The 114,237-nt window shown below is 73.4% G+C and carries 100 protein-coding genes and 1 pseudogene (2 of these 101 cut by a window edge); 52 read left to right on the forward strand and 49 right to left on the reverse strand.

All coding sequences use genetic code 11. From position 1 onward, the window contains the following. On the forward strand, positions 1-471 hold the 3' portion of the coding sequence (locus IF129_RS12110; protein WP_191209599.1) for a VOC family protein. Its footprint begins 327 nt before the window's first position; 471 of the gene's 798 nt are visible here — the last part of the coding sequence; the start codon falls outside the window, past its left edge; the stop codon is at positions 469-471. A gap of 30 nt (positions 472-501) precedes the next feature. Here IF129_RS12110 and IF129_RS12115 read toward each other — a convergent pair whose 3' ends face one another. From IF129_RS12115 to IF129_RS12145, 8 genes are all read right to left on the reverse strand, one after another. Further along, the gene (locus IF129_RS12115) at positions 502-1,770 is read right to left on the reverse strand and encodes a thymidine phosphorylase (RefSeq protein WP_191209600.1); all 1,269 of its coding nucleotides are present in this window, start codon (positions 1,768-1,770) and stop codon (positions 502-504) included. A gap of 31 nt (positions 1,771-1,801) precedes the next feature. Beyond that, positions 1,802-2,209: a cytidine deaminase gene (locus IF129_RS26320; RefSeq protein WP_318153695.1), complete on the reverse strand. Its 408-nt coding sequence runs from the start codon at positions 2,207-2,209 to the stop codon at positions 1,802-1,804. Next, the gene (locus IF129_RS26325; protein ID WP_224754849.1) at positions 2,206-3,468 is read right to left on the reverse strand and encodes an ABC transporter permease; all 1,263 of its coding nucleotides are present in this window, start codon (positions 3,466-3,468) and stop codon (positions 2,206-2,208) included. Before IF129_RS26325 ends, IF129_RS26320 begins: the two co-directional genes overlap by 4 nt. After that, a complete protein-coding gene (locus IF129_RS12125) occupies positions 3,465-4,643 on the reverse strand; it encodes an ABC transporter permease (protein WP_191209601.1) in 1,179 nt (392 codons plus the stop codon). The genes IF129_RS26325 and IF129_RS12125 overlap by 4 nt, the downstream gene beginning before the upstream one ends. Further along, positions 4,636-6,264 (reverse strand): ABC transporter ATP-binding protein, encoded by a 1,629-nt coding sequence (locus IF129_RS12130; RefSeq protein ID WP_191209856.1) that lies wholly within the window; start codon positions 6,262-6,264, stop codon positions 4,636-4,638. The genes IF129_RS12125 and IF129_RS12130 overlap by 8 nt, the downstream gene beginning before the upstream one ends. Before the next feature lie 341 nt (positions 6,265-6,605). Further along, entirely contained in the window at positions 6,606-7,652 is a 1,047-nt protein-coding gene (locus IF129_RS12135) for a BMP family lipoprotein (protein WP_191209602.1), read from the reverse strand. A gap of 243 nt (positions 7,653-7,895) precedes the next feature. Then, positions 7,896-9,143 (reverse strand): amidohydrolase, encoded by a 1,248-nt coding sequence (locus IF129_RS12140; RefSeq protein ID WP_381481462.1) that lies wholly within the window; start codon positions 9,141-9,143, stop codon positions 7,896-7,898. Positions 9,144-9,371: 228 nt separating this feature from the next. Beyond that, positions 9,372-9,590 carry a hypothetical protein gene (locus IF129_RS12145; RefSeq protein ID WP_381481513.1) on the reverse strand — a complete coding sequence of 73 codons (219 nt, stop codon included), beginning with the start codon at positions 9,588-9,590 and terminating at the stop codon, positions 9,372-9,374. A 166-nt stretch (positions 9,591-9,756) separates the two neighbouring features. Here IF129_RS12145 and IF129_RS12150 point away from each other — a divergent pair, with 166 nt between their 5' ends. Next, positions 9,757-10,833 (forward strand): alpha/beta hydrolase family protein, encoded by a 1,077-nt coding sequence (locus IF129_RS12150; protein ID WP_191209603.1) that lies wholly within the window; start codon positions 9,757-9,759, stop codon positions 10,831-10,833. A gap of 43 nt (positions 10,834-10,876) precedes the next feature. Here IF129_RS12150 and IF129_RS12155 read toward each other — a convergent pair whose 3' ends face one another. From IF129_RS12155 to IF129_RS12195, 9 genes are all read right to left on the reverse strand, one after another. Beyond that, a complete protein-coding gene (locus tag IF129_RS12155) occupies positions 10,877-11,980 on the reverse strand; it encodes a hypothetical protein (protein ID WP_191209604.1) in 1,104 nt (367 codons plus the stop codon). Position 11,981: 1 nt separating this feature from the next. Further along, complete coding sequence (locus IF129_RS12160) at positions 11,982-12,944, reverse strand: N-acetylneuraminate synthase family protein (RefSeq protein ID WP_191209605.1); 963 nt, start codon at positions 12,942-12,944, stop codon at positions 11,982-11,984. A gap of 154 nt (positions 12,945-13,098) precedes the next feature. Further along, positions 13,099-14,304, reverse strand: a complete 1,206-nt coding sequence (locus tag IF129_RS12165; protein ID WP_191209859.1) for a cytidylyltransferase domain-containing protein — start codon at positions 14,302-14,304, stop codon at positions 13,099-13,101. A gap of 128 nt (positions 14,305-14,432) precedes the next feature. Next, positions 14,433-15,779: a DUF6716 putative glycosyltransferase gene (locus IF129_RS12170; protein WP_191209606.1), complete on the reverse strand. Its 1,347-nt coding sequence runs from the start codon at positions 15,777-15,779 to the stop codon at positions 14,433-14,435. A 398-nt stretch (positions 15,780-16,177) separates the two neighbouring features. After that, positions 16,178-16,777 (reverse strand): SecDF P1 head subdomain-containing protein, encoded by a 600-nt coding sequence (locus IF129_RS12175; RefSeq protein WP_191209607.1) that lies wholly within the window; start codon positions 16,775-16,777, stop codon positions 16,178-16,180. Positions 16,778-17,020: 243 nt separating this feature from the next. Beyond that, complete coding sequence (locus tag IF129_RS12180) at positions 17,021-18,301, reverse strand: hypothetical protein (RefSeq protein ID WP_191209608.1); 1,281 nt, start codon at positions 18,299-18,301, stop codon at positions 17,021-17,023. After that, entirely contained in the window at positions 18,301-18,948 is a 648-nt protein-coding gene (locus IF129_RS12185; RefSeq protein ID WP_191209609.1) for an RNA polymerase sigma factor, read from the reverse strand. Before IF129_RS12185 ends, IF129_RS12180 begins: the two co-directional genes overlap by 1 nt. A 399-nt stretch (positions 18,949-19,347) precedes the next feature. Next, complete coding sequence (locus IF129_RS12190) at positions 19,348-19,869, reverse strand: DinB family protein (RefSeq protein WP_191209610.1); 522 nt, start codon at positions 19,867-19,869, stop codon at positions 19,348-19,350. Further along, positions 19,866-20,651, reverse strand: coding sequence for a hypothetical protein (locus IF129_RS12195; RefSeq protein ID WP_191209611.1), 786 nt, complete (start codon positions 20,649-20,651; stop codon positions 19,866-19,868). Before IF129_RS12195 ends, IF129_RS12190 begins: the two co-directional genes overlap by 4 nt. 138 nt (positions 20,652-20,789) lie before the next feature. On the opposite strand from IF129_RS12195, the gene IF129_RS12200 reads away from it, so the two are divergent. After that, positions 20,790-21,191 (forward strand): YchJ family protein, encoded by a 402-nt coding sequence (locus IF129_RS12200; protein WP_191209612.1) that lies wholly within the window; start codon positions 20,790-20,792, stop codon positions 21,189-21,191. Between the two features lie 10 nt (positions 21,192-21,201). Here the strand turns inward: IF129_RS12200 and IF129_RS12205 are convergent, their stop codons facing one another. Then, positions 21,202-22,827, reverse strand: coding sequence for a beta-N-acetylhexosaminidase (locus IF129_RS12205; RefSeq protein ID WP_191209613.1), 1,626 nt, complete (start codon positions 22,825-22,827; stop codon positions 21,202-21,204). Positions 22,828-23,118: 291 nt separating this feature from the next. Between IF129_RS12205 and IF129_RS12210 the strand changes: the two genes are divergently transcribed. The 7 genes from IF129_RS12210 (at position 23,119) to IF129_RS12240 (ending at position 28,254) form a co-directional block, all read left to right on the forward strand. Further along, on the forward strand, positions 23,119-23,658 hold the full coding sequence (locus IF129_RS12210; protein WP_191209614.1) for a 2-oxo-4-hydroxy-4-carboxy-5-ureidoimidazoline decarboxylase: 540 nt from the start codon (positions 23,119-23,121) through the stop codon (positions 23,656-23,658). A 153-nt stretch (positions 23,659-23,811) separates the two neighbouring features. Then, complete coding sequence (gene sdhC / locus IF129_RS12215; protein ID WP_191209615.1) at positions 23,812-24,192, forward strand: succinate dehydrogenase, cytochrome b556 subunit; 381 nt, start codon at positions 23,812-23,814, stop codon at positions 24,190-24,192. Between the two features lie 11 nt (positions 24,193-24,203). Further along, a complete protein-coding gene (locus IF129_RS12220; protein ID WP_381481455.1) occupies positions 24,204-24,656 on the forward strand; it encodes a succinate dehydrogenase hydrophobic membrane anchor subunit in 453 nt (150 codons plus the stop codon). Positions 24,657-24,675: 19 nt separating this feature from the next. After that, the gene (sdhA, locus tag IF129_RS12225) at positions 24,676-26,430 is read left to right on the forward strand and encodes a succinate dehydrogenase flavoprotein subunit (protein ID WP_191209617.1); all 1,755 of its coding nucleotides are present in this window, start codon (positions 24,676-24,678) and stop codon (positions 26,428-26,430) included. Beyond that, a complete protein-coding gene (locus IF129_RS12230; RefSeq protein ID WP_191209618.1) occupies positions 26,430-27,188 on the forward strand; it encodes a succinate dehydrogenase iron-sulfur subunit in 759 nt (252 codons plus the stop codon). Before sdhA ends, IF129_RS12230 begins: the two co-directional genes overlap by 1 nt. A 153-nt stretch (positions 27,189-27,341) precedes the next feature. Then, positions 27,342-27,980: a hypothetical protein gene (locus IF129_RS12235; protein WP_191209619.1), complete on the forward strand. Its 639-nt coding sequence runs from the start codon at positions 27,342-27,344 to the stop codon at positions 27,978-27,980. A gap of 22 nt (positions 27,981-28,002) precedes the next feature. Next, positions 28,003-28,254, forward strand: a complete 252-nt coding sequence (locus IF129_RS12240; protein ID WP_191209620.1) for a DUF4190 domain-containing protein — start codon at positions 28,003-28,005, stop codon at positions 28,252-28,254. Between the two features lie 39 nt (positions 28,255-28,293). Here the strand turns inward: IF129_RS12240 and IF129_RS12245 are convergent, their stop codons facing one another. The 3 genes from IF129_RS12245 to IF129_RS12255 form a co-directional block, all read right to left on the reverse strand. Then, a complete protein-coding gene (locus IF129_RS12245; protein ID WP_191209884.1) occupies positions 28,294-28,419 on the reverse strand; it encodes a DUF6126 family protein in 126 nt (41 codons plus the stop codon). Beyond that, on the reverse strand, positions 28,416-29,093 hold the full coding sequence (locus tag IF129_RS12250) for a helix-turn-helix domain-containing protein (RefSeq protein WP_191209621.1): 678 nt from the start codon (positions 29,091-29,093) through the stop codon (positions 28,416-28,418). The genes IF129_RS12245 and IF129_RS12250 overlap by 4 nt, the downstream gene beginning before the upstream one ends. Positions 29,094-29,203: 110 nt before the next feature. Continuing rightward, positions 29,204-29,839 carry a recombinase family protein gene (locus IF129_RS12255; protein WP_191209622.1) on the reverse strand — a complete coding sequence of 212 codons (636 nt, stop codon included), beginning with the start codon at positions 29,837-29,839 and terminating at the stop codon, positions 29,204-29,206. Between the two features lie 178 nt (positions 29,840-30,017). On the opposite strand from IF129_RS12255, the pseudogene IF129_RS12260 reads away from it, so the two are divergent. Beyond that, positions 30,018-31,394, forward strand: a pseudogene (locus IF129_RS12260) (IS1380 family transposase). Between the two features lie 231 nt (positions 31,395-31,625). Here IF129_RS12260 and IF129_RS12265 read toward each other — a convergent pair. Continuing rightward, positions 31,626-34,394, reverse strand: coding sequence for an NACHT domain-containing protein (locus tag IF129_RS12265; RefSeq protein WP_191209623.1), 2,769 nt, complete (start codon positions 34,392-34,394; stop codon positions 31,626-31,628). Between the two features lie 183 nt (positions 34,395-34,577). Between IF129_RS12265 and IF129_RS12270 the strand changes: the two genes are divergently transcribed. Next, positions 34,578-34,754: a hypothetical protein gene (locus IF129_RS12270; RefSeq protein WP_191209624.1), complete on the forward strand. Its 177-nt coding sequence runs from the start codon at positions 34,578-34,580 to the stop codon at positions 34,752-34,754. A 31-nt stretch (positions 34,755-34,785) separates the two neighbouring features. Here IF129_RS12270 and IF129_RS12275 read toward each other — a convergent pair whose 3' ends face one another. Beyond that, a complete protein-coding gene (locus IF129_RS12275) occupies positions 34,786-37,311 on the reverse strand; it encodes a Tn3 family transposase (RefSeq protein ID WP_191209625.1) in 2,526 nt (841 codons plus the stop codon). A gap of 280 nt (positions 37,312-37,591) precedes the next feature. On the opposite strand from IF129_RS12275, the gene IF129_RS12280 reads away from it, so the two are divergent. The 6 genes from IF129_RS12280 to IF129_RS12305 all read left to right on the forward strand — a co-directional run bounded on the left by IF129_RS12280 (position 37,592) and on the right by IF129_RS12305 (position 44,360). Beyond that, entirely contained in the window at positions 37,592-38,641 is a 1,050-nt protein-coding gene (locus IF129_RS12280; protein WP_191209626.1) for a trypsin-like serine peptidase, read from the forward strand. Between the two features lie 142 nt (positions 38,642-38,783). After that, positions 38,784-40,361 (forward strand): alpha/beta hydrolase, encoded by a 1,578-nt coding sequence (locus tag IF129_RS12285; RefSeq protein ID WP_191209627.1) that lies wholly within the window; start codon positions 38,784-38,786, stop codon positions 40,359-40,361. Between the two features lie 90 nt (positions 40,362-40,451). Then, positions 40,452-41,222 carry a TetR/AcrR family transcriptional regulator gene (locus IF129_RS12290; RefSeq protein WP_191209628.1) on the forward strand — a complete coding sequence of 257 codons (771 nt, stop codon included), beginning with the start codon at positions 40,452-40,454 and terminating at the stop codon, positions 41,220-41,222. Positions 41,223-41,226: 4 nt separating this feature from the next. Next, complete coding sequence (locus tag IF129_RS12295) at positions 41,227-41,556, forward strand: SCO4848 family membrane protein (RefSeq protein ID WP_224754850.1); 330 nt, start codon at positions 41,227-41,229, stop codon at positions 41,554-41,556. A 25-nt stretch (positions 41,557-41,581) separates the two neighbouring features. Further along, positions 41,582-42,913 (forward strand): metallophosphoesterase, encoded by a 1,332-nt coding sequence (locus tag IF129_RS12300; RefSeq protein ID WP_191209629.1) that lies wholly within the window; start codon positions 41,582-41,584, stop codon positions 42,911-42,913. 169 nt (positions 42,914-43,082) lie between these two features. After that, positions 43,083-44,360: a D-alanyl-D-alanine carboxypeptidase family protein gene (locus IF129_RS12305; RefSeq protein ID WP_318153697.1), complete on the forward strand. Its 1,278-nt coding sequence runs from the start codon at positions 43,083-43,085 to the stop codon at positions 44,358-44,360. Between the two features lie 61 nt (positions 44,361-44,421). On the opposite strand, the gene IF129_RS12310 is transcribed toward IF129_RS12305, so the two are convergent. Then, a complete protein-coding gene (locus tag IF129_RS12310) occupies positions 44,422-45,054 on the reverse strand; it encodes a hypothetical protein (RefSeq protein ID WP_191209631.1) in 633 nt (210 codons plus the stop codon). A 270-nt stretch (positions 45,055-45,324) separates the two neighbouring features. Here IF129_RS12310 and IF129_RS12315 point away from each other — a divergent pair, with 270 nt between their 5' ends. The 4 genes from IF129_RS12315 to IF129_RS12330 all read left to right on the forward strand — a co-directional run bounded on the left by IF129_RS12315 (position 45,325) and on the right by IF129_RS12330 (position 49,154). Then, complete coding sequence (locus IF129_RS12315) at positions 45,325-46,179, forward strand: bifunctional methylenetetrahydrofolate dehydrogenase/methenyltetrahydrofolate cyclohydrolase (protein ID WP_191209632.1); 855 nt, start codon at positions 45,325-45,327, stop codon at positions 46,177-46,179. Between the two features lie 3 nt (positions 46,180-46,182). Further along, positions 46,183-46,593, forward strand: a complete 411-nt coding sequence (locus tag IF129_RS12320; RefSeq protein ID WP_191209633.1) for a DUF3017 domain-containing protein — start codon at positions 46,183-46,185, stop codon at positions 46,591-46,593. A 201-nt stretch (positions 46,594-46,794) separates the two neighbouring features. Then, on the forward strand, positions 46,795-47,871 hold the full coding sequence (locus tag IF129_RS12325; protein ID WP_191209634.1) for a DUF2690 domain-containing protein: 1,077 nt from the start codon (positions 46,795-46,797) through the stop codon (positions 47,869-47,871). Positions 47,872-48,164: 293 nt separating this feature from the next. Further along, on the forward strand, positions 48,165-49,154 hold the full coding sequence (locus tag IF129_RS12330; protein ID WP_191209635.1) for a malate dehydrogenase: 990 nt from the start codon (positions 48,165-48,167) through the stop codon (positions 49,152-49,154). A gap of 80 nt (positions 49,155-49,234) precedes the next feature. Here the strand turns inward: IF129_RS12330 and IF129_RS12335 are convergent, their stop codons facing one another. After that, positions 49,235-49,978: a hypothetical protein gene (locus IF129_RS12335; RefSeq protein ID WP_191209636.1), complete on the reverse strand. Its 744-nt coding sequence runs from the start codon at positions 49,976-49,978 to the stop codon at positions 49,235-49,237. Between the two features lie 188 nt (positions 49,979-50,166). Here IF129_RS12335 and IF129_RS12340 point away from each other — a divergent pair, with 188 nt between their 5' ends. From IF129_RS12340 to IF129_RS12365, 6 genes are all read left to right on the forward strand, one after another. Next, a complete protein-coding gene (locus IF129_RS12340) occupies positions 50,167-51,684 on the forward strand; it encodes an aldehyde dehydrogenase family protein (protein ID WP_191209637.1) in 1,518 nt (505 codons plus the stop codon). A 117-nt stretch (positions 51,685-51,801) separates the two neighbouring features. After that, positions 51,802-53,454, forward strand: coding sequence for a GMC family oxidoreductase (locus tag IF129_RS12345; RefSeq protein WP_191209638.1), 1,653 nt, complete (start codon positions 51,802-51,804; stop codon positions 53,452-53,454). Further along, the gene (locus IF129_RS12350; RefSeq protein WP_191209639.1) at positions 53,454-54,554 is read left to right on the forward strand and encodes a quaternary amine ABC transporter ATP-binding protein; all 1,101 of its coding nucleotides are present in this window, start codon (positions 53,454-53,456) and stop codon (positions 54,552-54,554) included. The genes IF129_RS12345 and IF129_RS12350 overlap by 1 nt, the downstream gene beginning before the upstream one ends. Then, positions 54,551-56,671 carry an ABC transporter permease gene (locus tag IF129_RS12355; protein WP_191209640.1) on the forward strand — a complete coding sequence of 707 codons (2,121 nt, stop codon included), beginning with the start codon at positions 54,551-54,553 and terminating at the stop codon, positions 56,669-56,671. Before IF129_RS12350 ends, IF129_RS12355 begins: the two co-directional genes overlap by 4 nt. A 123-nt stretch (positions 56,672-56,794) precedes the next feature. Further along, a complete protein-coding gene (locus IF129_RS12360) occupies positions 56,795-57,766 on the forward strand; it encodes a glycine betaine ABC transporter substrate-binding protein (protein ID WP_191209641.1) in 972 nt (323 codons plus the stop codon). 124 nt (positions 57,767-57,890) lie between these two features. Then, on the forward strand, positions 57,891-58,628 hold the full coding sequence (locus tag IF129_RS12365) for a DUF4333 domain-containing protein (protein WP_191209642.1): 738 nt from the start codon (positions 57,891-57,893) through the stop codon (positions 58,626-58,628). A gap of 63 nt (positions 58,629-58,691) precedes the next feature. Here the strand turns inward: IF129_RS12365 and rocD are convergent, their stop codons facing one another. After that, positions 58,692-59,897: an ornithine--oxo-acid transaminase gene (gene rocD / locus IF129_RS12370; RefSeq protein WP_191209643.1), complete on the reverse strand. Its 1,206-nt coding sequence runs from the start codon at positions 59,895-59,897 to the stop codon at positions 58,692-58,694. A 275-nt stretch (positions 59,898-60,172) separates the two neighbouring features. Here rocD and trpS point away from each other — a divergent pair, with 275 nt between their 5' ends. The 4 genes from trpS to IF129_RS12390 all read left to right on the forward strand — a co-directional run bounded on the left by trpS (position 60,173) and on the right by IF129_RS12390 (position 64,321). Continuing rightward, complete coding sequence (trpS, locus tag IF129_RS12375) at positions 60,173-61,186, forward strand: tryptophan--tRNA ligase (protein WP_191209644.1); 1,014 nt, start codon at positions 60,173-60,175, stop codon at positions 61,184-61,186. Positions 61,187-61,316: 130 nt separating this feature from the next. After that, positions 61,317-61,907 (forward strand): 2'-5' RNA ligase family protein, encoded by a 591-nt coding sequence (locus IF129_RS12380; protein ID WP_191209645.1) that lies wholly within the window; start codon positions 61,317-61,319, stop codon positions 61,905-61,907. A 129-nt stretch (positions 61,908-62,036) separates the two neighbouring features. Then, the gene (locus tag IF129_RS12385; RefSeq protein WP_191209646.1) at positions 62,037-62,993 is read left to right on the forward strand and encodes a YihY/virulence factor BrkB family protein; all 957 of its coding nucleotides are present in this window, start codon (positions 62,037-62,039) and stop codon (positions 62,991-62,993) included. A 101-nt stretch (positions 62,994-63,094) separates the two neighbouring features. Further along, positions 63,095-64,321, forward strand: coding sequence for a phospholipase D-like domain-containing protein (locus IF129_RS12390; protein ID WP_191209647.1), 1,227 nt, complete (start codon positions 63,095-63,097; stop codon positions 64,319-64,321). Positions 64,322-64,394: 73 nt separating this feature from the next. Here the strand turns inward: IF129_RS12390 and purH are convergent, their stop codons facing one another. Together purH and purN are read right to left on the reverse strand one after the other, a co-directional pair. Then, entirely contained in the window at positions 64,395-65,981 is a 1,587-nt protein-coding gene (gene purH / locus IF129_RS12395; RefSeq protein WP_191209648.1) for a bifunctional phosphoribosylaminoimidazolecarboxamide formyltransferase/IMP cyclohydrolase, read from the reverse strand. Further along, positions 65,978-66,619: a phosphoribosylglycinamide formyltransferase gene (purN, locus tag IF129_RS12400; RefSeq protein ID WP_318153698.1), complete on the reverse strand. Its 642-nt coding sequence runs from the start codon at positions 66,617-66,619 to the stop codon at positions 65,978-65,980. The genes purH and purN overlap by 4 nt, the downstream gene beginning before the upstream one ends. A gap of 246 nt (positions 66,620-66,865) precedes the next feature. On the opposite strand from purN, the gene IF129_RS12405 reads away from it, so the two are divergent. Next, on the forward strand, positions 66,866-67,702 hold the full coding sequence (locus tag IF129_RS12405; RefSeq protein WP_191209649.1) for a hypothetical protein: 837 nt from the start codon (positions 66,866-66,868) through the stop codon (positions 67,700-67,702). A 15-nt stretch (positions 67,703-67,717) separates the two neighbouring features. Here IF129_RS12405 and IF129_RS12410 read toward each other — a convergent pair whose 3' ends face one another. Beyond that, the gene (locus IF129_RS12410) at positions 67,718-69,229 is read right to left on the reverse strand and encodes a cell division protein PerM (RefSeq protein ID WP_191209650.1); all 1,512 of its coding nucleotides are present in this window, start codon (positions 69,227-69,229) and stop codon (positions 67,718-67,720) included. Between the two features lie 107 nt (positions 69,230-69,336). Here IF129_RS12410 and IF129_RS12415 point away from each other — a divergent pair, with 107 nt between their 5' ends. Then, entirely contained in the window at positions 69,337-70,524 is a 1,188-nt protein-coding gene (locus tag IF129_RS12415; protein ID WP_191209651.1) for a SigE family RNA polymerase sigma factor, read from the forward strand. 88 nt (positions 70,525-70,612) lie between these two features. Here the strand turns inward: IF129_RS12415 and sucD are convergent, their stop codons facing one another. The 5 genes from sucD to IF129_RS12440 form a co-directional block, all read right to left on the reverse strand. Further along, positions 70,613-71,497 carry a succinate--CoA ligase subunit alpha gene (sucD, locus tag IF129_RS12420; protein ID WP_191209652.1) on the reverse strand — a complete coding sequence of 295 codons (885 nt, stop codon included), beginning with the start codon at positions 71,495-71,497 and terminating at the stop codon, positions 70,613-70,615. Between the two features lie 41 nt (positions 71,498-71,538). Then, the gene (gene sucC / locus IF129_RS12425; RefSeq protein WP_191209653.1) at positions 71,539-72,711 is read right to left on the reverse strand and encodes an ADP-forming succinate--CoA ligase subunit beta; all 1,173 of its coding nucleotides are present in this window, start codon (positions 72,709-72,711) and stop codon (positions 71,539-71,541) included. A gap of 217 nt (positions 72,712-72,928) precedes the next feature. Then, complete coding sequence (locus tag IF129_RS12430) at positions 72,929-74,119, reverse strand: VWA domain-containing protein (RefSeq protein WP_191209654.1); 1,191 nt, start codon at positions 74,117-74,119, stop codon at positions 72,929-72,931. Next, the gene (locus tag IF129_RS12435) at positions 74,116-76,530 is read right to left on the reverse strand and encodes a DUF5682 family protein (RefSeq protein ID WP_191209655.1); all 2,415 of its coding nucleotides are present in this window, start codon (positions 76,528-76,530) and stop codon (positions 74,116-74,118) included. Before IF129_RS12435 ends, IF129_RS12430 begins: the two co-directional genes overlap by 4 nt. Further along, positions 76,527-77,600, reverse strand: a complete 1,074-nt coding sequence (locus tag IF129_RS12440; protein WP_191209861.1) for an ATP-binding protein — start codon at positions 77,598-77,600, stop codon at positions 76,527-76,529. The genes IF129_RS12435 and IF129_RS12440 overlap by 4 nt, the downstream gene beginning before the upstream one ends. Before the next feature lie 237 nt (positions 77,601-77,837). Here IF129_RS12440 and IF129_RS12445 point away from each other — a divergent pair, with 237 nt between their 5' ends. Together IF129_RS12445 and IF129_RS12450 are read left to right on the forward strand one after the other, a co-directional pair. After that, positions 77,838-79,163, forward strand: coding sequence for an SWIM zinc finger family protein (locus tag IF129_RS12445; RefSeq protein WP_191209656.1), 1,326 nt, complete (start codon positions 77,838-77,840; stop codon positions 79,161-79,163). A gap of 101 nt (positions 79,164-79,264) precedes the next feature. Further along, positions 79,265-80,863 carry a DUF5691 domain-containing protein gene (locus IF129_RS12450; RefSeq protein WP_318153713.1) on the forward strand — a complete coding sequence of 533 codons (1,599 nt, stop codon included), beginning with the start codon at positions 79,265-79,267 and terminating at the stop codon, positions 80,861-80,863. A 19-nt stretch (positions 80,864-80,882) separates the two neighbouring features. Here the strand turns inward: IF129_RS12450 and IF129_RS12455 are convergent, their stop codons facing one another. After that, on the reverse strand, positions 80,883-81,293 hold the full coding sequence (locus tag IF129_RS12455) for a cobalamin B12-binding domain-containing protein (protein WP_191209657.1): 411 nt from the start codon (positions 81,291-81,293) through the stop codon (positions 80,883-80,885). A gap of 277 nt (positions 81,294-81,570) precedes the next feature. Between IF129_RS12455 and IF129_RS12460 the strand changes: the two genes are divergently transcribed. Beyond that, on the forward strand, positions 81,571-82,344 hold the full coding sequence (locus IF129_RS12460) for an esterase/lipase family protein (protein ID WP_191209658.1): 774 nt from the start codon (positions 81,571-81,573) through the stop codon (positions 82,342-82,344). 179 nt (positions 82,345-82,523) lie between these two features. Continuing rightward, positions 82,524-84,197: a M23 family metallopeptidase gene (locus IF129_RS12465; protein ID WP_318153699.1), complete on the forward strand. Its 1,674-nt coding sequence runs from the start codon at positions 82,524-82,526 to the stop codon at positions 84,195-84,197. Between the two features lie 91 nt (positions 84,198-84,288). Here IF129_RS12465 and pcrA read toward each other — a convergent pair whose 3' ends face one another. After that, the gene (gene pcrA / locus IF129_RS12470; RefSeq protein ID WP_191209659.1) at positions 84,289-86,781 is read right to left on the reverse strand and encodes a DNA helicase PcrA; all 2,493 of its coding nucleotides are present in this window, start codon (positions 86,779-86,781) and stop codon (positions 84,289-84,291) included. A gap of 67 nt (positions 86,782-86,848) precedes the next feature. Here pcrA and IF129_RS12475 point away from each other — a divergent pair, with 67 nt between their 5' ends. Then, positions 86,849-87,481 carry a DUF1707 SHOCT-like domain-containing protein gene (locus IF129_RS12475; protein WP_191209660.1) on the forward strand — a complete coding sequence of 211 codons (633 nt, stop codon included), beginning with the start codon at positions 86,849-86,851 and terminating at the stop codon, positions 87,479-87,481. 43 nt (positions 87,482-87,524) lie between these two features. Here the strand turns inward: IF129_RS12475 and IF129_RS12480 are convergent, their stop codons facing one another. Beyond that, positions 87,525-87,878 (reverse strand): hypothetical protein, encoded by a 354-nt coding sequence (locus IF129_RS12480; RefSeq protein ID WP_191209661.1) that lies wholly within the window; start codon positions 87,876-87,878, stop codon positions 87,525-87,527. A 199-nt stretch (positions 87,879-88,077) separates the two neighbouring features. Between IF129_RS12480 and IF129_RS12485 the strand changes: the two genes are divergently transcribed. Then, positions 88,078-89,169: a C40 family peptidase gene (locus IF129_RS12485; RefSeq protein WP_191209662.1), complete on the forward strand. Its 1,092-nt coding sequence runs from the start codon at positions 88,078-88,080 to the stop codon at positions 89,167-89,169. Between the two features lie 36 nt (positions 89,170-89,205). Here IF129_RS12485 and IF129_RS12490 read toward each other — a convergent pair whose 3' ends face one another. Together IF129_RS12490 and IF129_RS26945 are read right to left on the reverse strand one after the other, a co-directional pair. Then, positions 89,206-89,592, reverse strand: coding sequence for a hypothetical protein (locus tag IF129_RS12490; protein ID WP_191209663.1), 387 nt, complete (start codon positions 89,590-89,592; stop codon positions 89,206-89,208). 105 nt (positions 89,593-89,697) lie between these two features. Further along, on the reverse strand, positions 89,698-91,794 hold the full coding sequence (locus tag IF129_RS26945) for an ADP-ribosyltransferase (RefSeq protein ID WP_191209664.1): 2,097 nt from the start codon (positions 91,792-91,794) through the stop codon (positions 89,698-89,700). 464 nt (positions 91,795-92,258) lie between these two features. Here IF129_RS26945 and IF129_RS12500 point away from each other — a divergent pair, with 464 nt between their 5' ends. Then, entirely contained in the window at positions 92,259-92,771 is a 513-nt protein-coding gene (locus IF129_RS12500; RefSeq protein WP_191209665.1) for a DoxX family protein, read from the forward strand. A 26-nt stretch (positions 92,772-92,797) separates the two neighbouring features. Here IF129_RS12500 and IF129_RS12505 read toward each other — a convergent pair whose 3' ends face one another. Together IF129_RS12505 and IF129_RS12510 are read right to left on the reverse strand one after the other, a co-directional pair. Next, positions 92,798-93,049 carry a hypothetical protein gene (locus tag IF129_RS12505; protein WP_191209666.1) on the reverse strand — a complete coding sequence of 84 codons (252 nt, stop codon included), beginning with the start codon at positions 93,047-93,049 and terminating at the stop codon, positions 92,798-92,800. Continuing rightward, complete coding sequence (locus tag IF129_RS12510; RefSeq protein WP_191209667.1) at positions 93,046-94,491, reverse strand: PspC domain-containing protein; 1,446 nt, start codon at positions 94,489-94,491, stop codon at positions 93,046-93,048. Before IF129_RS12510 ends, IF129_RS12505 begins: the two co-directional genes overlap by 4 nt. Positions 94,492-94,627: 136 nt before the next feature. Between IF129_RS12510 and IF129_RS12515 the strand changes: the two genes are divergently transcribed. Together IF129_RS12515 and IF129_RS12520 are read left to right on the forward strand one after the other, a co-directional pair. Then, entirely contained in the window at positions 94,628-95,905 is a 1,278-nt protein-coding gene (locus IF129_RS12515; RefSeq protein WP_191209668.1) for an ATP-binding protein, read from the forward strand. Next, complete coding sequence (locus IF129_RS12520) at positions 95,902-96,612, forward strand: LuxR C-terminal-related transcriptional regulator (RefSeq protein ID WP_191209669.1); 711 nt, start codon at positions 95,902-95,904, stop codon at positions 96,610-96,612. Before IF129_RS12515 ends, IF129_RS12520 begins: the two co-directional genes overlap by 4 nt. A 33-nt stretch (positions 96,613-96,645) precedes the next feature. Here IF129_RS12520 and IF129_RS12525 read toward each other — a convergent pair whose 3' ends face one another. Beyond that, positions 96,646-97,062: an ATP-binding protein gene (locus tag IF129_RS12525; protein ID WP_191209670.1), complete on the reverse strand. Its 417-nt coding sequence runs from the start codon at positions 97,060-97,062 to the stop codon at positions 96,646-96,648. Between the two features lie 170 nt (positions 97,063-97,232). Here IF129_RS12525 and IF129_RS12530 point away from each other — a divergent pair, with 170 nt between their 5' ends. Continuing rightward, entirely contained in the window at positions 97,233-98,111 is an 879-nt protein-coding gene (locus IF129_RS12530) for a helix-turn-helix domain-containing protein (RefSeq protein ID WP_191209671.1), read from the forward strand. Between the two features lie 2 nt (positions 98,112-98,113). Further along, positions 98,114-98,302 (forward strand): DUF397 domain-containing protein, encoded by a 189-nt coding sequence (locus tag IF129_RS12535; protein ID WP_191209672.1) that lies wholly within the window; start codon positions 98,114-98,116, stop codon positions 98,300-98,302. Positions 98,303-98,412: 110 nt separating this feature from the next. On the opposite strand, the gene IF129_RS12540 is transcribed toward IF129_RS12535, so the two are convergent. Beyond that, entirely contained in the window at positions 98,413-99,198 is a 786-nt protein-coding gene (locus IF129_RS12540) for a thioesterase II family protein (protein ID WP_191209673.1), read from the reverse strand. A 227-nt stretch (positions 99,199-99,425) separates the two neighbouring features. On the opposite strand from IF129_RS12540, the gene IF129_RS12545 reads away from it, so the two are divergent. Next, entirely contained in the window at positions 99,426-99,869 is a 444-nt protein-coding gene (locus IF129_RS12545; protein WP_191209674.1) for a cold-shock protein, read from the forward strand. A gap of 107 nt (positions 99,870-99,976) precedes the next feature. On the opposite strand, the gene guaA is transcribed toward IF129_RS12545, so the two are convergent. Continuing rightward, on the reverse strand, positions 99,977-101,590 hold the full coding sequence (gene guaA / locus IF129_RS12550) for a glutamine-hydrolyzing GMP synthase (protein ID WP_381481392.1): 1,614 nt from the start codon (positions 101,588-101,590) through the stop codon (positions 99,977-99,979). A 253-nt stretch (positions 101,591-101,843) separates the two neighbouring features. Here guaA and IF129_RS12555 point away from each other — a divergent pair, with 253 nt between their 5' ends. From IF129_RS12555 to IF129_RS12570, 4 genes are all read left to right on the forward strand, one after another. Then, entirely contained in the window at positions 101,844-102,155 is a 312-nt protein-coding gene (locus IF129_RS12555; protein WP_191209675.1) for a chorismate mutase, read from the forward strand. A 66-nt stretch (positions 102,156-102,221) separates the two neighbouring features. After that, complete coding sequence (locus IF129_RS12560) at positions 102,222-102,500, forward strand: ribbon-helix-helix domain-containing protein (RefSeq protein WP_191209676.1); 279 nt, start codon at positions 102,222-102,224, stop codon at positions 102,498-102,500. 65 nt (positions 102,501-102,565) lie between these two features. After that, positions 102,566-102,895 carry a hypothetical protein gene (locus tag IF129_RS12565; RefSeq protein ID WP_224754853.1) on the forward strand — a complete coding sequence of 110 codons (330 nt, stop codon included), beginning with the start codon at positions 102,566-102,568 and terminating at the stop codon, positions 102,893-102,895. A 367-nt stretch (positions 102,896-103,262) separates the two neighbouring features. Further along, on the forward strand, positions 103,263-103,823 hold the full coding sequence (locus IF129_RS12570) for a hypothetical protein (RefSeq protein WP_191209678.1): 561 nt from the start codon (positions 103,263-103,265) through the stop codon (positions 103,821-103,823). On the opposite strand, the gene IF129_RS12575 is transcribed toward IF129_RS12570, so the two are convergent. After that, the gene (locus IF129_RS12575; RefSeq protein WP_191209679.1) at positions 103,807-104,253 is read right to left on the reverse strand and encodes a MerR family transcriptional regulator; all 447 of its coding nucleotides are present in this window, start codon (positions 104,251-104,253) and stop codon (positions 103,807-103,809) included. The two genes, IF129_RS12570 and IF129_RS12575, sit on opposite strands and share 17 nt — an antisense overlap. A 98-nt stretch (positions 104,254-104,351) precedes the next feature. Between IF129_RS12575 and IF129_RS12580 the strand changes: the two genes are divergently transcribed. Together IF129_RS12580 and IF129_RS12585 are read left to right on the forward strand one after the other, a co-directional pair. After that, positions 104,352-104,831, forward strand: coding sequence for a hypothetical protein (locus IF129_RS12580; RefSeq protein WP_191209680.1), 480 nt, complete (start codon positions 104,352-104,354; stop codon positions 104,829-104,831). 310 nt (positions 104,832-105,141) lie between these two features. Continuing rightward, positions 105,142-106,236 (forward strand): LAETG motif-containing sortase-dependent surface protein, encoded by a 1,095-nt coding sequence (locus IF129_RS12585; protein WP_191209681.1) that lies wholly within the window; start codon positions 105,142-105,144, stop codon positions 106,234-106,236. Between the two features lie 112 nt (positions 106,237-106,348). Here IF129_RS12585 and IF129_RS12590 read toward each other — a convergent pair whose 3' ends face one another. The 4 genes from IF129_RS12590 to IF129_RS12605 all read right to left on the reverse strand — a co-directional run. Next, entirely contained in the window at positions 106,349-108,178 is a 1,830-nt protein-coding gene (locus IF129_RS12590; protein WP_191209682.1) for a GMC family oxidoreductase N-terminal domain-containing protein, read from the reverse strand. Positions 108,179-108,209: 31 nt separating this feature from the next. Continuing rightward, positions 108,210-109,808, reverse strand: coding sequence for a succinic semialdehyde dehydrogenase (locus tag IF129_RS12595; protein ID WP_191209683.1), 1,599 nt, complete (start codon positions 109,806-109,808; stop codon positions 108,210-108,212). 120 nt (positions 109,809-109,928) lie between these two features. Continuing rightward, on the reverse strand, positions 109,929-112,286 hold the full coding sequence (locus tag IF129_RS12600; RefSeq protein WP_191209684.1) for a protein kinase family protein: 2,358 nt from the start codon (positions 112,284-112,286) through the stop codon (positions 109,929-109,931). Positions 112,287-112,486: 200 nt separating this feature from the next. Then, positions 112,487-114,237 carry the 3' portion of a serine/threonine-protein kinase gene (locus IF129_RS12605; protein ID WP_224754854.1) on the reverse strand. 499 nt of this gene lie beyond the right edge of the window, so only the last 1,751 of its 2,250 coding nucleotides appear in the window; its start codon lies beyond the right edge, outside the window; the stop codon is at positions 112,487-112,489.

The following is a 114,237-nucleotide window of genomic DNA, read 5'->3' on the forward strand; positions in this document are numbered from 1 at the left end:
GTGATGGACCTCGGCCGGATGGCCGTCGCCCAGGACCCCACGGGCGCCGTCTTCGGCCTCTGGCAGGCTCGCGACTTCCCCGGAAGCCAGGTCGTCCGGGAGACCGGGGCGGTCGCCTGGAACGAGCTGAACACCGCCGACACCGACACCGCAGCGGACTTCTACGACTCCGTGCTCGGCATGGGGGCGAGCACCATGAAGGGCGGCGACGGGTACTTCTCGCTGGACGTCGGCGGCCGGCCGGTCGGGGGCATGCAGAGCCTGGACCGGCTGGAACCGGGCCTGCCCGCGCACTGGCTGACGTACTTCGCCGTCGCCGACGTCGACCGGACGGCCGACACCCTGGCGGCGCACGGCGGGACCGTCCTGAAGCCGCCGTTCGACATGATGGCCGGACGGATGGCCGTCGTGCAGGACCCGCAGGGCGCCGCGTTCGCCCTGATCAACCCGATCCCCGAGGAGGGCTCGTAGCCCGGAGGGCAGCGGCGGGCCCCCGGCCTCTCAGTCCACGCGGTCCAGGACGATCGGGGCCGGGGTGAAGGCCCCGCCCACCTCGACGGCGCCGTCCAGCGCGGTGAGCGCGTAGTCGAACGCCTCGGGCGTGTCGGTGTGCAGGGTGAGCAGCGGCTCCCCCTCCCGGACGGTCTCGCCCGGCTTGGCGTGCAGCTCGACGCCCGCCCCGGCCTGCACCGGGTCCTCCTTGCGGGCGCGGCCGGCGCCGAGCCGCCAGGCGGCGACGCCGACGGCGTAGGCGTCCAGACGGCTGAGCACCCCGGTGGCGGGCGCGGGCACGACGTGGCGCTCCCGCGCGGTGGGCAGCTCCGCGTCGGGGTCGCCGCCCTGAGCGGTGATCATGCGGCGCCAGTGGTCCATGGCGGAGCCGTCGGCCAGCGCCTTGGCCGGGTCGGCGTCCGGCAGCCCGGCGGCGGTGAGCATCTCGCGGGCCAGGGCGAGGGTCAGCTCGACGACGTCGGCCGGGCCGCCGCCCGCGAGGACCTCCACGGACTCGCGGACCTCCAGCGCGTTCCCGGCCGTGCGGCCGAGCGGTGTGGACATGTCGGTGAGCAGGGCCACCGTCCGCACGCCGTGGTCGGTGCCGAGGCCCACCATGGTGCGGGCCAGCTCGGCGGCGTCGTCCCGGTTCTTCATGAACGCCCCGGAGCCGACCTTCACGTCGAGCACGAGCGAGCCGGTGCCCTCGGCGATCTTCTTGGACATGATGGAGCTGGCGATCAGCGGGATCGCCTCGACGGTGCCGGTGACGTCGCGCAGGGCGTAGAGCTTCTTGTCGGCGGGGGCCAGCCCGTCCCCCGCCGCGCAGATGACGGCCCCGGCCTCGCCGAGGACGTCGAGCATCTCGGCGTTCGACAGCAGCGCCCGCCAGCCGGGGATCGACTCCAGCTTGTCGAGGGTGCCGCCGGTGTGGCCGAGGCCGCGCCCGGAGAGCTGCGGCACGGCCGCGCCGCAGGCGGCGACCAGCGGGGCGAGCGGGAGGGTGATCTTGTCGCCGACGCCGCCGGTCGAGTGCTTGTCGGCGGTGGGCCGGGGCAGGGAGGAGAAGTCCATCCGCTCGCCGCTGGCGATCATGGCGGCGGTCCAGCGGGCGATCTCGGCGCGGTCCATGCCGTTGAGCAGGATGGCCATGGCCAGGGCCGACATCTGCTCGTCGGCGACGGCGCCCCGGGTGTAGGCGTCGATGACCCAGTCGATCTGCTCGGGGCTGAGCGCGCCGCCGTCGCGCTTGGTGCGGATGACGGAGATGGCGTCCATGCGGGGTTCCTCCACGGGCTTCGGAGCGCGGTCAGCGGTCGAGATCGGACGGGCCGAAGGCGTCGGGCAGCAGTTCGGACAGCGGGCGCACGCCGGAGGCCGTGTCGAGGGCGAGCTCCGGGCCGCCGTGCTCCCACAGCAGCTGGCGGCAGCGCCCGCACGGCATGAGCAGGTCGCCGTGACGGTCGCAGCAGGTGAAGTGGGTGAGCCGGCCGCCACCGGTGGCGATCAGCTCGGACACCAGCCCGCACTCGGCGCACAGGGCGACGCCGTAGGCGGCGTTCTCCACGTTGCACCCGCTGACCGTCCGGCCGTCGTCGACGAGGGCGGCGGCGCCGACGGGGAAGCCGGAGTAGGGGGCGTAGGCCCGGGACATGGCGTCCCGGGCCAGCTTCCGCAGCGCTTCCCAGCCGGGGGCGGGGGGCTCGGCGTGCGTCACTTGCCCTCGCCCTTGCGGTAGGGCCGCCCGTTGGCCTTCGGCATCCGCAGGCGTTGCGCGGACAGGGACAGCACCAGGAGCGTCGCCACGTAGGGGGCGGCGGAGACGAACTGGCTCGGCACCTCGTCCACGGCCAGGTAGTAGGCGAACAGGCCGAGGCCGGTCACACCGGCGACGAGCGCCGTGACGTACTTCCTGCGGTACAGCTCCCAGACGACGGCGAGGGCCAGCAGGATCGCCAGGAACAGCAGCAGCGCGTGCACGTTGGTGCCGCCGCCGCGCAGGTTGAGGCTGTCGGCGTAGCCGAACAGGCCCGCGCCCATGGCCATGCCGCCCGGCATCCAGTTGCCGAAGATCATCGCGGCGAGACCGATGTAGCCGCGCCCGCCGGTCTGGCCCTCCTGGTAGATGTTGGCCGCGACCTCCGCGAGGAAGACGCCGCCGAGCCCGGCGAAGCCGCCGGAGATCATCACCGCGAGGTACTTGTACCTGTAGACGTTGACGCCGAGCGACTCGGCGGCCGTCGGGTTCTCGCCGCAGGAGCGCAGCCGCAGGCCGAAGCCCGTCCGCCACAGCACCCACCAGCTGAACGGGACGAGCGCGAGGGCGACGACGGTCAGCAGCGAGAGGTTGGTGACGACGCCGCCCACGACACCGGCCAGGTCGGAGACGAAGAACCAGTGCTTGTCGTTGAGGTCGCGCATCCAGTCCGAGAGCCCCGGCACGGTGATGCTGGTGATCGACTCGATCGGCGGGGACTGCTTCTCGGTGCCGCCCTCCATGGTGTCGAAGGTGAACTTCGACAGGTAGCGGGTGACGCCGACCGCGAGGATGTTGATGGCCACACCGGAGACGATGTGGTTGACGCCGAAGGTGACGGTGGCGATCGCGTGGATGAGCCCGCCCAGCGCGCCGCCGACGATGCCCATGATGACGCCCGTCCAGGGGCCCCACTGGACGCCCGCCCAGGCACCGAACCAGGTGCCGAGGATCATCATGCCTTCGAGACCGATGTTGATGACGCCCGCGCGCTCGGCCCACAGGCCGCCGAGGCCCGCGAGACCGATCGGGACGGCCAGCCGCAGGGCGGCGGAGACCTGGCCGGTGGAGGTGATGCCGTTGGCGTCGGTGATCAGCCGGACCAGCGAGAACAGGGCGAGCCCCGCCGCGATGACCAGCATCCACTGGGCGAGGGACAGGCGGCTGCGGCCGACGGGCTTGCGCGGCGCGGCAGCCGCCTTGGTGGTGGCGGTGCTCATGCCGAGGCCCCCTTGCTCAGGTTCTGGCTGGTGTCGCCGGGGGCGCTCGCGGCCTGGGCGGCGAGCTCCTCACCGACCTTCTGCTGCTGGCGGCGCAGTCCGTAGCGGCGGACGGCCTCGTAGCTGATGACGACGGCGATCACGATCAGGCCCTGCATGATCGTGGCGATCTCCTTCTCGTACCCGCTGTAGTCGAGCGTGGCCGAGGCCTTGTCGAGGAAGGCGATGAGGAGGGCGCCGAAGGCGATGCCGACGGGGTGGTTGCGGCCCAGCAGGGCGATGGTGATGCCCGTGAAGCCGATGCCCACGGGGAAGACGAGGCTGTAGGTGTGCGAGTCGCCGAGGAGCACCGGCATGCCCGCGAGGCCCGCGACGCCACCGGAGATCACCATGGAGGTGAAGATCATCCGCTTGGCGTCGACGCCGCTGGCGGCGGCGGCGCTCTGGCTGGCGCCGGTGGCCCGCAGGTCGAAGCCGAAGCGGGTGCGGTTCAGCACCAGCCAGTAGACGACGCCGAGCAGGGCGGCGACCACGATGAAGCCGTAGACGACGCCGCCGGGCCCGGTGTCGAAGCCCGGGAACCAGCCGGACTCGGCGATCTGGCCCGTCGTCAGGTTGTTGCCGCGCTGCTCGCCGAACTGCGCCGGCAGGATCAGGTAGGCGATGATGCTCGTCGCGATCGCGTTGAGCATGATCGTGGAGACGACCTCGCTGACGCCCCGGCTGGTCTTGAGGATGCCCGCGATCCCGGCCCAGAACGCACCGGTCAGCATCGCGACCGCCATGATCACCAGGACGTGCAGCGGTGCGGGCAGCGAGAAGGCCGCGCCCGTGACGGCCGCCACCATCGCGGCGAGCCGGTACTGCCCGTCGACACCGATGTTGAACAGGTTCATCCGGAAGCCGACGGCCACCGCGAGCGCCGCGATGTAGTACGTCGTGGCCTGGTTGACGATGAGCACCTGGATGTCGGCGTTGCCCGCGTACTCGATCATCAGGACGTACGGCTCGACCGGGCTGCGGCCCGACAGCAGCAGCACGGCCGACGTCAGCAGGACCGCGACGCCCAGCGCGAGCACCGGTCCGCCGAGCGCCAGGACCAGGCGGTCGAGCCGGGCCCGCGTCGTCGGGCGGCCGGAGGCTGCGGCCACGCCCGGCTTTCCACCGTCACTCATGCTCGTTCTCCTCGTTCTGCGCACCGGACGCGGCGTCGGGACGGCCGTCGGCGTCCGAACCCGTGGCCGCGTCACCCTCCTCGTGCTCCAGGTGACCGGACGCGGCGCCGGTCATGGCGGTGCCCAGCTCCTCCGGGGTGATCGTGGCGGGGTCGGCGTCCGCGACCAGACGGCCGCGGTACATGACCCGCAGGGTGTCGGACAGGCCGATCAGCTCGTCCAGGTCGGCCGAGATCAGCAGCACGGCCAGGCCCTCGTGGCGGGCCTCGCGGATCTGGTCCCAGATCTGCGCCTGCGCGCCGACGTCCACCCCGCGCGTGGGGTGGGCGGCGATCAGGAAGCGCGGGTGGTGGCTCATCTCCCGGCCGACGATGAGCTTCTGCTGGTTGCCGCCGGACAGCGAGCCGGCGGTGACCTCGATGCCGGGCGTGCGGACGTCGTACTCCTCGACGATCCGCTCGGTGTCGGCGCGGGCGGCCTTCGGCTTCAGCCAGTAGCCGCGGCTGTTGGGCTGCTCGGTGACGTGGCCGAGGATGCGGTTCTCCCACAGCGGGGACTCCAGCAGCAGGCCGTGCCGGTGCCGGTCCTCGGGGATGTAGCCGATGCCGCCCTCGCGGCGCCGCCGGGTGGCCCAGCCGGTGATCTCCTCGTCGCCGAGCCGGATGGTGCCCGCGTCGGCGTGCTTGAGGCCGATGAGCGCCTCGATCAGCTCCGTCTGGCCGTTGCCCTCGACGCCGGCGAGGCCGAGGACCTCGCCCGCGTGGATGGTGAAGCCGACGTCGTCCAGCACGGTGCGGTCGCCGTGCTCCGCGTCGTGCGTGTGGACCGTGAGGCCCTCGACGCTCAGCACGGGCCGGTCGGTCACGGTGGACTCGCGCGTCTCCGGGGTGGGGAGCTCGCTGCCCACCATCAGCTCGGCGAGCTGCTTGGTGCTGACCTCGTCCGGGCTGACGGAGGCGACCGTCGTGCCGCGCCGGATGACGGTGATCTCGTCCGCCACGGACAGCACCTCGCCCAGCTTGTGCGAGATGAAGATGACGGTGAGGCCCTCGGCCTTCAGCTCGCGCAGGTTCGCGAAGAGGGCGTCGACCTCCTGCGGGACGAGGACGGCCGTCGGCTCGTCGAGGATGAGCGTGCGGGCGCCCCGGTAGAGCACCTTGAGGATCTCCACGCGCTGCCGGTCGGCCACGCCGAGGTCCTCCACGAGGACGTCGGGGCGGATGCCGAGGCCGTAGGCGTCGGAGATCTCCCGGATCTTGTCGCGGGCCCGGCCCCCGATGCCGTACAGGCTCTCGCCGCCGAGCACGGTGTTCTCGAGCACGGTGAGGTTGTCGGCCAGCATGAAGTGCTGGTGCACCATGCCGATGCCGCGCGCGATCGCGTCGGCGGGGCTGTGCAGCGTGACCTGCTCGCCGTCGACGGTGATGGTGCCCTCGTCCGGCTTCTGCATGCCGTAGAGGATCTTCATCAGCGTGGACTTGCCCGCGCCGTTCTCGCCGACGATCGCGTGCACCGTGCCCTTGTGCACGGACAGGTGGATGTCGTGGTTGGCGACGACGCCGGGGAAGCGTTTCGTGATGCCGGCCAGCTCGACGGCGGGCGGACTGCTGGACGCGTTGATGGTGCACTCTCCTCGGGGCTAAGGAGCGGGCTCGTCAGGACGGGACGGCGCCGGACGGACGGCGGGTGGTACGGGACGGCGGGTGCCGGTGGGACGGGCGGGACGGTGCGGGCGTGGTGACGCTATCGTGCCGCACCCTCGGCTACGCGCGTAGAGTTTTCGCCGGATACACCGGACTCCCGGCCGGGGACGGCGGCCGGAGGGGCGGCGCGGTCCGGGAGGGCCCGCCGGGGCGGGCCGGTGGTCCGCGGGCGGCCCGGGCCGGGCGGCGGAGGCTGTGTCCGCCGCCCGGTTCCGGGCCTGGGTCCGTGCCGGGGCCCGAGGGCTCCCGGCCGCGGGCGTCACGGGGTCGGGGAGACCTCGATCTTGCCGGCGACGATGTCCGCCTTGGCCTGCTCGACGGCCTCGGTCAGCTCGGTCATCTCCTGGTAGGCGGGGTTGGAGTCGCTCAGGGCGACGCCGTCGGCCTCCAGGTTGTAGCGGATGACGCCCGACTGCGGGTCGTCCTCCTCCACGGACTTGATCAGGTTGTAGACCGCGTCGGGGACGTCCTTCGTCATCGACGTGAGGATGTTGTCCTTGTACGGCGCCAGCGTCTTCTGCTCGTACTGGTCGGAGTCCACACCGATGACCCACCGGTCACGGTCGGCGGCGGCCTCGATGACGCCCTGCCCGGCGAGGCCGGCGGCGTGGTAGATCACGTCGGCGTCGGCGTCCAGCTGGCCGCGCGCGGCCTCCTTGCCGAGGTCCGGCTTGGAGAAGCCGTCCATGTTCGGCGGCTGGGTGAGGTACTGGCGCTTGATCTCGATGTCCGGGTCGGTGTCCTGGACGCCCTGGACGAAACCGGCCTCGAACTTCTTGATCAGCGGCACCTCGACACCGCCGACGAAGCCGACGACGTCCGTCTCGGTCGCGTGCGCGGCGGCGACGCCGGCCAGGTAGGAGCCCTGCTCCTCACTGAAGACCATGTTGACGATGTTGTCGCCGGTGACCGTCTCGTCGTCGATCAGACCGAAGGTGACGTCCGGGTTCTTCTTGGCGGCCTCTTCGATCGGGCCCGCGTAGGCGAAGCCGACGCCTATGACCGGGTTGTAGCCGAGCCGCGCGAGCTCGTTCAGCCGGCTGGCCTTGTCGGCGTCCGACTCGCCGTCGGAGGGCTCGATGTCCTCGCCGTCCCAGCCGAACTCCTTCTCGGCCTTGCTGAGACCGGCGTAGGCGGCGTCGTTGAACGACTGGTCGCCCCGGCCGCCGACGTCGTACGCGATGGCCGCACCCTTGTCCTCGGACTCGCCGGAGGACTCGGTGGAGGTGCCGCCGCAGGCGGCGGTGGTGAGTGCGAGAGCCGCGGTGGCGGTGACCGCGGCGGCAAGCTTGGTGACCCGACGCAAGAGGAGGTCTCCTTCGACTCTCAGGAAGCGCCTCTTCCGGCGCTGGCTCTCCGGCTCAGAGTAACGCGCGTAGATGTCAGGTAAAGCCCCGGCTTACGTCCGTTATCGTTTCGGTGTTAACGGCGACTTTGCGCCATGCCCCGGGTGCACCGCGACACCGCCTCCGGCCCGCCCCGCCCGACCCCGCCCCGCCCGGCGGGCCTCGCCCCGGCAGGGCGGCGCGGGCGGGGTGGGCGGGCGGCCTCAGCCCTGGGCGGCGTCGAGGAGGGCGGCGGCGGTGAACAGCTCGACGCCGACGTCGATCGCCCGCTCGTCCGCGTCGAAGTCCCCCTGGTGGATGTCGCGCGGGACGGGGTCGCCGGGCGTCCGCACGCCGAGGCGGGCCATCGCGCCGGGCACCTGCTCCAGGTACCAGGAGAAGTCCTCGCCGCCGAGGGACTGCTCGGTCGTCTCCACGGTATGCGCGCCGCGCCGGGCGGCCATGGCGTTGCGCAGCAGCTCCGTCGTCGTCGTCTCGTTCACGACCGGCGGGACGCCGCGGATGTAGTTGATCTCCGACTTCGCGTGGTGCAGCGCGGCCACCTCGTCCACGGCTGCGTGCACGACGTCGGGTGCGGCGCGCCAGGCGGGCAGGTCCAGGCAGCGGACGGTGCCGGAGAGCTCCGCGCGCTGCGGGATGACGTTGGGGGCGTGCCCGGAGACGATGCGCCCCCAGGTGACGGCGAGCCCGGCACGGGTGTCCACGCGGCGGGCCAGCAGGGCGGGCACGTCGGTGACGACGCGGGACGCCGCCGTGACGAGGTCGGTCGTCAGGTGGGGGCGGGCGGTGTGGCCGCCGGGTCCGGCCAGGGTGACCTCCAGCCGGTCGCAGGCGGAGGTGATGGGGCCGGGCCGCAGCCCGATCCGCCCGGCGTCGACGCGGGGGTCGCAGTGGACGGCGATGACCCGCCCGACGCCGTCCAGCGCGCCGTCGTCGATGGCGTCCGTCGCACCCCCCGGCAGGACCTCCTCGGCGGGCTGGAAGATCAGCCGGACCGAGTGCGGCAACCGGCCGGCGGCGGCGAGGCCGGCCAGGACCAGGCCCGCGCCGAGGACGACCGTGGTGTGGACGTCGTGTCCGCAGGCGTGGGCGCGGTCGGGCACGGTGGAGCGGTAGGAGACCGTCTTGGTGTCCGGGATGGGCAGCCCGTCGATGTCGGCGCGCAGCGCGAGCATGGGACGGCGGCCGTCCCAGGACTCGGCCCCGCCGGGGTGAACGTCGCAGATCAGCCCGGTGCCGCCGGCGAGTACGCGGGGGCGCAGCCCGGCCTGTTGGAGGCGCGCCCTGATCGCCGCGGTGGTGCGGAACTCCTGGTGCCCCAGCTCCGGATGCATGTGCAGGTCGCGCCGGAACATGACGAGTTCGTCGCGCAACGCGCTCGGGAGGGCTCCGTCCAGTGGTGTCTCACCGGAGGTCCGCTGGGTGGACTTGGCTGACAACAGTTGGTTCACCCAACCGAGCGTATGCCCCCGGGGGCCCCTCCCGGTCGGTGATCACGGAAAGTTAAGCCACACAGGGGAAAAAATCCTCGCCCGATCCGCGCATACGTCCAGAGTGAGGTGGGTATGCCGATTGGTTCTCTGCTTCCGCTCTCATCCCGTCTGGCATGTTTCGCCGGTTACGGATGAGGCGGACGGGGCGGGATGTGTTCGATCAGGCGACCCGGACGGGCCGCCGCGTCACCGGCCGCCGCGTTCCGGCGGGTGCCCGTGCGAGGAGGCCCCGGAGGACAGCGGGTGCGTGCCGAGATCACTCCAGTCCAGTGCTCTGGCGACCTCGCGTTGCGCCTTCTCGGCCACGGCGCGCACCTCGGCGGGCACGTCGCCGTGCTCCTCTATGAGGCTGTCGTAGATCGGTGCCTGGCCCGTGGCCCGCTCGGCGGGGCGCGTCATCGTCATCTCTGTCTCCGTCGCGACGTTCCTGCCCGCCCGGTACGGGCGGGACGTCCGCGAGCGTACTCAGGTGCGGGACACCGCCGCACAGGCAGGGTCCGCGCCGTGATCACGGCCACGCACCACCAGCACCCCACCACCTCAAACGATCGAATGCGATACGATCGTTCTTATGACGATAGTTTCACGGGACGTGGAATCCGGGCGGAGTCCGGGCGGGCGGCGCTGGCCGCGCAGGCTGGTGTGGATCGTGGTGTGCGTGCTGGTCGTCGGCGGCGCGGGGCTCGGCGTCGTGGCCTGGCAGCACACCTACGACCTGCGGGAGGAATCGATCACCTTCGAGCACGGCGGGAACACGCTGGACGGCGTCCTGGCCCTGCCTCCCGAGGGACGCGGGCCGTACGGGCTCGTCGTCCTCGTGCACGGCGACGGCCCCGTCGACGCGACCCACGACTCGTTCTACCGGCCGCTGTGGGAGTCCTTCGCCCGCGCCGGATACGCCTCCCTGTCCTGGAGCAAGCCGGGCGTGGGCGCCTCGGAGGGCGACTGGCTGGAGCAGACCATGCGGGACCGTGCCGAGGAGACCCGCGCCGCCCTCGCCTGGGCCCGCGCGCGTCCCGAGGTGGACCCCGACCGGATCGGGCTGTGGGGGGCCAGCCAGGCCGGCTGGGTGCTGCCGAAGGTCGCCGCCCGGGAGCCGGACGTGCGGTTCGTCATCGCCGTCTCCCCCGCGATCAACTGGCACCGCCAGGGCCGCTACCACTTGATGTCCGAACTCCGCGCCGAGGGCGCCTCGGCGGCGGACCGCACGCGGGCCCTGGAGCGCCGCGAACGGACGCTGGAGCTGCTGCGCCGCGACGCGCCCTTCGCGGACTACCGGGACGCCTTCGCCGACCTCCGGGGCATGACGGCCCGCCGCTGGGGCTTCGTCGGCCGCAACCACACCGCCGACGCCACCGACGACCTCGCCGCCGTGCCCCGGGACGTGCCCGTCCTGCTGATCCTCGCCGGACACGACCGCAACGTGGACGCGGGCGAGACGGAGGCCGTCTACCGGGAGCGGCTGGGGCCGGACCGGCTCACGGTGGAGCACTACCCCGACGCGGCGCACTCGCTCGTGCGCGACGAACTGGACCGGTCCACCGCCCGGCTGACGCTCACCGGCCTCTTCGCGCCCCGCTCACTGTTCGCCGAGGGATTCCTCGACGACCAGCGCCACTACCTCGAACAGGTCGACCCGGCACCCTGACGCCGGCGCGCCCCGCCGCCTCGCCCGGACGCCCCGCCCCGGCTCAGGGGGCGGAGGTGCGCAGGCGGTGGGCGCCGCGCGCGGTGGCGGTGACCCCGGACAGGAAGCCGTGGGCGCGCGGGGAGGCGGCGTCCGTCAGCCAGGCCCGGTCCACGTCGCAGACGGCCACCCGCACGCCGGTGTCCGCGAGGGCCAGCGGCAGGGTGTGCACGACGGTGGAGGGGAAGCTGAGGACCGTCCGGGCGACGGGCCCGCGCCGCGCGACCAGCTCCAGCGGCAGGTCCGGCCGGACGATCTCCACCCCGCACTCGACGGCGATGCGGTGCAGCTTCTCCATGCCCTCCCTGCGGTGCGCGAAGTACCGCACGGCACCGTGCGCGCGGGCCAGCGAGCGGACGGCCTCCACGTACCGGTCCGCGTCGACGACGCCGGTCTCCGCGAGCGAGGTGCCCACCAGGTCGGTGCCCTCGATCAGCGCGGGCGGGCCGAAGCGCTCCCGCGTCCAGGCGAACGCGTTCTCCACGACGTCGATCCCCTCGGGCACCTCGACCGGCATCGCGCTGAACAACTCGACGGCGCGCCCCCGGCGGGGGGTGAGCCGCCGCCGGGCGCGCCCGGACACCGGGGCGAACAGCAACGCGCCCGGGCCGCCCGCGCCGGACCGGTGCCAGCGGGTGAGGCGTTTCGCGCCCCCGGCGAGCTGGGCGGTGAACTCCATGGTCGCCGTGCCGTCGTCCACCACCGTCAGGTCCGCCGCCTCCCCGGAGAGGGCCAGCAGGAGCTGCACGTACCGGGAGAACGGGTCGCCGATGACGATGCGCCGCGCCGCGCGCAGCGGCCGGGCGAGCCGCAGCACGGTCTTCAGCGGCGCGCTCGTGGTGCCCCTGGCCTCCGACCAGTCCACGACGTGCCCCTCGTCGCGGGCGAGCTGGGCCATGCGGCGCAACTGGCCACGCGTCATCGGGTCGTGGGGCGGCAGGACGACGAGGGTCAGGGCGGCGGCGTCGTCGCGGAACCTCACGTGCGCCCACTCCAGCACGTTGAGCAGCTGGACCGGGCTCTCCACGAAGGCCAGGGTGCCCCCGTCCCCGGCCCGGCGCGGGCCGGTGCGCTCGGGCTCGGGGAGGGGGGCGTCGGGGGCGGTCATCTCAGACCCGCGCGGGCTCGCCGCTCGCACCGGCGGTGGCGGCGGCGTCCGTGCCACCGGCCTCCTCGGCCTCCGCGATGACGCCCTTGACGCGGCGGAGCTTCTTCATGGGCGCCAGCTCGCTGTCGTAGACCTTCTTGACGCCGTCGCCGAGCGAGGACTCGATGGTGCGGATGTCGCGCACGAGGCGCTGGAGGCCGCCCGGCTCGACGGAGGCCGCCTGGTCCGAGCCCCACATGGCGCGGTCCAGGGTGATGTGGCGCTCGACGAACACGGCGCCGAGGGCGACGGCGGCCAGCGTCGTCTGGAGGCCCGTCTCGTGGCCCGAGTAGCCGATCGGGACGTTGGGGAACTCGGCCTGGAGGGTGTGGATCATCCGCAGGTTGAGCTCTTCGGCCTTGGCCGGGTAGGTGGAGGTGGCGTGGCAGAGCAGGATGTTCTCGCTGCCCAGCACCTCGACCGCGTGCCGGATCTGCTTCGGCGTCGACATGCCGGTGGAGAGGATGACGGTGCGGCCGGTGGCCCGCAGGGTGCGCAGCAGCTCGTCGTCGGTCAGGGAGGCGGAGGCCACCTTGTGGGCCGGGAGGTCGAACTTCTCCAGGAAGGCGACGGCCTCGGTGTCCCACGGGGAGGCGAACCAGGCGATCCCCTTCTCCTTGCAGTGCTCGTCGATCCTGCGGTACTCGTCCTCGCCGAACTCGACACGGTGCCGGTAGTCGATGTAGGTCATCCGGCCCCAGGGGGTGTCGCGCTCGATGTCCCACTGGTCGCGCGGGGTGCAGATCTCCGGGGTGCGCTTCTGGAACTTGACGGCGTCGCAGCCGGCCTCGGCGGCGGCGTCGATCAGGGCGAAGGCGTTCTCCAGGTCACCGTTGTGGTTGATGCCGATCTCGCCGGTGACGTAGACGGGCTGCCCCGGGCCGGCGGTCTTGTCGCCGAGGGTGCGGAGGCGGGGATTGCTCATGGGAAGTTCCTTCTTCCGGGCGTCGCGCTCTCGCGGCGGTCGCCGCGCGCGGGGGTCGGTGTCGTGGGTCCGGACCGGTGTGCGTCCGGCGGGGTCGGGGCGTTCGGGGGCTTCATGGGTTCGGGCGCCCACAGACAGGCGCCGGGGTCGGGGGTCAGGGGGCCAGGGAGGGGCCGAGGAGCCAGCCGGCGATCTCGCGGACGGCCCCGGAGCCCCCGGGGGTGGTCGTCACGGCGCGGGCCGCGCCGCGCACGACGTCGTGCGCGTTCGCCACCGCCACGGGCCAGCCGACGAGGCCGAAGCAGGGCAGGTCGTTCACGTCGTTGCCGACGTAGAGCACCCGCTCCGGCGCGACGCCCTCCTCCTCGCACCACTGCTTGAGCGCGCGGTCCTTGCGGTCGATGCCGTGCAGCACCGGCAGCTTGAGCTTCCGGGCGCGGGCGGCGACGACCGTGTTGACCTCGGTGGACAGGATCAGCACCGGCAGGCCCGCGCGGCGCAGCGCGGCGATGCCGAGGCCGTCGCCCCGGTGCACGGCGACCGTCTCCCGGCCGTCGGAGTCGACGTACACCCGGTCGTCGGTCTGGGTGCCGTCGAAGTCCAGGACGACCGCGTCGACGTCCTCGCGGCGGGGCAGGGTGCCCGCCCGGCGAGTGTCGAGCAGCGGGGCCAGCGCGCGGGCGCGGGCCAGCTCGTGCGGGTCGTCGACCTCCAGGACGCGGGCCGGGTCGGTGCGCACCAGATCGGTGCGGCCGAAGAAGCGGTGCCCGGCGGCGCGGAACCCGTCGGCCCGCATGGCGTAGGCGGCGCCGGTCTCCAGGAAGTCCTGCGGGCGGTCCTGGCGGCGCGGGCGGTGGGCCTTGTCGTGGTTGACGCCCTCTCCCCCGGCGCGCCGGGCGTCCCCGGCCCGCCCGCCGGGCTCCCGCCACACGAAACCGTGGAAGGGCGCGACCGTCAGCGCCGAGTCGGCGCCGTCGGCCAGGACGGCGGCGGCCACCCCGGCGACGTCGGCCCGGTCGAGGAACGGGCTGGTGCACTGCACGAGGAGCACGACGTCGACGCCGCGGCCCTGCTGGGCCTCGAAGACGTCCATCGCGTGCAGGACGGCGGCCTCGCTGGTCGCGGTGTCGCCCGCGATGTCGGCGGGCCGCTCGACGGCGACGGCGCCCGCCTCGCGGGCGACGGTGGCGATGGCCGGGTCGTCGGTGGAGACGACGACGTCCGTGACGTGCCCGGCGGCCAGGCACTCGCGGACCGCGCGGGCCACGAGCGGCACGCCGCCGACCGGCGCGAGGTTCTTGGCGGGCACGCCCTTGGAGCCGCCCCGGGCGGGGATCACGGCGAGGACGGTGGGTGGCACGGTGGCTCCTTGGCTCTCGTTGCCGGCGGTGCGCTCGGCACCGCCGGTCCGGTCGGCGACGCCGTGGGCGGCGCGGTCCCGCGCGGGGCGGCGCGTGTCGGCGGGGCCCGTCCGGCCCTCGGCGGGCGTCACAGCTGCCCCATGCGCCGGATGACGGGCGCGACGCGCTGCACGCCCTGCCGGTAGGCGCCGCGGGCGGCGCGGCGCACGACGCGGCGGGCGGCCCCGCCGAGTCCGGCCGACGACCCGGCCGTGCCGGACGTGTTCGGGGTGCCGTCGGGCGTCAGGCCGTAGCGGGCGAGGATGCCCGGCAGGTACCCCCCGGCGGTCACGGAGGTGTAGTACGGGTTGAGGGGCGGCAGTTCGTCGGCGAGCAGCTGGGCGAGCCGCTTGCGGGCGCCCTCGAAGGCCGACTCGTAGGGGCCGTAGGCCGCCCCCGGGACACCGTGCCGCGCCGTCCAGGCCGGGTCGGCGCGCGGCACCTCCCCGGCGTCCAGCCGGTCCCAGGACGTCAGGCAGCCCGAGCCGACGAAGTGGTGGTTGCCCAGGGCCTCCCGGATGCCCAGGTCGGTGAGGACGGCGGTCGGGATACCCCGGTGCAGCGACTCCAGGGCGGCCGTCGAGCTGACGGTGACGAGGACGTCGGTGCGGTCGAGGACCTCACCCATGTGCCCGTAGACCAGGCGGCAGTTGTCGGGCAGGCCGCCCGGCAGCCGGTCGGCCAGCCGCTGGTAGGGCAGTTCCTCGATGTGCGTGGTCTGCTCGCCCGGCTTGCTGCGCAGCTTGACCAGCACCTCGCGCTCCGGGTGCAGCCGGGCGTGGCCGACGGCCCGCTGGAGCAGGTACAGCCGGTCCCTGCGCACCTCCGGCACGGAGGGCTGCACGGCGAACGTCACCGTGTACGGCCGCTCGTCGGACGGGGCGTAGGGCGTCCCGCCCAGGAAGGGCAGCGCGCACTCCACGACGCTGCCGGTACGAGTGCCGACCCCCGCGTAGACGTCCCGGAAGCGGTCGGCGTCATAGGCCGAGTTGGCCAGCACCATGTCCGCGCCGTTGCGCAGGAGGAGTCCGTCGGCCAGCTTCTCGTAGACGACACCGACGTACCCGGTGACGACCACGGGCCGGCGCGTCCGGCCCTGCCACTGGTAGGCCAGACCGTGCAGCATGGCCTGCACCGCGCCGCCCACGCAGGCGAGGACGACGGCGTCGTACGCGCCCTCCGCGCCCGCCTCCGCCAGGAACTCGGCGGTCGTCACCTCACGGACGGGGGCGTCCCCCACTCCGGTGTCCTGGAGCTGGCGGGCGGTGGGCGTGGCCCGGCCCCGCAGCAGCATCCCGTCGACGACGGCGCTCCCCGAGGGCCCGGCGAGGCGCTGCGCGGTGAGCGCACCCCACTTCCACCGGGTGTCGGAGTCGGCGAGCACGGCGACGCGCAGGAGGCGTTCGGCGGACCCGGGAACGGTTGGTTCTGGCACGTCGCCGACGCTAGGAACCGTTTCCGCAGGACTGCCCAACGCCGGGGCAACGGAGGGTTAACAGGACTTCGCCGGTTGGCCAACCAGCCCTATTCCAGGCATAGTTCACGTCTCGTACACCGCGAGTTCAGCTCACCGCGTCCCCCCGGCCACCCACCGCGCGCGCCGCCCGCCCCCGGCGGCCCCGGACGTTCACCACCCGTTCGACCCGCACGGTGTTTCAACGGAAGGAAGGCCCTCAGCTTCCCGCTGAGGGCCGATGGTGGGGTGCGTGGTCCCGCACGAGGAACGCGGACCGGTGTTTCACCCACCGAACCGCCCGGCCGCCCGCGCGGATCTCCTGCCGGGAGAGTCCGGCCGGGTCGATCGCGACCGGGAAGGGCCCGTCCGGTGCGCGGTCAGCGGTTGAGTTCGGTCGCGAGGGCCCGCGCCGAGTCCTGGGTGAAGGCGCCGGAGATCTGCAGCTCCCCGCCGAGCAGCGGTTGGACGACGTTGGGGGCGGACAGCACGCGCGGTTCGTCCGCCCATGCCCCGAGGACGATGACGAGCTGGTTCTGCGGCGGGGCCTGCGCCGACAGGCGTTCGGTGAGCTCCCCGAACCGCTTGGCGTCCGCGCCGTCGAGCGAGACGTTGACGAGCCACGTCCCCTGCTCCTCGGCGAACGCCGCCTCCGCCTCGACCGGGCCGCTGACGCGCAACGCCGTGTCCTCCTGGACCCCGTAGCAGACCGGCGACTTCGGATCCGTCGTGTCCGCCAGCCAGGTGCCCTCCCGCGCCGAGGAGGGGCAGGCGCCGGGCGTCGACGTCCGGACGGGCGCGAACGCGAGGGGCGGCGCGTCACCGGTGCTCGGCTCCGACGGGGCCGCCGAGGAGGGCTGCCCGCTCGGTCCGGGCTCACGGTCGTCGTCGGCGGTCTCCGAGGAGCAGGCGGCGAGCGCGAGGACGGCGACCGCTGCGGCGGCCCTCAGGGCGACGGTACGGAACAAGTTCTCCTGCATGACGGGAGTGTGCCAGCCCCGGGCCCGGCGCGGGACGCGCTCGCGGGAAGAGGGGAGGGTCTGCGGCGGAGCGCAGGAGGAGGAGAAGAAGATTGGGGCGCGGGCGGGATCGGGGGAACATATCCCGCCCGCGCCGATGCGCGGACCCGTCGGTACGGGGGGAACCTCGGGTAGCGCGCTCGCCGATGACCAGTCGGCTCACTCTGTACTGCGCCGAGGTGTCGAAAAACGTTACTCGGGGGTCTACGCGGACCCGGAAGGCGTCGCGGAAGGCTGCCCGGAGGCCGAGCCCGAGGGGCTCGCCCCGGGGCTGGAACCGCCGGTGGGGGTGGGGGCCGGCGTGGTGGGAGCCGGGCTCGTGGGCGTGGGACCGGGGGTGGCGTGCGGCGGGTCGGTCACCTCGTCACCACCTTCGAGACCGTCACCGCCCTCCAGGCCGTCACCACCCTCCAAGCCGTCACCGCCCTCGAGACCGTCACCACCCTCCAGGCCGTCGCCGCCCTCCAGGCCATCGCCGCCCTCCAGGCCGTCGCCGCCCTCCAGGCCGTCACCGCCTTCGAGGCCGTCACCGCCCTCCAGGCCGTCACCGCCTTCGAGGCCGTCACCGCCCTCCAGGCCGTCACCGGGGTTCTCGGGTGCGGAGTCGGGGCCGCCGTACTCACCGCAGAAGTCGGCGACGCGGTGTGGGCCGCCGGCCGCTTCGGTCAGCATGCGACGCTCACCGGAACCGAGTTGCCGGGACTCGTGGGCCGTGCACAGGGCGACCGCCAGTCGGCGGTCCTGTTCCGTGCGGGGTGGGCCGGTCAGTTCGCCGTCCTCCAGGAGCTCCTCCAGGCGGTCGTCGGCCCACCGGCCGGCCTCGCCACCGTCCCGGCCGCCCGGTTCGCCGCGCGGGCCTTCGGCCACGTCGCCTCCCTCGGACGGACGGCTTCCGGTGTCGGGAGCGTCCGGGGCGGAGCCCTCCGGACCGGGGGGAGGGGCGGCCTCCCGGCCGGGGCCGGTGCTCTGCCCGGCGTCCCGCTCGTCCGGTGCGGTGGCCGCGCCGGAGGGGCTGAGGGGTGAGGTGGCCGACGCCCCGGGGACGCGGGTGGGTTCGGCGAAGGGTTTCGTGAGGGCCCCGGTGGTGGCGGCCACGGCCACACCTCCGACCGCGCAGCCCGCGAGGGCCACGGCGAGTGCGGCGCGCAACGGCCGTCCCGTGCGCAGCAACGCGCGCCGTCCGACGGCGAGGGGCGAGTCGTCCAGTCCTTCGCTCCGCAGCACCTGGTCCTGTGCCCAGGTCTTCCGGGCGTCCCGGAAGGCGGCGAGCGCGGCGGCCTCGCCGGGCAGTTCGCCAGATTCCGGGCATTCCGGGGCCAGTTCGCCGAGCACGTCGGCGAGATGCTCGGCGCCTCCCGTCGCGGGGACGCCGTTCACCGCCGACGCGCCGCCGGGTCTGGAGGTTTCGGACACTCCACCCGGGTCTCCGCGCAGCAGCCGCTCCGCAGCCTCCTCGTCCAACCATGCGTACCGGTCGTCGGCCATCACGTCTTCCTCAGCGTCGGAGCCGCCCTTTCCGTCACACTGAGGGATTGGTTCAGCCGTTGATCAGGAATGGTTGCGTCCACTCCGTCGGCCCCGTCAGGTCCGTCGAGCAGCTCCGCCAGCTTACGCAGCCCCCGGTGCGCCGCCGTCCGCACGGCACCTGCGCGTTTGCCCAGGACAGAGGCGGCGCCCTTGGCGTCGAGACCCACGACGACGCGCAGCACGACGGCCTCCGCCTGGTCGCGCGGGAGTTGCGAGATGAGGGCCATCGTCCGTCCGGTCCCGAGCGACGCGAGGGCCTCGTCGGCGGTGTCCACCCCGTCGGGCAGGCCGGTCAGTTCGCTCTCGTCCGCACCCTGCACCGGACGGCGGCCGCGGGCCCGGATGTGGTCGAGCGCCCGGTTGCGGGCGATGCGCGCGGTCCAGCCGCGGAAGCGGTCGGCGTCGCCGCTGAACCGATCGAGGTCGCGGGCTATCTGGAACCACGCCTCCGAGGCGACGTCCTCGGCGTCCGCCTCCGGCACGAGTGTCCTGACGTAGCCGAGCAGCCGAGGCTGCACAGCGCGGTACACGGTTCGGAAGGCGTTCTCGTCACCTTCCTTCGCCGCGCCTAGCGCGGCGGTCAGCTCCGCGTCATCCCCCTGCACGCTGCCCTGCCCTACTTTGCGTCGTTTCGCGACGGCCGGTCCGGGTCACACCCCTGGCCGGGCGCGCCTCGCTGCAAGAAATGTTCAAGCTTCGACCACTGTCGATGCGACCAGCAGGCTAGCCCTCCCGGGCACCCTCGTCCATGCCGGACCGGTGAGTAGGTGAACTTGCATCTGTACTTGCAGGTGTACTTGCATCCGCCGCACGCCCCCTTGATAACCGGTCGATAACGGCTGCCGGGAAGGGCGTCGGGCCTGTAACACATCGCGGGCCGACGGCGCAGAGAGAGGTACGGGCCGCCTGCGCAGTCCGTGAACGACGACGGCCGGGGTCTCTCCTGTGGGGGGTGGCGACCTCGGCCGTCCTCGTGTCCGGAACCGGCGGGTGGGGTGAGCCGGTCAGTAGTAGCCGGTCTCGCCGTCGAGGATCTCGCGGATCGCGTCCAGATGGCCGACGTGCCGGGCCGTCTCCTCGATCATGTGGAACAGCACCCAGCGCAGCGACGCCGACGCGGCGCGGAAGTCCGGGTGCCGGCCCTTCTCCTCGAGTTCGTGGGCCGCGATGACCTCGTTCGAGCGGGCGCACTGCCGCTCGTAGTCCCGGAGGAGGTCGGCGAGGGGGACGCCCTCCACCCGCATGTCCGGGTCCTCGACGTCCGGAGCGGTCTCGAACTTCGGCCCTCTGCCGGGCAGGCCGAGGAAGATCATCTCGAACCAGTCGCGCTCGACCCACCGCAGGTGGGCGACGACTCCGGCGACCGTCATGAGGGGAGAGGACGGCAGGACCGGGCGGTGGGCGTCCTCCTCGGACAGGCCCTGGCACTTCCAGTGGACGATGGCGCGTTGCATGTCGAGCCAGCCGAGGAGCTGGGTCCGCTCGTCCGCGTCGTACGCGGGGCGGATCCGGGGTGGTGTGGTCATGGCGAGCGACGGTACGCGCGCCGGGGGGCCTCCCGTAGTCCTTTTCCGGCAGGACGCGCCGCCTCCGCCCGTACCGGCACCAGGCCGCTCGGGACCCGCGGCTCCTGCACGAGCAGGTCGGGGCCGACGCGGGGGTCCGCCAGGATGAGCGTCACGACCGGGCCGACGGGCCCGTCGGCACCGGAGGCGAACGGGTCCCACGCCAGGTCCCGGAGCCGGTGCCCGGGACACACGGCGGACGCCGGCAGGTCGACGGCGAGGGCCAGCGGCCGGTCCCCGGTGACGCGCACGGAGTCCGCCTCCCGGTCCCGCTCGTCCTCCAGCCGGGGCGTGAGGCCGTCCGCGTACGCCATCAGTCCCTCGCCCCGCGCCCCGTGGATCTCGACGGTCACCCCCTCGGGCGCGATCGGCGGCGTCAGCGCCAGGGGGTGCGCCTCGGGCACGACGAGGCCGAGACGCACGGAGAGACGTTCCGCGTCGTCCTCGATCCCGGCCACGTACCCGTGGCCCTCGGACCGCAGGTGGGGAAGGTCCGCGCCCGGCGGGGCGACGACGGGCGGCCTTCCCGCTCCGCAGCCGTGCAGCCCCTCGGCCCGCGGGGCGACGCGTGCCGCCTCGGAGGGCCGGTGCGAAGACCGGTGCGCTCCCCCGCCGTTCAACTGCGGCAGGACGAGGATCACCGCCACGAGCGGGACATAGAGCCGCAGCCTGGCCCGGCGGCCGACGGCGAAGGGACTGTGCGTCCGCTCCGCGCGCTCCCCGTCCCGGTCCCGTCTCCGCATGCCACCCCTCCTCGGCGAGCGGACCGTAACACGGGCCGGGGAGGCCCCGGCGGGTCGGCGAGGCGCCCACGCCACGGGCCGGTCGCCGCGCGGACGGCCGCCTTCCGAGCGCGCCGGGCGACCGTCCAGAATGGGGTCATGCCACGAGACGAGGGACGGGACCAGGACCGCTGTCCGTGCGGCCGCGCCACCCGCTACGCCGCGTGCTGCGGCCGGCTGCACGGCGGGACGGTGACGGCGGGCACCCCCGAGGAGCTGATGCGTTCGCGGTACGCCGCCTTCGTCGTGGGCGACACCGACTACCTGCTGCGCACCTGGCACCCCGACACGCGCCCCGCCGAGCTGCGGCCGGACGGCGAGCAGGTCTGGCTGCGGCTGGACGTGCTGTCGAGCACCGACGGCGGGCCGTTCAACGCCGAGGGCACGGTGGAGTTCCGCGCCCACTACGCCGTCCCGGGCGGCGTCGGCTCGCTCCACGAGCGCAGCCGCTTCGTGCGCCACCGGGGCCGCTGGGTCTACGTCGACGGCGACGTCTCCTGACCCGGCCGGCTCAGTCGTCGACGCGGTCGGCCAGCTCGGTGAACCGGTCCCAGGACAGCTTCGGTTCGGCCGGGTCCCACAGCTTCTGGGCGGTGGCGTTGAGCGGGAGGCGGATGCCGTCGGCGACCTGGGCCGGGGTCTGGGAGTCCGCCAGGTCGCACCAGACGGCGAAGCGTCCGCCGGGTATGCGGTCGGCGTTCGCGTACTCCTCGGGGACGGGCTCGCTGCCGCGCAGCACGTCGGGCGTCCACTCCTCGTAGATCGCCTCGCCGGTGGGGTAGGTGAACTCGTTGGGCTCGCCCAGCACGTAGTAGAGGTACTTGCTGTTGAGGTTGACGAGGTCCCACCCCTCCTGGAGGTAGGAGACCGGTTCGCGGGCGCCGATCTCACGGCCGGTCCAGTAGGTGACCTCGCGCGGACGGCTGGGCCGCACCTCGCCGTCGGCGTGCATCCCGTCGTTCCAGACCTGCGGCAGCTTGCCCTGCTCGACGACGGTGGCCGCCCGGTCGTTGAGCCAGGCGGTGGCGAGGTCCTGGATGCCGGCCCCCGCGCCGTACTCCTCCTCGGCCGCCGCCTGGAGGTCGGGGAAGGAGGCGGCGGGGTCGGAGCGCATCAGGGGGACGTACTCGTCGCCGCCGAGGTGGAGCCAGGGGCTCGGGAAGAGCTCGGCGTACTCGTTCAGCAGGTCGTCGAGGATCCGGGCGGCCTCGGGGTCGGTGATGTCGATGGCGCCGCGCACGGGCTCGCCCGAGGCGTCGCGGAGCTGGAGGTCGGGGTGGGCGGCGAGGACGGCGCCGAGGTGGCCCGGGGAGTCGACCTCGGGGATGACCGTGATGTGGAGGGACTCGGCGAGGGCCAGGAGGTCGCGGACCTCGTCCTTGGTGAGGTGCTGCTCGGAGACGACCTCGGGGTGGCTCTCGCTCTCGATGCGGAAGCCCTGGTCGTCGGCGAAGTGCAGGTGGAGCTGGTTGAGCTTGAGGTCCGCCATCTCGCGGAGCCGGTCCTCCAGCCAGTCGGCGCTGAAGTGCTTGCGGGCGGTGTCGATGAGCAGGCCGCGCTGCGGCCGGTCGGGCGAGTCGCGTATCTCGCCCTCGGACATCCGGTCCCGGTCGCGGAGCGACTGGACGAGGGTGCGGGTGCCGTAGAAGACGCCGGCGTCGGTACGCCCGGTGATCTCGACGCGGCCGTCGGAGGTGTTCAGGACGTAGCCCTCGCGTCCGCCGAGTGCGTCCTCCTCAAGGGCCAGCTCGACGTCGCCGGCCCGCGCGGGGCCTTCGGAGGTCTCGACGTCGAGCTCACCGGCCAGGAGGCGCGCCTCGTCGGCGAGCGGTCCGTCCGGGTCGGCGACGACGCGCGTCTCCCCGTCCGGCGCCCAGCCGGGGCCGCGGCCCTCGCTCCACTCGCGCACCGAGGGTATGGAGCGCGGTTCGGGGGCGGGGGACGGCCGGGGTGAGGGCGAGGCCGTCGTGCCGGGCCCCGGCGGCGAGGGCGGCTCGTCCTGGACCTGTGTGGCGGTGAAGACGCCGCCGGCGGCGACGGTGAGCGCGACGGCGCCCACGACGGCGTAACGCTGCCGGGCGTGCCGCCGGTCGCTCGCGTGCCGTCCACTGGGCCGGGTGTCTCGGTTCGCCGCCATACTTCGTCACTGTAGGGCCGGACGGGGCGCGGCTCTCGCCGAACGGAGCCGTTCCGGGCAGTGCCCCGGCCCGCCGGGCCCGCGCACGCCTCGCCGTCGGCCACGCGGTGTCCGGACCGGTCACGTACGGGTGAAATTCGCACATCCGTCGATGCCTGTCCGGGCTCGCCCGTTACGGTGGCCCTTACGGGGTCCGCCCTGACGCCCGGTCGCCCGGGTGGTCGGCCCGTCGGACCGCGTGCGCGTCCCGTCCCCCGTCCCCCGCCATCCGCACGTCCGCCCGAGGAGCCCATGCGCCTGCCCGCCCAGCGCGGCCCGCGCACCCCGCTCGGCCGGCTGAACGCCGCCCCCGCCGAGGTCGCCGAGGCCGTCCTGCTCTCCTGCTGCGGCAGTCGGCGATGGGCCGGGCTGCTCGCCGGAAACCGTCCGTACCCGGACGTGCACGCGCTGCTGGCGGCGGCCGACGAGGCGAGCTACGACCTGCGCGAGGTCGACGTCGCCGAGGCGCTGGCGGCGGAGTCGGCGACGCACGACCCCCTGGGCGACGGGCCCGGGGCCCGCGCCGCGCGCACGGCGCTGCGGGCGGCGCAGGCGGAGTACGAAAGCACGTTCGGGCACGCGTTCGTGATCTGCCTGGACGAGCTGCCACCGGGGGAACACCTGAACGAGACGCTGTCCGCCCTGCGGGCCCGGCTGGCGCACGACGCCGAGCAGGAGCGGGCCGTGGCGGGGGACGAGCTGCGCCGGCTCGCCCGTACGCGGCTGCGGCGCCTGCTGCGCAACCACCTCTCCCCCGGTGGCCTCAGTCCGCAGACGCCTCACGGTCCGTAGTCCGTCCGTGCCTGATTGATCACACCTTTGCCCCCCACGCAAGCGAACCGACAAGGCGTCGCTACGATGGCCGCGGCCGGTGGACCGTACCCGGCCGGGCCCGACCGACACTGAAGCCGGCAGGCCCTTTCCCCGCTCCCGGAGGGTATTTCCGTGCCGGCTGGAACGCTGTACCGCGGCCGGGAAGGCATGTGGTCCTGGGTGGCTCACCGAGTCACCGGCGTCCTCATTTTCTTCTTCCTGTTCGTGCATGTCCTGGACACGTCACTCGTCCGGGTCTCGCCCGAGGCCTACGACGACACCATCGCGGTCTACAAGAACCCCGTGGTCGCCCTGATGGAGTACGGCCTGGTGGCCGCCGTGCTGTTCCACGCGCTGAACGGCCTGCGGGTCATCGCCGTGGACTTCTGGTCCAAGGGCGCCCGCTACCAGAAGCAGATGCTGTGGACCGTCGTCGGCATCTGGACCGTGCTGATGGCGGGGGCCTTCTGGCCGGTCCTCTCGCACGCCTTCCACGAAGTCTTCGGGAGCTGAGCACGATGTCCGTGATCATCGACGCAGACGGCAACACACCGTCCCCCGACAACCCGGCGCCCGTCATCGAGGCGCCCCGTGCCCGTACCGCACGGTCGCCGAAGTCCACGCGCGGGAACTTCGAGCTGTACGGCTGGCTCTTCATGCGCGTCTCGGGCGTGCTCCTGACCGTCCTGGTCATCGGCCACCTGCTCATCCAGCTCGTGCTGGACGGCGGCGTGAGCCGCATCGGCTTCGCCTTCGTCGCCGGCCGCTGGGCGTCCCCGTTCTGGCAGGCCTGGGACCTGACGATGCTGTGGCTGGCCACCCTGCACGGCGCCAACGGCCTGCGCACGGTCATCAACGACTACGCCGAGCGGCCGGGCACCCGGTTCTGGCTCAAGTGGCTGCTGTACGCCGCGACCGTATTCACCGTCCTCCTGGGCACGCTGGTGATCTTCACCTTCGACCCGAACATCCGCTGAGGGCTGAGGTAACCCGCTGATGAAGATCCACAAGTACGACACCGTCATCGTCGGCGCCGGTGGCGCAGGCATGCGGGCGGCGATCGAGTCGACGAAGCGCTGCCGCACCGCCGTCCTCACCAAGCTCTACCCGACGCGCTCGCACACCGGCGCCGCACAGGGCGGCATGGCCGCCGCCCTCGCGAACGTCGAGGAGGACAACTGGGAGTGGCACACCTTCGACACGGTCAAGGGCGGTGACTACCTGGTCGACCAGGACGCCGCCGAGATCCTGGCGAAGGAGGCCATCGACGCCGTCCTCGACCTGGAGAAGATGGGCCTGCCGTTCAACCGGACCCCGGGCGGCACCATCGACCAGCGCCGCTTCGGCGGCCACAGCCGCAACCACGGCGAGGCTCCGGTGCGCCGCTCCTGCTACGCGGCGGACCGCACCGGGCACATGATCCTCCAGACGCTGTACCAGAACTGCGTCAAGGAGGGCGTGGAGTTCTTCAACGAGTTCTACGTCCTGGACCTGCTGCTCACCGAGGTCGACGGCGTCAAGCGCACCGCCGGCGTCGTGGCCTACGAGCTGGCCACCGGCGAGGTGCACGTCTTCCAGGCGAAGTCGGTCGTCTTCGCCTCCGGCGGCAACGGCAAGTTCTTCAAGGTCTCCTCCAACGCCCACACCCTCACCGGTGACGGGCAGGCCGCCGCGTTCCGGCGCGGGCTGCCGCTGGAGGACATGGAGTTCTTCCAGTTCCACCCGACCGGCATCTGGCGCATGGGCATCCTCCTCACCGAGGGCGCGCGCGGTGAGGGCGGCATCCTGCGCAACAAGGACGGCGAGCGCTTCATGGAGAAGTACGCGCCCGTCATGAAGGACCTCGCCTCGCGCGACGTCGTCTCGCGCTCCATCTACACCGAGATCCGCGAGGGCCGGGGCTGCGGGCCGGAGGGCGACCACGTCTTCCTGGACCTCACCCACCTGCCACCGGAGCAGCTCGACGCGAAGCTCCCGGACATCACCGAGTTCGCCCGGACCTACCTCGGCATCGAGCCCTACACGGACCCGATCCCGATCCAGCCGACCGCGCACTACGCGATGGGCGGCATCCCCACCAACGTCAAGGGCGAGGTGCTGGCCGACAACACCACCGTCGTGCCGGGCCTGTACGCGGCCGGCGAGGTGGCCTGCGTCTCCGTGCACGGCGCGAACCGGCTGGGCACGAACTCGCTGCTCGACATCAACGTCTTCGGCCGCCGCGCGGGCGTCGCCGCCGCCGACTACGCGGCCACGGCGGACTTCGTCGAGCTGCCTGAGGGCCCGGAGACGTTCGTGGTCGAGGAGGTCGAGCGGCTGCGCGGCGCGACCGGCAGCGAGCGCGTCACCGACATCCGCAAGGCGCTCCAGGAGACCATGGACAAGAACGTCATGGTCTTCCGCACCGAGCAGACGCTGAAGGAGGCCGTGGCCGAGGTCGGCGCCCTGCGCGAGCGGTACCGGAACGTCAGCGTCCAGGACAAGGGCCGGCGGTTCAACACGGACCTGCTGGAGGCCATCGAGCTGGGCAACCTGCTGGAGCTGGCCGAGGTGACGGCGGTCTCCGCGCTGGCGCGCAAGGAGTCCCGCGGCGGTCACTACCGCGAGGACTACCCGAACCGTGACGACGTCAACTTCATGCGCCACACCATGGCGTACCGCGAGGTCGGCGACGACGGCACCGAGTCGATCCGGCTGGACTACAAGCCGGTCGTGACGACCCGCTACCAGCCGATGGAGCGTAAGTACTGATGAGCACCCCCACCCTGGACAAGTCCGACCAGGTCGAGGACGCGACGCCGTACATCACGGCGACGTTCCGCATCCGCCGGTTCAACCCCGAGGTGGCCGCCGAGGCCACCTGGGAGGACTTCACGATCGAGATCGACCCCAAGGAGCGCGTCCTGGACGCCCTCCACAAGATCAAGTGGGAGCTCGACGGGACGCTCACGTTCCGCCGCTCCTGCGCGCACGGCATCTGCGGTTCGGACGCCATGCGGATCAACGGGCGGAACCGGCTGGCGTGCAAGACGCTGATCAAGGACATCAACCCGGAGAAGCCGATCACCGTCGAGGCCATCAAGGGCCTCACCCTGCTCAAGGACCTGGTGGTCGACATGGAGCCGTTCTTCCAGGCGTACCGGGACGTGATGCCCTTCCTGGTGGCGAACGGCAACGAGCCGACGCGTGAGCGGCTGCAGAGCGCGGAGGACCGCGAGCGGTTCGACGACACCACCAAGTGCATCCTGTGCGCCGCCTGCACGTCCTCCTGCCCGGTCTTCTGGAACGACGGCCAGTACTTCGGTCCGGCGGCCATCGTCAACGCGCACCGGTTCATCTTCGACTCGCGTGACGACGCCGGCGAGCAGCGGCTGGAGATCCTCAACGACCGGGACGGCGTGTGGCGCTGCCGCACGACGTTCAACTGCACGGACGCCTGTCCGCGCGGTATCGAGGTCACGAAGGCGATCCAGGAGGTCAAGCGCGCGCTGATCACCCGGCGGTACTGAACCGGAACTCAACACTCCGGCCGCCCGGCGGCGTCTTCCCCAGGGCCCCGGCCCGTCCCGCACCCGCGGGCGGCCCGGGGCCCTGGACATTGTCCGGCGACGCGCGGGGGAGCCGGACTTCCCCGGGGACGGGAAGCGCCTGAGGGGGGCGGTGTGACACGACCGGCGGGACGGAGGACGGCGACGTGGGCGGCGGGGGCCGCGCTCGTCGCCGTGGCGGTGCTCCTGGCCCGCGCACGGCGGCGCGGCGGGCCGCCGCAGCCGGTGACCTTCCGGCATCCGCGCCGGGGGCGGCTGTACGCGTGGGCCGGCCTCGCCCTCGTCGTGGCGGGCGTCGGCTGGTGCGGCTTCCTGTCCGCCGGGCCGGAGCACGCCGCCGACCGGCCGCTGGGGGCGACCGCCTGGGGCGTGAGCGCCCTGCTGCCGCTGCTGCTCCACCGGGCCGGCGCGGTGACCGTCGTGGACGCCCACGGGGTGCGCACCCGGGGCGGCCTGACCCCGCGCCGCCGCCGTGCGGCGTGGCCGGAGGTCGCGGGCGTCACCCTGGAGCTGGCGCATCGCTGGGACGGCGCCGTCCACCGCGTCGTCGTGACGCGGGCGGACGGGCGCGCGGTGCCCCTGGCCGTCCCGCTCGGGCAGACCTGGCGCCCGGCCTCGATGTCCGCCCTGCACGCGGCGCACGCCCGCGTCGTCGCGCACTGGGAGGCCGGGCGCGGGCCGGGGCTTCCGACGGACCGCGTCCGGCCGCGCATGAACCTGCCAACCCGGGGCAGCCGGTCGTTCGACGCGTAGGAAGCGAACATGAGGAGTCACCATGGCGGGCAGCGTGACGGGACGGTCGGCGGGTAACGGCATGGCGGTGGCGAGCCTGGTGTGCGGGATCGTGGGCCTTCTGGTCTACGGCATCGTCCTCGGTCCGCTCGCGGTGATCCTGGGCCTCGTCGCGCACGGCAAGCAGGCGTCCGGCATGGCGAAGGCCGGCATCGTCCTGGGCGCGATCGCGACGGTCTTCGCGATCGCGGGGATCATCTGGATGAGCGGCAACGGCCTGCTGATCGGCGGCTGACGCGCGCCCGTCGACGCGTGCCGGACGCGGGGGCGCCGGTCACTCCGCGCCCAGCACGAACAGCAGGTAGACGAAGGCCGAGAGCAGGTGCCCGGCCACGAGGTAGACGAAGAGGCGGACCCACAGGCCGCGCGGGAACTTCCCCTGCGCGCGTTCGTCGTTCACGACTGGTCTCCGGCGGTCGGACGCCCGGGGCCGAGGCACAGGGTGTCGGTGGGGCTGCGCAGCAGCGTGTGGACGAAGAGGAGGTCCGCCCCGCCCGGGTCGGCGGCGGCGAGTCGGTGCGGGGTGAGCGAGTCGAAGTGGGCGCTGTCCCCGGGCGCGAGGACGTGCGCGCTGTCGCCGAGGCGCAGCCGGAGGCGGCCGCTCAGGACGTGCAGCCACTCCTCCCCCGGGTGGACCCGGACGACGTCGCCCTGCGAGCCGTACGGCACGTGGACGCGCAGGGCCTGCAGGGCGCGGCCCGTGGCGCCGGCCCGGCGGTAGGTCCAGCCCCCGGCCCGCGCCGGTACCCTGTCCGGCGGGTCGCCGGGTTCGTCCGCGCGGATGACGGCGTCGCGGTCGGCGGGCGCCTCGCCGAGAAGCTCGGAGACCGTCGTGCCGTAGCAACGGGCCAGGGCGAGCAGGGTCGGCAGGGACGGCTGGCGACGGCCGGTCTCCAGCCGGGAGAGGTAGGCGGGCGACATGCCCGCGATCCGGGCTGCCGTCTCCAGGGTGAGCGCGGCGCGGCGCCGTACGGCCCGCAGGTGCGGGGCGACGACGGGCTCCGCGAGGTCCGGGCCGGTCTCTCCGGCGGGCTCACTCGGGAGGGAGCCCGCGTCGGGGGGCGGGGGGCTCATGGGGTCCATTGAGCCAAGCCCGTGCCCGGCGGGCAAGTTTTGTGCCTCTGAGGCACATTCGCGGTCGACTCCGGGGGCGTGCGGGGCTCCGGGTGCCATTAACGGATGTGTCATGAGCCCCAAACGCCGGTGTTCCCGCTGGTGAGGGCAGTCTGCCGCGAGTCTCGGGGGCTAATGCGGGCGCGTTCGAGCACTCGATACACCGTGGCCCGGCTGACGGAGAACAGTTCAGTGAGGTCGGCGATGGAGTGCTCGCCGGTGGCGTGCTCTTCGACCAGGTGGGCCTGCTGCCGGGCCGTCAGCTTGGGCTGCTTGACCTTCAGCTTGCCCTTCGCCCTGGCGACGGCCATGCCCTCCCGGGTGCGCAGGCCCAGGAGGTCGACCTCGAACTCGGCGAAGGTGGCCAGGATGTTGAAGAACATCTTGCCCATGGGGTCGGCCGGGTCGTAGAGGCTGCCGCCGAGGGAGAGCTTGACGCCGCGGGCGACGAGGGAGTCGCCGATGTCGCGGGCGTCGGGCACAGAGCGGGCGAGGCGGTCGAGCTTGGGCACCACGAGGGTGTCGCCGGCGCGCACCGCGGCGAGGGCCTGGTCCAGGCCGGGCCGGTTGCGGTGGGTGCCGGTCAGTCCGCGGTCGAGGTAGATCCGGTCGTCGGGGACACCGAGGCCGGTCAGCATCTCGCGCTGGGCGGTGAGGTCCTGGTCGTCGGTCGAGCAGCGTGCGTAGCCCGTGAGGAGTCCGGTCACAGCCGAAGAGCGTACGGATAGCCCCCGCTGACCGTACAGATCACCGAACACCCTAACCTCGCGCTTTCACGAAGTGGGCTGTCCAACAGGTGATCGAGACAGCAGAAAGTGCCTCTGACCAGCGAGAATGAGGATTGTCTAGGCCCTTGTTCCCGCCCCTGTCGGAGGCACTTTCCAGGTGAAGAAGCGTATCGGGTCGTACCCGCGTGTCCGCGCTGAGGGCGGCGGTCGCGGGGTGGTGTCCCAGGCCGGGGCCGTGCTGCTGGTGGAGACGGTCCGCAAGTCCGGTCTGGATCAGGTGATATCGACGGCACTGGCGCCCTGGCGGAAGTCCCGCGCGGTGCACGATCCCGGCAAGACAGTGCTGGACCTCGCGCTCGCGGTCGCGCTCGGCGGCGACTGCCTCGCCGATATCGCCATGCTGCGGGCCGAGCCCGGCGTGTTCGGGCCGGTGGCCTCCGACCCGACGGTCTCCCGGCTCATCGACACCCTCGCCGCAGCTGGACCGAAGGCCCTCTCCGCGATACGGGCCGCTCGGGCCGAAGCCCGCGAGCACGTGTGGAACCTGGCCAAGAACGCGGCTCCGGACGCCGCCGGGCAGGTGCTCGTGGACCTGGACGGAGTGCTCGTGCTGGCCCACTCCGAGAAGCAGCACGCCACCGCGACCTGGAAGAAGACCTTCGGACACCACCCGCTCGTGGCCTTCGTGGATCACGGAAGCGATGGCAGCGGGGAGCCGGTGGCCGGCCTGCTCAGGCCCGGCAAGGCGGGCAGCAACACCGCCGCCGACCACATCACCACGGCCCAACTCGCCCTGGCTCAACTGCCGAAGAAGTACCGGCGCGGACGTCAGACACTGATCCGTACCGACTCCGGCGGCGGCACTCATGAGTTCGTCGCCTGGCTCGCCCAGCGCGGCAGATGGCTGTAGTACTCGGTCGGCATGACCATCACCGACGCCATCCACCAAGCAGTGCTGAAGGTCCCAGCCCCGGCCTGGACACCGGCCGTCGAGACCGGCGGCGACATCCGTGACGGCGCCTGGGTCGCCGAGATCGCCGGAGACGTGCTGAACGGCTGGCCGAGGGGGATGCGGCTGATCGTGCGAAAGGAACGACCACACCCCGGCGCCCAGTTGCGGATCACCGACTCCGACGGACTACGGCTGACCTGCTTCGCCACCAACACGGCAGACGTTCCGATCGCCGCACTTGAACTGCGGCACCGCCAACGCGCGAGGGCCGAGGACCGCATCCGGGCCGCCCGCACCACCGGCCTGCGTAACCTGCCCCTGCACGACACCGCGCAGAACCAGATCTGGCTGGAGATCGTCCAGATCGCCCTCGACCTGCTCGCATGGATGCCCATGCTCGCCCTGACCGGCGAAATCCGCAGGTGGGAGCCCCGCCGTCTCCGGCTCCGACTCTTCTCCGCCGCCGCCCAGATCGTCACGACCGCCCGCCGCCGGTATCTGAGGTTCGCCCGCCACTGGCCCTGGACCGACGTGATCACCGATGCCCTGGCACGGCTCGAAGCTCTCCCGAACCCTGGCTGACCAGCACGTTCCCGTCCCTGCGAGCAGCGCCAACCGACCGGAGCCGTGGAACCCGGCGCCCACCCGATGCGACAGCCGGGCCATCAGCCTGGCCACGACCAGCTGAACCACCGAAACGACCCGCCAGCAATCCGACGGACCGTCACGAAAGATCGAGGCTAAATGAGATGCCGTCCGCCCTGGTCGGCCTTCCCCGGCGAGTAAGATCACTTGTGTTCGCTGGGGGATCCTCTACCGAACAGCCTCATCGTCGCTGTCTGGGACTCCCAAGCCAAGATCAGTCAGCGCCTCAGTAGCCCATGCGCGGGCTAAGCCGTCGAGGGTGGCGTCGCTAGTGAGGGAGATTAAGTGGTGGACACCCATATCCCGGTACTCGTCCATTCCGGCCAGAGCCTCAGCTGCCCCCTCGCGAGTCAGACCCCCAACGGTGGTGTCGGCTGCTAGTTGTGCGTAGGTCTGAGCCGCTAGATCCCGATACCCCTCCATCCCAGCCAGGGCTTCGGCCGCCAACCTGCGAGTGGAGCCGTCGTGGGTGGTGTCGGCTGCTAGTTGTGCGTAGGTCTGAGCCGCTAGATCCCGATACCCCTCCATACCAGCCAAGACCTCGTTGGCACAGGTGCGAGCGAAACCGTCGAGGGTGGTGTCTCGGGTGAGGCATACCAAGTGATCGGCACCCGGAATTTGGTACTCGTCCATTTCTGCCAGGGTCTCAGCGGCCTTCACTCGACTGGTGCCGTGGAGGGTGGTGTCGGCTGCTAGTTGTGCGTAGGTCTGAGCCGCTAGATCCCGATAGCCCTCCATCGCAGTCAGAACTTCAGCAGAGTTCCACCGGTCAATCACGTGGAGGGTGGTGTCGGCTGCTAGTTGTGCGTAGGTCTGAGCCGCTAGATCCCGGTGCCCCTCCATACCAGCCAGGGCCTCGGCCGCCCGCATGCGCTCGAAGCCGTGGAGGGCGGTGTCGTCGGCGAGGGCGGTCAGCCGGTCGACGCCTGCATCCCGGTAACCTTCCACCCCGGCCAGTCCCTGGGCTGCCTGCACGCGGGTGAAGCCGTCCAGGGCTTCGTTCCGAGCGAAGCAAGTGAGTCGGCTTGCGGTGGGCTTGGTGGGGAGGCGGGTCTTGAAGTCCACCTGTTCGACGAGGAAGGCGCAAGTGCTGCTTCCTCCCTGGCTGGTGAGAGCTTCGATTCTGCTGGTGGTCTCGTCTGCTATCCCGCCGGGGGAGGAGAGGAGAGCGTCAAGGAGGAAGCCCAGGTAAGAGGGTTCGGGATTTGGAACCCGAGGCTGCCGTCCGGGTGGGAACAACTGATCGAGGAGTCGTGTGCACGCCTGTTCGTCGCGCGTGGTGTGGCGTGCTGCGTGGTATTCGAGGAAGGTCTGGTGGCGGAAGTGAAAGTCGTCTTCGTGCTCGGTCAGGAGTCCAGTGGGCCGCAGGAGGTCGCCGATGAAGGCATGCCAGAGACGTTCCTTGAGGCGTGGTGGACGGATGACGTGTAGGTGTGAGGTGAGGATCTCAGTGGCGGGGGCAGTGTTGCCGTTGATTCTTGTGTGAGCCAGGTAGTCGATGAGCTCTGGCAGGTTCTCGCGTACCTGTCTGGCGGCCTGTTCGGCCGCCAGATTGTCCCGGGGAATCTGGTGGCGGTTCTTGAGATGGCGGATGGCCTCGTCGTGGGTGGTCTTGATGTCCTTGTGCGTGTTCAGGTCGTAGAGGAGCTCGATGCATTCCTGGTACACGCCGCTGCGACCGTTGGGCAGGGGGCGGCCCGGGTCGGCTTTGTAGAGCCTGCACAGCAGGAAGGCGATCAGAGGGGTGCGGGCCAGGACGTCCAAGCCGGTGCGTGCCAGTCCGGCCATGAATGTCTGGGCGTGCCGGGCGGGATCGTCCAGGTCTTGGAGCCAGTTTGTGGCGTAGGTCCGCAGGTCCTGGGGGGAGAAGAGCTGGAGCTCGAAGCGGGGTACGTGCGAACCCAGGTCGTGGAGTTCCCGCGTGGGCAGGGGCCGGGTGGCCACCACGAATCGGTACAGCGCGGGCTGTGCCGCGGCAGTCTGGGTGAGTAGCTGCAGCATAGTGCGGCGGGTGTCCGCCTCGGGGATCTCGTCGAGGCCGTCGATCAGGACCAGCCAGGGTGTCCTGTGGCGCGGGGGGTGGCGGAAGAGGTCGGCTGTGAGTTCTTCCAGCAGCCCGCGGCGTGTGAGTTCACCGGTCGTGGCTTTGGCCAGGGCGGCAGGGAGCGGGGCTGCGCGAGCGAGGGCGGTGGCATTCACCAGGACCGGCACGGCCGCATCGACCTCCCCGTCCAGCCACCGGCCAGCGGATGCCGCCCGGTAAGTGCGCAGAAGAGTGGACTTCCCGCTGCCTGCCGGTGCCAAGAGCACGGTGATGCTGCTGCCGGTGAGAAAGACTTCCTCGGCGTGCTGGGCGCGGCCGACTGCGCTGCGCGCCGGGGTGGCGCTGCTGGGGCCGGGGCCGTCATGTTCGTCGGTCTGGGGGGTTGCCTGCTGGCGTACGTAGACATCGGTCAGGTCGGGCAGGTGCGTATCGCCCCAGAGGTCCGGGTACGGGTGTGCTCCGGCGGTCTTGTGTACCGCTGCCAGGTACGCCTTCACCGCGGCCCTGCTCCAGTCGGGTGCGGCGCCGACGGATTGAGCAGCCCTGGCCTGTTCCCACCGCGTCTTCCACAGTTCCTTCGTGTTGGTCCACCGTGCTGCCGCCGTGGCGCGGGCCGGTCCGGTGAGGGTGTCGGGCCGGGGCTGCCCGGACCACTCCAGGAGCACCTCGACCAGTGCCCACAGGACGTTGAAGTCCTGGGCCGGGGTGCCTTTTTCGAACCAGCCGCCGACGGTGGTGGGCGACAGCTGGGGAAGCTGGTCTTCTTGGAGCCGCCGGTTGGTCTCGGCGATGGCGTCCGTGCGGTTCCGGCCCCGGAGCGCGGCGCCCTCCAATCTGCGCAGTTCCGAGCGCAGGACTTGTCGTTCGGGACTCGGGTCCGTCTTCTTGCTCACCGCGCACTCTCCCCCGTCCTGCGGATTCGTCGGATCCATCCGCAAACCGGCCCGGCACCTGTATCAACTGGGCTTTTGATGCTGGTATCCGTCCCGTCCGGCAAGGCTTCACCGCTCCCGGCGGGTCGGCTGTGATGTCCCTCGCGCGGCCCGACCGGTGGTTGCGCGGACGGAGGGGATGCCATGAATGCCAGTGCCTGGGCCCTGTTGGTGCCGGTGGGCATCACGCTGGTCGCGGCCGTCGCGACCGTACTGGTCGTCATCGTCGCGATGAAGGACACCGCCTCGGGTGACCGCGCCACGGTACTGAAGGCCGTGGCCGAGGTGATCCGTGCCGTACGCGGCAGCCGCCGCACATGACGGCCTGCCGCAGGCCTCCGCGCTTTTCGCGTCACCGGGCCTCCCTCCCGGGTGCGTCGCTGCCGAGGGCCAGCCGGGTGCCCAGGTCGAGGCGGACCTCTCCGTAGGGGCGCACGTGGTTCCAGAACAGCGGGGTCAGGCCGCGCCGGTCGGCCGGGCCGAGCAGGTCGGCCCAGACGGGTTCGGCGAGGACCGCTTGAAGCATCAGGGTGTTGACGTACGCCAGGGACGCCTGGAGGATCCGCAGGCACAGCGCGACCATCTCCACCTCCTCACGCCGGTTGGAGGAGATCTCCCCGCCCTTGCCGTAGTTGATGCCCTCGACCATCGCCGCGACATCCGAGGCGGAGGCCCGCAGTGTCTGGGAGTGCACCACTACCGACCCCCGCTCGACGTGCCAGTACACCAGGATGCCCCGGCCGCCGTAGCGGGAGTGCCACTCGGTGAACAGATTCTGGTCCCACGAACGAAAATGCGTAGAGTCCGAGGCCACCGCCGTCGACCCCGCGCCCCAAAGCCCCGCATCCCGGGCGGCGAAGGTGGCATTGGCGATCTCGACGGCGATCTGCCGGGCCGCCTCCGGGATCAGATAGCGGCGGCGAACGTAGCAGATCTCCTCCTCGGTGTGGCCGTGCGCCTCGCCGGCCACCGACCGGATCCCCGTGTTGGTCCCGTAGGCGTAGATCGCGAGCATCAGGCGTTCGGCCAGCACCTCGGCCGCCAGGTGCCCGCTGCCGACCACCGAGGCGACCGCCTTGAGACAACCGGTACGCAGCACCGCTTCCTTGAGCATGTCGATCAGCGGCACCGCGTTCCAGCGGCGACTCACCTCGTTCTTGACCCGCCGCAGGTTGCGCGGCTCCTCCGGCGCCTCCGGCGCACTGAACCTGATCGCCCCGGCCTTGCGCTCCTTGATCTCCACCCAGTCCAGTTCCGGCAGAGCCTCATCGAGGCCAGTCAGCGCCTGCTCCATCTCCTGGCGCAGGGACGTAATGAACACCTCCGCATCCAGCAGCTTGCCCAGCTCGCCGTAGTGCTCGCTCCGGCGGGCCTCGAAGTGCGCCGGCAGGTCCTCGTCCGGGTTGCGCCACCGCCCGGCGCCGACCACCCACACCTCCTTGTACCGCAACTGCTCACGCAGCGCCTGGAAAGTGGCCACCTCATAAACCATGCGCACGATCCGGCGCCGGCCACGCTTGTCCGCCCGGCGCACCAGCTCCGCCCACTGCCCGCGGGTGCCACGGTGCTCCGGCGCGCTCTCCCCGAGCGGGTAGTAGGTGGTATTGCCCGCCTTCGCGTACCGCTGGACGAGGTCCAAGGCGTCGATGACCGGACGGTGTGCGGAGTTGTTGGAACGGAACTCCAGCACGCTCCGCAGCTCGATCAGGCCCTTGCGGTAGTGGTTGGTATAGGACGCCTTCAGCGTGGTCTGCACCGTCCGCCGGTACACCGGCCCCTTCGTCTTGTACTCGTGCACCAGCTCCCGCAGCGTCTGCTCGCCGCCCCGCACAGCGGGGAAGACCACCTCGCGCACCTCGCCGCCCGGTACGGCCAGCGACGCCTCGGCGATGGCAAACAGAATGTTCTCCTTGCCGGACACCCGCTTGAAGGCGTTGATCAGCTCGTTCGTCACCCTCTGCTCGGCACGGGCACCGATCCGGTGCACCGTGGCTATCAGAAGATCCACCAGCGAGTCGGTGACCTCGCGCTCCCGCTCCACCAGCAGCGCGGACAGAAGGGTCACAGCCGCCTCATCCGAGCGGCGGCGCAGGTGAGACGGCGATTCGACGGCCGCCCGCTGCCACCAGGAGAGCAGCACTTTCGGCGCCACGTCGGCGAACAGCGACGGAGGCAGGCCGATCGCCCGGATCGCGGTCAGCTTGCGGATCGCCCGCAGCATCGACTCCAGACTGACGTTGCCCGGCATCGCCCTCACCAGAGCCAGTACAGACTCGCTGTCCTCTGCCCCGGCGCCGTCCTGGTCCTCCTCGGCATCGTCAGCGGTGGCGACCAGGGCGAGGACCCGGGCGCGCGTCTGCGCCGTCAGCCGGGCCGTGATACGTGCGAACCAGGTCTCCTCCGCGGTGTGCAGAGCCGAACGAACCATGCGAGTGATCCGGTCCGACGCCGGCGACTCGATGAACTCCTCACGGCAGTGCTTCAGCAGCTCCTCACGCACCCGCTCGGCATTCCGCTCCGCGTGTGCCACGTTGCCCGCCAGCCAGGCCGTCAGCTTCTCCGCGTCCTGCACCGAGCACACCCGAAACCCAAGGTGCTCACGTATCTCGGCACGGTGGTACTCAAACGTGCTGCCGGTCCACGAGTAAGAGTCGAACTCCGCAGCCAGCACCTTCATCTGCCCGGAGACGAAGGCGACCACCTCATCCGGGAACTCCGCCCGGCCCCGGGGAAAGCGTCCGTGCCGTGTGTAGTGCTTCAACAGCAGCGCAAAACTTAATCGCGTGGCGCCGCGCTTCCCCGCGACAAGCTCCAACTCCTCATCGAGCACCGTCCAGTGCTCGACCAGCTCGTCCATCCCCACCGGCTGCCAGCCCATGGCCGCACATCATGCCGGAGAACCCCTGATCGGAACGGCCGATCCATCAAAGATCCACGCCGATTGGGTCTCATAACACGGCCGTTAATGGCACCCGGGCTCACGTGACGCAGGGAAACGTTTCAGCCAGTCGTTGATGCAGCCCTGACAAAAACTCACTCCGGTGGCAGGCTGCCTTACGTCCGGTAACCGCACAACTCGTCTGCCCGGACGGCCACTCCGGCCGACCCGGTCACCACCGCCCGCGCGCACCCGCGCGGCCGCCGCAGAAGGAGTCAGCGTGAGACGCACCCCCCGATCCCTGCTGGGCACGCTCATCGCCGTGGGCGCCCTGGTCACCGGCGGCGTGCTGGCCGCACCGGCCGGCGCCGTGGACGCCCCGGACGTCGACGCCCCCGACGTCGACGCACCACCCGCCGTGCGGACGGCGGCCCAGTCGCCCACGGCGCAGGAGGAGGTGCGCGCCCACTGGACCGCCGAGCGGATGCGGGCGGCGGTGCCGCTGGAGGAACTGGCCGCCCCCGGCCCCCGGACGGCGGCGCCCGGGGGTCCGCGCACCGGCACGGCGGCGTCCCGCCTGCCGGACGGCCCGGCCCACACCGTCGAGCCGCTGGCCCCCACCTCCACCTCGGACGTGGGCGCCCGGGCGTTCCCCGAGGGCGGCGGTCCGTGGACCGGCGGCGGGGAGATCACCACCACCGCGGGGCGGGTGTTCTTCACCTACCAGGGCCGCGGCGCCTCCTGCTCCGGCAACGCCGTCAACAGCGCCAACGGCAGCACGGTCCTCACCGCCGGACACTGCGTGAAGATGGACGGCGCCTGGCACACCGACTGGGTCTTCGTGCCCGCCTACCGCGACGGCCAGGCCCCCTACGGACGCTGGGCGGCCGAGGCCACCCTCGCCACCCCGCAGTGGACGGCGAGCGAGGACATCAACTACGACGTCGGCGCCGCCGTCGTCGGCCCACTCGACGGGCAGCGGCTGACGGAGGTCGTCGGCGGTCAGGGCCTGGCCTTCAACGGCGGCTACCACCGGGACATGTACGCGTTCGGCTTCCCGGCCGCCGACCCCTACGACGGGGAGAGCTTCATCTACTGCAGCGGGCGGAGCTTCCGCGACTTCCTGCTCTCCCGCGACCACGGCCTGCGCTGCGACATGACCGGCGGCTCCAGCGGCGGACCCTGGCTGACGGACTTCGACGAGTCGAGCGGCACCGGGCTCCAGACGTCCGTCAACAGCTTCGGCTACGTCTTCTGGCCGGGGAACATGTTCGGACCGTACTTCGGCGACGACGCCCGCGCCCTCTACGACGAGGCGCAGTCCCGCTGACCGGCGGTCACCGCCCCGCCTGACCGCCCGGCCCGACTGCCCCGTCCGACCGAGGGCCCCGCTCCCCGCCACGGCTCGGTGTCCGCGCCGGTCGTCCGCATAGGATGGCCCGCCACTGACCGTACGAGGAGCGGGGGGCCACGTGTTCCGCAGGACCAGCAGCGGCGGACACCGCAGGGCGGCGGCCACCGCCGTCGCCGCCGTGCTCGCGACGACGGCACTGGGCGGCTGCAGCGGCGGCGGGACCGAGGGCGACCGGTCGGACGGCGCACAGCGCTCCCCGTCCGTCCGGCCGGACGGCGACGCCCCGGCGCTGCCCGAGGAGCTCACCGGCCAGCGCCTCACGTGGGAGGAGTGCGAGGCCCCGGCGCCCGGCACGTCCCCTCCGGCCGACCGCTGGGAGTGCGCCACGCTGCGGGCCCCGCTGGACTACGACGAGCCGCGCGGCGAGACCCTGGACCTCGCCCTCATCCGCACCCGGGCCACTGGGGAGGACGGGCGCGTCGGCTCCCTGCTGTTCAACTTCGGCGGCCCCGGCGGCTCCGGCGTGGCGGCGCTGCCCGGCTTCGAGAACTCCTTCGCCACCCTGGGCGCCTCCTACGACCTGGTCAGCTTCGATCCGCGCGGCGTCGGTCGCAGCGCCAAGGTGCGCTGCCAGAGCGACGCGGAGATCGAGGAGTCCCTTAGCACCGACGTCACGCCCGACACGGCCGCCGAGCAGCGGGAGTACCTGGACGAGGCGCGGGCCCTCAGCGCGGACTGCGACGAGGAGTCCGGCGACCTGCTCCCGCACGTCGGCACCGCCGACGCGGCGCGCGACATGGACCTGATGCGCCACGTCCTCGGCGACGAGAAGCTGCACTACTTCGGCTTCTCCTACGGCACGACGCTGGGCGGCACCTACGCACACCTCTTCCCCGAGAACGTCGGACGGATGGTGCTGGACGCCGCCGTGGACCCGACGGCGGGCACGGTGGAGCACGCCAGGCACCAGACCGTCGGCTTCCAGCGGGCGCTGGAGAACTACCTCGACAGCACCGGCGAGGACCCCGAGCAGGGGACGCGGCGCATCGCCGACCTGCTGGAGCGGATCGACCGCGAACCGCTGCCCACCGACGGCGACCGCCGACTCAGCGAGGCGCAGGCCCTGTACGGCATCGTCACGCCGCTCTACAGCGAGGCGGGCTGGCCCCTGCTCACGCAGGCACTGGAACAGGCCGAGAACGGCGACGGCACCGGACTGCTGGCCCTGTCGGACCGCTACCACGGACGGGACGACGCGGGCCGGTTCGAGGCCGCCTCACACGCCCAGCGGGCCGTCTCGTGCGCCGACGACAGCCACCGCGCCACACCGGAGGAGGCCCGGGCCGTCCTGCCCGACTTCGTGGAGGTCTCCCCGGTCTTCGGGCCGTTCCTGGCCTGGGACACCGCCGGCTGGTGCGCCGACTGGCCGGTGCCCGGCGCCCGCGACACCCCGGAGGTGAGCGCCGAGGGCGCGGCCCCGGTCGTCGTCATCGGCACCACCGGCGACCCGGCGACGCCGGTCGAGGGCGCCGAGCGCATGGCGAAGGAACTCGGCGAGGACGTCGGCGTGCTCGTCACCGTCGACGGCGAGGGTCACGGCGCCTACCTGGCGGGCGGCTCCTGCGTACAGGACGCGGTCGACGCCTACCTGCTGCGCGGGGACGTCCCCGACAACGGCACCACCTGCGACACCTGACCGCAGTCCGGACAGACCGGGCCGGACGTCGGGGGGCGCCGCGCTCGCGCTGCTGCCGGTCGGCGTCCTGCCGCGTCTAGGCTGCGGGGTGTGGCGGGTGAGGCGAAGGACGCGGAGGGTGCGGTCGGGGCACCTGGCGGGGGTGCGCCCCGGCGCAGGCCCAAGAGCGAGCAGACCAGGACGCTCATCCTGGAGACCGCGCTGCGGCTGTTCGAGGAGCGCGGCTACGACCGGACGACGATGCGGGCCGTCGCCTCGGAGGCCGGCGTGTCCGTCGGGAACGCCTACTACTACTTCGCCTCCAAGGAGCACCTCGTCCAGGGCTTCTACGAGCGCATCGGCGCCGAGCACCGGGCGGCGGCGCGGACGGTGCTCGCCCAGGAGAGGAACCTGACGGAACGGCTCCGCGGGGTGTATCTGACCTGGTTCGACGTCGCGGAGCCGTACCACGGGTTCGCGGCCCAGTTCTTCCGGAACGCGGCCGACCCGGACAGCCCGCTGAGCCCGTTCTCCCCGGAGTCCCGGCCGGCCCGGGAGGCCGCCGTCGCACTGCTCCGGGAGGCGCTGTCCGGCGCCCGGGTGAACGGTGACCCGGAGCTGGCCGAGCTGCTGCCGGAGGTGCTGTGGCTGCACCAGATGGGGCTCGTCCTGTACTGGGTGTACGACCGCTCCCCGGGCTGTTCCCGGTCCCGTGCGCTGGCGGACCGGACGGCGCCGCTGACGGCCCGGGCCGTCGCGCTCTCGCGGTGGCGGGTGCTGCGTCCGCTGGTGCGGGACGTGCGGCACGTGCTGGAGGACTTCGTGCTGCCCACGGCGGCGGGGGCCGCGGGCCGGGGCCGGGACGGTCCCCCGCATACTTGAGGTCATGAAGCTCTCCCGCCCCGTCTCCTGGTTCCTGCTGGCGTTCGGGGTGTGGTCGTGGTTCGTGTGGACGACCTTCGTGCGCAACCTGTGGAAGGACTCCAGCGGGCTGGCCTTCGACGACGCGGGCGACCCGACGGGCTACTTCTGGGTGCACCTGTGCCTGGCCGTCGTGTCCTTCGCGCTCGGGACGGCCATCGGCGTGATCGGGCTGCGGGGGCTGCGGGCCCTGCGCCGCCCGCCCGTCGCGGGGGGCGCCGAGGGCCACCGGCGGAACGCCGGGAACGCCGGTGCGGGTGGCGGCGTTGGCGAAGACAGAGACGACGTCGCATAGCGGATAGGGCGGGGAAGAGCGTCACATGGTGTTCGTGTTCTTGGGGCTCGTGGTGGGTGTGCTGGGCGGTGCGCACTACTACCTGTGGCGCCGCCTGGTCCGTGACGTCTCGGCGCCGCGCGGCGTCTACCGGCGGGTGGGGACGGCCCTGGCCGTCGTGCTGCCGCTCCTCGCCGTCGCGGGGCAGACGGCGGGGCGGATGGAGGCGCCGTTCGTCGTGCAGCAGCTGCTGGCGTGGCCCGGCCTCATGTGGTTCGCGCTGCTCGTCTACCTGCTGCTCGCCCTCCTCGCGCTGGAGCCGGTGCGCCCGCTGGCCCGGCGGCTGCTCGCCCGGCGGGCGGCGCGGGCGGAGCGGCCCGCTCCGGCGCCGGAGCCCCGGCAGGAGCTGGTGACCGCGCCGCAGGGCACCGGCACCGTCCCGGCGGACGCCTCCGGCCCGACGGACGCCCCGGAGGGACCCGGGCGGCCGTCCGCGGAGCCGCCGCCCGGGTCCACGCGGGCCGCCCCCGACGGGCCCGGTCCGTCCGATCCCTCGCGCCGGCTGTTCGTCGCCCGGACGGCGGCCGTCACGGCGGGTGTGGTGGCGGCGGGGACCGTGGGGTACGGGACCTACAGCATGCTGGGCGTCGGGCCCCGGCTGAAGCGGGTGACGGTGCCGCTGGCCAAGCTGCCGCGCGGGGCGCACGGCTACCGGATCGCGGTGGTGAGCGACATCCACATCGGGCCCGTCCTGGGCCGGGGCCACACCCAGCGCATCGTGGACGTCATCAACCGGGTCAACGCGGACGCCGTCGCCATCGTCGGGGACCTCGTGGACGGTTCCGTGGCGGACCTCGGGCCGGCCGCCGAGCCGCTGGCCAGGCTGCGTTCGCGGGACGGCGCGTACTTCGTCACCGGCAACCACGAGTACTTCTCCGGTGCCGAGCAGTGGGTCGACCACATGCGGGAGCTGGGCGTGCGTCCGCTGGAGAACGAGCGGGTCGAGCTGGCCGGCTTCGACCTGGCCGGCGTCAACGACATCGCCGGTGAGGACTACGGCGACGGCCCGGACTACGAGGCCGCCCTCGGCGACCGGGCACCGGAGCGCGCCTCCGTGCTGCTGGCGCACCAGCCGGTGATGATCCACGACGCGGTCGAGCACGGCGTCGACCTCCAGCTCTCCGGGCACACCCACGGGGGCCAGATGTGGCCGGGGACGTACCTGGCGGACCTGGCCAACCCCACCCTGGCGGGGCTGGAGCGGTACGGCGACACGCAGCTCTACGTGACGCGCGGCGCCGGCGCGTGGGGGCCGCCGGTGCGGGTCGGCGCGGAGCCGGACATCACCGTGGTCGAACTGGCCGCGCGGGGTGCCTGAGCCGGGCCGCCGTCCGGTCCCGGGCGATGTCGCGTCGCCCCGCCGTGCGGTCACCCGGACGGGCGGCCACGCCGCACCGGATCGCCGCGTGTCGTGCGGCCGACCGGGTGGTCACCCGGGTGCCGCCCCTGGGCTAACGGAGTGTCGGCACACGCTGTACGTTCCCCCCGTGGACACGATTCGTCATACTTCCCGGCGCACCGCCGCCCGTACGACGGTGGCGGCGGCGGTGTTGCTGCCCGCCCTGCTCAGCGGAGCGACCACCGCCCCCGCGGCGGCCGACGAGGCGAAGCCGCCGAAGCCGCCGGAGAACATGTCCACGGTCGGCGGCGAACGTCTCGGCCTGCCCGGCACCCAGGTCGCGCTCGGCCCGGGGGCGCCGAAGGTGCCGAAGAAGCTCACCGCGCGCTCCTGGATCGTGGCCGACGCCGAGAGCGGTGACGTCCTGGCCGCGCACAACGCCCACTGGCGGCTGGCACCGGCCTCCACGATCAAGATGCTCTTCGCCGACACGCTGCTGCCGAAGTTCGAGGCCGACACCGTCTACGAGGTGCGGCGGGAGGACCTCCTGGAACTCGGCACCAATTCGAGCGCGGTCGGCATCGAGGAGGACCACCCGTACACCGTGCACGACCTGTGGAACGGGGTGTTCGTCCGCTCCGGCAACGACGCGGTGCACGTCCTGGCCGCGATGAACGGCGGCCTGGAGAAGACCGCGCGGGAGATGAACGAGCACGCCGAGGCCCTCGGCGCGCGGGACACCCACGTCGTCAGCCCGGACGGCTACGACGCCGAGGGGCAGACGTCCTCCGCCTACGACCTCACTCTCATCGCCCGCTCCGGGATGCAGAAGCCGGCCTTCCGGGCCTACGCGGCCACCGCCGAGGCCGACTTCCCCGGCGAGTGGGCGGAGGAGGGGAAGAAGAAGCCGAAGGAGGACGACGGGCCACGCGAGCGCGAGCACTTCGCCATCGGCACGACGAACCGGCTCCTGATCGGCTCCCACGGGCTCGAACCGTACGAGGGGCTGGCCGGGGTGAAGAACGGCTTCACCTCCGAGGCGGGCTACACCTTCACCGGCGTCGCGCAGCGCGGGGAGCGCACCCTCCTGGTCACCGTCATGCACCCCGACGACGACGAGGGGGCCAACCGCGTGTACGAGGAGACGGCCGACCTGCTGGACTGGGGCTTCGCGGCGGCGGGGAAGGTGACCCCGGTCGGCGAACTCGTCCCGCCGCGCGGCGCGCAGGCCCCGCCCGGGGATCCGACCCCGGTGGGGGACGAGAAGAACGCCGAGGGCACCGCCGCGGGGCTGACGGCCTCCGAGCCGCCCGCCTCCGGGGCCTCGGGCGTCAGCACCGCCGTGGGCCTCATCGCGGCGACGGGCACCGTCCTGGCCGCCGCGGTCTGGTTCGTGCACCGGCGCTGGCCCACCGCGCGGGACTGACCGGGACCCGGCGGCCGGGCCCGTACGCGGACGCCCGCCGGCCGGCGGGTGACGGCCCCGGTCAGAACTGCGGGCGGTTGAACCACTGGCCGGCCGGGCGGACGCAGAGGAAGACGAGCGTCAGGATCGCCGTCACCAGCCACAGCACCTGGATGAGCACCCCGAAACCGTCCACCGACTCGTCGGAGGTGAGGGAGCTGAGGAACGCGAGTCCGGCCGCGAGGGTGTTGAGGGCCGCCGTGATGATCGCCATGACCCGGACGCCGGTGCGGCCCCTGCCGAACATCGAGGCGACGGTGATGTGCAGCGCTCCCATGGCCAGGCTGACGCACAGCAGGACGACGCCGACCACGTAGAGGTCGTCGGACACGCCGCCGAAGGCGGGACGTTCGTAGTACGGCTTCGACGACTCGGCCATCAGGTAGACGCCCAGCATGGCGAGCAGCAGCCACAGGCCACCGGCGACGAAGAGCAGCACCCGGGCGGTGACGACGACGCCGGGCATCCCCGTCCGCGTCGGCGGCATGCCGCCGGGGTACTGCGGGTAGCCGCCCGGATAGCCCGCCGACGGGTAGCCCGGCGCCTGGTAGCCCGGCGCCGGGTGGTGCTGGGGCGGGGGCTGCTGCGGCGGCACCGACGGGTAGCCGTACGGCGGCGGCTGACCGTACGGGTTGGGCTGGCTCGGGTGACTCACGGCGGAACCTCGAAAGCGTGGTGGGGACGATCGGACGCGCCCGGGCCAGGTCACCGGGGCACCCGCGGGCTCCGGCCCGAGGGCCGGGCGCAAGCGCCTTCCCCGTGCCTCCCCCGCGGCCGTCCCCTTCGGCCCGCGGCACTGCGGTCATCATCCGGTCCGCCCGGACCGCCTGTCCAGCCGCGCTCGCCGACCGTGACGAAGCTCTTACCGGGCCCGTGGCGGCGGGCGGAGTGGAGACGGAGGCCGGGCATCAAGGAGGATGGGGGCATGAGCGCGCAGATTCTCGACGGCAAGGCCACCGCGGCCACCATCAAGTCCGAAATCGCCACCCGGGTGACGGCCCTGGCGGACCGGGGGGTACGCCCCGGACTGGGCACCGTGCTGGTGGGCGACGACCCGGCCAGCCACAAGTACGTGGCGGGCAAGCACCGCGACTGCGCCCAGGTGGGCATCGCCTCCATCCAGCGCCGACTGCCCGCCACCGCGACGCAGGAGGAGATCGAGGCCGTCGTCCGCGAGCTCAACGAGGACCCGGAGTGCACCGGCTACATCGTGCAGCTGCCGCTCCCCCGGGGCATCGACACCAACCGGGTGCTGGAGCTGATGGACCCGGACAAGGACGCCGACGGGCTGCACCCGGCGAACCTCGGCCGGCTCGTGCTCGGCGTCCCCGCGCCCCTGCCCTGCACGCCGAACGGGATCATCGAGCTGCTGCGGCGCCACGAGGTGCCGATCAGGGGCGCCGAGGTGGTCGTCGTCGGCCGGGGCATCACGGTGGGGCGGTCGCTGCCGCTGCTGCTGACCCGCCGCTCGGAGAACGCCACGGTGACGCAGTGCCACACCGGCACCCGCGACCTGGCAGCGCACCTGCGCGAGGCCGACATCGTCGTGGCGGCCGCCGGCGTGCCGCATCTGATCAAGCCCGAGGACGTCCGTCCCGGTGCGGCCGTGCTCGACGTCGGCGTGAGCCGTGACGAGAACGGGAAGATCGCCGGTGACGTGCACCCGGGCGTCGCGGAGACGGCCGGGTGGCTCTCGCCCAACCCGGGCGGCGTCGGCCCGATGACGCGGGCGATGCTCCTGGCCAACGTCGTGGACGCGGCCGAGCGGAACGCGGGCTGAGCCATGGGAGCGGATTCCAGCGCGCCGCGCCGCCGCACCCGGCGCTTCCCCGTCCTCACCCGCGACACCGCCCGGCCCGAGGGCGGCGGCCGGGCGGCGGGCGGCGACGCCCCCGCGCCGTACCGCCAGTGGCCGCTGCTGACGGTGCTGGCCGGGACGGGGGCCGGGCTGCTGATCGTCCTCGGCGAGATGCGGCTCGGTGTGCTCGTCGTGGGCGGCTCGCTGCTGGCCGGTGCGGTGCTGCGCCGGGTGGTGCCGAACGTGGGCATGCTGGCCGTGCGCTCCCGGTTCACGGACATGCTGACGTACGGCCTGCTCGGCTCGCTCATCATCGTTCTGGGGCTGATGGCGCAGCCGAGACCGGTGCTGGAGATCCCGTTCCTGGAGGACGTCATCCGCTACCTCGTCCGCTAGCGCCCGGCGCGGACCCGGCGCGGGGGACCACCGTCGGCGTGGAACCGCCGCGCACCGTTCGTGCGTGGAACCGGACGGACGTGCCGTTCCCCCCACCGACGAGTGGCACACTGGTCGGATGTTCGTGCCCGGCCCGTGGCGACCGTCGGCGGTGCGCGAGGACGGAACACCAGCACGACCGGGGAGAGAGAGGTCATCGGCATGCCTCGCTGGAAGCCGCTACCGGAGGAACTGGACCCGGAGATCCGCGACTTCGCGAGTCAGATGCGCCGGCTCGTGGACCGCAGCGGGCTGAGCCTCTCGGCCCTGTCGGACAAGACGGGCTACAGCAAGACGTCGTGGGAGCGCTACCTCGGCGGACGGCTGCTGCCGCCGCAGGGGGCCGTCTCCGCGCTCGCCGACGTCACCGGTACCGACGTGCGGCATCTGGCGACCCTGTGGGAGCTGGCCGAACGGGCCTGGAGCCGGGCCGAGATGCGGCACGACATGACGATGGAGGCCATCCGCATATCGCAGGCGCGCGAGGCCCTGGAGGCCGCCGAGGCGGCCGGGGCCCAGGCCGCCGGGGGCCGCAGACGGCAGCGGAACGCCCCCGGGCGTCCGGCCCCGGGCGCCGTCCCGGCCGCCGGCGACGCCGCGACGACGGCCCTGCGCACCTCGCCGGAGGCCGCCCCGGGCGCCCCGGCCGCGTCCCAGCCCGCGCCCCGGCCCGCGTCCCGGGGGCCCCGGCCCGCGCCGGGTCGGCCCGGCGCGGGCCGCACCGCCCGCCCGGCCGAGGGGCCGTCCGGGGGGCGACGGCTCACGATGCTGCTCGCCGGCGGGGTGAGCGCGCTGGCCGTCCTGGCCGCCACCTTCTTCTTCGTCGACCTCCCCGGGGGCGGCGACGAGGCCGCCGCCGAGCCCACGCCCCCGCCGCGTAAGGCGACCGAGCCGAAGCTGCCCGACGGTGTGCTGTGCAGCGGCGCCGACTGCACCGGCGAGGACCCCGAACTCATGGGCTGCGGCGGGCAGTACGCCGAGACGACGTCGGACGCGATGATCGGGACGGCCTACGTCGAGGTGCGCTACAGCGAGGTGTGCAAGGCCGCCTGGGCCAGGATCGGCGCCGCCGAGCCGGGCGACACCGTCGTGATCACCGCCGACACCGACGCGGAGGCCAGCGAGGACCTGGGCGGGAACACCGAGGGCTACACGATGATGGTCGCCGCGAAGAGCCCGGACGTCGTGCGGATCTGCGTCGAGCGGGCCGGTGCGTCGCAGGGGTGCACGGTCCGCTGACGCGGCTCGCGGACGCGACGGGTCGGGCACCCGCTGTGCATAGGGTCGCGGGATACGGGGCACAACACCGTCATCCCCCCACGGGCGCGGCACCGCGTCCGGGGCGGCCGCCCGCAACCCCCTCCCTCTGCGGGCGGCCGCCCCGCACTCCGTCGGGGCCCGGCGCGTGCCACCGCCCTGCCGTCGCCGCCACCGCCGGGCGCGATAGCCTGACGCCGGATCTCTTGACGTAGAGAGACTTCGTCCTCGGTCCGGAGGTCCAGCCGCCATCGTCAGGTTCAACGGAGACCGCCATGACCCGCAACGCCGTCAATGTCACCGTCACCGGAGCCGCCGGCCAGATCGGCTACGCGCTGCTCTTCCGCATCGCCTCCGGCCACCTGCTGGGACCGGACGTCCCCGTCAAGCTGCGCCTGCTGGAGATCACCCCCGCCCTCGGCGCCGCCGAGGGCACCGCCATGGAGCTCGACGACTGCGCGTTCCCGCTCCTTGAGGGCATCGAGATCAGCGACGACCCGAACGTCGCCTTCGACGGCGCGAACGTCGCCCTCCTCGTCGGCGCGCGCCCGCGCACCAAGGGCATGGAGCGCGGCGACCTCCTGGAGGCCAACGGCGGCATCTTCAAGCCGCAGGGCAGGGCCATCAACGACCACGCCGCCGACGACGTCAAGGTCCTCGTCGTGGGCAACCCGGCCAACACCAACGCCCTCATCGCGCAGGCCGCCGCGCCGGACGTACCGGCGGAGCGCTTCACGGCGATGACCCGCCTCGACCACAACCGCGCGCTGACCCAGCTCGCGAAGAAGACCGGCACCGCCGTCACGGACATCAGGAAGCTGACGATCTGGGGCAACCACTCGGCCACCCAGTACCCGGACATCTTCCACGCGGAGGTCGCCGGGAAGAACGCCGCCGAGACCGTGAACGACGAGACGTGGCTGGCGGACGAGTTCATCCCGACCGTCGCCAAGCGCGGTGCCGCCATCATCGAGGCGCGCGGCGCGTCCTCGGCCGCCTCCGCCGCCAACGCCGCCATCGACCACGTGCACACCTGGGTCAACGGCACCCCCGCGGGCGACTGGACGTCCATGGGCATTCCCTCGGACGGCTCCTACGGCGTCCCGGAGGGCCTCATCTCGTCCTTCCCCGTCACCTGCGCCGATGGGACGTACAAGATCGTCCAGGGCCTGGACATCAACGACTTCTCCCGCGCCCGCATCGACGCCTCCGTCCAGGAGCTCGCCGAGGAGCGCGACGCGGTGCGCGGTCTCGGCCTGCTCTGAGCGCCTCCGCCCGCAGAACGCCGAACGGCCCCCGCGATGCGGGGGCCGTTCGGCGTTCCGGCGTGGCCGGGCGCGTCGGCTCAGCTGCCGGCGGCCTGCTCCAGCTTGGAGATGTCGAAGGACTCGTCCTCGGAGGGGACGTCGTCCGGCACGCCCTCGTCGAACTTGCCGAACCCGAGGGTCGTCTCGGCGCCGCCCTCGACGCTCACGATCTGCACCGGGTACGCCGTGCCCTCGGCGGCGACGTGCATCGTGGTCTCCTCCTCGTCCTCCTCGGAGGTGCCCTTGATGGTCACGACGTTCTTGCCGTCCACCTCGCCCTCCTTCGGGTCGGACCAGGTGGTGCCGTCGTCGTCGCTGTTGATGTCCTGTTGGAGGGCCTTCAGGTCACAGCTGCCGGCCATGCCCTGCAGCATCGGGTCCTGAGTGGTGCCGGCGATGTACTTGCCCTTGAAGAGCTCGTAGGCGGCCACGCCGTTCGCGCCGCCCTGCGTCTCCCAGAACTTCTGGTCCGGCTTCATCCAGACCTTGTCGCCCTGCTTGACGATCTCGGCCGTGCCCTGCTCGCCCTGGTCGATCTTCCCGACGCAGTTGCCGTCGCGGTCCATCGTCAGGTCGATGGAGAAAGTGGCCCCGTCCTGCTCGGACTCCATCTGCATCTGGAACGAGGTGACGTCCTTCAGCGCCTTGCCGGCCTCCTCGGAGACCTCCTTGCCCGACTTCTCGGCCAGGCCGTTGCCCTCGCTGCCGCAGGCGCTCAGACCCGCGACCGCCATGAGAGCCGCCGCCGCTGCCAGCGCCGGCGTCCTGTACTGCTTTCGCACGCGCACGTACCTTCCCCGTGTTGTCAGTTGTGCCACCCGCCCAACGTAGAGGTCGGGGCCGAAACTCGACCTCCAGCGTGATGAAGGCCACTTATCGAATACTCACGGGCATGAGATCGCAGGTTCGGGGCAGGGGTGCCCGTTGCCAGTGTGTCTGGCGCAGTGCAAAACGGGCAGAAAGCAAGGAAATGCATTCAGAAGACGTGCCGGAGCCGACGACCGTCCACGTGGACGGCGTCTGGCGCGCCGCGACGGCCGGGACCACCCGCGAGGTCATCGACCCCGCCGACGCCACCGTGCTGGCGGTGGTCGCCGAGGGGTCGGCCGAGGACGCCGACGACGCCGTCCGGGCCGCCCGGCGCGCCTTCGACGCCGGCCCCTGGCCGCGCACTCCCGTCGCCGAACGGGCCGCCCTGCTGCGCCGCACCGCGGACCTGCTCCAGCGGGACCGCGAGGAGATCGCCCGCACGGAGTCCCGCGACACGGGCAAGACGCTGGAGGAGGGCCGGGTCGACGTCGACGACGTCACGGCGGCCTTCCGCTACTTCGCCGACCTCGTGACGAACGAGTCCGGCGGACGCGTGGTCGACGCGGGCGACCCGGACGTGCACAGCGTGGTCGTGCACGAACCCGTCGGCGTCTGCGCGATGATCACGCCCTGGAACTACCCCCTGCTCCAGGCCAGCTGGAAGATCGCACCGGCCCTGGCGGCGGGCAACACCTTCGTCGTCAAGCCCAGCGAGCTGACACCGCTGTCCACCGTGCGCCTGCTCGAGCTGCTCGACGAGGCCGGGCTGCCCGCCGGGGTGGGCAACCTCGTGACCGGCGCCGGCGACCCCGTGGGCGCCCGGCTCGCCGAACACCCCGACGTCGACCTGGTGTCCTTCACCGGCGGACTGGCCAGCGGCGTGAAGGTCGCCCAGGCCGCCGCGCCGAGCGTGAAGAAGGTCGCCCTGGAGCTCGGCGGGAAGAACCCCAACGTCGTCTTCGCCGACGCCTGCGCCACCGAGCACGGCTTCGACACGGCCGTCGACCAGGCGCTCAACGCCGCCTTCATCCACAGCGGCCAGGTGTGCTCCGCCGGTGCGCGGCTCATCGTCGAGGAGCCGGTGCGCGACCGCTTCGTCGCCGAGCTGGCCCGCCGGGCGTCGCTCATACGTCTGGGCAGGGGCACCGAGAAGGGTGTCGAGTGCGGACCGCTCGTCTCCCGGCAGCAGCTGGAGAAGACCGAGGCGTACGTGGCCGCCGCCCTCGCCGACGGCGCCACGCTGCGCTGCGGCGGCGCGCGGCCCGAGCCGAGCGAGGTCCGCCCCGAGGGCGGCTACTTCTACCTGCCGACCGTGCTGGACCACTGCCACGGCGAGATGAGCGTCGTCCGCGAGGAGACGTTCGGCCCGATCCTGACCGTGGAGACCTTCCACACCGAGGACGAGGCCGTCGCCCTGGCCAACGACACCGAGTACGGCCTCGCCGGGGCCGTGTTCTCCGCCGACACCGCCCGCGCCCGGCGCGTCGCCGCGCGGCTGCGGCACGGCACCGTGTGGATCAACGACTTCCATCCCTACCTCCCGCAGGCCGAGTGGGGAGGTTTCGGCAAGTCCGGCGTGGGACGCGAGCTGGGACCGGCCGGACTGGCCGAGTACCGCGAGACCAAGCACGTCTACGAGAACCTGCGTCCCGCCCCCGTCCGCTGGTTCGGCGGCTGACCCCGCCCGGCCGCGACGACCGTGCCACCCTCCACCCCCGACCCCACGTCCCCCGCACCACCCCGGCGGACCGCGAACCGGTCCGCACAGCACCACCCCGAGGAGCACCACACCGCCATGAGCAGCAACGACCCGGACCCCGGACGCGGCGGACGGCGCGAGGACGGCGCGGACGGCGCCCCCAGCGGGAGCAGCGTCTACGACTACGTGATCGTCGGCGGCGGGACGGCCGGTTCCGTCATCGCCTCCCGCCTCACCGAGGACCCCGACGTCACCGTCGCCCTGATCGAGGGCGGCCCCTCCGACGTCGACCGGCCGGAGGTGCTGACGCTGCGCCGCTGGCTCGGGCTGCTCGGCGGTGAGCTGGACTACGACTACCCCACCACGATCCAGCCGCGCGGCAACAGCCACATCCGGCACAGCCGCGCGAAGGTCCTGGGCGGCTGCTCCTCGCACAACACGCTCATCTCCTTCAAGCCGCTGCCCTCCGACTGGGACGAGTGGGAGGAGGCCGGGGCGTCCGGCTGGAACGCCGCCTCGATGGAGTCCTACTTCGGGAAGCTGCGCAACAACATCGTGCCGGTGCACGAGAAGGACCGGAACGCCATCGCCCGCGACTGGGTGGAGGCGGCCGTCACCGCCACCGGCGTCCCCCGCGTGGAGGGGTTCAACGCGGCGCCCTTCCACGAGGGCGCGGGCTTCTTCGACCTCGCCTACCACCCGGAGGACAACAAGCGCTCCTCCGCGTCCGTCGCCTACCTGCACCCGCACCTGGCCGCCGGGGACCGGCCGGGCCTGGACCTGCTGCTGGAGACCTGGGCGTTCCGCCTGGAGCTGGACGGCGAGCGGGCCACCGGGGTGCACGTGCGCGCCGCGGACGGCACCGAGTCGCTGCTGCGCGCCCGCCGCGAGGTCGTCGTGTGCGCGGGCGCCGTCGACACCCCGAGGCTGCTGCTGCACTCGGGCCTCGGACCGGCCGCGGACCTCGCGGAACTGGGCATCCCCGTCGTGCGCGACCTGCCGGGCGTGGGCGAGAACCTGCTGGACCACCCCGAGTCGGTGATCGTGTGGGAGACGGACGGGCCGATCCCGGACAACTCCGCGATGGACTCCGACGCCGGGCTGTTCGTGCGCCGGGACCCCGAGGCGGCCGGGCCCGACCTGATGTTCCACTTCTACCAGATCCCGTTCACGGACAACCCGGAGCGCATCGGCTACGAACGGCCCCCGCACGGCGTGTCGATGACGCCGAACATCCCCAAGCCCCGCAGCCGGGGCCGGCTGTACCTCACCAGCGCCGACCCGGACGTCAAGCCGGCCCTGGACTTCCGCTACTTCACCGACGAGGACGACTACGACGGCCGCACCCTCGTGGACGGCATCAGGCTGGCCCGCGAGATCGCCCGCACCGAGCCGTTCGCGCGCTGGCTGCGCCGTGAGGTGTGCCCCGGACCGCAGGTGACGTCGGACGAGGAGCTGAGCGCCTACGCGCGCCAGGTCGCCCACACCGTCTACCACCCGGCGGGCACCTGCCGGATGGGCGCCGAGGACGACGCGCTGGCCGTCGTCGACCCGCAGCTGCGGGTGCGCGGCCTGAGCGGCCTGCGGATCGCCGACGCCTCCGTCTTCCCCACGATGTTCGCCGTCAACCCGATGATCGGCGTCCTCATGGTCGGCGAGAAGGCCGCCGACCTGCTGCGGGCCGGACCGTCGGGGCGGAACCCCCACGATTCCCACGAGGAACCCACCACACCGGGAGGTGTTGCCTGATGTCCACCACCGAGCACGCTCAGGGTGCGGCCACCGAACCGGTGTTCGCGGTCCGCAACCTGTGGAAGGTCTTCGGCCCGAAGGCCGAGCGGATACCCGGCGACGCGCGGCTGGGCGAGCTGAGTGCCGCGGAACTCACCGCGCGCACCGGCTGCACCGCCGCCGTCCGCGACGTCTCCTTCGACGTGCACCCCGGCGAGGTCTTCGTCGTCATGGGACTGTCCGGCTCCGGCAAGTCGACGCTGGTGCGCTGCCTGACCCGGCTCATCGAGCCGACGAGCGGCACGCTGCACATCGACGGCGAGGACGTCCGCGCCATGGACAAGTCCCGGCTGCGCGAACTGCGCCGGCACCGGGCCGCCATGGTCTTCCAGCACTTCGGCCTGCTGCCGCACCGCACCGTCCTGGACAACATCGCCTACGGCCTGGAGATCCAGGGCATGGGCAAGGTCGAACGCCGCGCCCGCGCCGAGGAGATGCTCGCGAAGGTGGGCCTGGACCGGCTCGGGGACCGCCGTCCCGGCCAGCTCTCCGGCGGCCAGCAGCAGCGCGTCGGCCTCGCCCGCGCCCTGGCCACCGACCCCGAGGTGCTCCTGTTCGACGAGCCGTTCAGCGCCCTCGACCCGCTGATCCGCCGCGACATGCAGGACGAGGTCGTCCGGCTGCACCGGGAGGAGGGCCGCACGATGGTCTTCATCACCCACGACCTCTCCGAGGCGCTGCGCCTGGGCGACCGCATCGCCCTCATGCGCGACGGCGGGGTGGTGCAGCTCGGCACGCCCGAGGAGATCGTCGCCGCACCGGCCGACGACTACGTGCGGGACTTCGTCCGCGACGTGCCGCGCGAGCAGGTCATCACCCTGCGCCGGGCCATGCGTCCGGCGGTGGGCGACGAGGCCATCACCGGCGCCGTGCTGCCGCCCTCTACGCGCGTCGTCGACGCCATCGAGGCGGTGGCCCGCACCGGCGAGCACGTCCGCGTCGGCGAGGACGGCAACGTCCTCGGCGTGGTCTGCCACTCCCGGCTGCTCTCCGTCGTCGCGGGGCTCGACTCGGGGCACGGCGGGGAGCCCCGGGGCGAGAAGGCAGGCGCGATATGAGCGCCCCCGCCCTGGAGAAGAGAGACGAGCGGCCCAGCGAGCCGCCCACCGAGACCGTCTCCGCGAAGGAGCCCGCCGCCCGGCCTCCGGGCCCGGCCGCCGCTCTGGCCGCCCGCCTCGCGGCCCGCCCCTCCGCCCTGCTGGTCGCCCTCGCGGCCGTCCTCGTCCTCGTCAGCGCCTTCGTGACCGGCTCCGGCGCCTGGCCCGCCGGGATGACGGTCGACGTCACCACGCCGCTGGAGGACCTCAACGCCTGGCTGGTCGAGAACCGCGACTCGCACTGGCTCTTCCTGTACTTCCTCCTGCACGTCAGCAACAACGCCGAACTCGCCGTTGATTCCCTCATAGGCCTCTTCGAGGGCCTCGGCTGGGTCGGCGTGACCCTGCTGGGCACGGTCCTCGCCTGGTACGCGGGCGGTGCCGGACTGCGTCCGCGCGCGCTGCGCACCGCCGCCACCGCCCTCGGCGTGTTCCTCGTCGTCGGCGTGCTCGGCATGTGGGACCCGACCATGGAGACCCTGGCGCTGATGACGGTCGCGGTGGCCGCCGCGGCGCTGCTCGGCCTGCTGCTCGGCATCGCCGCCGGACTCTCCGACGCCTGCGACCGCGCGCTGCGGCCCGTCTTCGACCTCATGCAGGTCATGCCGGCGTTCGCCTACCTGCTGCCGTTCGTCCTGCTGTTCGACATCGGCGTGCCGTCGGCGCTCGTCGCGACCGTCATCTACGCGGCCCCGCCCATGGCCCGGCTCACCTCGCTGGGTCTGCGCGGCGCCGACCCGGCCGCCCTGGAGGCGTCCGCCTCGCTGGGCGCGAGCCCGTGGCAGCGGCTGCGGACGGCCCGGCTGCCGCTGGCCCGCAAGGAGATGCTCCTCGGCCTCAACCAGACGATCATGATGTGCCTGTCCATGGTGGTGCTCGCCTCGGTGGTCGGTTCCGGCGGCCTGGGCGACGTCATCTACCGGGCGTTGGGCAAGGTCAACGTCGGGCAGGCGCTGACGGCCGGCATCGCCATCGTGCTCGTCGCCGTCCTGCTCGACCGGACGACCGCCGCCGCCGGCGCGCGGCTGGAGGAGTCCGAGACGCGCGCGCCCTCCCCGGCCGCCGAGGCGCCGCGGAAGGCCGGCACCCGGCCGCTCCTTCGCTCCCCGTTCACCGTCTCCCCCGGCCGGTTCGCACGGCTGCGGGGCTGGCCGTCCTGGCTGGGCCTGGGCGCTCTGGCCGCCGTGCTGTCCGCCCTCGGCCCGAGGCTGGGCGAGGAGGAGTGGCCGCGCGAGTGGACGTTCCGCATCACCCCGTACGTCAACGACGCCACCGAGTGGATCGAGAAGAGCCTCGGCTCGGGTGTGCCCGTCGTCGGCGGCACCCTCACCTGGGCGGAGGGCGTCACCAACGGGGTCCTCAACCCCCTGCGCGACGGGCTGAACGCCACCCCGTGGTGGGCGCTGCTCGTCCTCGTCGCCGCGCTCGGCTGGGCCGTGGGCCGCTGGCGGGCCGCGCTCACGGCGAGCGCCGCCCTGGGCGTCATCGGCGTCCTCGGCCTGTGGACGAAGTCCATGGACACGCTCTCCCAGGTGCTCGTCGCGCTGGTGATCACGCTGCTGCTGGGCTTCGCCGTCGGCGTCCTGGCCGCCCGGGTGCCCCGCGTGGAGCGGTGGCTGCGCCCGCTGCTGGACACCATGCAGACGATGCCGCAGTTCGTGTACCTCATCCCGGTGATCGCGCTGTTCAGCGTCGGCCGCATGGCCGGGATCGCGGCGGCCGTGGTGTTCGTCCTGCCCGCCGTCATCCGGATCACCGCGCAGGGCGTCCGGCAGAGCGACCCGGCGGCCCTGGAGGCCGCCCGCTCGATGGGCGCGACGACGCGGCAGCAGCTGCTCCAGGTGCAGCTGCCGCTCGCCCGGCGGTCGTTGCTGGTCGCGGTCAACCAGGGCGTGGTGCTGGTGCTGTCCATGGTCGTCATCGCCGGCATGGTCGGCGGCGGCGCGCTGGGCATCGACGTCATCACCGGCCTGTCCAAGGGCGACCTCGCTCTCGGCCTGCCCGCCGGCGCGGCGATCGTCTGCCTGGGCGTGCTGCTCGACCGGCTCACCCAGCCCGCCCGCACCGAGGGGCGCTGACGCCCCACCCCACGACCCCGGCGGCGGCCTCCTCGGCCGCCGCCACCACCCCCCGCACGCACGACGGGGGCCGCCGGACCCGGCGGACCCCGAAGTTCCGAGAGATACGGAAGTAGCCCCACCATGAGCAGAGCCCCGATCCGCACCTCCCTGATCGCCGGCGTCGGTGTCCTCGGCCTGGCGCTGAGCGCCTGTGCCGCCGAGACCGACGGCGACTCCGCCTCCGGCGGCGACGGCGGCGGTGCCAAGGAGGTCACCATCGCCGTCCCGTCGTGGGTCGGCGCACAGGCCAACGCCGCCGTCGCCGCCCACATCCTCGAAGAGGAGATGGACGTCAAGGTCGACATCAAGCAGATGGACGAGCCGGTCGCCTTCGACGCCCTGCACGGCGGCAAGGCCGACGCCATCCTGGAGGACTGGGGCGGCGTCCCGAAGAAGGAGGAGCTCTACGTCGAGGACAAGAAGACCGTCGTCGAAGGCGGCGACCTCGGCGTGACCGGCCACATCGGCTGGTTCGTGCCGAAGTACTTCGCCGACGAGAACCCCGAGGTCCTGGACTACGAGAACCTCAACGACTTCGTCGACGACTTCAAGACCTCCGAGTCCGGCGACAAGGGCCAGTTCATCGGTGCCGCCCCGTCGTACACCACCTACGACAAGCACCTGATCAAGAACCACGACCTGGACTACAAGATCCTCCCGACGGGCAGCGAGGCCGCGCAGCTCAAGGAGATCCAGCGGCTCTACGAGGCCGAGGAGCCCTTCCTCACCTACTGGTGGGACCCGCAGTGGATGAACGCCCAGATCGAGATGGTCGAGGTCGAGCTGCCGGAGTACACCGAGGGCTGCAACGAGCCGGCCGAGAAGACCGAGTGCGGCTACGACACCCTCATGCTCCAGAAGTACTTCAACGCCGACTTCGCGGAGAACGGCGGCGAGGCGGCGGAGTTCCTGAAGAACTTCCAGTGGTCGACCGAGGACCAGAACGAGGTCGCCAGCATGATCGCCGGTGAGGGCATGGCCGAGGAGGACGCCGCGGCCGAGTGGGCCGCCGAGCACGAGGACGTCTGGAAGGCGTGGCTGCCCAAGAGCTGACGCCGTGACGGCTCCGATGTCCTGACGTCGGTCGAGGAGGGCCCGGCCGGGTGCGGCCGGGCCCTCCTCGCACGCGGTCGACCACCGTGTCCCGGCGCCGGGACCGCCTTCTAGGGTGGGGCGCATGCGGATAACGAAGATCGCCGTAGCCGTCGTCGCCGCCGCCCTGCTCACCGCGGGGTGCGGTTCGGACGACGGGGGCGACGGCGGTGGCAAGAAGACGACGGACTCCGCCGCGAACGGGGCACAGCGGAACGACGACGGCGGAGCCGAGGGGGACGGCGAGGGGGACGGCGAGTTCCTCGCCGTGGAGATCACCGAGGGGCGGTCGGAGGTCGTCGAGTCCAACGAGGACCTGAAGACGCCTCAGCCGGAGCCCGGCAGCGACGCGGACTTCACCGAGAAGGTCGAGCACCGGCTGCGCGAGACGCTGCTGCGCCAGGCGAAGGTGAACGGCGAGACGAGCGCCGAGTGCCCGGACGGCGTCACGCTGAAGGCGTCGGCCACGAGCGAGTGCACCGCCACCTACGAGGGCGTGGAGGTCCCCTTCGAGGTCACGATCAAGGACGACTACGAAGAGGGCGCCTTCTTCATCCAGTACGACGCGGACGCGAAGAAGGACCTCCTCCTCGCCCAGGGCGTCTACGACGCGTGGTGGACGCGGCACGGCGAGAACGCCACCGGTGAGGTGGAGCAGAAGCTGACCTGCGACGAGATCCCGCCCGTCCAGGCGGTCGACCGGGGCGCCGACACCGGCCACCGGTGCCAGGTGTGGACGAAGTACGGCGACACCGGCGAGTTCAGCACCTTCGACGTGACGACCGACTCGTTCGGCCCGCAGTTCACGCCCGTCGGGGGCTGACCCGCTCCGGAGCCCGCCCGGTGCGGGCCCGGGGAGCGGCGTCCGCTCCCCGGCCCGTGCCCCTCAGGCCGCGAGGACCTCGCGCAGGGCGGTCAGCCCCCGGTCCAGGTCCTCCTTGCCGATCGTCAGCGGCGGGGCGATCCGGATCGTCGAGCCGTGCGTGTCCTTCACCAGGACGCCCTTGGCCATCAGCTTCTCGGAGATCTCCCGGCCGGTGCCCACGGCCGGGTCGATGTCCACCCCGGCCCACAGCCCCCGGCCCCGGACGGCCGTGACCCGGCCGTCCGCCGTCAGCGCGGCCAGCTCCTGGTGCAGGTGCTCGCCCAGCTCCGCCGCCCGCTCCTGGAACTCCCCGGTGCGCAGCATCGCCAGCACCTCCAGGGCCACCGCGCAGGCGAGCGGGTTCCCGCCGAACGTCGACCCGTGCTCGCCCGGCCGGAAGACGCCGAGGATCTCCCGCGAGGAGACGACGGCGGAGACGGGGACCACCCCGCCGCCCAGCGCCTTGCCCAGGACGTAGAGGTCCGGCACGACGCCCTCGTGCTCGGCGGCGAACGTCCGGCCGGTCCGGCCGAGCCCGGACTGGATCTCGTCCAGGAGGAACAGGACGTTCCGCGCCCGCGTCAGCTCGCGGACCCCGGCCAGGTAGCCGGGCGGCGGCACGAGGACGCCCGCCTCGCCCTGGATGGGCTCCAGCAGGACGGCGACGGTGTCGTCGTCCACCGCGGCCTCCAGCGCGGCCAGGTCACCGAAGGGCACGATCTCGAAGCCGGGCGTGTAGGGCCCGTAGTCCGCCCGGGCCTCGGCGTCGGTGGAGAAGCTGACGATCGTCGTGGTGCGGCCGTGGAAGTTGTCGGCGGCCACGACGATCTTCGCCCGCCCGTCGGGCACGCCCTTCACCCGGTAGCCCCACTTGCGGGCCGTCTTCACCGCGGTCTCGACGGCCTCGGCACCGGTGTTCATGGGCAGCACGGCCTCCATGCCGCACAGCTCGGCCAGCTGCACGCAGAAGTCCGCGAACCGGTCGTGGTGGAAGGCCCGCGAGGTGAGGGTGAGCCGGTCCAGCTGGGCCCGGGCCGCGGCGATCAGCCGCGGGTTGCCGTGCCCGAAGTTGAGCGCCGAGTACCCGGCCAGCAGGTCGAGGTAGCGGCGGCCCTCGACGTCGGTCATCCAGGCCCCCTCGGCCGAGCTGATGACGACGGGCAGGGGGTGGTAGTTGTGGGCGCTGTGGGCGTCGGCGGTGGCGATCAACTCGGGTGAAGTGGGCATCGCACGCTCCGTTCGTGGGATCGTCCGGCGGGTTGGGCCGCACACGGTCATTTCTATCGCCGTCCGGAGGATTCCCGCTCACCCTTGGCGAAACGGGACCGTGCCGTCCGGACACCGGACGGTGCGCGGCGAAGCATCCGTCCGCCCCGGGGGCGCGCAGGGTCGGCGGTTCGGCGCGGGACGGCGCACGGACGTCCGCCCGTGTGCCACGACGAGACGGACGCCCCGCCTCAGCCGACGACGATCAGCCCCGCCGCTCTGCGAGAATGGCCCGCATGGCTATCGATCGTCCTCGCGTGCTCTCCGGTATCCAGCCCACAGCCGGCTCCTTCCACCTCGGCAACTACCTCGGTGCCGTCCGGCAGTGGGTGGCCCTCCAGGAGACCCACGACGCCTTCTACATGGTCGTCGACCTGCACGCGATCACGGTCCCGCAGGATCCGAAGGAGCTGCGGGCCTCCACCCGGCTCGCCGCCGCGCAGCTCCTGGCCGCCGGGCTCGACCCGGACCGCTGCACGCTCTTCGTCCAGAGCCACGTGCCCGAGCACGCGCAGCTCGGCTGGGTCATGAACTGCCTGACCGGCTTCGGTGAGGCGTCCCGCATGACGCAGTTCAAGGACAAGTCCGCCAAGCAGGGCGCCGAGGGGACGACGGTGGGCCTGTTCACCTACCCCGTGCTCCAGGTCGCCGACATCCTGCTCTACCAGGCCGACCAGGTGCCCGTCGGCGAGGACCAGCGTCAGCACATCGAGCTGACCCGCGACCTCGCCGAGCGGTTCAACGGCCGCTTCGGCCGGACGTTCAACCTGCCGGCGGCCTACATCCTCAAGGAGACGGCGAAGATCTACGACCTCCAGGACCCGGCGGTCAAGATGAGCAAGTCCGCCTCCTCCCCCAAGGGGATCATCTCGCTCCTGGACGAGCCGAAGACCACGGCGAAGAAGATCAGGAGCGCGGTGACGGACACCGGCACGGAGATCCGCTACGACCCCGAGGGCAAGCCGGGCGTCAGCAACCTGCTGACCATCCACGCCACGCTCACCGGGACGCCCGTCGCCGAGCTGGAGCGGCGGTACGAGGGCCAGGGCTACGGCGCCCTCAAGACGGAGCTGGCCGAGGTCGTGACCGACTGGGTGACACCGTTCCGCGAGCGGACGCAGGAGTACCTGGGCGATCCCGAGACGCTGGACTCGCTCCTGGCCAAGGGCGCGGAGAAGGCCCGCACCGTCGCCGCCGAGACGCTCGCCACCGCCTATGACAAGGTGGGCCTCCTGCCCGCGAAACACTGACAACCGCCCCGAACCGGGCAGCGGGCCCCGCTCGCCCGGTTCACCCGCACCACACGCAGCACCGGTTTCACCCGCACCACTGGCACCATCCGTTTCATCCGTTCCGTCCGGACCGCAGGAGGGAGACGACGTGGGGACCGTCACGGTCGGCGTATCGATCGCGGTCCCGGAGCCGTACGGCAGCATGCTCCAGCAGTGCCGCGCGGGCTTCGGGGACTCCGCTGCCCACAGCATCCCCACCCACATCACGCTGCTCCCGCCGACCGAGGTGGAGGCGGCGGACCGGCCGGTCATCGAGCGGCACCTGGCGGACGTCGCCGCCGCCGGGCAGCCCTTCCCGCTCCGGCTGTCCGGCACGGACACCTTCCGGCCCCTGTCCCCCGTCGTGTTCGTGCGCCTCGCCGAAGGGGCGGCGTCCTGCGCCGGACTCCAGGAGCGGGTACGGGCGCCGGAGGGGCCGCTCGCGCGGGAGCTGAACTTCCCCTACCACCCGCACGTCACCGTCGCGCACGGCATCGACGAGCCCTCGATGGACCGGGCGCAGGAGGAGCTGGCCGACTTCGAGGCGGCCTGGCTGATCACCGGCTTCGCCCTCTACGAGCAGGGCACCGACGACGGGGTGTGGCGCCTGGTGCGGGAGTTCCGCTTCCCCGGCAGACCGCCGCTGCCGGCCGTCCCCCGACAGGCGGGGATGTCACGCCCGGCGGCCCCGGCGCCCTAGCGCGCCGGGGCCGCCGCCCTGTCACCCCGCGAACCGCGCCGGGCCTCCCGGCAGCGCTCCGGGCCTGTCGACAGCGCTCCGGGCCTGTCGGCCCCCTTGGCACCGTCTCTCGGGGGTAGAAGGGGGGTCATGGAATGGCTGACCCGGTTGCCCGTCATCGGCCCGCTCGTCGTGCGGCTCATGAAGACGCACGTCTGGCACGCGTACGAACGGCTGGACACGACGCACTGGACGCGACTGGCCGCGGCCGTCACCTTCACCAGCTTCCTCGCGCTCTTCCCCATGATCGCGCTCGGCGCCGCCATCGCCGCCGCCTTCCTGAGCCAGGAGCAGATCGACACCGCGCAGGACTGGCTGTCGGACCAGGTGCCCGGCATCTCCGACCAGATCGGCATCCAGTCCTTCGTCGACAACGCCGCCACCGTCGGCGTCATCGCGGGTGCGGCGCTGCTCTTCACCGGACTGGGCTGGGTGGAGTCGCTGCGGCAGTGCCTGCGGGAGGTATGGCTGCTGCCGGACGAGGAGGTCAACCCCGTCCTGGCCAAGGCGAAGGACCTGGCCATGCTGGCCGGGCTGGGCGGGGTCGTCGTGGTGTCGCTGGCCGGATCGGCGTTCACGGTGGGCGCCGTGGACTGGGCGGCCGGGGCCCTGGGCGTCGAGCGCGACGGTCCGGCGGGCTGGCTGCTGCGGATCGTGCCCGTCCTCGCGGCCGTCGGCGTCGACCTCCTGCTCCTGGTGTACCTGCTGACGCGCGTGCCGGGGGTGCGCCCCGGGCGGCGGGCCCTCCTGACCGCCGGGCTCATCGGCGCGGTGGGCTTCGAGCTGCTGAAGCTGCTGATCGGCGGCTACCTCACGGGCGTCGCGGGCAAGAGCATGTACGGCGCGTTCGGCGTGCCCGTCGCGCTGCTCGTGTGGATCAACCTGATGGCCAAGCTGCTGCTGTTCTGCGCCGCGTGGACGGCGACGGAGGACGGCGCGGCCGACGCCGACCCCGAGGCCCGCGTCGGGCCCACCGATCCGAAGGAGGCGGACGGCGGGGGTGACCGGACGGCGGACCGCCCGGCACCCGCCGGGGGCGCCGCCTGACCGGGGCGCCCCCGCCCACCCGACGCCCACACATCTGTTCGGTGTACTCTCCACCGTCGACGGTCCCCACCCATCCCCGGCCGCATCACGAAGGAACCGACATGTCCGACACCGTGTCCGACGCCCGGTCGGCCCTCCCCGAGGAGGCCGACGCCACCGGAGCCGACGCGTCCGCCGACCCGGCCCGGTTGCTGCGGCGCCGGCTGGAGCGGCTGATCGGCACACCGGCGACCGAGGGCAACAGCGTCGTCCCCCTGCGCAACGGCGACGCCATCTTCCCCGCCATGCTCGCCGCCGTCCGCCGGGCCCGGCACACCGTGGACATGATGACCTTCGTCTACTGGCGCGGGGAGATAGCCCGGGAGTTCGCGGCGGCCCTCGCCGACCGGGCCCGCGCGGGCGTCCGGGTGCGGCTGCTGCTCGACGGGTTCGGCTCCCGTCCCATCGAGGGGGACCTGCTGGAGGCCATGGAGGCCGCCGGCGTGCGCATCGTCTGGTTCCGCGAACCGCTGTGGCTCTCGCCGTTCAAGCAGAACCACCGCTGCCACCGCAAGGTCCTGGTCGTCGACGAGGAGGTGGCCTTCACCGGCGGGGTCGGCATCGCCGAGGAGTGGTCCGGCGACGCCCGCGACACCAGCGAGTGGCGGGACACGCACTTCGAGGTGCGCGGCCCCGCCGTGGACGGCATGGCCGCCGCCTTCGCGCAGACCTGGGCCGAGTGCCGGCCCGACCTGTTCGACGCGCGCGACCGGTTCTGCGACCAGGCCCCGGCGGGCGACGCCGTCGTGCAGGTGGTGCGCGGCTCGGCCAGCATCGGCTGGCAGGACATGCAGACCCTGATGCGCATCGTCCTGGAGTCCGCCCGGACGCGGCTGCGGCTGGCCACCGCCTACTTCGCCCCCGACGACTACTTCGTGGAGCTCCTGTGCGCGACCGCACGGCGCGGCGTCACCGTGGAGATCCTGCTGCCGGGTCCGCACACCGACCAGCGCGTCTGCCAGCTCGCGGGCCAGAACCACTACAACGAACTGCTCGCCTGCGGCGTGCGGATCCACCAGTACCTGCCGACGATGATGCACGCGAAGGTCGTCACGGTGGACGGCATCGCCTCGCTCGTCGGCTCGACGAACTTCAACCACCGCTCACTGCACCACGACGAGGAGGTCATGCTCGCCGTCATCGACGAGCGGCTGACGGCCGAGCTGGACGCCCACTTCGACGAGGACCTGACCCGCAGCGAGCCCGTCTGCCCCAAGCGGTGGCGGACCCGGCCGGTCCTTCAGCGGGCGGGCGAGATCGCCACCGCCCCCGTGCGCCGCTTCCTGTGATCCCGCGCCCGGCCACGGCCGGGGAGCGCACGGATCGGGGGGCCGCCGACGGACGACGGCCCCCCGGGCCGCGTCAGTGGAAGAAGTGCCGCGTGCCGGTGAGGTACATCGTCACCCCGGCCGCCTTCGCGGCCTCGACGACGGCCTCGTCCCGCACCGATCCCCCCGGCTGGACGACGGCCTTCACGCCCGCCGCCGTCAGCACCTCCAGCCCGTCGGGGAAGGGGAAGAACGCGTCGGACGCCGCGTAGGAGCCGGCCGCCCGCTCCTCCCCCGCCCGCTGGACGGCGAGCTTGGCGGAGTCCACCCGGTTGACCTGGCCCATGCCGACGCCGACGGTCGCGCGGTCCTTGGCCAGCAGGATGGCGTTCGACTTCACGGCCCGGCAGGCGCGCCAGGCGAAGGCCAGCTCCGCCAGCTCCGCCTCGCCGAGGGCCTCACCGGTGGCGAGCGTCCAGTGCGCGGGGTCGTCGCCCTCGGCCTGGAGCCGGTCCTTGGCCTGGAGCAGGGCGCCGCCCTCGACGGGCCGCAGCTCCGTCCGGGCCGCCGGGGCGTCGGGGCAGCGCAGGACGCGGATGTTCTTCTTCCGGGTCAGCACCTCCACCGCGCCCGCCTCGTAGTCGGGGGCGACGACGACCTCGGTGAAGATCTCCGCGACCTGCTCGGCCATCGCCACCGAGACCGGCCGGTTGACGGCGATGACGCCGCCGAAGGCCGAGAGCGGGTCGCAGGCGTGTGCCTTGCGGTGCGCCTCGGCCACGTCGGCGCCGACCGCGATGCCGCACGGGTTGGCGTGCTTGATGATCGCGACGCACGGCTCGTCGTGGTCGTGCGCGGCGCGGCGGGCGGCCTCGGTGTCGACGTAGTTGTTGTACGACATCTCCTTGCCGTGCAACTGCTCGGCGGCGGCCAGACCGCCGGAGCCGTCGGTGTAGAGGGCCGCGCCCTGGTGCGGGTTCTCGCCGTAGCGCAGGACGTGCGCCCGCTCGTAGGCCGCGCCGAGGAAGGCCGGGAACTCCCCGGCGCCCGCGTCCTCCTGCCCGTCGGCGTCGCGGGCCGTGGAGGCGCCGGCGAACCAGCCCGCCACGGCGACGTCGTAGGCGGCGGTGTGGGCGAACGCCTCGGCGGCGAGCCGCCTGCGCGCGGACAGCTCGAAGCCGCCCTCGGCGACGGCCCGCAGCACGTCCGTGTACCGGCCGGGATTCACCACGACGGCCACGGACGGGTGGTTCTTCGCGGCGGCGCGCACCATGGACGGGCCGCCGATGTCGATCTGCTCCACGCACGCGTCGTCCGAGGCGCCCGAGGCGACCGTCTCCCGGAACGGGTAGAGGTTCACCACGACCAGCTCGAACGGCTCCACGCCCAGCTCGGTGAGCTGTTCGCGGTGGTCGGCCAGGCGCTGGTCGGCGAGGATGCCGGCGTGCACGCGCGGGTGGAGGGTCTTGACCCGGCCGTCGAGGCACTCGGGGAAGCCGGTCAGCTCCTCGACCTTGGTGACCGGGACACCGGACGCGGCGATCCGCGCGGCCGTGGAGCCGGTGGACACCAGCTCCACGCCGGCCGCGTGGAGTCCCCGCGCCAGCTCCTCCAGACCCGTCTTGTCGTAGACGCTGACCAGCGCGCGGCGGATCGGCCGCTTCGTACCTTCGGCGGTCATGCCGGAATCCGTACCTTTCGTCCCTCAATGCTGTAGCCGTCGCGGGCGAGGCGTCCCACGACGTCAACGAGCAGGCGTCGCTCGATTTCCTTGATCCGCTCGTGCAGAGCGGCACCGTCGTCCGCGTGGTCCTCGTCCCGGACCTCCACCACGCCCTGCGCGATGATCGGACCGGTGTCGACGCCGTCGTCGACGAAGTGGACCGTGCACCCGGTGACCTTCACGCCGTACGCGAGCGCGTCGCGCACGCCGTGCGCCCCGGGGAAGCTGGGGAGCAGCGCCGGGTGGGTGTTGACGACCCGGCCGCCGAAGCGGGCCAGGAACTCCTTGCCGACGACGCGCATGAACCCCGCCGAGACGACGAGGTCGGGCGCGTGGGCGGCGGTGGCCTCGGCGAGCGCCGCGTCCCACTCCTCCCGCGTCCCGTGGTCCCGCACCCGGCACACGAACGTGGGCAGCCCCGCCCGCTCGGCACGTTCCAGCCCCGCGATGCCCTCCCGGTCGGCACCGACCGCGACGACCCGCGCGCCGTACGTCTCCGGGCCGAGGCGCTCGACCTCGTCGATGAGCGCCTGCAGGTTCGTACCCGAGCCGGATACGAGCACGACAAGCCGGGCAGGGGACACAGGAGTGGCCACGGCGGGGCTCTCTCTCGGTCTGCGGACTCGGGCGACGACGATGCTGTGCGATCGGACGAACAACGGAGGCGGGCGTTTCCGGGGAACCCTACGAAGCGGCCGATCGTCAGCAACGATACCGGCACGGCTCCCCGCCCCCCACGGGACGGTGCGGCGGCCAGCGGGTAGCGTCTGCCGTACGGTTCCGTGCCCGCCGCCGACCGGCGCGCGGGGACGCGGAAGGACGAAGGGGAAGACACACACCACATGACGGAGCGACGCCGCGCCTTCCGCCAGTCCGGGCGGACCGGGCAGTCCGGGCAGCCGGGCCGGTCCGGCCAGGACGACAACCCCTTCGCCCCTCCGCCCGAGGGCAGCCCCGACCGGCCCTGGCGCCCCAGGACGCCGGCCTCCGGCGGCCCGGGCGGGGACGACGACCGGCGGGGCGACGACCGGGACCAGGGCGGCCGGGACGACGACGGATCCCGCGACCAGGGCGGTGACGACTCCGCACGCCGCAAGTGGGGCAGCCAGTGGAGCAGCCGCCAGCCCGGCCGCCAGGGCGGCGGCTTCGGGGGTTCCGGCGGCCCGGGCGAAACCGGCTCCGGCGGCGACGGCCCGCGTGACACGGGGCCGAGGTCCGGGGGCCCGCGCTGGGACCCGCGCGACCCGGTGCAGCGCCACGCCCGCTACGCGGCGGTCTCCGGCACCTGGGGCCTGCTGCTGTCCGTGTTCCAGCTCCTGCCCCTCGGGCTGCTCTTCGGTGCGCTGGCCGTGTACTGGGGCGTCAGCGCGCTGCGCGGAGCGCCCGGCGCGAAGCGGCCCGAGGACGCCCCCCGGACCGCCACGGCCGACCTCACCGGCGCCCGGGGCACCGGCGGTGCCTCCGGCGACCGCGGTGCCGTGGCGCGGACGGCCGTGCCCGGCCTGGTCACCGGCGCACTGGCGATCCTCGTCGTCGCCGGGGCCTACACCTTCCAGCTCGTGAACCACGACTACTACGCGTGCGTGGACGACGCCCTCACCACGGTCTCCCGCGAGGAGTGCAAGGAACTCCTGCCCGAGCCGTTCCGCGACAACGCCCTGTTCGACACCGACCGCTGAGCCCGCACCCCGCGTTCAGGGCCTGCGGTGCCGCCCCGGCCCCGGCGCGGGGCGCAGGGACACCTTGGCGCGCGGCGGCTCCGACACCGGCGGCTCGGCGGGCTCTCCGGCCGCGGGGCCCGAGCGCCACACGGGGTCGAAGTCCGGCATCAGCCCGCCGGAGACCTCCTTCAGCGCCGCCCAGCGACTGTGCCGGGAGCCGGTCTCGTGCCAGGCGCCCGCCGGCTCCTCGGGGGCCGGGCGCAGCGTCGCGCACCAGGCGGTGAACCGGCGCCACACCAGCCCGGCCGCCACCAGGGGGTGCGGATCGCGCAGCCGCCACCAGCGCACCAGCAGCGCCGTCGGGACGGAGGCCAGCGCCGTCCAGCCCAGCGCCGCGCCCCCGGCCCACCACCACACCGGGCCGACGGCGGCGAGGGCGCCGGTGCCGAGCGGACCGCCGGAGAACGCGGCGAGGACCGCGACCGCGAGCCCGCAGCCGAGTGCGCCGAGCGCGGCCGTGGCCGCCGTCCCGGGACCCGTCGCCGCCCCGTGCCGGGTGCCCGGCACGGGTACGCCCGCCCGTCCCGTGCACCAGCCCGCGGCCCAGCCCGCCGCGAGCGGCACGGCGCCGGCGACCGTCCAGGCCAGCGGCCCGCCCGGCCCCTCCCCCGGCACGGCGGCGAGCAGCGGCAGCGACGGCAGGGCGGGGTGCGGCGTCGTCAGCACGGGCCCGACGACGCTGCCCGCCCCGAGCGAGAATCCGGGGCCCAGCCCGTAGGCGGCGCCCCACACCGCGACGTTCGGGGCCAGGGCGACGCAGAGCAGCAGCACGGCGATCTCCCCCGACCAGCTCGACGCCAGGCGGGGGAAGGCGTCCTGCGCCGCGCCACCCCGGGCCAGCAGCGCGGCGGCGGCGAGCACGGCCCCGCCGCCGCACAGCACGGCGGTCCCCACCGCCGCCGTCCGCACGGCCGCGCCGGGGACGGCGGATGTGGGTCCGCCCGGGCGCTCGCCCCCGAGGCGGGACGGCAGCCGCAGCGCCGGGCGGCCCCGGACCGCCCAGCCGGCGAACGTCAGGGTGCCGAACGTCAGCACCGGCAGGTACAGCGCCGCGCTGAGCGGCTCGACGGGCAGCGGACCGTCCAGCGTGAACCACGCCGCCGCCGTGCCGACCGCCAGGTATCCGGCGGCCACCAGCACGACGGACCGCCGGTCCGCCGCCCCCGAGAGCCGCACAACGCGGTACAGCAGGAACACCGGCAGCGCCGTGAGCAGCATCGGGGTGACGCCGAGCGGTGCGGCGCCGCCGTGCAGGGTGTCGGGGCGCACGAGGTCGGCCCCGTGGGCCAGCAGCCACAGTCCCGCCGCCACCCGCAGCGCGCCCTGGGCGCCGCTGTCGGGGTGCGGGGAGAGGATCCACAGGAGCAGGGCGGGCATGGCGAGCAGCGCCAGCCCCAGGCAGGCGGCGAACGCCCCCTCCACGAGTCGGCCCCCGCTCGGCCCGGACCCCGGTCGGCGGACGTCGTGCTGCGTCTCTCGGCTCACCCGGCCATGCTGCCAACAACACCCGTTTCGCCCGGGTAGCGGGCGAAAGCTCGTGGTGTCGCCCACTATGACGGTATGGACGTCGTCACGCAGGGTGGGCGGTGGGCATGACCGCTGCCCACCGCACACGCGCTCAGCAACTGGCCCGGCAGCGCCGCCGCGCGGTCGCGCGCGCCCGCAGGCGGGCGGCGACCGGTCGGGCGACCACCAGGTCTCCGGCGTCCGGCCGCACACCGACGGCGCCCCGCCCCGCGGGCGCGGCGGCCGAAGCGGCCGCACCCGCGCGGCCGTCCGGGCCCACCGCGCCGGGCCCGGACCCCGCGCCGCCGCGGCCCGGCGGACACCCGGACGCCGGAGACACCCCGGAAGCCGCCGACGCCCTGGACGTCGCCGACGGTGCGGACGTCGACGACGCGCCCGCACCGTCCGGTGCGCGGGAGACGCCGGAGGGGGACGGGCCCGCCGACGCGGCGCCCCGGACCCGCCCGCCCCGGCCCGCGCCGGGCTGGGCGCTGGGCGAGGCGGAGGCCGCCGCGTTCGCCGCGCGGGACGGCGCGGACGTCCGGTCCGGCACGGCCACCGTGCCGGACGCGCGGGTCGCGTTCGACGCCCTCTACGAGCGCGGCGTCCGCTCGCTGACCCGGCAGACGTACCTGCTCACCGGACGGCGCCGGCTCGCCGAGTGGGCCGTGCGGCGGGCCTTCCACGCGGCCTGGGAGCGGTGGCCCGAGGTCGCCGTCGACCGCGATCCGGTGGGCTGGGTGCGCGCGGCCGCCTACGACCTGGCGCTCTCCCCGTGGCACCGGCTGCGGCCGAGGCTGGCGTCCCCGGAGGCGTACCCCGGGGTGCCGGAGGACGGGGCGCTGCTGGAGGCCCTGCTGTCGCTGCCCCCCGTCCACCGCCGCGTCCTGCTGCTCCACGACGGCGTCGGCCTCGGCCCGGCCGAGACGGCGGCGGAGACGGAGGCCAGCACCCCCGCGACGGCGGCCCGGCTGCTGGGCGCACGGGAGACGCTGGCCGCCCACGTGCCGGAGATCGCGGGGACGGAGGCGGCCGACCGTGGCCCGCTCATCGCCCGCCTCCTGCACCGGCTCGCGGCCGCCCAACCGCTCCGCGTGCCGCCGGCCCACGACGTCCGTCGGGGCAGCGACCGGCTGACGTTCGGCCGCACGGCGGCGGCCTGCGGGGTGACGGCGCTCGTCGTGGCCGCCACCTCGTTCACCGTGGTGACGACCGAGCGGGGGGATCTGCTGCCCACCGGTATCCCCGCGGCCGTCCGGCACCTGGCCGAGTAGGGCCGGTCACCGCACAACGGGTCCGGGCCCGCTCCCCTGCTGGGAGCGGGCCCGGACCCGTACGCGCTGCGCGGCGCGCCGCGCGGTGTCAGCCGCCGAGGATCTCGCGGGCGAGCCGCGCGGTCTCCGACGGGGTCTTGCCGACCTTGACGCCGGCGGCCTCCAGGGCCTCCTTCTTCGCCTGGGCCGTGCCGGAGGAGCCGGAGACGATGGCGCCGGCGTGGCCCATGGTCTTGCCCTCGGGGGCGGTGAAGCCCGCGACGTAGCCCACGACCGGCTTGGAGACGTTGGCCTTGACGAAGTCGGCCGCACGCTCCTCGGCGTCGCCGCCGATCTCGCCGATCATGACGATCAGGTCGGTGTCGGGGTCGGCCTCGAACGCCTTGAGCGCGTCGATGTGGGTGGTGCCGATGACCGGGTCACCGCCGATGCCGACGCAGGTGGAGAAGCCGATGTCCCGCAGCTCGTACATCATCTGGTACGTCAGCGTGCCGGACTTCGACACCAGGCCGATGCGGCCCGGCTTGGTGATGTCGGCCGGGATGATGCCCGCGTTGGACTGGCCGGGCGTGATCAGGCCCGGGCAGTTCGGCCCGACGATGCGGGTCTTGTTGCCCTTCTTGCCCGCGTGGGCCCAGAACGCGGCGGTGTCGTGCACCGCGATGCCCTCGGTGATCACCACGGCGAGCGGGATCTCGGCGTCGATCGCCTCGACGACGGCGCTCTTGGTGAACTTCTCCGGGACGAAGATGACGGTCACGTCGGCGCCGGTGGCCTCGATGGCCTCCTTCACGCCGCCGAAGACCGGGATCTCGGTGCCGTCGAAGTCGACGGTGGTGCCCGCCTTGCGCGGGTTGACGCCACCGACGATGTTCGTGCCCGAGGCCAGCATGCGCTTGGTGTGCTTCTGGCCCTCGGAGCCGGTCATCCCCTGGACGATGACCTTGCTTTCCTTGGTGAGGAAGATAGCCATGGTTCGGTTGTCCTCGTGTCCTTTGAGTCCTGGGGCCCGGATTACTTCGCGGCCAGCTCGGCGGCGCGGTCGGCGGCACCGTCCATGGTGTCGACCTGCTCCACCAGGGGGTGGTTGGCGTCGGTCAGGATCTTGCGACCGACCTCGGCGTTGTTGCCGTCCAGCCGCACGACCAGCGGCTTGCTGACGTCCTCGCCCTTGGACTTGAGCAGCTCCAGGGCCTGCACGATGCCGTTGGCGACGGCGTCGCAGGCGGTGATGCCGCCGAAGACGTTGACGAACACGGACCTGACGTCCGGGTCGCCGAGGATGATCTCCAGGCCGTTCGCCATGACCTCGGCGGAGGCGCCGCCACCGATGTCGAGGAAGTTGGCGGGCTTGACGCCGGAGTGCTTCTCGCCGGCGTAGGCGACGACGTCCAGGGTGCTCATGACGAGCCCGGCGCCGTTGCCGATGATGCCGACCTGGCCGTCCAGCTTCACGTAGTTGAGGCCCTTGGCCTTGGCGGCGGCTTCGAGCGGGTCAGCCGCGGCCTTGTCCTCCAGGGCGGCGTGCTCCGGCTGGCGGAACTCGGCGTTGGCGTCCAGCGACACCTTGCCGTCCAGCGCGATGACGCGGCCTTCGGCCGTCTTCACCAGCGGGTTGACCTCGACCAGGAGGGCGTCCTCCTTGACGAAGACGTCCCACAGGCGCTGGAGCACGACCACGATCTGGTCGGCCAGCTCGGCCGGGAACTTCGCGGCCTCGACGATCTCGCGGGCCTTCTCCTCGGTGACGCCGTCGATGGCGTCGACGGGGATCTTGGCCAGCGCCTCCGGCTTGGTGGCGGCGACCTCCTCGATGTCCACACCGCCCTCGACGGAGGCCATGGCCAGGAAGGTGCGGTTGGTGCGGTCCAGGAGGAAGGAGACGTAGTACTCCTCCGCGATGTCCGCGGTCTGGGCCAGCATCACCTTGTGGACCGTGTGGCCCTTGATGTCCATGCCCAGGATCTGGCCGGCCTTCTCGACGGCGTCGGCCGGGTCGGCGGCGAGCTTCACGCCGCCCGCCTTGCCTCGGCCACCGGTCTTCACCTGCGCCTTCACGACCGCGCGACCGCCGAGGCGCTCGGTCACCTCGCGCGCCGCCTCATGCGTGTCGATGACTTCACCGGCCAGCACCGGTACGTCATGCTTGGCGAAGAGGTCCCTCGCCTGGTACTCGAACAGGTCCACGCGCGTCCGTCCCTTAATCCGTTATCGCGGTTCGTTGTCAGCGTGGGCGTGCCGCGTGGCCGCGTGTGGCGGGGGTACGCGGCATGTCCGTCTCGCAGGGTAGCCGTGTCCACTTGTGCATGCCTAAATCGCACGTCACACCGGCGCGGTGAGACCGGTCACAACCGAGGCTGCCGCCTCCACCTGGGCTCCACCGGACCTCCGGTGACCGGCCCGCTCAGGACTCCTTTGCACCGGGGACCGTAAGCGGCGCCTTCCGCAGGGCCGCGGCCATCACCTCCGGGAAGTGGTCCGGTGTGCAGGCGAACGCCGGCACCCCCAGCTCCGCGAGGGCGGCGGCGTGCTCACGGTCGTAGGCGGGGGCGCCGTCGTCGGACAGCGCGAGGAGCACCACGCACTGCACCCCGGCGGCCCGCATCGCCGCCACCCGGCGGATCATCTCCCGGCGTATGCCGCCCTCGAACAGGTCGCTGACCAGGACGAGCACGGTCTCGGCCGGGCGCGTGATCCGCGTCTGGCAGTACGCCAGGGCCCGGTTGATGTCCGTACCGCCGCCGAGCTGCGTACCGAACAGGACGTCGACCGGGTCGTCGAGCCGGTCGGTGAGGTCCACGACGGAGGTGTCGAAGACGACGAGCCGGGTGTGCAGCGCGCGCATCGACGCCAGCACCGCGCCGAAGACGGACGCGTACACGACCGAGGAGGCCATGGAACCGGACTGGTCGACGGCGAGGACGACCTCCTTCCGCACGGCGCGCGCCGCACGCCCGTACCCGACGAGACGCTCGGGCACGACCGTGCGGTGCTCCGGCAGGTAGGTCCCCAGGTTGGCCCGCACGGTGCGGTCCCAGTCGATGTCCCGGTGGCGGGGGCGGGCGGTGCGCGCCGAGCGGTCCAGCGCCCCGGTGACGGTGGCGCGCGTGCGGGTCGCCAGCCGCCGCTCCAGCTCGGCGACGACCTTCCGCACGACGACCCGCGCGGACTCCCGGCTCGTCTCCGGCAGGGCGTGCCGCAGCGAGAGCAGCGTGCCGACCAGATGGACGTCGGGCTCCACCGCCGCCAGCATCTCCGGCTCGGCGAGCATCGTCGCCAGGCCGAGCCGCTCGATCGCGTCACGCTGCACGACCTGCACGACGGGCCCGGGGAAGTAGCCGCGGATGTCGCCCAGCCAGCGGGCGACGCGCGGAGCCGAGCCCCCGAGCCCCGCGCCCCGCCCACCGCCCTCGCCACCGGGCCCGTAGACGGCGGCGAGCGCCTCGTCCACGGCGGCGTCCTGCCCGGTGAGCGGCCCGCCCGCGCCGTCGTCGTCCCCGGACGGGCCCAGGACCAGCCGCCAGCGGCGCAGCCGCTCCTCGCCGGTGGCGCCCTGCCGCTCCCGTCCGCGGTCCCCGGCCTGTGCGGCGTTCACCGGGCCACCTCCACCCTCACGTCGTGCTCGTGGTCGTGGTCGGGCTCGGGCTCGGGCTCGGGCTCGGGCTCGGGCCGGTGGTGAGCGGACGCGCCGCGCAGCAGCAGCTCCAGCGTGGGCCGCACGGCGTCGGCCCGGCGCGGGTCGAGGCCGGGACCGAAACCGGGACGAGGCGCCTGCGGAGCCCCCGACCCCCGCGACCCGCCCGTTCCCGCACCACGGCGGACCAGCTCCCCCAGCGTGCGGCGCACCCCGGACTCGTACGCGGCGAACGTACGCCGCAGCAGCGGCAGCACGTCCGTGAACCCCTGGGCGGAGACGCCGGTGAGCCAGCCGTCCACCAGGGCGAACAGCCGTTCGTCGTGGGCGAGGAGCATGCCGCCGCCGGAGAGGAAGCCCTCCAGCCACCCCGCCGCCTCGGGCGGCGGGGTGCCGGGCGACAGGGCCCGCGCCACGAGCCGTTCCCCTTCCTCGGGGGCGAGCCCGCCCTCGTCGAGCAGGAGCCGGGCGCACCGGCCGCGCAGCAGCGCCGCGGCCCCCGCCCGCGCGGTCACGCCGCGGAGCATGGCCCGCCACCGCTCCCGCAACCCGGCCACACCGAGCAGGGCCACGGCGCGGTGTGCGGCGTCGAGGTGGGTGCGCAGCGCGGCCGCGCCGTCGGCGTCCAGCCCCGCACAGGCCGGGGGCAGCCCGACGCGGACCCGCTCGGCCAGCCCCTCGGCGACCTCCGCGAGGGCCCGCGCGTCGGTCCCGCGCACGTCCCCGTACCGGGCGGCGCGCACGAGGGCGGGCAGGGCCGACGCCAGCCGGGCGACGTCCGTGTCGAGGGCGGCCCGGTCGGCCAGGGCCCGCATCACCGTCGGCAGCGCGTCGCCGAGCCCGGCGAGGAGGCACTGTTCGGCGAGGGCCGAGACCTCGGGGAGCGCCCGCGCCTCGGCGGCCCGACTCGCCAGGAGGGCCGTGGCGGCCGCTTCCACGGTCGTGCCCCAGACGCCCGCCTCGGCGACCCGCACGGACAGCTCGGGCTCCCAGCACAGCAGCCACCGCTCCTTGAAGGTGCCGGTGCCGCCCGCCCGCCCGGTGACCGGCTCCCCCCACCCCACACCCAGCAGCCGCAGCCGGTGCAGCAGCCGGCTGCGGGCGGCGCCGCCCGGCTCCCGCAGGTCGAGCTCGACGGCACGCTCACGGGCCTCGGGGCGCAGCCGCAGCGTGCGCTGGAGGCGCGTCAGGTCGCGTTGGAGCGGCACGGCCGGTGCGGACGACGGCACCTCGCCGAGGTCGTGACCGACGATCAGCCGTTCCCGGACGAGCGCGAGCGGCACCTCCGAGCCCTCGCAGAGCACGGCGCGCACGGCGTCGACCGTCTCCGTCAGCCCGGCCAGCGGACGGCCCCGCACAGTGGCCAGCGTCTCCGCGAGCCGCACCGCCTCGATGACGTGGGCGGTGGAGACGGCGACGTCCTCCTCGCGCAGCATCCCGGCCACCTTCGTCAGCCAGCGCTCGACGGGCCGGTCCGGGACGGTGAAGAGGTGGCCGTACCAGCCGGGTGAGGTGATCCCGGCGCCGTACCCGCCGGCCCGGGACAGCCGCCGGTTCGTCCAGGGCACCCAGGTGACCTCCGTCCGCGCCCGGGGCAGACCGCGCAGGAGGCGCCGGTCGGCGGTGACCGGGTGGGCCCCGGCGAGCGCGGGCACGTGCCAGGCGCCGCACACGACGGCCACCGCGCCGTCCCCGTGGGTGCGACACGCCTCCCGCAGGCGCAGCCGCATGTGCGCCTCGCGGAGGGCGTCCCGCTCGTGCACTCCGCCGCCGGAGGCGGGCGCCGCCTCCCGCAACGCCGTCATGGCCTCGGCGACGGCGGTGAACGGGGCGTAGGGGTCGTGGGGGCCCGCCGCCGTTCCGCCGGGAGCGGTGCCCCGGTGCTCGACGACGTCCTCCCACCAGCGCTCCGGGTCGTCGTACCCGGCGGCCTCGGCGAGCGCGGCCAGCGGGTCGGGACGCGGCGGCGGACCCGCCTCGGGCGGCGGCACGTCGCCCTCCGGGGAGCGCTCGGCGTCCGGCTCCGTCAGGGCCAGCGTGTGGGCGGCGGGCAGGTCGATGAAGCGCACGACGGCGTCGTGCTCCAGCGCCCAGCGCAGCGCCACCCATTCCGGCGAGAACGCGGCCAGGGGCCAGAAGGCGGAGCGGCCCGGGTCGTCCAGGGCGTGGGCCAGCAGCGCGACGGGCGGGCGCAGGCCCGGGTCGGCGGCGAGTCCCGCGACGGCGTCGGCCTCGGGCGGTCCCTCGACGAGGACCGCGCGCGGCCGGTGCGCCTCCAGCGCGGCCCGCACGGCACGGGCGGAGCCCGGCCCGTGGTGCCGCACCCCGAGGAGCAGCGGCGCCGCGCCGGACCCGCGCGGGGTCGCGGTCATGCGCCCACCTCCCGGCAGGCGCGGTAGAAGTCCTTCCACCCCGCACGCTCGCGGACGACGGTCTCCAGGTACTCCTGCCACACCACGGGGTCGGACGCCGGATCGCGGACGACCGCGCCGAGTATCCCGGCCGCCACATCGCCCGGGCGCAGCACACCGTCCCCGAAGTGCGCCGCCAGGGCGAGCCCGCCGGTGACGACCGAGATCGCCTCGGCCGTCGAGAGCGTTCCCGAGGGGGACTTGAGCTGCGTGCGGCCGTCGGCGGTCACGCCCTCGCGCAGCTCCCGGAAGACCGTCACGACCCGGCGGATCTCCTCGTACCCCTCGGGGGCCGCGGGCAGCCGCAGCGAGCGGCCGAGCTGGTCGACCCGGCGGGCCACGATGTCCACCTCGGCGTCCGCGTCGGCGGGCAGCGGCAGGACGACGGTGTTGAAGCGTCGGCGCAGGGCGCTGGAGAGCTCGTTGACGCCGCGGTCGCGGTCGTTGGCGGTGGCGATGAGGTTGAACCCGTGCACGGCCTGCACCTCCTCGCCCAGCTCGGGCACCGGCAGCGTCTTCTCGGACAGGACGGTGATCAGCGTGTCCTGGACGTCGGCCGGGATGCGGGTCAGCTCCTCCACCCGCGCGGTCATGCCCTCGGCCATCGCGCGCATCACCGGGCCGGGGACGAGGGCGGCCCGGCTCGGCCCGTGCGCGAGGAGCCGCGCGTAGTTCCACCCGTAGCGGATCGCCTCCTCGGGGGTGCCCGCCGTGCCCTGCACGAGCAGCGTCGAGTCCCCGCTGACGGCCGCCGCGAGATGCTCGGACAGCCACGTCTTGGCGGTGCCGGGGACGCCGAGGAGCAGCAACGCCCGGTCGGTGGCCAGCGTCGCGACGGCCACCTCGACGATCCGCCGGGGCCCCACGTACTTCGGTGAGACGACCGTCCCGTCGGGCAGCGTGCCGCCGAGCAGATAGGTGGCGACGGCCCACGGGGAGAGCCGCCAGCGCTCGGGGCGCGGCCGGTCGTCGGCGGCGGCGAGGGCGGCCAGCTCGTGGGCGAACGCGTGCTCGGCGTGCGGCCGGAGCACGGGGCCCGACTGCTCCGCGGCGGCGACGGCCGCGCCGGCTGTGGTCTCTGCGGTGGCGGTTTCTGCGCTGACGGCCTCGGTCACGGCTCCCCCTCGGTGCGGTCGCTCTCCGTAACGTCCTCCACTGTGCACCCGCCCACTGACAACGCCGCCGACCTGCGGCGATGCTCATCTCGACGGCGGTGACGCCGTTCTGACGACCCGTTGTTGTCAGTAGCCGCCCGTACGGTCGTTCGCATGACGGGACACCAGGTGCGCTGGAGCGCGGAGCAGGTGCTGGCGCTGGCTCCCGACGCGGCGTCACGCAGGGCCGGGAGCAGGCTCGCGGCACCCGGCCCCTGGTCGGGCACCGGCACCGGCCGGGACGCCGTGTGGGGGCTGTGCGCGGGCAGTGGCGCGCGGCCCTACCGCACGGCGGTCGACCTCACCGGGCCCGCGTCCACGTGCAGTTGCCCCAGCCGGAAGTTCCCCTGCAAGCACGCGCTCGCCCTGCTGCTGCGGTGGGCCGAGGGGCCGGGTCCGGTCCCGCCGGGGGAGGCGCCGGAGTGGGCGGCGGGCTGGCTGGCGAAGCGGCGGCGGAAGGCGGTGGGCGGCGGGAGCGGCCCGGCCGACCCCGAGGCGGCCCGGCACCGGGCGGAGCGGCGGGCCCGTCGCGTCGCGACGGGCGCGCGGGAGCTGGAGCACCGGCTGACGGACCTGCTGGAGGGCGGTCTGGCCGACGCCGACCAGGCGGGGGCCGCGCCGTGGGAGGAGATGGCGGCCCGCATGGTGGACGCCCAGGCACCCGGGCTGGCGGCCCGCGTACGGGATCTGGCCGGGGTGCCGGCCTCCGGGCCGGGCTGGCCGGGCCGGATGCTGGCCGAGTGCGCCCTGCTGCACCTGCTGTGCCGGGCCGCGCTCGGGCTGGACGGGCTGCCCGGGCCGCTGGCGGCGACCGTGCGGGCGCGGCTCGGCCTCACCACGGAGGCGGCGTCGCTGCTCGCGGACCGGGAGGGGGTCGTGGAGGACGACTGGCTGGTGCTGGGCCGCTGGGACGGCGAGGAGGGGCGCCTCGCCGTGCGCCGCTTCTGGCTGCTGGGCCGGGGCTCGGGCCGGCTCGCGCTGCTGCTCTCCTTCGGAGCGGCCGGACGGACGCCGGAGCTGGTGCTCCCGGTGGGCCGGTTGGTGACGGCCGGGCTGGCGTTCCACCCGGCGGGCGTGCCGCTGCGGGCGGTCCCGGGCGAGCGGCGTGGGGAGCCGGTCCCCGGGGGCGTCCCGGCGGGGGTGGGGGTGGCGGCGGCGCTGGCCGCCTACGGCGCCCGGCTGGCCGACGACCCGTGGCTGGAGACGTGGCCGGTGGTGCTGGCGGGGGTGGTGCCGGTCCCGGCCTCCGAGGGCGCGTCCTGGCGGCTCGCCGACCACGCGGGGGAGGCGGCGCTGCCGCTGACGCCCACCGGCCGGCCGGGGCTGTGGCGGCTCGTCGCCGTGTCGGGCGGCGGGCCGGTCACGGTGTTCGGGGAGTGCGGGCCGACGGGGTTCACCCCGCACACGGTCTGGTCCGAGGGGGAGGCGGTACCGCTGTGAACGCGGGAACGGCGAACGACGACGGCAGCGACCACCGCGACGACGACCGACACCTCTCCGAGGGACGGCCCGGGCCGGGGGAGGTCGGCTGGGAGGAGCTCGTGACGGCGGCCCTCCTGGGCACCGGGCGGCGCACCCCGCCGGGCGGCTCCGCCACCGCGCTGTTGGAGCTGGCGGCGCGGGAGACCGTCCGGGAGCGGGCGGGGCTGCTCCCCGGCACGGTCGGGCCCCGGCCCGGTCCCGCCCCGGCCGACCCGCGTCCGCCGCTGCCCGCCCCGGCGGCGCGGCGGCTGACGATGCTGCTGGCCGGACGCGCCGAACCGGCCGGCGGCGGACGCCGGAGCGGCGGCCCGGACCTGGCCGAACTGCTGCCGCAGTGGCTGGCTGCGGCGGGCGCCCACGGCTACCGGGCCCCCGCCGCCCGGCTTCCGGCGCTGTTGGACGCGGCGCGGGCCCGGACCGACCTGCGCGCCGACGCGCTGGCGTTCGCCGGGCCGCGTGCGCTGTGGCTGGCCGCGCTGAACCCGGAGTGGCGGTTCGCGCTGCGCGGCGGGTCGGCCTCGGCGCCGGTGGACCTGGACGACGCCCGAGCCGTGCGGTCCCGGTGGGAGGAGGGACTGTTCGCGGAGCGGGTGGCGCTGCTGGCGGACCTGCGTCGGCACGACGCGGACGCCGCGCGCGCGTTGCTCGCGGGCACCTGGCCCGCCGAGCGCGCGGAGGACCGGCTGGTGTTCCTCGACACCCTGCGGGAGTCCCTCGCGGCGGCGGACGAACCGTTTCTGGACCGGGCGCTGGGCGACCGGAGCCGGACGGTGCGGTCCACGGCCGCGGAACTGCTGTCCGCACTGCCCGGCTCGGCCCTCGCGGGGCGGATGGCCGCGCGGGCGCTGGCCTGCGTCCACCTGGACCGGGTCGGCCCGGGGCCGGCGACGGGCGGGGCCGGGATCGCGGTGGAGGCGCCGCACGAGTGCGACGCGGGCATGCGGCGCGACGGCGTGAGCCCGGCGCCGCCGGCCGGGCACGGGGAGCGCTCGTGGTGGCTCGGCCAGCTGGTGGAGGCGGCCCCGCTGGGACGCTGGTCGGAGCGGCTGGGCGGCCGGTCACCGGCGGAGATCGTGGCGCTCCCGGTGGCGGACGGCTGGCGGGAGGACCTGCACGCGGCATGGGCGCGGGCGGCCGTGCGGCAGCGGGACGTCGCCTGGGCCCGGGCGCTGGCCGGACCCCCGAGCGCCCCGATGGCCGAGGGGCCGGGTGATCCGGCGCGGCTGCTGACGGTCCTCCCGGCGCGCGAGCGGGCGGCCTGGGCGGCGGCGTTCGTCGCGGCGCACGGGCTGTCCGAGGCGTTCCGGCTGCTCAGCACGTGCGCGGTGCCGTGGTCGGAGGAGCTGGGCGGAGCGGTGATCGACGCCCTGGAGATCGCCAGGGACGCCGGGGGCTACCCGTGGAGCTTCAGTGGCGTGATGGGGCTCGCCGAGCGGTGCCTCGACCCGGCCCGGGCCGGGCGGCTGGCCCCGCTGGCGGCGCACCCGGAGGAGCCGGAGCCGGGCGGGCCCGGCGCCGGGGGCTACTGGGCGGAGGCGTTCCAGCGCCTCGTCGCGACCCTCACCGTCCGCGCGGCCATGGCCGAGGAACTGGCGGGGCGGGCCCCGGAGGCCGACGGGCCGCGCCCGGTCGCCCGACCGCCGGCGCCCGGCCGGTGACGGCCGCCCCCGGTCGCCGTCAGGCCGCGACGGAACGGATGTTGCTCCGGACCCAGTCCACGATCTCCGTCGTGGTCGCGCCCGGGGTGAAGACGGCGGCGACGCCCTTGGCCCGCAGCGGTTCGATGTCGTCCTCGGGGATGATGCCGCCGCCGAAGACCTTGATGTCCTCGGCGTCCCGCTCCCTCAGGAGCTCCAGCACCTTGGCGAAGAGGGTGTTGTGCGCGCCGGAGAGGATCGACAGCCCGATGGCGTCGGCGTCCTCCTGGATGGCGGTGGCCACGATCTGCTCCGGCGTCTGGTGCAGGCCGGTGTAGATGACCTCCATGCCCGCGTCGCGCAGGGCACGGGCGATGACCTTGGCTCCCCGGTCATGGCCGTCGAGCCCCGGCTTGGCGACCACCACGCGGATCGGACCCGACACACCCATCACTGCCTCCATCGTCGTTGATCGCGGCTCCGGCTCCGCCGCTCGGGGCGCCGGTGTGAACGAACGTTATCGTCCCAGCATCGCGCACCCGCTCGTTTCATGGTGCGGGGGGAGGGGGAAATCACACAATGGGAGAAACAGCGTCACCGGCACCACCCCGCCCCCACCGGTCACAGGCGGCCGTCGGCAGGACGTACGGGCACGTCAGGAGGGGCGTCGGGCGGCGCGCGCCAACCGGCGCGCGACGGACGGGTGCGGTTCACGGGGGTGAGCCGAAATGCAGATGCCGCGCGTGCTCGGCACCGTACGCGCCACCGCGCTGGAGGCGGCGGTCCTCGCCGGGCGGCTGGCGCTCTACTCCACCGGCGTCCTCGCCGAACGTCCCGCCCCCGCCGACCGGGCGGACCTCCCCGGCCCCCGGCCGGTGCTGCTGCTGCACGGCTTCGTCGACAACCGGTCCGTCTTCACCCTCCTGCGCCGGTCCCTGAGCCGGCACGGCTGGCCGCACGTCGCCTGCGCCAACTACGCGCCGTGGGTCTGCGACGTGCGGGCGGCGGCCGAGACGCTCGGGCGGCAGATCGAGGAGCTGCGGGAGCGCACCGGGCAGCAGCGGGTGGACATCGTGGGGCACAGCCTGGGCGGGCTGATCGCCCGCTACCAGGTGCAGCTCCTGGGGGGTGACGCCCACGTGCACACCCTCGTCACGCTCGGCACACCGCATCACGGGACCCGAGCGGTTCCGGCCATGTCGGTGCACCCGGTGGTCCGGCAGATGCGTCCGGGGTCCGGGCTGCTGTCCGAGCTGGCCGCTCCGGCGCCGGGGTGCCGCACCCGGTTCGTCAGCTTCTGGAGCGACGGCGACCAGGTGGTGTCCCCTCCGGAGTCCGCCCGGCTGGACCATCCCGACCTGCGGCGACGCACGGTCCGGGTGCGGGGTGTCGGGCACCTGACGCTGCCGCTGCACCGCGCCGTCATCGCCGGGATCAGGAGCGAACTCCTCGCCGCGGACGGGGTGACGCATGTTGCGCCGTCCTCCTCCGACGTGGCCTGAATCCGAACGGAGGGCTCGAACGAGGCGTCCGTTACCGGTTCGTAGTACGCCAAAAGGACGTCTTGCTGCCCGCAGTTCGCCCGCTCAAAACCTGCGGAAGATTGTCGGCGTCACGAGGGGACGGGTACAGTCGCCGCACTGCTCTGGCAGCCCCTGTCTCCGAGGCGAAAGAGAAGTTGGTGAACGACCGTCCCCCGTCGGGTCTGACGACCCCCGCAGGTTCCGGGTTCTCCGGCTACGCCGGTTATGAGGACCCCTACGGGCAGGCCGCCGCACACGGCTACGCCGTCACCGACGCGGACCACGGGTACACCGGTACCGGATACGGCGACGACGACCCGCTGTTCGGCGCGCTGCCGGACGACGGCCGGCACGCGGCGCACGGGACGGCCGAGGCGCAGCCCGCCGCCCCCGGCTACGACGGTTCTCCCATCCAGCAGACCCCCTTCACCTCTTCTCCCTTCACGACGCCCGACCACGACGCGCCCTCCTACACGTCCTCCTACGACGGGGCCTCCTACGGGAACCCGACGTACGACGGCTCCGCGTACGGCGACACCGCGTACGGCATGACGGAGTACGGCACCGGGACGTACGGCGCGGGGGTCGACCTCACCACCCTTCACCCTTCTGATCAGGACAGCAACGCGTTTTCCCCGGCCGCCGGTTACGAAACCGGCGGCTTTTCCACAGATCCGTACGGGGCGGGCACCGCGTACGACCCGCTGACCGCCGAGAGCTGGACGGCCGAGAGCTGGCCCGCCGTCGAGAACCCGCTCTCCGCCATCCCCACGCAGCCCGACCACGGCTGGGCGGACAGCTCCGAAGCCTGGGACACCGGTGCCCACGCCGTCGACGGCCCGCAGAGCCACGAGGCCCCGGAGGGCCCGCCGGTCGACGCCGACGCCCACGCACACGCCCACGCCCAGGACGACCCGTACGGCACGGACCTCGCGGGCCATCCCGAGGCCCCGGGCCGTGCCGAGGACGACACGCGCGACGACCTGCCCCCGGTCTCCGAGGCGGACGACGCCTGGCCGGAGCCGGAGGACGCGGGGGCGACGCCCACGTCGGCACCGCCGTCGGCGGGTGCCGTGCCCGCCGCACGGGGCGGGCGCCGCCGCCGGGCGGCGAAGCCGAAGCGCTCCGCGCTGCTGACGGTCGCCGTCCCCTCGGTGGCCGTGATGGGCGTGGCCGGGATCGCCGCCGCCTCCGTGGGCGGCGGGGTGGCCGAGAGCGCGGAGGACACCCCGGCCCAGGCCGCACCGGACGCCGACACCGTCAAGCCGGCCGCCGTCAACAACAAGCTGGACACCCAGCTCGCCGGCCTCTCCGCCGACGTGCGCGACTTCGGTGACCGCGCCAGCCGCACCCAGGAGCGCATCGACCTCAAGGCGCGTCAGGAGGCCGAGCGGGAGCGGAAGGCCGCCGAGGCGGCGAAGCGCGAGGCGATGCGGCCGAAGTTCGCCCTCCCCGTGGACCAGCGCGGGCTGAGCGCCTACTACGGCCAGGCCGGGATCAACTGGATGTCGGTCCACACCGGCATCGACTTCCCCGTCGGCTACGGCACCCCGGTCAAGGCCGCCACCGACGGCACGGTCACCACCCGCTGGGACATCGCCTACGGCAACATGATGGTGGTGACGGCCGCCGACGGCACCGAGACGTGGTACTGCCACCTGAGCAGCACCCGCATCCGCTCCGGCCAGGTCAAGGCCGGCGACACGATCGGGTACGCGGGCAGTTCGGGCAACTCCACCGGTCCGCACCTGCACTTCGAGGTCCGGCCCGGCGGCGGTTCCGCCGTGGACCCGGTGGCCTGGTTCCGGGGCAAGGGCCTCGACCCCACCTGACCGGCCCGCCCCGACATCAGACCCGACGTCGGCAACGACGCCCCCGAGCGCCCCGCGCACGGATGCGCGCGGAGCCCGCCGGGCGTCCTTCCTACAGCTTCTCCACCGGCGCGTACCGCAGCAGCAGCCGCTTCGGCTTGGGGTCGCCGAAGTCGATCGTGGCCTCCGACTTGTCACCGCTGCCCTGCACGGACACGACGGTGCCGAGCCCGAAGCTGTCGTGCGTGACCCGGTCCCCGACCGCGAGGGAGACCACCGGCCGGTCCTGCACCCGCCGCGTCGCGAAGCCCGAACCGCCGCGCCGCACCGAGGCGGTGGACGACGAGCGGACCCCCGCCGTGGCCGCCGCACCCGCCGGGCCGGAGCCGAGGCGCCGCCAGTCCAGGTACTCGGCGGGGATCTCCTCCAGGAAGCGGGACGGCGGGTTGTAGGCCGGCTGCCCCCACGCGCTGCGCATGCCGGCCCGGCTGACGTAGAGCCGCTGCCGGGCGCGGGTGATGCCCACGTACGCCAGCCGCCGCTCCTCCTCCAGCTCCTTGGCCTGCCCGAGCGCGCGCATGTGCGGGAAGACGCCGTCCTCCATGCCGGTGAGGAAGACGACGGGGAACTCCAGGCCCTTGGCGGTGTGGAGGGTCATGAGCGTGATGACGCCGCTGCCCTCCTCGCGCTCCTCCTCGTCGGGAATCTGGTCGGAGTCGGCGACGAGGGCGACCTGCTCCAGGAAGTCGGCCAGCGTACCCGGGTCGTCCTCGGCCCGGGCCTGCTCGAACTCCAGAGCCACGGCGGCGAGTTCCTGGAGGTTCTCCACCCGCGTCTCGTCCTGGGGGTCGGTGGACGCCTGGAGCTCGGCCAGGTAGCCCGTCCGCTCCAGGACGGCCTCCAGCACGGTGGCCGGCCCGGCGCCGGACTCCACGACCGTGCGCAGCTCCTCCATGAGCGTGTTGAACCGCTTGACGGCGTTCACCGAGCGGGCGGCCATGCCGTACGCCTCGTCGACGCGGCGCAGCGCCTGGGGGAAGCCGATGCGCTCCCGGGAGGCCAGTGCCTCGATCATCGCCTCGGCCCGGTCCCCGATGCCCCGCTTGGGGACGTTGAGGATGCGGCGCAGCGGCACCGAGTCCTCCGGGTTGGCGAGGACGCGCAGGTAGGCCAGGACGTCCCGGACCTCCTTGCGCTCGTAGAACCGCACCCCGCCGACGACCTTGTAGGGCAGCCCGACCCGGATGAAGATCTCCTCGAACACCCGGGACTGCGCGTTCGTCCGGTAGAAGACCGCCACGTCGCCGGGGCCGGCGTCACCCGCGTCCGTCAGCCGGTCGATCTCCTCGGCGACGAACTGCGCCTCGTCGTGCTCGGTGTCCGCGACGTAGCCGGTGATGCGCGAGCCCGCGCCCTCCCGCGTCCACAGGTTCTTCGGACGGCGGCTCTCGTTGCGCTCGATGACGGCGTTGGCGGCGGAGAGGATCGTCTGCGTGGAACGGTAGTTCTGCTCCAGCAGGATCGTGGTGGCGTCCGGGTAGTCCTCCTCGAACTGGAGGATGTTGCGGATCGTGGCGCCCCGGAAGGCGTAGATCGACTGGTCGGCGTCACCGACGACGCACAGCTCGGCCCGCTCGACGGCCGGCTGCTCCCCGTTGCCCTCGCCCACGGCCTCGCCCACGCCGACCAGTTCGCGGATCAGCGTGTACTGCGCGTGGTTGGTGTCCTGGTACTCGTCGACCAGGACGTGCCGGAAGCGCCGGCGGTAGTGCTCGGCGACGTCCGGGAACGCCTGGAGCAGGTGCACCGTGGTCATGATGATGTCGTCGAAGTCCAGGGCGTTGGCCTCGCGCAGCCGCGCCTGGTAGAGCGTGTACGCCTCGGCGAGCGTCTTCTCGAAGGCGTCGCCCGCCCGCCCGGCGAAGTCCTCCTCGTCGACCAGCTCGTTCTTGAGGTTGGAGACCTTCGCGCTGAACGACTTCGGCGGGTAGCGCTTGGGATCGAGCTCCAGGTCGCGGCAGACCAGGGCCATCAGACGCCGGGAGTCGGCCGCGTCGTAGATCGAGAACGAGGAGGTGAAGCCGAGCTTCTTGCTCTCCCGGCGCAGGATGCGCACGCACGCGCTGTGGAACGTCGAGACCCACATCGACCGCGCGCGCGGCCCGACCAGCTCCTCGACCCGCTCCTTCATCTCGCCCGCGGCCTTGTTGGTGAAGGTGATGGCGAGGATCGAGCCGGGGTGCGCCGTGCGGGCGCCCAGGAGGTGGGCGATGCGGTGGGTGAGCACACGCGTCTTGCCCGAACCGGCGCCCGCGACGATGAGCAACGGCGAGCCGTGGTGCACGACGGCGGCACGCTGCTGCTCGTTCAGCCCGGTGAGCAGCGCCTCGGGGTCGATGACGGGGCGCGGCGCACCGTCGCGGTAGTGGGCCTGCGGCCCGCGCCCGCCCGCGTACGCGCCGCTGAACAGCCCGTCGGGCACCTCCTCCTCCGCGTGGCCGGCCTGCCCGGGCACACCGGGGCCGCCCTCGGCCAAAGGCGGCGGCTCGTCCTCCGCGGGGGGTTCGAGGTGGGCCAGGAAGTTGTCGTCGAAGAGGCTGCTCATCGCCTACCGAGTCTAGGGTGCGCCGCTGACGGTCCTCACGCGGTTCCGGGCTTCTAGACTGGCCGGTATGACTGACGCCTCCCGTGCGCCCGTGCCCCACCCCGACCACGACCCCGGGCTGCGTGCCTCGGACGCCGACCGGGAGGCGGTCGCGGAGGTGCTGCGCGAGGCGGCGGGTGACGGACGGATCGACCTCTCGGAGCTGCACGAGCGGCTGGAGCGGACGTTCGAGGCGAAGACGTACGGCGAGCTGGCGCCCCTCACCGCGGACCTCCCGGGGCACCGCGCGCCGACGGCGCCGCCCCCGCCGCCGTCCGTCGACCAGCCGATGGTCCTCAAGACCGGCGCCGGGGACATCACGCAGACCGGGCACTGGGAAGTGCCGCGCCGGATCTCCGCGCACTCGCGGATGGGCAGCGTGAAGATCGACTTCAGCCAGGCGGTCTGCCGGGTGCCCGAGGTCGCCCTGGAGGTCAAGGCCGGCATGGGGGACGTGACGATCGTCGTCCCGCACGGCTGGTCGGTGCGGACGCACGGGGTGCGGGCCCACGTCGGGTCCGTCAGGAACAAGGCCGTCGAGCCGCCGGCACCGGGCGCACCCACCCTGGAGGTGACGGGCTCGCTGGCCCTGGGCGAGGTGCTGGTGCGCTACCCGAACCGCTGGGAGCAGTGGCTCAGGCGGCGCGACGGCGGCGCGTGAGCGGGCCGGGGCGGGGCGGTGGCCCCGGCCCGGCGGCGGCCGGTCACGTCCAGAGGGTCGCGATGAAGATGTTGAGCACGGTGAGCAGCCCGACGGTCCCCATGACGGGGGACGGCACCTTGGCCTCGTCGCGCTTGACGTAGACGAGCCCCAGGATCACCACCAGCACCGCGAGCTTGACGCCGATCTTGAGGTTGTTCACCTCGTTCCCGTCCGCCTGGTGCAGACCGACGAGGCACACGCCCGTCACGAGCATGGTGATCGCACCGTGCAGCATGCCCGGCAGCATCCTGGCTCCACCGGTGCGCAGCGCCTTCGTCTGGAAGAGGAAGCCGCCGAGCAGGGCGGCGATACCGATGATGTGGAGAGCCACGAAGAGGTTGATCAGGACGTCCATGGCCGGAGGGTAACGGGCGGGCCGCCGGGGGCGGCGACCGGGCCGGGGCGTGGGGACGGCCGCCGTTCGGTCGGACCGGGTCGCGCGCCGACGGAAGTCCGGTCGGCGCGGCGTCACGACCGGTCGCAGACGACCGTATCCGGGCGATGCCGGTCATCCGCAGGCCGTGGGGGCGAGCGGCGGCCTAGCGTCCGACCCCATGGCAGCGCATCGCAAGCACCGCAGTCCCCGCACCCGTGACCGCTCACGCCCGAGAACCTGGGCGAGTCTCGCCCTGGCGGGGGCGGCGACCGCGACGGCCGCGGCGTCGGCCGGCGGTGCCGTCGCCGCCCCGCGGCCCGACGCACGGCAGGTGCGCACCGAGGTGGACCAGCTGCACCGGGAGGCCGAGGCGGCGGCGGAGCTGCACCACGCCGCGAAGGAACGTTCCCGCACAGCGGCACGTCAGCTGGACTCCCTGCGCGACGGATCGGCCCGCGCGACGCGACGCGTCAACGCCGCCCGCAACGCGCTCGGTGCCCACGCCACCGCGCAGTACCGCAGCGGCGTGGCCGAACCGGCCGCGCGACTGGCGCTGTCCACCACGCCCGAGGAGTTCCTGCGCCGGGCGTCCACCCGGGAACGCGTCGGGCTGCGGCAGCACCGCACCCTGCGGAACCTGCGCGGTCTGCTCCGCGAGAGCACCCAGCTGCGCGAGGAGGGCACCCGGAAGGCCGGTGCCGTACGCGCCGCCGAACGCGAGGCCCGGCGGCACAAGGAGGCCGCGCGGACCAAGCTGGCCGAGGCCAGGAGCCTGCTGCGCCGTCTCACGCCGCCGGACCGGACGGACGCGACCGACCGTGCGGACGACGGCGGCCGACCGGGCGAGGGCGGGTCCGAGGAGGGCCCCGCGACGCCGGGTACGGGAACGGCCCCCGCCCCACGCCCCGCCCCGGCGCCGGGAGGACGGGCCGCCCAGGCGCTCGCCTTCGCCCGGAACGCCATCGGCACGCCCTACGGCTGGGGCGCGACCGGGCCGGACGCCTACGACTGCTCCGGGCTCACCCAGGCCGCGTGGCGGGCGGCGGGCGTCTACCTCCCCCGCACGACGTACACGCAGGTGGACGCCGGCCGGCGGGTCTCCCGCGCCGAACTCGCCCCCGGCGACCTCGTCTTCTTCTACCAGGGGCTCAGCCACGTGGGGCTCTACATCGGCGGCGGCCAGATGATCCACGCCCCCCGGACGGGCTCGACCGTCCGCGTCGACCGGATCGACACGATGCCCTTCGCCGCCGCCACCCGCCCGGCGTGAGGCCGGAGCCCGCAACGGCTCAGGAGGACCGGCCCGTCACGGGGCCTCGCGCAGAGCGGTCAGGGTGGGGGCCTGGCCCAGGGTGCCGGGGACGGCCCGGCCGATGGCCTCGTCGCCGCCGTCGCGCGAGAGCTCGGCCAGCGCCTGCGTCGGGTCCAGTCCCTTCGCCCGGCACTCGCGCAGCAGCCCGGCCCAGGCCACGGCGGCGTTGAAGGCGGCGTCGCCCGCACCGCCACGCGGCTCGAACCCGGCGGCGTCCTCCGCGTCGGAGGCCCACAGGAAGCCCAGCACACCCTCGCCGGAGCCGACCGCGACGTAGCTGACCGGCCCCTCGGCGACGTAGCCGTAGTCCTCGGACCCGCCGACCGCCCTCGGCCGCAGGTCCTCCGTCATGCGAGGCGTCAGATGGCCGTCGCTGCCCATGTGCTCCACCCGTTCGTCCACGGCCCGGCGTCGCCCGGTGACCGGGACGGTCCGGACCTGCCTGAACCTACGTGTCCTTCACCGCACCACGTGCGTCCGCCTGCCCTACGGGGGCAGGATCTCTCCGTAGACCTGCCATTGCCCATTGTGCATGACCACGCGGGTGACCTGGTACCGCGTCCCGCGCCCCATCAACAGCTCCCGCTCCCCCGCACCGAAGGCGGAGACCTTCTCCACCCACAGCGCCGGGGTGCCCTTCGGGACGCGGAGGTGCAGCACCGCCTCCTTGCCGCTGAACGCCGGGGCCGTGTCGCCCAGCGACGTCGACATGTAGGAGTCGTCCGTGAAGACCTTGCCCTCCATGGCCTGCGGCGGCATGCCGTAGTGCCCGAGGCCGGTGCCCCGCACGACGGTCAGCGTCTCCCCGACGGGCCGCCCGTTCATGGCCTTGTCGATCTCCGCGATGTCGTGCAGCACCTCGGGCGTCCCCAGGGAGGCGTCACCGCGCAGGTAGCCGTTGATCTCCACGTACGTCGGCCCGCTGTGCGGCGGCTCCATCGTGTAGTCGTGCACCGCGTCCTGCTGGGACCGCGGCATGTGCTCCGCGTAGTCGTTCCAGTAGGTGGCTCCGTAGTGCAGGGCCTCGGTGTTGTCCGCGAACGTGACCGCGTCGTTCTTCAGCTCGGCCTCGGCGAAGGCGACCTTCTCGTCCGGGGTGAGCTTGTTCCACTCGGCGGGCGTGATCGGGTCGACGCCGTCCCCGCCGCCGTTCACGGGGCCGGAGGCGTCGGAACCGGAGGAACCGGAGCCGCCGGAGGGGCCGGACCCGGGGCCCGGGGCATCGGGCACGTCCCCGCCCGCATGGGCCGTGGCGTCCCCGGCGGTCTGCCCCGCGCCGACGCCCACGGGCTCCGGCTGCGCGGCTCCCGGAGCACCGTCCAGGACGGCGCGGTCCGCCGCGCTCAGCTCCACGGGCGCCTGGTCGGCCGCTTCGGCGGGGTGACCCGGCGACCGCACCGAGCCGTCCGGGTGGAGCACCGTGCCGTCGGGAGCGATGACGGAACCGTCCGGCGTCTCCACCGCGCCGGCTCCGGGCGGGAGTTCGGGCAGTGGCGAACCCGGCGTGACGGTGGTGCCGTCGGGGAGGCGCATCGTCCCGTCGGGGAGTTCGACGGCGCGTACCGCGCTGAGGTCGGCGAGGCCGGAGGTGACGTCGGTGAGTTTCGGCAGCCCGCGGAAGGTCGCGCTCAACCCGTTGCCGATGTACGTCATCGGGTCCACCACCCGGCCGACCCGCCCGGCCGCGTTCATCACCCGCGCCGCCGTCCCCGAAGCACTCGCACCCCGCACCGCCGTCCCCGTACCCAACGTCGCCACCGTCGTCAGCACGTTGAACGTCACCAACCCCGCCGCACGCCCCGGGTTCTCACCCCACTCGTCCCACGCCACCAGCGACTTGCCGACCTCCTTGGTCGTGTTCAGGCTGTCCTTCATCCACGTCCGCGCCCCCTCCGGCGCCACCGCGTACGTCGCCGCCGCCAGCAACGGGGAGCCGATGATCAGGATGCCGGTGGCCAACTGGCCCAGACCCTTCCAGGAATCCTTGAACGTCTCCCACCCCTGCAACCCCACCAGGCCACCCAGACCCGTCAGGGTGCCCCAGACCCCGTCCACGATGAACCCGTCCCACACATAACTCTTGACCCAGTGACCCACCTCGTACCAGTGGTGGTCCTCCTCGGCCATCCTCCCCCACGGCGTCTCCCCCGCCCGCCGCATGTCCTCCACACTCAGGCCGTACATGTTCGCGCCGTCCGACCCGTCGTTCGCCACCCACCGCGTCCCGTTCACCAACGCCGTGATCTTGTTCGCCGCCGACCGCTCCGCCGCCCAGAACTCCGCCACCGCGGCCGAGATGTCCCCCACCAACGCGTTGTTCGTCTCGATCTTCTCCTCGTCATACGTCCACTCGTCATCGTCCTTGACCGAGTCGACGAACGACTGCGCCTCCCCCTTCAACCGCTCCAGCCTCGCCACGATCGGACGCGCCTCCTCGGCGAACCCGACCAGAGCCCCCGCCACCTTCTCCAGATCATCGGCGAAACCATCCGCCCGGTCCGAGACCGGCCGGGTGGAACCGAACAACTGCTCCGCCTCCGGCGCCGTGTAGAACGCCGACAACCCCTGAAACGTCGAATGCACACCCGAACCGGTATCCCGGATCGCACCCGCGTCCTCCGTCAACGCGGCCGCTTCCTCCTCCAGCAACCCGAAATCACCGGTGAACGACGGCACCCCCGACGGATCCACCCGATCCACCACAGCCCCCGCCCCCCTCTACGATCCTCGCTCGCCGACCCGGCAGGCCGGGCTCCCGTCGTGTCCGTGCCACCCGTTCACCACCCGGCCGATGGCTCGAAACCACACCTATCAGCAGGGGCCTGGCCGGAACAACGCGCCCCCGCCTCCTTCGCGTACATCGCACGTCCTCTTCACCGTCCCGTCGCGCGCCCCGGCGGACGGACCGGACGCCGAGCGGTGTCCCGTGAACGCCGCGCCCCCGCGCCGCGTATGGCCTGGTGAAGGCATGAGCAGGACAATCGGCGAGAAGCGGCCGTGCCGCGGACGCCCGACGACGTCCGCGCGGGAGAAGGGCGGGCAGGGCGATGACGTACACGAACGGTGCGGGCCACCACCGACAGCTGAGGGAGCCGGGCGGGCTGCGCGAGACGGCGGCCCGCTACGCCCTGCTACCGCTGCGCCTCTTCCTCGGCGTGACGTTCCTCTACGCCGGGCTCGACAAGCTGACGGACCCCGGCTACCCGGAGTCGATGGAGGGCCTGCTCCAGTCCATTCCGGGCGCGGCGGCCCCCTGGCTGCTCGACTTGGCGCTCACCCAGCCGGAGGGGTTCGGCTACGCCATCGCCCTCGGCGAACTGGCCGTGGGCGTCGGCACGCTCCTCGGCCTCCTCACGAGGGTCGCGGCGCTGGGCGGGGCACTCATCTCGCTGTCCTTCTGGCTGACGATCAGCTGGGACGTCGGGCCGTACTACTACAGCCAGGACCTTCCGTACCTCATGGCGTGGGTACCGCTGATCATGGCCGGGGCGCCGATGCTGTCGCTCGACGCCGCCGTCGCGGCCCGTCGTCGCCGGCGTGGGGGGCAGCTGTTCGGCTGACGTCCGTTGGGGGCGGGCGAGGGGGCTCACCGGCCGTCCGTCAGCGGCGGGCCGCCACCGTCCCCCTTGCGGCGGCGCACGCCCCGTGCGAGCTGCTGGACGCCCGCGACGCACAGCGCCGCGAGCAGCACGCCGGGCAGCAGGAGGGCGAGGGCGAGGGCGGAGACGTCGAGATCGCCGCGCTCGCGCAGCAGATGGCAGACGGCGAGGGCGAGGAGCCCCAGCCCGAGGACGAACCTGACCGGTTCGAAACGCCGACGGTGCACGGTGTCGTTCACTGCTGCCCCTCATCCCGGCCGACCGCTTCCCGACCGGCCTCCTGTTCCGCCGCCGGTTCCACGATGGCCCGTTCCACGACGGTCTCGCCCATCAGCAGCTTGACGCTCAGCCGGATCGTGCCCCGGGGTTCGGCGTCGCCCCGGGGCCGCAGGGTGACGGTCTCGTCGACGCTGACGCCGCCGCCCTCCCGGCCGTCGCCGTAGGGCGACGTGCCCGGGACCCGGTAGCCGCCGAGGGAGATGTCCAGGTCGAGGACCAGCCGGGCGTTCTCGGGCACGACGATCCGCACCTCCCCCACCTCCGCCGTCAGCGCGCTGCGGACGGTCTCGCCCTCGGCGAGGTCGATCCCGGACAGGTCCAGGACGCCTTCGCCGCTTCCCAGGTCGTAGTGCGGCCGGACGTCCGCGGCCGCCGCGGGTTCCCAGCGCGTGCGGCTCCAGGACGTCGACAGGTCCTCCGGCAGCGCGGCGGCACCGGTGAGCAGACCGGCGGTCATGACGGCCACGAGGACGGTGCCGGCGCCCGTCCGACCGGCGAAGGCGCTCACCACCAGGCCGAGCGCCAGCACGGCCAGCGCGCAGCCCAGCCCCGTCACGAGCGTCGTGGACAGCGCACCGCCGTCCCAGGTGGCGGCGACCCCGATCCAGCCGGCGACGAGAGCGGCGGGCACGACGGCCCAGCCCAGCCGTCGCCCCCGACGCCGGGGGGCCGTCGGGGCGGGACGGGCGGGCCACGCGCCGTCTCCGGGGAAGCCCTGTCCGCCCCACGGCGGGACGGGCGGAGCCGGGGAACCGTCGGCGGGCTCCTGCGGGACGGCGTCGGCCGGGCCCCACAGGTACCCCGTACCCGGCGCCCGCGGGTCCTTGGTGAGCGGCTCCCGCCACCACGAGGGCGCGTGCGGGACGGGCGGCGCCTGCGCCTCGGGCGGTACCTGCGAGACGGGCTCGGGCCCGGCCTCCGCGTCGGCGGCCGCCTCCCGGCGGCGGCGCTGCGACCAGTAGAGCCCGGCGGCGAGCGCCAGGAGGACCAGCAGGGAGAAGGAGACGCCGCGCTGGTCGCCGCTCAGCGAGGCCAGCATCAGCCCGCTCCCGGCGAGGGTGAGGAGGACGGCCGCGAGTCCGGTGCCCTCGACGCGTCCGGACAGCAGCCGGCGCGCCTCGTTCTCGTCCTCGCCCTCCAGCGGCAGCAGCAGCCACGCGAAGCCGTACAGCAGCAGCCCGAGGCCGCCGATGACGGAGAGGACGGCGAGCGGAACGCGCAGGATCACCGGGTCGACGTCGTAGTGCCGGGCGAACCCGCCGCACACACCGGCGACGACCTTGTTCCGCCTGCTCCGCTCGGGCAGGGCGGACCGTTCGTCGTCCGGCGCCGCGTCCTGTGCCGCCCGCGTCCCCGCGCCACCCTCTTCGGCACCCGTGCGGTCGCCCTCGTCACTCACCATGCCGACCATGGTGGCCGGTCCCCGTGGCGGAGGGCATCCGGGGACGTCCCGGAGGCTTCCCTGAGATTCCGCTTCGGGGGCGGTGTCGGGGATGACCCTGATGCCCGCCCCACCGGCCGCGTGTGACCATCGGGCCATGACCACCGCCACGCCCACCCCCGACCAGCCCCCTGCCCTGCGCAAGCTGTACCGCAGCAGCGAGGGCCGCTGGCTGGGCGGTGTGGCGCGCGGCCTCGCGGGGCACCTGGCCCTGCCGGTGCTGTGGGTCCGCGTCGTCTTCCTGATCCTCTTCTTCACCAGCGGGCTGGGCGCGTTGCTGTACGCGGTGTTCTGGTTCGTCGTGCCGCTGGGGGCGGGCGGCGTGGACGCCCCGGCGCCCGGCACCCGGCCTCCGGGGCGGGCCGGTGCCGGGCGGCGGCTGCGGCGGCCGGACCGGGGACAGGTCTTCGCCGTCCTGGTGCTCGTGGCGGCGCTCTTCGCACTCGGTGCGAACCTCCAGTTCGGCCGGGCGAACGCCTACGTGTGGCCGCTGCTGGTGATGGGGGTCGGGGTGGCCGTCGTGTGGCGGCAGGCCGACAACGCGCGCCGGGCCCACTGGACGGAGGTGAGCCGGCGGCGCGGGCTGCTGCCGATCGCGCGCAGCGCCGCCGGGGTGGTGCTCGTCGGGGTCGGGGTGTCGGGCTTCGTCGTCATCCAGGGCTCGGCGGAGCAGTTCGGTGCGGTGCTCCAGGCGTCGGTGGCCGTGCTGGTGGGTATCGCCCTCCTGGCCGGGCCCTACCTCGTCCGCATCACCCAGGACCTGTCCGAGGAGCGGCTGATGCGCATCCGCGCGCAGGAGCGGGCCGAGGTGGCGGCCCACGTCCACGACTCGGTGCTGCACACGCTCACCCTCATCCAGCGCAACTCCGACAACGCCCGCGAGGTGGCCCGGCTGGCGCGGGCCCAGGAGCGGGAGCTGCGCGAGTGGCTCTACAAGGGCGCGTCCGGCGCCGCCGCCGAGGACGACGCGGACCGCCCGGAGACCCTCGCGGCCGCCGTGAAGGCCACGGCGGCGGACGTCGAGGACCACCACGGGGTGCCGGTCGAGGTGGTGTGCGTGGGCGACTGCCCGTGCGACGAACGGCTGGCCGCGCTGGTCCAGGCGGCGCGCGAGGCGATGGTCAACGCCGCCAAGTACGGTGGCGGGGGCGGCGCGGTCCAGGTCTTCGCGGAGGTGGAGGGCCGTACGGTCTTCGTCTCCGTCCGCGACCGGGGCCCCGGCTTCGACCTGGACGCCGTGCCCGCCGACCGGATGGGCGTGCGCGAGTCCGTCATCGGCCGGATGGAGCGCAACGGCGGTACGGCGCGCATCCGCACCGCGCCCGGCGAGGGCACCGAAGTGGAGCTGGAGATGGAGAGGGCGGAGACACCATGAGCGGCGAGACGTCACCGGGACAGCGGGCCGTGAGCCAGGAGGCCGACCGCCGGGTGCGGGTCGTCCTCGTCGACGACCACCGGATGTTCCGGGCCGGCGTCCAGGCGGAGATCGGCGACACCCCGGCGACGGGTGTGGAGGTCGTCGGTGAGGCGGGCGACGTCGACCAGGCCGTCACCGTCATCACCGCCACGCGCCCCGACGTCGTCCTCCTCGACGTGCACCTGCCCGGCGGCGGCGGCGTGGAGGTCCTGCGCCGCAGCGCGTCGCTGATGGGCGCGATCGACCGGCCGGTGCGGTTCCTCGCCCTGTCGGTCTCGGACGCAGCCGAGGACGTCATCGGCGTGATCCGCGGGGGCGCGCGGGGCTACGTCACCAAGACGATCACGGGATCGGACCTGGTGAACGCGATCTTCCGGGTCGCCGACGGGGACGCCGTCTTCTCGCCGCGCCTGGCCGGCTTCGTCCTCGACGCCTTCGCCTCCACCGACGCCCCACCGGTCGACGAGGACATGGACCGCCTGACGCAGCGCGAGCGGGAGGTGCTGCGGCTCATCGCGCGCGGCTACGCGTACAAGGAGATCGCCAAGCAGCTGTTCATCTCCGTCAAGACGGTCGAGTCGCACGTCTCGGCGGTGCTGCGCAAGCTCCAGCTCTCCAACCGCCACGAACTCACCCGCTGGGCCACCGCCCGCCGCCTGGTCTGAGCCGGGCGAGCCCGGCCGTTCGGCCCGCCCCGCTCAGGTCAGGTCCAGCTCTGCCCACACCGTCTTGCCGACCGTGCGGGGCGTGACGCCCCAGCGGGCCGCGAGCGCCTCCACGATCAGGAGGCCGCGACCGAACATCTCGTCGTCCGCCGCTTCGCGCCGACGCGGTCGGCGTTCGCCACGCGGGTCGGTGACCTCGACGCGCAGCACCGTCGCCGTCAGCACCAGACGCACCCGAAAGTAACGTCCCGGCATGCAGCCGTGCAGGAGGGCGTTGCCGGCGAGCTCACTGACGATCAACGCCACATCCCCGGCGAGGTCCACGAACCCCCATTCCGCCGCCAGGCGCGCAGCCCGCCGCCGGGCGAGTTGCACGCTGCCCGGGTAGGGCGTGTAGTCCAGCCGGTCCTCCTGCTTCACCGGTGTCAGCGAGCGCTGTGCTGCGTCCATGGTTCCCCATCCCTTCGCAGGCTGAAGCCAGGTCACGTGTTCCTCTCGACCAGCCGGCGACGTGATCACTTGAACACAGAGAGTATCGAGTAGTCGCTCTGGGAGCAATATTCTTGGGGAATTAATTCCCCAACCTCGACTGACGCCAACGAAACGGACAGACTGCTGACGTGAACCAGCGGGCACAGCACGGCAATCGGGTTTCGACCGTTCTCGGGCGCAAGCTCGGCAACGAACTGCTACGGCTGCGCGATGCGGCGGGGAGGACACAACAGCAGGCCGCCGAAGCGCTCAGCGCCACCGCGACCAAGGTCGTCAAGATGGAGCGCGGGTGGGTGCCGATTCGTGACCCCGACATCCGCGCCCTCTGTGACTTCTACGGCCTGCACGACCCAGCGGCCGTCACGTCCCTGCTCAACCTGGCGAAACTCGACCGCGAACGTCGCAAAGCCAAGGGTTGGTGGCAGCAGCTACCGAAGGCCGGAGCGCTCAGCGAGTACATCGCCATGGAGGACGTGGCGAGCCAGGTACGGACATGGCAACTCGCCTTCGTTCCCGGACTGTTCCAGACGGCCGCATACGCACGTGCCCTTGCCGTCGGGGAAGGCGCTTGGGACGATCCCGACGAGGTCGAGCGCGCGGTCAACGCGAGGCTTCAACGTCAGCGTCGCCTGCACGAAGAGGTTCCCTTGCACGTGTACGCCGTGGTGTGGGAAGCCGCGCTCCGTCAGGTCGTCGGTGGTCGACGGGTGATGCGCGCGCAGCTCGATCGACTGCGGGAGGTGGCTGAGCTGGCTACTGTGCGCCTCCAGGTGCTGCCGTTCCAGGCAGGCGCCCACGCCTGTGCTGCGAGCTCCTTCACGATCATCAGCTTCACGGAGGACGAGGCAGCCGATGTGGTCCACACGGATACGATCGGCTCGACGGTCTGGGCGGAGAACGAAGAGGACAGTTCGAAGTACCGCACGTTCTTCGATCGCACCGCTAGACAAGCACTCGCCCAGAGCGACTCACTGTCACTGATCGATGGCATCCGTAAGGAGTTCTGAGCGTGTCCGAGTACGAGTTCCGCAAGTCGAGCTACAGCAGCGGGAGTGGGGAGTGCGTTGAGGTGGCCACCAACCTCCGGTCTGCCGTGGCCGTGCGGGACTCCAAGGTGGCCAGTGGGCCCAGCCTGCTTCTCACGCCCACCGCTTGGAAGGCGTTCCTCGCCACCGTGAGGCATGAGCACCCCGTGTGACATGGCCGGCGCCGTGCACCCGGCCGAAGCCGACACGGACGCACGGCGCTCGTAGCGGCGTGACCAGGGGGCACGCCTCCGATGCGGCGCGAGGGCTTCGCCGTACCGCCTCAGGGCGTGGTCGGTGAGGGGGCGGGCCGGAACGCGGCGACGCTCTCGCGGATCGCCCGGGTGACGGCCGCCTGCTGGGTGCCGAGGTAGAAGTGGCCGCCGGGGAAGGACTGGTAGCGGAAGGCGCCGTCGGTCAGCTCCTGCCAGGCACGGGCCTCCTCCTGCGTCACGTGGGGGTCGCTCTCCCCGGTCAGCACGCTGACGGGCGCCCGCAGCCGCTCCTCCGGCCGGTGCCGGTACGTCTCGACGGCCCGGTAGTCGGCCCGCAGGGCGGGCAGCGCCATGCGAAGCAGCTCGTCGTCGTTCAGCACGCCCGGGTCGGTCCCGTTCAGTGCGCGGATCTCCGCGATGATCCCGTCGTCGTCACGCAGGTGCACCGCCTCTTCGGCGCGGTGCCGGGTGGGCGCGCGCCGTCCGGAGGCGATGACGCCGAGCACGTCGGCGCCGCCCTGCCGCTCGATCCGCAGGCCCAGCTCGTAGGCGAGGACGGCGCCCATGCTGTGGCCGAACAGCACCAGGGGCCCGGCGGGTTCGGACGACAGCGCCTCGAACAGCCCGTCCGCGAGCGCCTCGATGCTCTCCAGGGGCTTCTCGCGGTAGCGGTCCTGGCGGCCCGGGTACTGGGCGCAGACGACGTCCAGCTCCGGGGTCAGGGCGCGCGCGAGGGGCAGGAAGTACGGTGCGGAGCCGCCCGCGTGGGGCAGCGCGAGGAGCCGTGTGGCTCCCTCCGGCGCGGTCTCGAACCTGCGGAGCCAGCGCTCGTGGTGACCGGATGCGGCCGACATGTCGTTCGTCCTTCCCCCTGAATCCGGCCCCGCTGACGGCGCCGTCCCTGACATGATCACTACGTTACGGCCCGGCCCGCGCCCCGCATAACCCCCTCAGACCCCTCACTCGCTTCCCTCCGGCCCGCTCCACGGGCCCGCGCACCGGGCCGGAGCCCCGTCACGGGCCGCTGGGGTATCGTGCCCGGGTCCTGTCGGGAGAAGTTGTTGGTGTGGTGAGGTGCGCGGTGGCTCTGGGGCGAGTGGTGCGGTTCGACGACGTGCGCGGGTACGGGTTCATCGTCCCGGACGACGGCGGCGAGGACATCTTCATGCACGCCAACGACCTGCGCGACGAGAAGAACCTGTACAAGCCCGGAGCCGTAGTCGAGTTCCGCCTTGAACACGGCGACCGGGGCCCCAAGGCCTCGATGGTCAGCCTCGCCGAGGAGGCGGCGCCCCGTGGTGCGGGGAGCGCGTCGGCCTCCGAGCGCTTCTCGCAGGCGGCCTTCGCGGCCGACACCGACGGCGAGGAGGACGTGCTGTGCGACGTCCTGTCGTCGCGGGAGTTCCGGCAGGAGTTGACCGAGGCCCTGCTGGAGTCGGTTCCGACGCTGACCGGCGACCAGATCGTCGCCGTGCGGCAGCGGCTGGACCGGCTCGCGCGCGGCCACGGCTGGCTGACGGCCTGAACTCACCGGTCCGCCGGTGCACGGCGCCGGTCACGCCGTACGTGAGAACGCCGCCGCCCGCACCCGCGGACGGCGGCGACGTCACGTGAGTGACGGCCGGTGGGCCGTCACTCCCACTCGATCGTCCCCGGCGGCTTGCTCGTCACGTCCAGCACGACGCGGTTCACGTCCGGCACCTCGTTCGTGATGCGCGTGGAGATGCGGGCCAGGACGTCGTAGGGCAGCCGGGACCAGTCCGCCGTCATGGCGTCCTCCGAGGAGACCGGCCGCAGCACGACCGGGTGGCCGTAGGACCGGCCGTCGCCCTGCACGCCGACCGACCGCACGTCGGCGAGCAGCACGACGGGGCACTGCCAGATCTCGCGGTCGAGCCCGGCGGCCGTCAGCTCCTCGCGGGCGACGGCGTCCGCCGCGCGCAGCAGGTCCAGCCGCTCCCTGGTCACCTCGCCGACGATGCGGATGCCCAGCCCCGGGCCGGGGAACGGCTGCCGCTGGACGATCTCCTCCGGCAGGCCCAGCTCCTGGCCCACCATGCGGACCTCGTCCTTGAACAGCTGCCGCAGCGGCTCGACGAGTTCGAACTCCAGGTCCTCCGGCAGCCCGCCGACGTTGTGGTGCGACTTGATGTTCGCCGTACCGGTGCCGCCGCCGGACTCGACGATGTCGGGGTAGAGGGTGCCCTGCACCAGGAAGGCGACCTCCGCGCCCTCCTCACCGGCCTCCGCGACCAGCTCGGCCTGCGCCTGCTCGAAGACGCGGATGAACTCCCGGCCGATGATCTTCCGCTTCTGCTCCGGGTCGCTGACGCCGGCCAGGGCGTCCAGGAAGCGCTTCTCCGCGTCCACGACCTTCAGCTGCACGCCCGTCGCGGCGACGAAGTCCTTCTCCACCTGCTCCGTCTCGCCCTGCCGCATCAGGCCGTGGTCGACGTACACGCAGGTCAGCTGGTCGCCGACGGCCCGCTGGACGAGGGCCGCCGCGACCGCCGAGTCCACCCCGCCGGACAGGCCGCAGATGGCGCGCTTCTCCCCGACCTGCGCGCGGATCGCGGCGACCTGCTCCTCGACGATGCTGCCCGCCGTCCAGCTCGGCGCCAGACCCGCACCCCGGTAGAGGAAGTGCTCCAGCACCTGCTGCCCGTGGGTGGAGTGCATCACCTCGGGGTGGTACTGGACGCCGTACAGCTTGCGCTCGTCGTTCTCGAACGCGGCGACGGGGACGACGTCGGTGGAGGCCGTCACCGTGAAGCCCTCGGGGGCCGCCGAGCAGGCGTCACCATGGGACATCCACACGCTCTGGTCGACCGGCGTGCCCTCGAAGAGCGTGGAGCCCGGCTTGCTGACCGCCAGCGGCGTCCGTCCGTACTCCCGCGCGCCCGTGTTGTCCACCCGGCCGCCCAGCAGCTCGGCCATCAGCTGGAAGCCGTAGCACATGCCGAAGACCGGCACTCCGGCCTCGAACAGCGCCGCGTCGAGCCGGGGCGCGCCCTCGGCGTAGACCGAGGAGGGACCACCGGAGAGGATGATCGCCTTCGGGTCCTTCGCGAGCATCTCGTCCACCGGCATCGTCGAGGGGACGACCTCGCTGTAGACGCGGGCCTCGCGGACGCGGCGGGCGATGAGCTGGGCGTACTGCGCGCCGAAGTCGACGACGAGGACGACGTCCGGCGGGGTGGGCACTGAAGCCACGAGACGGCCTTTCGGCGGTGGAGCGGGAGGAATGTCCACCCATCCTACCGACGCCGTACGGCACCCCCCGTGGCATACTGTCCGCATGCCTATGCACCCCCGCTTCTGGTTTACCTATGGCACCGGCCCGTCCGGCTGCCGTCAGGTCGACCGTCGTCGCGCGTAGGCGACACCACAGACCCCAACAGGCGCCCCGGGCCGATCAAGGCCCGGGGCGCCTGTGCGTTCCCCACCCACCCGGGCCGACACGACGGACCGGGGCTCCCCACCACCGAGGAGCCCCTCCATGACCACCGCGACCACCACGACCGCCTCCCCCGCCTCCCCCGTGAGCGAGACCACAGCCCCCGCCTCCCCCGAAGCCGAGATCGCGACGGCCCGCGAACGCATCGACGCCCTCGACGCCGAGATCATCGCCCTCGTCCGGGAACGCATGGCCGTCTCCGCCACCGTCCAGGAGGCCCGGATCGCCGGCGGCGGGCGCCGCGTCCACCTCTCCCGGGAGATGGAGATCCTCACCCGCTTCCGCACCGAGCTCGGCGGCCACGGCACGACGCTCGCGATGACCCTGCTCGAACTCTCCCGAGGCCGCGTCTGAACCGCGCCCGAGTCCGCCCCCGGTTCCGACCCGCCGCCGGGGGCGGACCCGGGTATGGTGAACGGTATGGCAACCAGGAAGTACACGGTGACCCTGCCCGAGGACCTTGCCGAGGAGATCCGCCGGGATGTCGGTCCGGGCGGCTTCAGCGCCTACGTCTCCCATGCCATAAGGCGTCAGCGCGAGCAGGACCGGCTGGGAGAACTCGTGGCCTTCCTGGAGACCGAGCACGGCCCGGTGACCGACGCCGAGCTCGCGGCGGCCGAGGCCGAGCGCCGCGACTCGGAACGCTTCTTCGTCGAGCGGCAGCCGCAGTCCGGGCGCGACGTACCACTGGCCGGCTGATGGGCATCTCGTGCTACGTGCTGGACTGCGAAGGTCTCTCGCGGGCAGCCCGAGGTGAGCGCGCCATGACAGCGCGGCTTCTGGACGCCCACCGCACCGGCATCCGTGTGGTCACCAGCTCCATGACGCTCATCGAGGCCCATCACTCGGGCGTGAAGCGTGCGGCCTGGCGATGGGCCATGTCACGCATCGTCGTCGAACCGGTGACCCACCGAACCGCCGACGAGGCCATCGCGCTCCTCGCGGAGACCGGACTCCACGGCCACACGCACGCCATCGACGCGGCCCTCGCCGTGATCGCACGGCGCCTTCCGGGCAACGTCGTGCTCTACACGTCAGACCCGGATGACCTCAAAACGCTCTGCGGCGACCAGGTTCTGATCAAAGCCCTCTGAAACCAGCCCCGCCCCCGTGCGGCTCGGCCGGGGGTCGGAAGCGGTGGTACGTCAGGCGAACGATCCGGACGCCTTCGCCCCACCGCTGCCGTCACCCGTACGGTGCGTGACCCGGGGCGTCGGCCCTTCGTTGTCCGAGGTGTCCCCGATGCCGCCGGACGTCCGGCGGCCCGTGGGACGGCCCACCGGAGCGTGAGGCGCGTCCGCCCCGCAGAGGGCGGCACGCCGTGGGACCGCGCTCCGGGCAGGTGACCGGACGGCAGGGGACAGCAGGCCGGTCACTCCTCCAGCGGTCGGTCCCCGTCCCCCCGGGGGCCGACCGCGTCGGGCGCACCGACGACATGCGACGGAGAGGACGGAAGAACTCATGAGGATTTCCCCGCAGGGCCGGTTCGCGGCGCTGTCGATGTGTGCGGCGGCCACACTGGCACCCGCGGCGGAGGCCGTGGCGGATGGCCGGGACGTCCCGGTGCCGGTCGACGTCCCCCTGGAGTCCGTAGAGGAAACGCTTCCGCTGGAGGCCCCGACGGTCTTCGCGACCGTCCCCTCCTCGCCCATCACCCCGCCCGAGACCCCGCAGATCATGCGGGGCGACCGGATCTCGGTCCCCGTGGTCCCCTCGCTCGGTGCCGTCCTCGACACCCCGGGGGTGTTCGCCGAGGCCCCCGTGCCCGGCCTCGACGGCACCGCGGCGCAACTGAGCACGAGCTCCGAGACGATGGACGCCGCAGCCCCGTCCCTCACCGTCGACCTCCCGCTGACCAACCCCGGTGCCGAGCCCTCCGGTCTGCCGCGCCTGACGGCCCCTGACGCCCGCCTCACCACGCCCACGCTCCACGGCGAGCGGACGGCCCTGGTCGACGTCGTCAGCGCCGACGGGCAGTCCCGGCTGCCCGACGCGCTCGGTCAGGTCACCGGCCTGCTCTGACGGCCCCCCGCGCGGTGGGCCGGACGCCCGCCGCCGTCGGCTCCGGCCGACCGGCCCGCCCCGTCCGGTCCGGCTGCTCGCGGGCCCGCAGCGGGCAGCCGGTGCCGACGCGGGTCGCGAGCTCGGCGCGCAGGGCGTTCAGCTCGGCCACGCGCGCGTCGATGAGCTGGATCTTCTCCTCCAGCAGCGCGGACAGCGCCTCGGCCTCGTCCGGTGCGTCGCGCAACTCCTCGCCCGTCCGCGCGATCTCGGCCAGCGAGAAGCCGAGGGACTGCGCCGTCCGGACGTAGTGCAACCAGGTCTCCGCCTCCGGCGGGAAGTCGCGATAGCCGTTCGGCAGCCGACTGCTCGAAACGAGGCCGGTCTTCTCGTAGAAGCGGACGGTGTCCTTGGTCAGGCCCGTCCGCGCGGCCAACTCGCCGATGCGCATGACTCCCCCTCGGTGGCGGTCCTCGGTGGCTTGACCTTGGAGCGTACTCCACTGTTTAGCGTCAGGCATCACTGATCCGAGACCGTCAGGAGCCTGGCATGTCTTCCCCCGAAGCCTCCCCGAAGACCCTCCTCAAGGACCCCACCGCCCCCTCCTACCTGCGCGTCGTCCGCGCCAGCGCCTGGTACGACCTCCTCGTCACGGCGGGCTTCGCCACGCCCTGGACGTACGCGCTGATCCACGAGCTCATCTCCTCGGTGGGTGAGGCGTGGGGCGTGGGCGGGTTCCCCCCGATCGACCCCGTCCAGACGCTCTACGCGAACCTCATGGGGTCGGTGGTCGTCGTCTGGGCGCTGCTGCGCATCGTCCGACCGCTGCCCCTGCACGGCCTGTTCGACGGCGTCGCCCGTGCGCTGTTCGCCACCTGGCAGGCGTACGCCCTCGGTCACGGCGCCACCGGAGTGCTGTGGATCTTCCTCGTCGTGGAGGTCGCCTTCGGCCTCGTCCAGCTCGCCCCGTGGCTGCGCACCCGCGTCGGCGCGAAGGGCCCGGCAGACGTCGCCCGTCACCCCGCGTGACGGGGAAACGCGTGAACGTCGCAGGTCAAGGGTTGTACGAGAGTTGATCACGGTCCGGCATCGACTGCGCGGTGCCGGGCTGTGACATGCCCCACAAGGAAAAGCGCGGAGCGAGGGCAACTGCACCGGACTGTCGGATTTGCCGGTCGGCGGGCGGCCCGGCGGCGTCCCAGCCGGTGAAAACAACGGCTGACAAGGCGTTTATCCCCGCTTTACTGTCGACCTGCCGAAGCCGCGCGGAACCCTGTATCCAGCGCGCCGGCCCACCTTCAGCGCCTCACTCTGCGACACGACCACGAAGAGGTCAATCATGCGTATTCGCCGTGCAGTCGCGGCTGCCGCCGCCACGGCCGTCATCGCCCCCGCCGCGCTCCTCGCGGCCCCCGCCGCCTACGCGGACGAGAACCCGGGCACGGAGTCCACCCAGCAGACGGAGCCGAAGCCGGGCGAGGAGGAGGCTCCGAAGGAGGAGACCTCCACCGAGGAGACCGAGAACGAGACCTCCGAGGGCGCGACCACCGACGAGGACACCACCGAGGACACCACCGACGAGAAGAAGAGCTCCGAGGACGGGACCGAGGGGGAGAACGACTCCGAGGGGACGACCGAGGACGAGACCTCCACCGAGGACGAGACCTCGACCGAGGACGAGACCGAGGGCGAGAAGCAGGGCGAGGACGAGGAAACCGACGAGGAGGAGACCGAGGAGCCGGTCACCGAGGAGTGCCTCGTCACCGACTCCGACGACGACCTCGTCTCGACGATCAACGGTCTGCCCGAGCAGGTGGCGGCCGGGGCCGGCTGGCAGGACTTCTCCCTCACCATCGAGAACAACACCGGTGAGAAGAAGGACTTCGCCCAGGCCCACGTCTACACCTGGGCCTTCACCGAGGACGGCGGTGACGAGAGCGAGCACATCAGCCTCCAGGTGAAGAACATCCACGGCACCTGGGTCGACGTCGACACGGACTGGTCCTCGGACCAGTACGGCTTCGTCGGCAACGGCTCGCTCGACGCCGGGCAGTCCTCCACGCTCCAGCTGCGCCTCAGCGTGGACGAGCAGGCCCCTGCCTCGCTCGGTGTGGCCCTCGGCTACGCGTTCTACCTGAACGACGACGGTGAGACCTGCACCGACAGCGTCAGCGAGGACTACTACTTCGAGATCATCGCGGCCGGCAAGAAGCCGAACGGCAACGACGCCAAGCCGCAGGGCGGCAAGACGGAGCTGCCGGCCAAGCCGGACAGCAAGCCGGACGCCGACCTGAAGATCGAGGGCGAGCTCGCGCAGACCGGTTCGGACTCGAACCTGCCGATGTTCGCGCTCGCGGGCGCGGCGGCCGTCGCGCTGGGCGCCGGCGCCATGTTCGTCGTCCGCCGCCGCAAGGGTGCCGACGCCACCGCCTGACGCGCGCGGTAGGCGCTGAGCGGTCCTCGGGCCGCGCGTACGCCGAAGGACCCGGTCTCCGAGCGGAGGCCGGGTCCTTCGTCTGTGGGGGGTGCGTTCGGGGCGGGCGGGATCAGGACGCCTTCGGCGGCGCCGACGGGACGGGCAGGACCGGCAGGCGCAGTGCGCCGAACGCGGAGTCCGGGACGGCCGGGGCCTTCGGCGCCACCGGGGCGAGGCGGACGTACGGGGTGCCCTGCTCGGGACGGGGGTCGGCCTCGCCCTTGTTGGGCCACAGCGACATGGCCCGCTCGGCCTGCGCGGTGATCGTCAGCGACGGGTTGACGCCGAGGTTGGCGGAGACGGCGGAGCCGTCCACGACGGAGATGCCGGGGTGGCCGTAGAGGCGGTGGTAGGGGTCGATGACGCCCTGGTCGGCGTCGGCCCCGATGGGGCAGCCGCCGAGGAAGTGGGCCGTCAGCGGCGTCCCCGTGACCTCGCCGACGTTCGTCCCGGGGAAGCCGTTGATCTCGTCGGCGAGGATGCGGCACGCCTCCGCGCCCTCGGGGATGTGCAGCGGGTTGGGTGCGCCGTGGCCCTGCTTGGCCGTCAGCAGCCCCTTGCCCAGGCCCTTCTCCTTGCGGTAGGTGGTCAGGGAGTTGTCGAGCGTCTGCATGACGAGACCGATGATGACGCGCTCGGACCACTTGTGGTTCGACAGCGAGCGCAGGCCCTGCGCGGGGTGCAGCAGGTACGTCAGGAGGTGCCCCAGCACCCGCGGCAGCCTGGAGTGGTGGCGCACGGCGAGCGTCGTCATGAACCCCATGGCGTTGGAGCCCTTGCCGTAGCGGACGGGCTCGATGTGCGTGGTCTCGTTCGGGTGGATCGAGGAGGTGATGGCGACGCCGCGGGTGAAGTCGAGCTCGGCGTCCCGGCCCCACTTCCGGCGGTAGCGCCTGCGGGCCGTCTGGGCGCCGACGATCCCCTCGGAGTTGGTGCGGGTCAGCTCGCCGAGGCGTTCGGACAGCCTCGGCAGCAGGCCCTCGTCGCGCATGCGGTGCAGGAGCGTCTGGGTGCCGTACGTTCCGGCGGCGACGACGACGTGGCGGGCCCGCAGGACGCGCGGCCTCCCCTTGCGCCGCCGGTCGGTGGGGACGACGGAGACGGCGAGGCCGTCGCCGTCCTCCGTCACGGCGGTCACGGACGTCATGGGGTGGACGACGGCCCCCGCCTTCTCCGCGAGGTGGAGGTAGTTCTCGTTGAGGGTGTTCTTCGCGCCGTGCCGGCAGCCCGTCATGCACTCGCCGCACTCGGTGCACGCCCGGCGCTCGGGGCCCGCGCCGCCGAAGTAGGGGTCGGGCACGCCGGCGCCGGGGGCGGCCTTCGCCGTGCCGTCGGCGTCCTGCCCGTCGCCGAAGAAGACGCCGACGGGAGCCATGTGGAAGGTGTCGCCGCAGCCCATCCGCTCGGCCGCCGCCTTGAGGTGGACGTCGGACGGCGTCGTGGTGGGGTTGAGGCGGACGCCGAGCATGCGCCGGGCCTGGTCGTAGTAGGGCTTCAACTCGTCCTGCCAGTCGGTGATGTGACCCCACTGGCGGTCCTGGAAGAAGGCGGGCGGCGGCACGTAGAGGGTGTTGGCGTAGTTGAGCGAGCCGCCGCCGACCCCGGCGCCCGCCAGGATCATGACGTTGTTGAGCAGGTGGATGCGCTGGATGCCGTAGAGGCCGAGCGCGGGCGCCCACAGGTAGTTCTTCACGTCCCAGGAGTTCCTGGGCAGATCGGCGCGATCGAAGCGGCGGCCCGCCTCCAGCACGCCGACCCGGTACCCCTTCTCCGTCAGCCGCAGGGCGGAGACGGAACCACCGAACCCGGAGCCGACGACGATGACGTCGTAGTCGTACCCGCCGGATCCGCCAGACTGCTCGGCGTCCTGCGCGGTGGGGACGGAATCGTCCTGTGACACGGAAATCCTCCGAACGTGAAGCGGGGACGGCTCAGCGGAAGCGCAGGGCCTTGAGCACCTTGAGCGAGCGGGACATGAACGCGGCGTACTGCGCGTCGTCCATGCCCAGCGACGGCGCCATCGGCAGCAGGCGCTGCTGGGCGACGGTCTGCGGCTCGGTGAACTTGAGCAGGCCCTCGGAGCCGTGGCGGCGTCCGAGGCCCGAGTCGCCCATGCCGCCCATCGGCGCCTGGACGCTGCCGTAGGCCGCGGCGTACCCCTCGTTGATGTTGACGGTGCCGGTGCGCAGCCGCGCCGCGATGTCCCAGGCGGTGCGGGAACTGCGGGACCACACACTGGAGTTCAGGCCGTACGGGGTGGCGTTGGCCTGGGCGACCGCCTCGTCCGGGTCGGAGTAGCGGTAGACGGAGACGACGGGGCCGAACGTCTCCTCGGTGCAGACGGTCATCGGGATTTCGACGCCCTCCAGGATCGTCGGCTCGTAAAACAGCGGGCCGACGTCCGGGCGCGCCCGGCCGCCGGTCAGGACGACGGCGCCCTTGGCGTCCGCCTCGTCGACGTGCCGGGAGACCGTCCGCAGCTGCGCCTCGGAGACGAGCGACCCCATGTCCGCGCCGAAGGCCAGGGACGCGCCGAGCCGCATCGCCCGGGTGCGGGCGACGAAGCGCTCCAGGAACGCGTCGGCCACGGAGGCGTGCACGTACAGGCGCTCGACGGATATGCACAGCTGACCGGCGGAGGAGAAGCAGGCCCGCACGGCCCCGGCCGCCGCCTGGTCGAGGTCGGCGTCGGGCAGGACGATCATGGCGTTCTTGCCGCCGAGCTCCAGCGAGCAGCCCACCAGCCGGGCGGCGGCGCGCCGGGCGACCTCCCGGCCGGTGCGGGTGGAGCCGGTGAACGACACGTAGTCGCCGCCGTCCACGACGGCGGGCCCGACGACCGGGCCCTCGCCGAGCACGACCTGCCAGACCTCGGCGGGCAGCCCGGCCTCGATGAGCAGGTCGCGGGCCCACAGGGCGCTGAGCGCCGTCTCGGTGTCGGGCTTCATGACGACGGCGTTCCCGGCGACGAAGGCGGGCAGCGCGTCGCCCACGCTCAGCTCGAACGGGTAGTTCCACGGCGCGATCATGCCGACGACGCCGCGCGGCTGGCGCAGCTGACGGGTGCGCGTCAGCACGGGGATGGCGCCCGCGTGCCGCTTGGGCGCCAGGTAGGAGGGTGCCCTGCGGCCGTAGTGCCGGGCGGCCATGCAGACCGCCAGCACCTCCTCCTGGGCGTGCAGGCGTGCCTTGCCGGTCTCCAGCTGGACGAGGTCGAGGATCTCGTCCTGGCGGCGCAGGACGAGGTCGTGGAAGCGCAGCAGCACGGCGGCCCGCTCGCGCACCGGCCGGGCCGCCCAGCCCGGCTGCGCCGCGCGGGCCCGCGCGAAGGCCCCGGCCACCTCCTCGGGGGTGGACTCCGGCAGGTCGGCCAGCTTCTCCCCGGTGAGGGGGGTGTGGCAGGCGGTCCGGCCGCTTCCGCCCAGCCCCCGGGTGAGCCGGGCGACGAGATCGGGGGTGACGACGTCGGCGGCGGTGCGGGCGCCCTCGGGCGCGGCGGCGACCGGGTTCCGGTGCGGGGAGTCCGTCATAGAGGGGAGGGTACGGCGCTCCCGCACGATTGGGTACCCGCCGGTAACCCGATTTTCGAAAAAGTGCCAGCAATCACTGGCGCGAATGGCGAGCCGCCCTCGCCTCCCCCGTCGCTCCCGTCACCCGGTGGCCCGGTAGGTGTCCACCACCTGCGAGAAGTGCGCGTCGATCTCCGCCCGCCGGTCCTCCGGACCCCTCACCTGCACGACGTGGTACGTCGACCCCAGCAGCATCGCCCGGTTCCGGGCGAGCCGACGCTCACCGCCCGCCTCCCACACGAACTCGCCCTCCGCCATCGCCGTCTCCCCCACCGTGATGCTGCGCACGCCGCTGACCGTCTTCCACCCCGTGGAGTCGCGGTACCCGGACAGCTCCGGTTCGTCGCTCAGCTGGTACTCACGCGGGTCCGTGCCGTACCGGTCCGTCCCGTCCCGGCCGGGGACGACGATCAACTCCAGCCCGTCGCCGCTGAAACGCACCTGCCCGCCGCTGGTCTGACCCCGTGTCCAGCCCTCCGGCACGGCGATCCGGAACCCCGCCGGGTCACGCTGGACGACGTAGCCCTCGGGTGCGGCCGGCTGCTCGCCGTCCGGCTCGCCCGACTGCGGTGTCTCGGTGCCCGGCTCGTCCGTCTCCTCCGGCTGCTCGGCGTCGTCCTCCGCACCGTTCCCCGGCTCGTCGCCCTCGTCGGCGCCCGGCCGCCCTTCGCCCGCGTCCGGCTCCCCGGCGCCGCCCGACCCGCCGGAGGACTCCCCCGGCGCCTCGCCGACCGAGCCGCGCCGGTTCGGGTCCGCGGGGTCGGCGGGCGGCATGAGCAGCGCCGCCACGGCGACCGCCGAGGCCAGCCCCACCAGCACCACCGCCAGCAGCACCAGACCGAGCCTGCGCGGACTCGCCCGCCGGCGGTCCCGGCGCCCCCGGTGCCGGGCCACCGGCACCGGCCGCTTCTCCGCCCTGCGGCGCCGCACCAGCTCCCCGCGCCGCCGCAGGATCGGCAGCCGCCGGGCGTCCCCACGGCGACCCGCCGTCAGCGAGGGGTGCGCCGTCACCGCGTTGCGCCCCACGTCCGGCTCCGGTGCGGACCGGATCAGGGACCGCAGCCAGCCGCTCAGCTCCTCGAACTGGGGGCGCTCCGTCGGGTCCTGCCGCAGCAGCGACTCGATCACCGGCCGCAGCGGGCCGCACTCCTCGGCGAACGCGGGCGGCTCCGCGCACACCATCTGGACGAGGTCCACGACGCTGTCCTCGGGGTACGGCGCGTGCCCCTGCACCGCGCGGTACAGCAGCGCGCCGATCGCCCACAGGTCCGCGGCGGGGCCGACCGGGGGCGCGAGCCGCCAGTTCTGGTAGATCGGGCCCGCCTGTTCGGGCGCCCAGCGCTCGGTGACCGGGCCGACCGTCGTCATCCGCGCCTGCCGGGCCCGCTCGGCCGCCAGCGCCGTCGCCGGCCCCCGGTAGCGGCCGGGCTCCTCCGGCACCGGGACGCCCCAGACGTCCGGCACCTCGTCGGCGTCGAGCACGAACTCGGCGTGGAGGACGTCCGGTTCGTACTCCGCTTCCTGTTCCGCTTCCTGTTCCGTGCGCTGGCCCGGGCGCTCGCCGGGAGGCTCGGCGTAGGTGTACTGCGGGGGCGGAGGCGGCAGATACGCCTTCGGTGCGGCGGGGCCCGGCTTGTCCCCGCCCCACGGGCCGTACTGGACGGGCCGGCGCTCCGGTTCCGCTTCGGGTTCCGGTTCGGCCTGCGGCTCCAGGGCCCCGGCGGGCCCGTGGCCCGCCTCCACCCGCTCCGCGTAGGGCGGTAGCTGCTGGGTGTCGTCCCCCTGCGCCGCCGGGCTCTCCGGTGCCGCAGGGTCGTCCGGATCCCTCCGGTCGTCCGGCGCCATGGGACCGTCCGTCGGCAGGGGGTCGTAGCCGCACAGGGCCTCCTCGGCGGCGCCCGAGGCCAGGCCGCTGAGCAGGGCGCGGCCGTCGTCGCAGATCAGCACCGAGTGCGCGGTGATGTTGCGGTGCGTCCAGCCGTAGGTGTGGACGGCGCTGAGCCCGGCCAGCAGGTCGGCGGCGATCTCGGCGGCGCGGTGCGGCGTCAGCGGCCGGTCCGCGATGACGTCGGCCAGCGTGCGCCCGGCGACCAACTCACCGACGATCCACAGCCCGTCGTCCTCGACGAAGACGTCGAACACCTGGTCCAGCCGGGGGTGGTCCGGTATGCGGGCGGCGGTGAGCGCGGCCTCGACGGCCCGGCGCACGGCCGGATCGGCCGGCTCCCGCGTGGCCCGGCCGTGACCCCAGTGCCCGCCGCCGTGGTCACCGAGGACCTCGGCGTCGATGACCTCCGGCAACGGCACCTGGCGGACGAGGACGTCCTGCCCGCTGGCCGTGTCGAAGCCGACGACCTCGCGGACCTCGTAGCCGTCGTCCGACGGCGGTGGGGGCAGGCGGTACCGCTCGGCCAGCAGCCGACCCGCGAACTCGTCCACGACGCCTCCCCACCAGGCGGACCACTCAGCGCGAAACCGTCAGAACCCTTCCGCACCGGCCTGGTTGCGGATGCTTACGGTCCTCGGACTCTCACGATACGTGCCCTCGGGCCGCTGTGGGGAACCCCAGCGCACTCGGGGGAGCGTGCGCCCGCGCACACGGCGCGCGCTCCGAGCGCCCGTCCCCCGGCGTCCGTGCCCTACTCGTCCACCGGCTTGAAGGTGTCGAACGCCGTCTCCCGCAGCGTCCGGCACTCCTTCCCGTCCCACTCGTCCGCCTGACAGGTGACCAGAATCGCGTGCCCACGGCCCCCGTCCACCCGGAAGCCGCGATTCAGCGCACGCATCCGCTCGCCGTCCCGGGTGTACTCGTAGCTCCAGTCCGCGACGGTCGGGTAGTCACGCCACGCCACCTCTTCGAGTCCGACGCGCTCGTACTGCGGGAACGTCCCCTTCACGGCGCGCTCCAACTGCTCCCACGCGGCCACCGCGTCCTCGCCCGGCGAGCCCGTGTAGTCGACCTGGACGCTGGGGGCCGCGCCCGGCTCGGCGGCGTAGACCCCGCCCGAGTTCTCGCCCGCGATGCGGACCCGCTCCCAGCCCTCGGGCAGCGCCATGGCGAAGTGGAACTTCTGGTCGGTGACGGTGGCGTAGCCCTCCGGCGTCCCGTCGGCGCCGTCCTCCCCGCCGCCGTCACCGCCGCCCTGGGCCCCGGCGTCCCCGTCCTCGCCCTGCGCGTCCTCGCCGCCGTCGCTCCCGCCGTCCTCGGCCCCGGACGCGTCGGCGCCCTCGGCCCCGGCGCCGTCCGTGCCCTTGCCCTGGTCGGCCTGCTCACCCCGGCCGGGCTGCTCCGCGCCGTCGCCCTCGTCCTCTCCGGTGCCGCCGGAAGCGGCCGTGTCACTGGAGCCCGGCGGGTCCTGCTCGTCCCCGTCGCCGCTGTTCAGCGTGAAGGCCAGCACCGCGCCGAGGACGCCGAGCACGACGATCGCGATGGCCGCGACCACGACCCCGGACGGCCGTCCGTCGGCGCCGTCGCCCTCCGGACCGCCCGGCCCGCCGCGCCCGCCGCCGAGGGAGCCGAAGGCCGCGAGCGTGCGGCGCCGCTTCGGTTCACTGCGCGCGGCCGGCGCCGCCGTCGTCCGCGACCGCTGGTCCTGCCGCGCCGGTCCGCTCTCCGGGCGCGCCGTACCGGCGGACGGCTCGGGCATGGCGACGGTCCGGGTCGCGGCGTGCGAGGCCGCCAACTCGGAGTCGGCCGGGGCGTCCAGCACCGCCTGGAGCAGCACCCGCGCGCCCGCGTCGTCCAGCCGCTTCACCGGGTCCTTGATGAGCAGCCCGTAGATGACCTCCTCCAACTCGCCCGCGTTGCGCGGCGGCTCCAGGGGGTCGGTCATGACGGCGGTCAGGGTGGCGATGGCCGAGCCCTTGTCGTAGGGCGGGGTGCCCTCCACCGCGGCGTAGATCAGCCCGCCCAGCGACCACATGTCGGCGGGCGGGCCGGGACGCTGGCCGCGCGCCCGCTCGGGCGAGATGTACGACGGAGCGCCCACGAGCATGCCGGTGGACGTCACCGACGGGTCGCCCTCCACCTTCGCGATGCCGAAGTCGGTCAGGACGACGCGTCCGGTGTCCTGCTCGATCAGGACGTTGGACGGCTTGACGTCGCGGTGGACGATGCCCTCCCGGTGCGCGGCGCGCAGCACACCGAGCACGGCCAGCCCGATCTCGGCGGCCCGGCGCGGCGGCACGGGCCCGTCCTCGCGGATCACCTCGGCCAGCGAACGGCCCTCGACCAGCTCCATGACGATCCACGGCCGGTCGTCCTCGTCGACCACGTCGAAGACGGTGACCGCGCTGCCGCTGCGGATCCGGGCGATGGCCTTGGCCTCGCGCAGGGTGCGGGTGATGAGGCGGCGCTTCTCGTCCTCGTCGATGTCGGAGGGGAAGCGCA

It is taken from the genome of Streptomyces chumphonensis (assembly GCF_014779715.1).
Taxonomy (GTDB): Bacteria; Actinomycetota; Actinomycetes; order Streptomycetales; family Streptomycetaceae; genus Streptomyces; species Streptomyces chumphonensis.

Bases quoted from the DNA above. Each gene is read 5' to 3' on its own strand.
- IF129_RS12345 (WP_191209638.1), top strand. From the start codon at position 51,802: ATGAGCAGCAACGACCCGGACCCCGGACGCGGCGGACGGCGCGAGGAC.
- IF129_RS12320 (WP_191209633.1), top strand. From the start codon at position 46,183: ATGGGAGCGGATTCCAGCGCGCCGCGCCGCCGCACCCGGCGCTTCCCC.
- IF129_RS12275 (WP_191209625.1), bottom strand. From the start codon at position 37,311: ATGGGCTGGCAGCCGGTGGGGATGGACGAGCTGGTCGAGCACTGGACG.
- IF129_RS12190 (WP_191209610.1), bottom strand. From the start codon at position 19,869: ATGACCACACCACCCCGGATCCGCCCCGCGTACGACGCGGACGAGCGG.
- IF129_RS12585 (WP_191209681.1), top strand. From the start codon at position 105,142: ATGCGTATTCGCCGTGCAGTCGCGGCTGCCGCCGCCACGGCCGTCATC.
- IF129_RS12365 (WP_191209642.1), top strand. From the start codon at position 57,891: ATGCGGATAACGAAGATCGCCGTAGCCGTCGTCGCCGCCGCCCTGCTC.
- IF129_RS12500 (WP_191209665.1), top strand. From the start codon at position 92,259: ATGACGTACACGAACGGTGCGGGCCACCACCGACAGCTGAGGGAGCCG.
- IF129_RS12565 (WP_224754853.1), top strand. From the start codon at position 102,566: ATGACAGCGCGGCTTCTGGACGCCCACCGCACCGGCATCCGTGTGGTC.
- IF129_RS12525 (WP_191209670.1), bottom strand. From the start codon at position 97,062: ATGGACGCAGCACAGCGCTCGCTGACACCGGTGAAGCAGGAGGACCGG.
- IF129_RS12270 (WP_191209624.1), top strand. From the start codon at position 34,578: ATGAATGCCAGTGCCTGGGCCCTGTTGGTGCCGGTGGGCATCACGCTG.
- IF129_RS12160 (WP_191209605.1), bottom strand. From the start codon at position 12,944: ATGAGCAATCCCCGCCTCCGCACCCTCGGCGACAAGACCGCCGGCCCG.
- pcrA (WP_191209659.1), bottom strand. From the start codon at position 86,781: ATGAGCAGCCTCTTCGACGACAACTTCCTGGCCCACCTCGAACCCCCC.
- IF129_RS12150 (WP_191209603.1), top strand. From the start codon at position 9,757: ATGACGATAGTTTCACGGGACGTGGAATCCGGGCGGAGTCCGGGCGGG.
- IF129_RS12210 (WP_191209614.1), top strand. From the start codon at position 23,119: ATGCGCCTGCCCGCCCAGCGCGGCCCGCGCACCCCGCTCGGCCGGCTG.
- rocD (WP_191209643.1), bottom strand. From the start codon at position 59,897: ATGCCCACTTCACCCGAGTTGATCGCCACCGCCGACGCCCACAGCGCC.
- IF129_RS12455 (WP_191209657.1), bottom strand. From the start codon at position 81,293: ATGGGTGTGTCGGGTCCGATCCGCGTGGTGGTCGCCAAGCCGGGGCTC.
- purH (WP_191209648.1), bottom strand. From the start codon at position 65,981: ATGACCGCCGAAGGTACGAAGCGGCCGATCCGCCGCGCGCTGGTCAGC.
- IF129_RS12200 (WP_191209612.1), top strand. From the start codon at position 20,790: ATGCCACGAGACGAGGGACGGGACCAGGACCGCTGTCCGTGCGGCCGC.
- IF129_RS12515 (WP_191209668.1), top strand. From the start codon at position 94,628: ATGACCACCGCCACGCCCACCCCCGACCAGCCCCCTGCCCTGCGCAAG.
- IF129_RS12125 (WP_191209601.1), bottom strand. From the start codon at position 4,643: ATGAGTGACGGTGGAAAGCCGGGCGTGGCCGCAGCCTCCGGCCGCCCG.
- IF129_RS12230 (WP_191209618.1), top strand. From the start codon at position 26,430: ATGAGCACCCCCACCCTGGACAAGTCCGACCAGGTCGAGGACGCGACG.
- IF129_RS12405 (WP_191209649.1), top strand. From the start codon at position 66,866: ATGACGGAGCGACGCCGCGCCTTCCGCCAGTCCGGGCGGACCGGGCAG.
- IF129_RS12295 (WP_224754850.1), top strand. From the start codon at position 41,227: ATGAAGCTCTCCCGCCCCGTCTCCTGGTTCCTGCTGGCGTTCGGGGTG.
- IF129_RS12180 (WP_191209608.1), bottom strand. From the start codon at position 18,301: ATGGCCGACGACCGGTACGCATGGTTGGACGAGGAGGCTGCGGAGCGG.
- IF129_RS12555 (WP_191209675.1), top strand. From the start codon at position 101,844: ATGACCACCGCGACCACCACGACCGCCTCCCCCGCCTCCCCCGTGAGC.
- IF129_RS12315 (WP_191209632.1), top strand. From the start codon at position 45,325: ATGAGCGCGCAGATTCTCGACGGCAAGGCCACCGCGGCCACCATCAAG.
- IF129_RS12580 (WP_191209680.1), top strand. From the start codon at position 104,352: ATGTCTTCCCCCGAAGCCTCCCCGAAGACCCTCCTCAAGGACCCCACC.
- IF129_RS12340 (WP_191209637.1), top strand. From the start codon at position 50,167: ATGCATTCAGAAGACGTGCCGGAGCCGACGACCGTCCACGTGGACGGC.
- IF129_RS12490 (WP_191209663.1), bottom strand. From the start codon at position 89,592: ATGGGCAGCGACGGCCATCTGACGCCTCGCATGACGGAGGACCTGCGG.
- IF129_RS12115 (WP_191209600.1), bottom strand. From the start codon at position 1,770: ATGGACGCCATCTCCGTCATCCGCACCAAGCGCGACGGCGGCGCGCTC.
- IF129_RS12175 (WP_191209607.1), bottom strand. From the start codon at position 16,777: ATGCAGGAGAACTTGTTCCGTACCGTCGCCCTGAGGGCCGCCGCAGCG.
- IF129_RS12300 (WP_191209629.1), top strand. From the start codon at position 41,582: ATGGTGTTCGTGTTCTTGGGGCTCGTGGTGGGTGTGCTGGGCGGTGCG.
- trpS (WP_191209644.1), top strand. From the start codon at position 60,173: ATGGCTATCGATCGTCCTCGCGTGCTCTCCGGTATCCAGCCCACAGCC.
- IF129_RS12560 (WP_191209676.1), top strand. From the start codon at position 102,222: ATGGCAACCAGGAAGTACACGGTGACCCTGCCCGAGGACCTTGCCGAG.
- IF129_RS12350 (WP_191209639.1), top strand. From the start codon at position 53,454: ATGTCCACCACCGAGCACGCTCAGGGTGCGGCCACCGAACCGGTGTTC.
- IF129_RS12415 (WP_191209651.1), top strand. From the start codon at position 69,337: ATGACCGCTGCCCACCGCACACGCGCTCAGCAACTGGCCCGGCAGCGC.
- sucD (WP_191209652.1), bottom strand. From the start codon at position 71,497: ATGGCTATCTTCCTCACCAAGGAAAGCAAGGTCATCGTCCAGGGGATG.
- IF129_RS12520 (WP_191209669.1), top strand. From the start codon at position 95,902: ATGAGCGGCGAGACGTCACCGGGACAGCGGGCCGTGAGCCAGGAGGCC.
- IF129_RS12570 (WP_191209678.1), top strand. From the start codon at position 103,263: ATGAGGATTTCCCCGCAGGGCCGGTTCGCGGCGCTGTCGATGTGTGCG.
- IF129_RS12460 (WP_191209658.1), top strand. From the start codon at position 81,571: ATGCAGATGCCGCGCGTGCTCGGCACCGTACGCGCCACCGCGCTGGAG.
- IF129_RS12390 (WP_191209647.1), top strand. From the start codon at position 63,095: ATGTCCGACACCGTGTCCGACGCCCGGTCGGCCCTCCCCGAGGAGGCC.
- IF129_RS12435 (WP_191209655.1), bottom strand. From the start codon at position 76,530: ATGACCGCGACCCCGCGCGGGTCCGGCGCGGCGCCGCTGCTCCTCGGG.
- IF129_RS12195 (WP_191209611.1), bottom strand. From the start codon at position 20,651: ATGCGGAGACGGGACCGGGACGGGGAGCGCGCGGAGCGGACGCACAGT.
- IF129_RS12355 (WP_191209640.1), top strand. From the start codon at position 54,551: ATGAGCGCCCCCGCCCTGGAGAAGAGAGACGAGCGGCCCAGCGAGCCG.
- IF129_RS12445 (WP_191209656.1), top strand. From the start codon at position 77,838: ATGACGGGACACCAGGTGCGCTGGAGCGCGGAGCAGGTGCTGGCGCTG.
- IF129_RS12475 (WP_191209660.1), top strand. From the start codon at position 86,849: ATGACTGACGCCTCCCGTGCGCCCGTGCCCCACCCCGACCACGACCCC.
- IF129_RS12205 (WP_191209613.1), bottom strand. From the start codon at position 22,827: ATGGCGGCGAACCGAGACACCCGGCCCAGTGGACGGCACGCGAGCGAC.
- IF129_RS12595 (WP_191209683.1), bottom strand. From the start codon at position 109,808: ATGACGGACTCCCCGCACCGGAACCCGGTCGCCGCCGCGCCCGAGGGC.
- IF129_RS12575 (WP_191209679.1), bottom strand. From the start codon at position 104,253: ATGCGCATCGGCGAGTTGGCCGCGCGGACGGGCCTGACCAAGGACACC.
- IF129_RS12155 (WP_191209604.1), bottom strand. From the start codon at position 11,980: ATGACCGCCCCCGACGCCCCCCTCCCCGAGCCCGAGCGCACCGGCCCG.
- IF129_RS12145 (WP_381481513.1), bottom strand. From the start codon at position 9,590: ATGACGATGACGCGCCCCGCCGAGCGGGCCACGGGCCAGGCACCGATC.
- IF129_RS12485 (WP_191209662.1), top strand. From the start codon at position 88,078: ATGGCAGCGCATCGCAAGCACCGCAGTCCCCGCACCCGTGACCGCTCA.
- IF129_RS12250 (WP_191209621.1), bottom strand. From the start codon at position 29,093: ATGAGCCCCCCGCCCCCCGACGCGGGCTCCCTCCCGAGTGAGCCCGCC.
- IF129_RS12540 (WP_191209673.1), bottom strand. From the start codon at position 99,198: ATGTCGGCCGCATCCGGTCACCACGAGCGCTGGCTCCGCAGGTTCGAG.
- IF129_RS12240 (WP_191209620.1), top strand. From the start codon at position 28,003: ATGGCGGGCAGCGTGACGGGACGGTCGGCGGGTAACGGCATGGCGGTG.
- IF129_RS12480 (WP_191209661.1), bottom strand. From the start codon at position 87,878: ATGGACGTCCTGATCAACCTCTTCGTGGCTCTCCACATCATCGGTATC.
- sdhA (WP_191209617.1), top strand. From the start codon at position 24,676: ATGAAGATCCACAAGTACGACACCGTCATCGTCGGCGCCGGTGGCGCA.
- IF129_RS12330 (WP_191209635.1), top strand. From the start codon at position 48,165: ATGACCCGCAACGCCGTCAATGTCACCGTCACCGGAGCCGCCGGCCAG.
- IF129_RS26325 (WP_224754849.1), bottom strand. From the start codon at position 3,468: ATGAGCACCGCCACCACCAAGGCGGCTGCCGCGCCGCGCAAGCCCGTC.
- IF129_RS12360 (WP_191209641.1), top strand. From the start codon at position 56,795: ATGAGCAGAGCCCCGATCCGCACCTCCCTGATCGCCGGCGTCGGTGTC.
- IF129_RS12510 (WP_191209667.1), bottom strand. From the start codon at position 94,491: ATGGTGAGTGACGAGGGCGACCGCACGGGTGCCGAAGAGGGTGGCGCG.
- IF129_RS12385 (WP_191209646.1), top strand. From the start codon at position 62,037: ATGGAATGGCTGACCCGGTTGCCCGTCATCGGCCCGCTCGTCGTGCGG.
- IF129_RS12325 (WP_191209634.1), top strand. From the start codon at position 46,795: ATGCCTCGCTGGAAGCCGCTACCGGAGGAACTGGACCCGGAGATCCGC.